Below are 115,343 nucleotides of genomic sequence, written 5' to 3' on the forward strand. Positions count from 1 at the left end.
CGGTGGTCCCACCTGACCCCATGCCGAACTCAGAAGTGAAACGCCGTAGCGCCGATGGTAGTGTGGGGTCTCCCCATGCGAGAGTAGGGAACTGCCAGGCATCAAATAAAAACGAAAGGCCCTGTCGCAAGACAGGGCCTTCTGTTTTATCTGTAGTCTGTCGGTGAGCGCTCTCCTGAGGAGGACAAATCCGCCGGGAGCGGATTTGCACGTTGCGCAGCAACGGCCCGGAGGGGGGCGGGCAGGACGCCCGCCATAAACTGCCAGGCATCAAACAGTGAAGAAGCCTGTCCTGACGGACAGGCTTTTTTGCGTCTGTGCGCCACCATCACCGGGCAAAACCTTCCTGATCATTAACGATGAACTATCCTTTACACTTGCTTATATAAGCAGTGAGGATATTCATTGGCTATCAAACCTTTTAACTACCAGCAGGACTTTTCCAGCATTGATTTCCGCCAGCAGCCTGAATTGTATCAGGTTGGACGAGGCGAGCAGGGGGTGCTACTGGTTGAACCCTACAAAAGTGAAATTCTTCCTTTCTGGCGCTATAAAGATGAAGCATCGGCGATGAAATCCGCAGAACAGATCTACCAGTTGTTCGAAGCTTACCGGCAACAGGATGATTTCGTTGGTATGGACATGGCGCGTAAATTTATTCAGATGGGATATACCCGCGCCAGGCGATACGCTAACTATAAAGGCGGTAAAAAGTATGCAGAAGACGGCAGCCTGAATACACGGGGTAATGATCCTATTAAGGCCGCGGCGGCAACGGTTTTCAAAGGTTGGTGGGATAAAATCCGTCAGGACGAAGACTATCTGAAACGAAAACGCCAGCATCAGGCACGGTGGGGATAGAAATTAGCAAACAAATAATTAACACTTTATTTACTTTTTTGTCTCGCGTAATCTGAATCTCCAAAATAAAAGGCCGATCAAGCCTGGCAACAAGGAGAACAGTATGGCAGAAATTATTCAGCGTATAGATAAAAACAACGCTGAGGCTCCGGAGATGCGGCGACGCATATGGGCTATCGTGGGGGCATCTTCCGGAAACTTAGTGGAATGGTTTGATTTCTACGTCTACTCTTTCTGCTCGCTCTATTTTGCACATATCTTCTTTCCTTCTGGTAATACCACCACTCAGCTTTTGCAAACGGCAGGTGTCTTTGCCGCAGGTTTTTTAATGCGACCTATCGGTGGTTGGCTATTTGGACGCATTGCCGATCGACGCGGGCGTAAAGCCTCAATGTTGATTTCGGTGTGCATGATGTGTATGGGGTCGCTGGTGATTGCCTGTTTACCTGGTTACGATACCATCGGCACCTGGGCGCCGGCGCTGCTACTTATTGCAAGGTTATTTCAGGGGCTCTCGGTAGGGGGGGAGTACGGGACCAGCGCGACATATATGAGTGAAGTTGCGCTTGAAGGTCGTAAGGGATTTTTCGCTTCATTTCAGTATGTTACGCTTATTGGTGGGCAACTATTGGCATTGCTGGTCGTTGTGATTTTGCAGCAGGTTCTGGAAGATGCTGAACTTCGTGCCTGGGGATGGCGTATTCCCTTTGCGCTGGGCGCCGTGCTGGCAGTTGTGGCGTTATGGCTACGTCGCCAGCTGGATGAAACCTCGAAGCATGAGACTCGCGCGTTAAAAGAAGCCGGTTCGTTGAAAGGTTTGTGGCGTAATCGCAAAGCCTTTTTGATGGTGCTTGGTTTCACCGCAGCAGGATCGCTGTGCTTTTACACCTTCACCACCTATATGCAGAAATATCTGGTAAATACAGCAGGTATGCATGCTAATGTCGCCAGCGGCATTATGACGGCCGCGCTGTGTGTTTTCATGTTGGTGCAGCCGTTATTCGGCGCGTTATCCGATAAGATAGGCAGGCGTACCTCTATGCTATGTTTTGGCGCGCTCGCGACTCTTTTCACCGTTCCAATTCTCTCCGCATTGCAGAATGTGACGTCGCCTTATGCCGCATTTGCTTTAGTGATGTGCGCGCTATTGATTGTGAGTTTCTATACCTCGATTAGCGGGATACTGAAAGCGGAGATGTTTCCGGCGCAAGTTCGCGCTCTGGGGGTCGGTTTATCTTATGCGGTAGCAAACGCGTTGTTTGGCGGATCTGCGGAATATGTCGCGCTGTCGCTAAAATCTGTGGGTATGGAGAGTTCGTTTTTCTGGTATGTTACCGCGATGGCCGCTCTGGCTTTCCTGGTCTCGCTGATGTTGCACCGTAAAGGAAAGGGCTTGCGCCTTTAGTACTGCGCCATTTGCCAGATAGCGTAACCGGTTGTCGCGCCAGCGACATCCCAGGCAAAATCTTTCCAGCTCCAGCCGCTTCCTTTCGGGCGGCTGTCCCAGAGTTCTTTTGAGGCTCCGAGACTCAAAGAAAACATCAGCCCTATCGCTGCGCTACGTTCGGGGCTTACTCCCTGGTGGCGCGCATACTCATTACCGGCTGCCGATAGCATTGCTGATGCCATAAAATGCTGGGCTTTATCCTGACCGCTCCAGCGGTCATTAGCCAGATGGCTGCACCCGGAGAGAAACAACACCGTAAAAGGAATCAACACGCGCACCAGTCCACTCCTAAGAGAAAACCCCGTACAGGACGGGGCTTCGATTACAGGATACGGCTAATTAATCTGTCGATGCGGATCCGGCGCAGGCGGCGAATCAATTTACGCACTTTTATCGGATAGTCGGCAATGCTCTGCAGGTCACGATAATGTTTTACGATGGTCGTGTGCGTTCGGATAAGTTCCAGCTCTTTTTCCCGCTGAGGGGTAAGTTCCTGCTTAGGATCGTGGACCAGAATGGCGTTTTCCAGATCCAGACGCCAGGCGCGGGGATTCAAATTGTTGCCGGTGAGTAGCATCCATTTATCATCTACCCACATCCCTTTCAGATGATAGGTATTGTCGTCATCTTTCCACAGACGCACCACAAGCTGATCGGTATTGACGTAATATTGTAAACGGCTCAGGAAGCGGCGCAGGTTAATCTCATAGAGATAGGGCAGCGCGCCAATGATCTTGAACGGTTCATCTTCCGGAATGTAAAAATCATTCGCGGTTTTATCGCCAACAATGATTTCGACTTTCTTTCCGTCGCGCAGTAGCTGGATAATATTCCGCACCAGTACCGCTGGTAGATTGAAGTAAGGGGTACAAATGGTGAGCTTATGCTCCGCACAGGGCATGAGATGGAAAATGGTTTTGTTCAGCAGACTGGATTTTCCAAGCCCGACCAGCGGCGTAACGGAGAGTTGCTCGTCATTAGCGTCACCCTGAAAATGATATGACGCATCACGCAGCTCCTGACGGTATAAGCGGATATCGTTTTTAATCTCCGGGCTTTTCGGACGCTGGGTATTATCCAGACGATTCACACCACGACCATTCATCAGATTTTGCGTAACCCAGTCAAACATGATGTCTGCCATTTGCCGATTACGAATGAGCTGGTAGCGATCATAGCGATATTTGTCATGCTGATGGAGATAGACATCGTTCAGACTGGCGCCGCTGTACAGGACGCTATCATCAATGATAAACCCTTTAAAATGCAGTACGCCAAGCGCTTCTCGCGTATTAATTGGTACGCCGTAAACCGGGACATCAATGCCGGGGTTTTCCTGCGCCAGCCGGCAATACCAGTCTGCATTGGTATTCGAGGCCGCTGCGCCAATGCGCCCACGCTGCGCGCGATGCCAGTCGACCAGCACCCGCACGTCCAGTTCAGGACGCTGCCGTTTAGCCGCATAGAGCGCGTCGAGTATACCTTTACCCCCATCGTCCTGTTCCAGATACAGGGCAACGATACAAATACGCTGCGTCGCGCTGGCGATTTTCTCCAGCAGTGTCTCCCGAAAAGTAGCAGGAGTATAAAAGAAATCTACATCATCAACTGACTGAGAAATCTTAGGGAGTTGGGCAAGGTGTTGTTGATGTTTATTACGCTTAAATTTTGACAACATCACAGTGCATTTCTTCTCTGTTCATTGAAGGGTCCTCTGTGCTATGCAGACGACATAAGCGAGCAATAATAACATCAGTACCCGTTAAAGTGGTCAACATTTCCAGTACATTACTCACGATTCATCACATTTGGCCAGATTCAGCGTTAATCCCACGATGCCCTCTTCGAGCTGAATATCGACCTGAAATCCCAGTTTTCTGGCCAACGCGACCATGCCGCGATTGTTCGGCATCGTAATACCGTTCAGCCGCTTCAATCCGTGATCGCGAGTATAAGCAATCAATTTCTCCATTAAACGGCGTCCTAAGCCCAATCCTTTGAGATCTGAACGCACCAATACGGCAAATTCAGCATCCATGTTATCAGGATCGGAAATCGCACGCGTTACGCCGAGGATCTCTTCAGTGTTATCCAGCCGTCGCACAGCCACAAACGCCATTTCTCGATCGTAGTCGATCTGCGTCATGTTGGCTAAATCTTCGTGGGTAAATTCGTTGATCTCGCTGAAATAACGGTAGTAAAGATCCTCTTTAGTGACCTGAGCGATGAATTGTCGCAGTTGGGGCTCATCTTCCGGCAGGATCGGACGAAACAGACAGCGATCGCCGTTTTTCATCTCCACCCACTCTTCAAGCTGGTGGGGATAGGGGCGTACCGCAAGTCGACTTTCGCTATCGCCATCAAACGGGGCAATATCCAGCGTTACATCCAGCGCGGTAAACTCACTGGCGGAAGCCAGCAGCGGATGGATATCCAGACGCTGAATTTCCGGGCAGTCGACAATCAGGTTTGAAACCTGGACCAGCAACTGGCTTAAACCGACGATATCCAACGGATGCAGCGCGCTGCGGGCGCGAATTTTCCGCTGTTTAATGCCCTGAATCACCAGATAGCGCGCCAGATTCATATTGAGCGGCGGCAGTGCTACGACAGCCTGCTCTTCCGGACGCCACTCCACGCCGCCTTCACCCAACATAATCAAAGGACCAAACACCGGATCGTGCTCGACCACCACACGAAGCTCCTGCGCTCCGGCGCGGTTAGCCATGCTTTGTACCAGCAAACCGTGAATCCGCGCCTGCGGCCAGGCCATCTTTACACGATCGAAAATGGCGTTGGCGGCCTGCTGCACCTCATTCGCGGTCCGCAAATAAAGCATAACCCCCTGAACTTCAGATTTATGCGGAATATCCGGCGAGCGTAACTTGAGGGCTACCGGATAGCCTATCTGTTCGGCGATATGCACCGCTTCCGCGCTGTCGCAGGCAATCCAGGTGGGAAGGGTATGTAATCCATAGGCGTGTAAAATTGGCTGTACTTCATGGGTATCCAACGAGGTGGCGCCTTCCGCAATCGCCTGCTGTAACAGATTATGTGCTTCGGCGGTATTGGACGTCAGGTTACTCGGCAGCGCTGGCGTTTCCCGCAGTTGCTTCTGATTACGCCGGTATTCCACCATATGCATAAAAGCGGTAATCGTGCCTTCCGGCGTACGGTAGGTGGGTAATCCGGCTTCGCTGAATAGCCGTCTTGCTTCCTGAGACGAGAATTCGCCGCACCAGTTTGTCAGCAGCGTAACAAACCTGCCTCTGGGGTGGCGCTTAATCGTCTCGATCAGCGCATGGGCGCTTTCCGTACCCGGCGCGGCTGCGCTGGGAGAGTGGATAACCATAAGCGCGTCAAAATCCTGACTGGAGAGCAGGATATCCAGCGTTTTGACGTAATGTTCGCGGCTGGCGTCATCACACAGATCTAGCGGATTGGCAATATCAATGTGCGCGGGAAGCGCCTGCCGTAGTTGCAGGCAGGTCTCTTCGCTCAACGTCGCTAGCTTGCCGTTACGCGACCACAACTCATCTAACGCCAGCGCGGCAGGCGCGGCGCCATTACTGATGATCATCAGTCTGTCGCCGCGTAGCGGACGCATATGGCTGAGCGTTTCGACGGCGGAAAAAAGCTCGTGCGTATCCTGGACTCGTAGCAGGCCTGCGCGCTGGATGGCCGCATCCCACGCCGGGTCCATTCCCGCGCTGGTATTAAGTAAACGCTGGGCTGCCGGGCTTCGGCCGCTTTTAATCACCAGAATCGGTTTGTTACGTGAAGCGCTACGGGCGGCGGAAACAAAACGGCGGGCGTCACTTAACTGTTCCAGATAGAGCAAAATCGCGCTGGTCTTGCTGTCGCGCGCCAGATAGTCGAGCAGTTCATCGACATCAATATCCAGGCTATCGCCCAGCGCGATAAAGTAGGAGAAGCCCATTTCACGCTGTTGCGCCCAGTCAAGAATAGTATTGGAAACGGCGGCAGACTGGGAAATAAAGGCGAGCTTGCCCTGCTTAATCGGGACGGGAGAAAAGCTGGCATTCAGCCCTTGCCACGGCGCGAGGAGCCCAAGACTGTTCGGACCCAGCAGACGCATTTTATAGTGCCGGGCACAGACAAGAAGTTCTTCATGTTGCGACGTGGGAGCAGAAAGGATAATACACGTTTTACAACCTTTCGCGCCAAGCGCCTCCAGTAACGCCAGGTTACGGCTAGCGTTAGTGCATAAAATAGCCAGATCGGGAGTAAAAGGGAGACTGGCGATATCCGGCCAGGCCATGACGCCTAAAACGGCTTTCCAGGCGGGCGTCACGGGAAGGACGGGGCCATTGAATCCGCCCGCCAACAAGTTACGCATCATCAGATAACCCGCACGGTGGGGCTTCATTGATGCGCCAATCACCGCGATCGATTTTGGTCGCAGTAGCGCTTCCAGTCCTTGCTGGCTCATACCGGTTTCCCTTACACAGAAGTGACCGGATGATTTTAAACGCTTTCGCTATTTTCTGCTGTGACGTTTCCCGGATGTTGCGTTTTTCCTGCCAGATAGCGCGTTTTAAAACGGGTGAAATGTTCACCTAAACTGGTTGCAGCCTCGGTATCTCCCGCCAGATCTAACAACGCTATCGCGACTTCGGCGGTACAATATTGCCCTTCGGCATGGATTTCACGCAGACGATAAGCTGAAAGACGCGATAAATCGACGGAAATTACCGGCAGATGATCCAGATAAGGGCTTTTACGAAACATTTTACGTGCTTCGGGCCAGGTGCCGTCAAGCATGATAAACAGCGGCGGTTTCCCGGCGGGCGGGGTGGAAATGACCTCGCGCGCTTCGTCGGCGTAGGACGCGGGAAAGACCACCATCGGCTGATAATCCGGATGCTGTACCAGCTCCAGCAACGCCTGCGGCGGCTCGGTACGCGACCACTGAAACGCCGCGGTATCCGGCAAGATATCGGCTATCAGTCGGCCGGTATTGCTGGGTTTCATCGGTTCAGTGTCAAACATGACCAGACAAAAACGGCTTTTCGCCTGAGAAGGCGTTAACGTATCACACAGGCAACGTTTTAGCGGCAGCAAGCAGCGCTGGCAGCGGTGAACCCGGTTGCCTCTGGCAAGAAAAGGACGTGTAGCGCGCGCAAGCCGTTCGGCGCGTAACTGAAGGACAGCGTTATTGGTCATAGAAAGCGTTTGTGGAGAAAAACGCTATTGTGGCAGAGGTGAAAATGGGGCACAAGATGCGCCCCATGGCGTTTACAGTGCTTCGTTCAGCCAGTTGTCAAAAGGCGCTTTAGGTACTGCGCCATTGAGCATATCGACCACCTGTCCATGTTTAAAGATCATAATCGTCGGGATGCTGCGAATACCGAAACGGGCGCTAAGTTCACGTTCCGCCTCGGTATTCACTTTGACAAAACGGACTTTACCGCTGCGCTCTTCTGCGACATCCTCGAAGATAGGCGCAAAGTTACGGCAAGGGCCGCACCAGGTCGCCCAAAAGTCGATCACCACTGGAAGATCGTCCTTCAACAGTTTGTCCAGCGTTTCGCCGGTCGCATTAATGACTTCTCCGTCAAACAACTCATGACCGCAGCGTCCACATTTTGCCGCATCCTGAAGCCGATCGTCGGGGATGCGGTTGATGGCCTGGCAATGGGTACAAACGGTGTTCATAGCTAACCTCTGAATACGTCCCGCTACGCGCGAGATGTTTCTATAATGTTATATATTATCGAGGAGTTTGTGCTAAACAACAATGTGTTTTATTCAATGAGTACAATAGTCGCAGGCTTTTAAACGAAATCATGGCTAACCGGATGCACATCGGGTAATCTTCGCGCTTCGCGCAGCGCTGGTGGAGAAAAGCATGAACGATGAATTAAAAAACAAAAGCGGCAAAGTCAAAGTGATGTATGTCCGTAGTGATGATGACTCTGATAAACGCACCCATAACCCGCGTACCGGGAAAGGGGGAGGCCGCCCAGCAAAGTCTCGCACTGACGGTGGACGTCGCCCTGCCCGTGATGAGCGAAATAATCAGATCCGTGACCGTAAACATGAAACATCGCCGTGGCGTACTGTGTCCCGCGCGCCAGGCGATGAAGCGCCTGAAAAAGTCGATCATGGCGGTATTAGCGGTAAAAGTTTTATCGACCCTGAAGTTTTGCGTCGCCAGCGTGCGGAAGAGACGCGCGTCTACGGCGAAAATGCCTGCCAGGCGCTATTCCAGAGCCGTCCTGACGCCATCGTGCGCGCATGGTTTATCCAAAGCGTAACGCCGCGTTTTAAAGAGGCGCTTCGCTGGATGGCGGCGAATCGTAAAGCCTACCATGTTGTGGATGAAGCCGAACTGGCAAAAGCTTCCGGGACTGAGCACCACGGCGGCGTATGTTTCCTGATTAAAAAGCGTAACGGTACGACCGTTAAGCAATGGGTAAAGCAGGCGGCGGATCAAGACTGCGTACTGGCGTTGGAAGATGTCGCTAACCCGCATAATCTGGGCGGCATGATGCGTAGCTGCGCGCACTTCGGCGTGAAAGGCGTGGTGGTACAGGATGCGGCGTTGCTGGAATCCGGCGCGGCGATTCGTACCGCGGAAGGCGGGGCAGAGCATGTCCAGCCGATCACTGGTGAAAGCATTGTTGACGTACTGGATGATTTTCGTCAGGCGGGGTACACCGTGGTGACGACGTCCAGCGATCGCGGTCAGGCGCTCTTTAGTACGACCCTGCCGGAAAAGATGGTGCTGGTCTTAGGCCGTGAATATGACTTCCTGCCGGAAGCGGCGCGCGAACCCAATGATCTGTGTGTAAAAATTAACGGCACGGGGAACGTGGAAAGCCTTAATGTGTCGGTTGCGACAGGCGTGCTGCTCGCCGAGTGGTGGCGGCAGAATAAAGCGTAAGGGCTACAGCCCGGTGGCGCAACGCGTGCCGGGCCAATTATGTACTTCCACCGCCCGGTCAGATAAGGCGCTTTCGCGCCGTTATCCGGGCGATAAAACGGCGAGCCGCCAGCGTTATTCACTCTCAGTCGGTAGTACTGGCGTCCAGTCGATAGTTTTCTCGCCGTGTTGTTCCAGCCATTGGTTCGTTAGCGCAAAATGATTGCAGCCAAAAAATCCGCGGTGCGCAGAGAGCGGCGAGGGATGCGGGGCTTTCAGAATATGGTGGCGCTGCGGATCAATAATCGCGCCTTTCTTCTGGGCGTGCGAGCCCCACAGCAGGAAGACGACGCCTTCGCGGTGTTGGTTAATCAGGCTTATCACTTTATCCGTAAAGGTTTCCCACCCCAGGCTGGCATGAGAGTGCGCCTGGCCTGCCCGTACCGTGAGCACCGTATTCAGTAACAGTACGCCCTGGCGCGCCCAGCTTTCCAGATAACCGTGCGCGGGGCGAACAAAGCCGGGAATGGAGGCTTCCAGCTCCTTGTACATATTCACTAATGACGGCGGGGGCGCGATTCCAGGACGTACGGAAAACGCCAGACCATGCGCCTGGCCGGGGCCGTGGTAAGGATCTTGCCCCAGGATCACCACCTTAACGTCGCCCAGTTCCGTGAAGCGAAAGGCGTTAAACACATCTTTTTGCGGCGGGTAGACCGTGATCCCCGACTGACGCTCGCCAGCAACGGTATGAAGCGTATTAATAAAGTAAGGTTGCTGTTTCTCATCAGCCAGCACATCGTGCCAGGTTAACTCAGTCGCCATCTCGCTCTCCTGCGAATTTCCAGTTCCCTTAGCTTAACTGCTTCTTTCTGCAGTGCAAAATCCTGCGTGCTACAAAAACCGTTACCTACAAAAGATAGTTGAAAATTTATGTAAAAAGTTTATAGAGCCGAATGGTGTAAGTTGATGTAAAACAATAAATTCCCTCCATCGCCCTTTTTATGGTGTGGTTTTTATTGATTTAAATCAAAGAATGAAGGGTGATCGAAGGGTATATATACACTCAAGCAACAATGGTTTTACCAATTGGCCGGGATTAGGCCGACCGAAATCAAATAATTTTGCCTGGGGAGGCATCACATGATTACAGGTATCCAGATTACTAAAGCCGCTAACGACGACCTGCTGAATTCCTTCTGGCTGCTGGACAGCGAAAAAGGCGAAGCGCGCTGCATCGTTGCAAAATCCGGCTTTGCTGAAGATGAAGTTGTGGCTGTCAGCAAACTGGGCGAGATTGAATACCGTGAAATTCCGATGGAAGTTAAACCGGAAGTGCGCGTTGAAGGCGGTCAGCATCTGAACGTTAACGTTCTGCGTCGTGAAACGCTGGAAGACGCGGTTAAGCATCCGGAAAAATACCCGCAGCTGACTATTCGTGTTTCTGGTTATGCGGTGCGTTTTAACTCCCTGACGCCGGAACAGCAGCGCGACGTTATCGCTCGTACCTTTACTGAAAGCCTGTAAGATTCACGAATTATACCGGCTTGGGGTGTAAAAAACGGAAGACGTTTATACGTCTTCCGTTTTTTTACGTCGATTCATCGGGAAAAAAATGCCGGGTAGAGCCCGGCATCATCATCACTCTTCGCTGGATTGCTCCTGCATTTGCGTACCGCTTGGCTTGCGGCGCTTACCGATATTTTTTGTATCGCGGTGACGTTTCTTCACGCGCGGCTTCTCTTTTTCTTTCTCTTTTTTCTTCTCGGCGCGTTTCGCCAGCACTTTTTTCGACGGTTTGCCGGTCAACTTTTCGCTGGGGGCGCGCGTGGTCGGGCGAAGTTCATCAATGACGCGCGCTTTTAGCGGCTCTTCGATGTAACGACCTATTTTCAGCAGCAACAGATGGTCGTGGGCTTCTACCAGCGAGATTGCCGTGCCTTTGCGGCCAGCACGGCCTGTACGACCAATACGATGCAGATAGGTATCACCACTGCGCGGCATGTCGAAGTTAATGACGTGGCTTACGTCAGGAATATCAATCCCGCGTGCAGCGACGTCGGTTGCGACCAGCACGTTAACGCGACCGTCGGTGAGACGCTTAATACCTTCGTTACGTTTGATCTGCGCCATCTCGCCTTCAAGATAGCAATTGTTGATCCCTGACAGACGCAGCGTTTCGGCCAGTTCATGGACGCGTTCACGTTTACGCACAAACACGATAGAACGGGTTGCATCGTCTTGTTTTAGCAGGTGCTTCAACAGAGCAACTTTATGTTCGAAATTGTCGGCACGGTAGTACCACTGGTGAATTTTCTTACGCTCGCGGGTTGACGGATTGGCGGAAACTTCAACCGGATCTTCCAGCAGGCGTTCGGCAAAATCTTTAATCGCATCGCCTTCCAGCGTGGCGGAGAACAGCATCGTCTGTTTACGCCAACGGGTTTCGCCGGCGATATGTTCAATATCCTGAGCGAAGCCCATGTCCAGCATCCGGTCAGCTTCGTCAAGGATCAGTGTTTCAACTGCCCGGCAGTCGAAGTTCTCTTCTTTTATATATTGCAGCAGACGGCCCGTCGTGGCGACCACGATATCCTGGTTTTCGCTAAACACTTCAGCATGGTTCATATAGGCTACGCCGCCGGTAATCGTGGCGATATCCAGATGAGTATGCTTAGCCAGTTCACGAGCGTGATCGGCAACCTGCATTGCCAGTTCGCGGGTTGGCGTCAGGATCAGAATGCGCGGCGGCCCTGATTTTTTACGCGGAAAGTCGAGCAGGTGCTGCAACGCCGGCAGCAGGTATGCCGCCGTTTTACCGGTGCCTGTCGGCGCAGAACCGAGTACATCACGGCCATCGAGCGCAGGCGGAATGGCGGCAGCCTGAATGGCGGTCGGGCGAGTGAAACCTTTATCCTGGAGGGCATCCAGCAGGCTTTCGTCGAGTTCAAGTTCGGAAAAAGTCGTTACAGTCATGTTCTACCTCTGTGTGGGGCGCTGATTATAGACGTTACGGCCGCAATCTTCATCTGTTTGTATGGATATCCCTTCTCAGGTATTGTTTTCACCCGGCGCTGTCGCCGTTTTTCGCAAGGTTGTTTTTACATGTCTCAGTCTGGCTCCGTTCTTCGTCGTAACGGATTTACGTTTAAACAGTTTTTTGTTGCACATGATCGGTGTGCGATGAAAGTGGGAACTGACGGTATTTTACTCGGGGCGTGGGCGCCGGTCGCGGATGTAAAGCGAATTCTGGATATCGGTACTGGAAGCGGTCTGCTGGCGTTAATGCTGGCGCAGCGGACGGATGACAATGTGCCTATTGACGCCGTGGAGCTGGATGCCGGGGCTGCCAGGCAAGCACAGGAAAACGTTGCTCACTCTCCCTGGTCGCATCGAATAACGGTGCATACTGACAATATTCAGCGTTGGGCACCTCGTCAGACGGTACGCTTTGATCTTATTCTCAGCAATCCGCCTTATTACGAACCCGGCGTGGAATGCGCTACGCCGCAGCGGGAGCAGGCGCGTTACACCGCTACGCTGGATCACCAGACGTTATTGGCTATTGCAGCGGATTGTATTACCGAAGACGGCTTTTTTTGCGTCGTATTGCCGGAACAAATAGGCAACGTTTTTACGCAGCAAGCGCTCAACATGGGATGGCATTTGCGGTTACGTACTGACGTTGCGGAAAACGAAGCGCGCTTGCCGCACCGGGTTCTGCTCGCATTCTCCCCGCAAGCCGGGGAGTACTTTAGCGACAGATTAGTGATTCGCGGGTCAGACCAGCATTATTCTGAAAGTTATACGGCGTTGACCCAGGCATTTTATCTGTTTATGTGAGACGTTAACGGCGAAAGGATCGATGGGCCGGATTCAGCCAGTTGGTGCGGATAATCCAGCGTAAAGTGCAGCCCCCGGCTCTCTTTACGCATCATCGCGCAACGCACAATCAATTCGGCCACCTGCACCAGATTACGCAGTTCCAGTAAATTATTCGAGACGCGAAAGTTGGCGTAATACTCGTCAATCTCTTGTTGCAACATGGTAATACGCCGTAGGGCGCGTTCCAGCCGTTTCGTCGTGCGCACAATACCCACATAGTCCCACATCAGCAGACGCAGCTCATGCCAGTTATGCTGAATCACCACCCGTTCATCGGCGTTCTCCACGCGGCTTTCATCCCAGGCGGGAAGAACATCAACGCCGTGGGCGTAAGGCATTCGCCTGTCGATATCCATTGCCGCGGACCAGCCGTAAACTAAGCATTCCAGCAACGAGTTGGACGCCATACGGTTAGCGCCGTGCAGACCGGTGTAACTGACTTCGCCAATGGCATATAAACCGTCTACATCGGTACGACCATAGTCATCGACGACCACGCCGCCGCAGGTATAGTGCGCGGCAGGAACGACGGGAATCGGTTCTTTGGTTAAATCCATCCCCAAATCGAACAGTTTCTCATAGATCATCGGGAAGTGCTGGCGGACAAAATCTTCAGGCTTGTGGCTGATATCGAGAAACATACAGTCTGCGCCGAGTCGTTTCATCTCATGGTCAATAGCGCGGGCGACAATATCGCGCGGCGCCAGTTCGCCGCGTTCGTCAATGTCCGGCATAAACCGCGAACCGTCCGGACGTTTAAGGTATGCGCCTTCGCCGCGCAGCGCTTCGGTAAGGAGAAAATTACGCGCCTGCGGATGATAAAGGGCGGTCGGATGAAACTGGTTAAATTCCAGATTAGCGACCCGGCAACCCGCGCGCCAGGCCATCGCGATACCGTCGCCGGAGGAAATATCCGGGTTAGTGGTGTATTGATAAACCTTTGAGGCGCCGCCGGTCGCCAGCACCACCGACTTAGCATGACAGGTTTCAACCCACTCTTTATTGCGATTCCAGAGCCAGGCGCCGACGACCCGGCGAGGCCCCGGCAGACCAATTTTATCGGAGATAATTAAATCAACGGCATTGCTGCGTTCCAGCACCTGAATATGAGGATGATTTTGCGCCCGACTGACCAGCGTGGTTTCGACTTCCTTTCCGGTAGCGTCGGCGGCATGAAGGATACGGCGATGACTGTGGCCGCCTTCACGCGTGAGATGATAGCTCTCCTTGCCGTTTGGCTGGACATGCGTATCAAACAGGACGCCCTGATCGATAAGCCACTGCACGCAGGCGCGGGCGTTGCTGGCGACAAACTCCACCGCGTGGCGATCGCAAATTCCGGCGCCGGCAATCAGCGTATCTTCGACATGCGACGCAATACTGTCGGTTTCATCAAACACGGCGGCAATACCGCCCTGCGCATAAAACGTGGAGCCCTCGCTCACCGGCCCTTTACTCAGGACGATAACCTTATGTTTTTCAGCCAGACGCAGCGCCAGCGAGAGTCCGGCCGCGCCGCTGCCGATAATTAACACATCACAGGACAGTTCAGGAGTTGTCATTATGGCCTTTGTTTAATTTACTAAACATTGTTGCGGTAGATTAGCACTATATGGCGCTAAAAAGCACGTTATGATTTCGCTGATGTTGTGCTTATTAAACATAAAATAAAAATACGGCGAGAGATAAACGGCAAAAAATATTTTGTAGGGCAGGATGTTAGCATCAGATTTTGTAGTGAAATAAAGATGCTGTTAGGTTACTCTGCAAACGACGAAATAGGCATTTCTGTACAGATAGTGCGTTGTTCAGTATCTGTAGACTTATAATGGAAGATAAGACCTGTCTACAACATGACAAACAAAAACAAATGCGTAACGGAACTTTACGAAACATAGACACTCTAACCTGTTGCTTGCTCATAGTGCGGCTTATGGAGTGGCGTTTCGAAAGCGCGTGGAAATTTGGTTTGGGGAGACATTACCTCGGATGAGCGAGCAGTTAACGGACCAGGTCCTGGTTGAACGGGTCCAGAAGGGAGATCAGAAAGCCTTTAACTTACTGGTAGTGCGCTACCAGCATAAAGTGGCGAGTCTGGTTTCCCGCTATGTGCCATCGGGCGACGTTCCCGATGTCGTACAGGAATCATTTATTAAGGCCTATCGCGCGCTGGATTCTTTCCGGGGAGATAGCGCTTTTTATACCTGGTTGTATCGCATTGCGGTCAATACCGCGAAGAACTACCTGGTTGCTCAGGGGCGTCGTCCGCCTTCCAGTGATGTAGACGCGATTGACGCAGAAAACTTTGAAAGCGGCGGCGCGCTGAAAGAAATTTCGAACCCTGAGAACTTAATGTTGTCAGAAGAACTGAGACAGATAGTTTTCCGAACTATTGAGTCCCTCCCGGAAGATTTACGTATGGCAATCACCTTACGGGAGCTGGATGGCCTGAGCTATGAAGAGATAGCGGCTATCATGGATTGTCCGGTGGGGACGGTGCGTTCACGTATCTTCCGGGCGCGGGAAGCTATTGATAATAAAGTTCAACCGCTTATCAGGCGTTGACGATAGCGGGATACTGGAAAAGGTATTAGGCATGCAGAAAGAAAAACTTTCCGCTTTGATGGATGGCGAAACGTTGGACAGTGAGCTGCTCAAAGCGCTTACGCACGACCCGGAAATGCAGAAAACATGGGAGAGTTATCACCTGATCCGCGATTCAATGCGGGGGGATACGCCTGACGTTCTTCATTTCGATATATCCGCTCGCGTGATGGCCGCTATTGAAAACGAGCCAGTACGTCAGGTGTCGCCATTAATCCCTGAGGCCCAGCCCGCTCCGCAGCAATGGCAGAAAATGCCGTTCTGGAAAAAAGTGCGTCCGTGGGCGGCGCAGCTTACCCAAATGGGAGTGGCGGCGTGCGTTTCACTTGCAGTTATCGTTGGCGTCCAGCACTATAATGGGCAATCTGAAACATCCCAGCAACCTGAAACGCCGGTTTTCAATACCCTGCCTATGATGGGGAAAGCCAGCCCGGTAAGTCTGGGAGTGCCTTCTGAAGCAGCGCCTGTCGGCAGTCAGCAACAGCAGGTACAGGAGCAGCGTCGTCGCATTAATGCCATGTTGCAGGACTATGAACTGCAACGCCGACTGCACTCCGAACAGCTTCAGTTTGAGCAGGCGCAAACCCAGCAAGCCGCGGTACAGGTGCCAGGAATCCAAACTTTAGGAACGCAATCGCAGTAATGAAGCAACTTTGGTTTGCCATGTCCCTTGTGGCGGCTAGCCTGTTCTTCTCAGTAAACGCCTCGGCCGACCCTGCGTCCGGGGCGTTATTGCAGCAGATGAACATCGCCAGCCAGTCACTGAATTACGAGCTGTCATTCGTCAGCATCACGAAACAAGGCGTTGAATCTCTGCGTTATCGACACGCACGCCTGGATAGTCGCCCGCTTGCGCAATTGTTACAGTTGGACGGTCCCCGCCGGGAGGTCGTACAGCGTGGTAATGAAATCAGTTATTTTGAACCGGGCCTTGAGCCGTTCACCCTGAACGGTGATTATATTGTCGATTCTCTGCCTTCCCTGATTTACACCGACTTCAAGCGTCTGGCGCCTTACTACGACTTTATTTCCGTAGGACGCACCCGTATCGCAGACAGATTGTGCGAAGTTATCCGCGTTGTGGCGCGCGATGGTACGCGTTACAGCTATATCGTCTGGATGGACATGGACACCAAACTGCCGATGCGCGTTGATCTGCTGGATCGCGATGGCGAGACGCTGGAGCAGTTCCGCGTTATTGCGTTCACGGTGAGCCAGGATATCGGCAGCACTATGCAGGCGCTGGCGAAGGCGAATCTTCCGCCGCTGCTTTCTGTTCCCGGTGGCGAAAAAACGAAGTTTAACTGGAGTCCATCCTGGGTGCCGCAAGGCTTTAGCGAAGTCTCCAGTAGCCGTCGTCCGTTGCCGACGATGGATAACCTGCCTATCGAATCGCGGCTTTATTCTGACGGTCTGTTTAGCTTTTCCGTCAATGTGAACCGGGCGACGCAAAACAGCAGCGATCAGATGCTGCGTACCGGACGCCGAACGGTTTATAGCAGCGTTCGCGACAACGCGGAAATCACCATTGTCGGCGAGCTTCCGCCGCAAACGGCGAAGCGCATTGCCGACAGTATCAAGTTCAGGGCAGTACAATGATCAAAGAGTGGGCAACCGTTGTTTCCTGGCAGAATGGTCAGGCGGTGGTGAGCTGCGACGTTAAAGCGTCGTGCAGCAACTGCGCCTCCCGTGCGGGATGCGGCAGTCGCGTACTGAATAAATTAGGGCCGCAAACCACGCATAAAATTGTTGTGCCAAGCGCGGAGCCGCTGGCGCCGGGGCAGAAAGTCGAGCTGGGCATTGCCGAAAAAAGCCTGTTAGGGTCGGCGCTGCTGGTCTATATGTCGCCTTTAGCGGGGCTATTTTTCTGTGCGGCGCTTTTTCAGGTGCTGTTTGGATCTGACCTTGCCGCATTAAGCGGGGCCGTGCTGGGCGGCGTGGGCGGTTTTCTGGTTGCCCGTGGCTATTCCCGAAAACTGGCCGAGCGCGACGCCTGGCAGCCGGTGATTTTAAGCGTAGCCCTCCCGCCTGACCTTGTTCGTGTCGAAACCACCTCAATCGAAACGCGCCAGTAAACGTTTTGCCCAACGGTACACCTGCCGCGTTGGGTTGTTGTCCCGATAAGCATGAGCTTTTCCTGCGTTGCGGTGTTTTACAGGAAAAAAGCGAGGCGTTTTCCAGTTCCCGCTCTCCTTACACTATGAACATTTCCTCGCCTTAGCGTTGTAGTGTAGAATGCGGCGTTTCAGTTAAAACAGACATTAAGCTCAGAACAGCGACCTCTAAAGTCTGGTCAACCAGGCGTAAGGCATAATAATTTATCTCTATGAAGAACATACGTAACTTTTCGATCATTGCTCATATCGATAATTGATACCCCGTCACCCTCCGCAAACCCACGACAAAATCTTCTCAAGATCCCCGCAAAATAAGCGCTCACAAAAATGATACTGGTTGCATGTACAGTCAACCTACGACATCATGAGTCATGGTTTTTGTGTCCACCAGTGCGTCCATATCCTATGATGGACACAGAACCTTCCGTTCTGATGGACACATGCAGGGATAAATCATGCCTATTTCAGATAGTTATCTAAAGTCGCGCCTCGGGCGCGAACGCGATAAAGTTGAGGAGAAGGCAGACCGGGACGGCCTGTGGGTGTGCATTTCCAAAAAGGGCGCCGTCACTTTTTTCTACCGATTCCGTTTCTTGGGTAAGCAGGACAAGATGACGATCGGCAGTTACCTGGAATTCGGGTTGAAGGCCGCGCGCGAAGAGGTAGCTAAGTGGGCCACCATTCTTGCCCGGGGAGAAAACCCGCGGATCAGGCAAAGCCTCGATAAAGCTAAAATCAACAGCCAGTACACATTCGAGGAATTTTTCAGAGAATGGCATGCGATGGTATGCGTTCAGAAAGAAATATCCGATCAAATACTGCGTTCGTTTGAGCTGCATGTGTTCCCTAAGCTGGGTAAGTATCCGGCGCATCAGCTGACGCTGCACAACTGGCTTACAGTTCTGGACCGACTGGCGCAGGGATACACTGAGATCACCCGGCGAGTAATTAGTAACGGTCGGCTGTGCTTCTCATGGGCAGGGAAGCGCCAGTTTATTGAGGTTAACAGATAGTGTATGGCTGCAGCATTACTACAGTCATCATGGAGAGGTTGCCAAAAGACAGGACTGGGCTACCAGCATTACTGCAAATGTTCCGTGGGTTGTTGATTTCAATACATCCAACCCTCAGCGGGATATTGTGGGCAATGCCGCTACAGCTACTACCGCAACAAAACTGAAAACACCCAGAACAATAGCCGGGGTTGCATTTGACGGGACTGCAAATATTGACCTGGAATTTCTTGTATATGGTCAGTTGTTAAGTGACGTAACGGCCTCACGCGTTAAAAATGTATCATACACCAATGACACATTAAAACCGGTCGTTGTGTATGTCCGTTTTAATAATGAAAATAACACTAACCGTAAAATTTACGTAAATAACTATCTGTTGATAGAAATAAACAATATTACAGGGTATGACCAGCCCGGATCATGTACGTTCATCGTTCCTGCAGGGGGCGTATATCGGGTGGAAACAACCGGGACGCTAGTTGGCTGGGTGGAGATGATATAATGAAATACTATATTGATGGCGGAAATAATGTTTACGCCTATGAAGATGATGTGGGTGAAAGTTTTATTCAGCCCAGCCTGACAGAAATCAGTGAAGAAGAGGCCATGAGTATCGCTAATCCTCCACCAACCCATGAAGAACTGATTCAGTTAGCTGGAAATAAATGCCAGCAACTACTTTCTCATGCTGACGCAATCATGCTCGAATGGCGTACAGCGTTAATGCTGGGTGAAATCAGTGACACCAACAGAGCTAAACTGTCGGCCTGGCTGGACTATAAGAATGAGGTTAAGGCAGTTGATGTGACAACCGACCCTGAACATATAAACTGGCCTGTTCAGCCGGAGGCGTAGGCCGGGCGCCTGATTGGGCAGGAGTACCGCGGCAGCAAGTAGCGATTATTTATGATTTGAGACTGTCGACGCTGTACAGCAAATTCCAGGCTAATAAATCAGGCAGTTAGTCTTTGTAGTAATTGATGCGCGATCCGGGTAGTTTGTCGGGATTCCGGTGATGTCAAACAGAAAGGTGCAATCTCCCTTTTATTAGTGTTACCATCATTTGATAAAATGACAGATCAAGCGTAGCGGATTATCATTTGTGTACCAGATTGTGTACCAATTTAGCAATTGTTGATTAGATAGATACACAACTCACTGCAAATAAATTAATTTTCTCTTTGTATGTGATCTTGCCACGGGACAGCATCTGGAATCAGATACAGATATATAATACTTGATATTTAAATGGAAATTGATAGTGCTCACGTATGATTTTTTCATGACAGCGAGCACCTGAATAATTGGCTATTTTAATATTTTAAGGTGTTTTTTGCTATTTGTTATTGATTCTAAAAAAACACGCATTGGTTTTGATAATTTTCTTTCTACAAATCTGTGCACGCAATATGCAACTATGATAACTAAAAATATAGTACACCAAAATATTATGTGAGGATTTATTGATGGGTATGCAATATTAAAAATCATATAGCCAATATTCTGATGTATCAAGTACAAGGGATATGTCAATGAGCCTATTAATAACCATTTTTTACGACCCATAAACCCAGTGAGATTTAATGATATAAGTGTCATTACGATATAGAATGATGTGATAATGGTAGCTGTAATATATTTGCTAATAAAAGTGTTGTAATGATTTTCAAAAAAAATAATTTGGTTGGTTGATTGATATATAGCAAGAGCTAATGAGGTGCCCAAAATTGCCGATTTTAATGCTGAAAGTCCTTTTGAGTAAATGAGATAGCATGTTGCTCCAGCAATAAAGTATGTTGAGTAATCCGAGATAAAAATAGCGCGTAGTTTCCATATCGGATATATTTCTAAAACTATAGATATAATCAACCATGAAAGGATTAATTCTTGTGCTCGATGTATCTTACCAATAGCTAAAATCACTGCGATTAAAGCATAGAAACGTATTTCTATAAATAATGACCAATATGCCCCATCCACCGATGGAGTTCCGATGAATCCATTTAACATTGTCATGTTGGTAATGTACTGATTGAAAGATACAGAATATTTTGGAGCACCAATTGCAACCGTCACTATAAATGTAATAGTACAGCATGCCCAGAATGCAGGATAAAGCCTGACCATCCTTGATATAGTAAAGTTCTGTATGCTTCCATGAGATGCCGACATGAGAATAACAAATCCACTAATCATAAAAAATAGTTGGACACCAAGAAAGCCATATTTAGATACTGGCGCGAGCGAGGGATATGGCATTATTGACATACCATCAGCAGCGTATCCTCTGAATGCGTAGTGAAAAAAAACAACGGCCATAGCTGCTACAAATCGTAAAAGATCTATTTCATTAATTCTATTTTTTATCATAAAAAATGATTCCTAATAACCCTGTTGGATAAATTTGCAGGACGTAAAAATCAGAAGATTCTGCAAGATTGTGAGTTTATCACTGATAGAATTATTGATCGATAAAAACGATCAATAATAAAATAATGATAGATATTGCAAATCAATATATTGGTTATTGATCGGCAATGCTGATCGATTCTCGATCGGTTGTATTGCCATAGGTTTTTGTTCAGGAATTTCAAACTTCCGTGCGGTCAGAGTGATAATTTGGGAATAAAATATTTAAAATCAGTAGGATAAAAAGTAGAGGTAATTGAGAGTTGCCGCAGCTACGTTGTATGCAAGAATGTGCTTTAGTGGTCTGCCTACTGTGTTATGTCAGTACTGATTGTAACCGTGTTTATAGGTCGTACAGGCTGCTATTGTGATGTAACATCGTACGTTGATCAGCAGATCGTATGCTGACGATTTCAAAGCTACAGTGTAATATGCACGCCAGTCGTTGATGGGGTAGTTATTGTGGAATGTCCACCGCTGTGTCCATCAAGAAAAATTTATCAGCATAGCGAGTTGAAAAATTCATATTTATGAAGAACATAAGAAATTTCTCCATCATTGCTCACATTGACCACGGTAAATCGACGCTGTCTGACCGTATTATCCAGATCTGCGGTGGCCTGTCTGACCGTGAAATGGAAGCTCAGGTACTTGATTCGATGGATCTTGAGCGTGAGCGCGGTATTACTATTAAAGCCCAGAGTGTGACGCTGGATTTTAAAGCGTCTGATGGTGAAACTTATCAACTGAACTTTATCGACACGCCGGGGCACGTTGACTTTTCCTATGAAGTTTCCCGTTCGTTGGCAGCCTGCGAGGGCGCGCTGCTGGTGGTGGATGCTGGCCAGGGCGTAGAAGCGCAAACGTTGGCGAACTGCTACACCGCGATGGAAATGGATCTTGAAGTGGTGCCGGTGCTTAACAAGATTGACCTTCCGGCCGCCGATCCGGAGCGTGTGGCGGAAGAAATTGAAGACATTGTCGGTATCGATGCGACGGATGCGGTACGCTGCTCCGCCAAAACGGGTGTCGGCGTGACGGATGTTCTGGAACGCCTGGTACGCGATATCCCGCCGCCGCAAGGCGATCCGGACGGCCCGCTACAGGCGCTGATTATTGACTCCTGGTTCGATAACTACCTGGGCGTGGTATCGCTGGTGCGTATTAAAAATGGCACGATGCGTAAGGGCGACAAAATTAAAGTGATGAGCACCGGGCAGACCTACAACGCTGATCGCCTGGGGATCTTCACGCCGAAACAGGTTGATCGTACCGAGCTGAAGTGCGGCGAAGTAGGCTGGCTGGTCTGTGCCATTAAAGATATCCTCGGCGCGCCGGTTGGCGATACCTTAACCTCAGCGCGTAACCCAGCGGAAAAAGCGTTGCCAGGCTTTAAGAAGGTGAAACCGCAGGTCTACGCAGGTTTGTTCCCGGTCAGCTCCGACGACTATGAAAGTTTCCGCGACGCGCTCGGCAAGCTGAGCCTGAACGACGCCTCCCTGTTCTACGAGCCGGAAAGCTCTACCGCGCTGGGCTTCGGCTTCCGCTGCGGTTTCCTCGGTCTGCTGCACATGGAGATCATTCAGGAGCGTCTGGAACGCGAATACGATCTGGATCTGATCACCACTGCGCCGACCGTGGTGTATGAAGTAGAAACGACGGCGAAAGAGACTATCTATGTTGATAGCCCCTCCAAGCTGCCGCCGTTGAATAACATTTATGAACTGCGCGAGCCTATCGCCGAGTGTCATATGCTGTTACCACAAGCCTATTTAGGTAACGTTATTACGCTGTGTATTGAGAAACGCGGCGTACAAACTAACATGGTGTACCACGGTAACCAGGTGGCGTTGACCTATGAAATTCCGATGGCGGAAGTGGTGCTCGACTTCTTTGATCGCCTGAAATCAACGTCGCGCGGCTATGCGTCTCTGGATTATAACTTCAAGCGCTTCCAGGCTTCCGACATGGTGCGTGTTGATGTGTTAATCAACAACGAGCGTGTCGATGCTCTGGCGCTGATCACGCACCGCGATAACTCGCAAAGCCGCGGTCGCGAGCTGGTGGAGAAGATGAAAGATTTGATTCCGCGCCAGCAGTTTGATATCGCGATACAGGCGGCGATTGGTACGCATATTATTGCCCGTTCGACGGTAAAACAGTTACGTAAAAACGTGCTGGCGAAGTGCTACGGCGGCGATATCAGTCGTAAGAAAAAACTGCTGCAGAAACAGAAAGAAGGTAAGAAACGCATGAAGCAGATCGGTAATGTCGAGCTACCTCAGGAAGCGTTCCTCGCCATTCTGCATGTCGGTAAAGACAATAAATAATCCCTAAGGAGTTGGCATGGCGAACATGTTTGCCCTGATTCTGGTGATAGCCACACTGGTGACGGGCATTTTATGGTGCGTTGATAAGTTTGTTTTCGCGCCAAAACGTCGGGCGCGTCAGGTTGCCGCGCAAACGGCGTCGGGAGATGCGCTGGATAACGCTACGCTCAATAAAGTGGCGCCTAAGCCGGGCTGGCTGGAGACAGGGGCATCGGTTTTCCCGGTTCTGGCAATTGTGCTGATCGTTCGTTCATTTCTTTATGAACCCTTTCAGATTCCGTCAGGTTCGATGATGCCGACATTGCTTATCGGCGATTTTATTCTGGTGGAAAAATTTGCCTATGGCATTAAAGATCCGATCTACCAGAAAACCCTGATTGAAACCGGTCATCCAAAGCGCGGGGATATTGTGGTATTTAAATATCCGGAAGATCCTAAGTTAGATTACATCAAACGCGCAGTCGGTTTGCCGGGCGATAAAATCACTTATGATCCGGTTGCGAAAGAGGTGACGATTCAGCCTGGCTGTAGCTCCGGTCAGGCGTGCGAAAATGCGTTGCCGGTTACCTACTCTAACGTTGAGCCGAGCGATTTTGTACAGACCTTTGCCCGCCGTAACGGCGGAGAAGCGACCAGCGGTTTCTTTGAGGTTCCGCTAAACGAGACGAAAGAAAACGGCATTCGTCTGACCGAACGTAAAGAGACGCTGGGCGATGTGACGCACCGCATCCTGATGGTGCCGATAGCCCAGGATCAGTTGGGCATGTATTACCAACAGCCAGGACAACCGCTGGCGACCTGGGTTGTACCGCCGGGACAATATTTCATGATGGGCGATAACCGCGATAACAGCGCGGATAGCCGTTACTGGGGATTTGTTCCGGAAGCGAACCTGGTCGGTAAAGCGGTTGCTATCTGGATGAGTTTTGACAAGCAGGAAGGGGAGTGGCCGACAGGCGTACGCCTGAGTCGTATCGGCGGTATTCACTAACTGTGGCGAAATGATCGTTCACGCTGTCGTCTTTTTAGCGGCAGCGTGAATTATTTCCTGGATAAATTCCCTCAGACTAACGACATCCCCTGTCGTTGTGTATAGAATATTCCTCCGAAGTTTTAGGTTGGCGCCGTTTGGCCGCCACGGCACACGAAACAGCGTTGGTTATAGACAACCCTCTTTCCGCTGCAGCGATGCGGCAGGGCAGATGACGTGTATCAGGTCTGTTTCGTGTGCTGGATTGTTGACGCATTCATTTATTGGTATCGCATGAACCCCATCGTAATTAATCGGCTTCAACGGAAGCTGGGCTACACTTTTAATCATCAGGAGCTGTTGCAGCAGGCATTAACTCACCGCAGCGCCAGCAGTAAACATAACGAACGTCTGGAGTTTTTAGGCGACTCAATCTTGAGCTTCGTTATCGCTAACGCGCTTTATCACCGTTTTCCACGGGTGGATGAGGGAGATATGAGCCGTATGCGCGCCACGTTGGTGCGTGGTAATACGCTGGCGGAATTAGCCCGTGAATTTGATTTAGGCGAGTGCCTGCGTTTAGGGCCGGGCGAATTAAAAAGCGGTGGATTCCGCCGTGAGTCTATTCTGGCGGACACCGTTGAAGCGTTAATCGGCGGAGTATTTCTCGATAGCAATATCCAGACCGTCGAGCAGTTAATCCTTAACTGGTATAAAACCCGTCTGGATGAGATAAGCCCGGGCGATAAACAAAAAGATCCGAAAACGCGCTTGCAGGAGTATTTGCAGGGTCGCCATCTGCCGCTGCCATCTTACCTGGTTGTGCAGGTACGCGGCGAGGCGCACGATCAGGAATTTACTATCCACTGCCAGGTCAGCGGCCTGAGTGAACCGGTGGTTGGCACGGGTTCCAGCCGTCGTAAGGCGGAGCAGGCTGCCGCCGAACAGGCGCTGAAAAAACTGGAGTTGGAATGAGCACCGACAAAACTTACTGCGGATTTATTGCCATCGTCGGACGTCCAAACGTTGGCAAATCCACTTTGCTGAACAAACTGCTTGGGCAGAAGATTTCGATCACTTCCCGTAAAGCGCAGACCACGCGTCACCGCATTGTCGGTATTCATACCGAAGGCCCGTATCAGGCAATCTATGTCGATACCCCGGGGCTGCATATGGAAGAAAAGCGCGCCATTAACCGTTTGATGAATAAGGCGGCGAGCAGTTCGATTGGCGACGTTGAGCTGGTGATTTTCGTTGTGGAAGGCACCCGTTGGACGCCGGACGACGAGATGGTCCTGAACAAACTGCGCGACGGCAAAGCGCCGGTTATTCTCGCCGTTAACAAGGTGGATAACGTGCAGGAAAAAGCCGATTTGCTGCCGCACCTCCAGTTCCTGGGAAGCCAGATGAACTTTCTTGATATCGTGCCGATCTCTGCTGAAACTGGTATGAACGTCGATACCATTGCCGGTATCGTGCGTAAACATTTACCGGAAGCTATTCACCACTTCCCGGAAGATTACATCACCGATCGCTCTCAGCGCTTTATGGCGTCTGAAATCATCCGTGAAAAGCTGATGCGTTTTCTCGGCGCCGAGCTGCCGTATTCCGTTACCGTTGAGATTGAGCGTTTTGTTACCAACGAACGCGGCGGCTATGATATCAATGGGCTGATCCTCGTCGAGCGTGAAGGGCAGAAGAAGATGGTGATTGGCAACAAAGGCGCCAAAATCAAAACCATTGGTATTGAAGCGCGTAAAGACATGCAGGAGATGTTCGAAGCGCCGGTACACCTGGAACTGTGGGTGAAAGTGAAATCCGGCTGGGCCGACGACGAACGCGCTCTGCGCAGTCTCGGTTACGTAGACGATCTGTGAGTTAACACTGCGTGGAAGGGTGGCAGCGCGCATTTGTTCTGCACAGTCGCCCCTGGAGCGAAACCAGCCTGATGCTGGACGTCTTCACGGAAGAATCGGGGCGCGTGCGCCTTGTCGCCAAAGGCGTGCGATCTAAACGTTCCAATCTGAAAGGCGCGTTGCAGCCTTTTACGCCGTTATTGCTACGCTACAGCGGACGCGGCGAGGTGAAAACCCTGCGCAGCGCCGAGGCGGTTTCTCTGGCGCTGCCGTTAAGCGGTATTACGCTCTATAGCGGCCTGTATATCAACGAACTCCTCTCTCGCGTACTGGAATATGAAACGCGCTTCTCCGAACTTTTTTTTGATTATCTGAACTGTATTCAGGCGCTGGCGGGAACCACTGGCTCGCCTGAACCGGCGTTGCGACGTTTTGAACTGGCGTTGCTGGGACATCTGGGTTATGGCGTCAATTTCACCCACTGTGCGGGGAGCGACGAGCGGGTGGATGACACCATGACCTACCGCTATCGCGAAGAAAAGGGGTTTATCGCCAGCGTCGTCATTGATAACAACACCTTTACCGGACGGCACCTGAAAGCACTGGAGGCGCGGGAATTTCCGGATGTAGATACTCTGCGTGCCGCGAAACGCTTTACCCGTATGGCGTTAAAGCCGTATCTTGGGGGAAAACCGTTAAAAAGCCGGGAGCTGTTCCGGCAATTTATGCCCAAACGCACAGTAAAAACGAAGAAAGATTAACGAGGATTGTCATGGCTGAATTACTCTTAGGCGTTAATATTGACCACATCGCCACGTTACGTAACGCGCGCGGCACCGACTATCCGGACCCGGTACAGGCGGCGTTTATTGCTGAACAGGCAGGCGCGGACGGCATTACCGTACACCTGCGTGAAGATCGTCGCCACATTACTGACCGCGATGTGCGCATTCTGCGTCAGACGCTGCATACGCGCATGAATCTGGAGATGGCGGTGACCGAAGAGATGCTGGCGATCGCCGTAGAAACCAGGCCGCATTTCTGTTGTCTGGTGCCGGAAAAACGCCAGGAAGTCACCACCGAAGGCGGCCTGGATGTGGCCGGACAGCGCGATAAAATGCGCGATGCCTGTGCGCGTCTGGCGGCCGCTGGCATCCAGGTTTCGCTCTTTATTGATGCTGATGAAGCGCAAATCAATGCGGCGGCGGAAGTGGGCGCGCCGTTTATCGAAATCCATACCGGTTGCTATGCTAACGCAGAAACCGATGCGGAACAGGCAAAAGAGCTGGCGCGTATTGCCAGCGCCGCGACCCTGGCGGCCCGCCTGGGGCTAAAAGTGAATGCGGGTCATGGCCTGACCTACCATAACGTCAAAGCTATTGCCGCGCTGCCGGAAATGCACGAACTCAATATCGGTCATGCCATTATTGGTCGGGCGGTGATGACGGGTCTGAAAGAGGCGGTGGCTGAAATGAAACGTTTGATGCTGGAAGCGCGCAGCTAATGGCGATTCTTGGCCTGGGAACGGACATTGTAGAGATTGCCCGCATTGAGGCAGTGATCTCCCGCTCCGGCGAACGTCTGGCAAGGCGTGTGCTCAGCGACAACGAGTGGGCTATTTGGGAGACGCATCAGCAGCCGGTGCGTTTTCTCGCCAAGCGTTTTGCGGTCAAAGAGGCGGCAGCGAAAGCTTTTGGCACCGGTATCCGCAACGGTCTGGCGTTTAATCAGTTCGAAGTGTTTAACGATGAGTTGGGAAAACCACGTCTGCGGCTGTGGGGAGAGGCGTTAACGCTGGCGGAAAAACTTGGTGTGGCGCATATGCATGTCACGCTGGCCGATGAGCGCCATTACGCCTGCGCTACGGTCATTCTGGAAAGTTAGATTTGCCGGGCAGGGTTGTTTTGTGTTGCCAGATGGCGGCGTAAACGCCTTATCCGACCTACGTGCCGATATTTTGTCGGCCTGATAAGCGTAGCGCCATCAGGCATTGTTGCGCCGTAAACGCCTTATTCGACCTGGAGTTTATCTGCATGATGCATCAGGACAAACTTATCCCACAACTGCTCTTCGGTTTCGACATGGGCGGGATCTTGCAAAATCGTATTGGGGATCGGGCAGACTTTCTGGCAGGTTGGCGTTTCGTAATGACCTACACACTCGGTGCATTTGTCGCTGTTAATCTCGTAAATGCTGTCGCCCATTGAAATCGCCTCATTCGGGCATTCGGGCTCGCACATATCGCAATTGATACATTTTTTGGTGATTAACAGGGCCATCAGGAAACTCTCAAAACATCACAAACCGGGCGGGCATTATACGCGCATTCTTTACTCAAACCAGTTTTTTTACCAGCGCCTCGCTATGGCGAATACGCTCCGGTGCCCGCTCTAAATCCTGCTGTACCAGCGCCATAAACAGTAAGTCGGTCAACATCATTTGCGCATGTGTCGAGGAGATAGCGGCGCTACGCGTCGCCTGCTCTTCAGCAATCGTATACAGGCAGCGGGTGGCGCGCTGTTGCAAGGCGTTGGGAGAAAAACCGGTAATGGCCAGGATCTTCGCGCCTGTGCGTAATGTTTCGTCCGCCGCCAGGTTCAGCTCTCGCCGCTCCCCGGAATGAGAGATCGCCAGCAGCAGATCCTCCGGCGCCATTGCCTGCACCGTCGCCAGCAGTGCGTGCATATCGCGCTCAACCACCGCGTTAACGCCAATCTTCAGTAGCTTCCAGACAAAATTTTGCGCCACCAGTCCAGAGGCGCCAATCCCGGTGATCACAATACGTCGGGCGTGGCGCAGCATCACGACGCTTTCTAACAGTTTTTCTTCGCTGTTAACGTCCAGCGTGGCGTGCATCGCCGCCACATTCTCCTTAATTAATTTTTCTCCGACCAGGCGCATCGGATCGTCGCCGCGAATCTGGTTATGAACGGGAACGGAATGCGGATTAGGATTGCTGGCTAACGCTTCGCTGATAGCCAGTTTCAACGCCGGAAACCCTTTAAACCCCAGTTTTTGCGCGAACTTGACTACGCTGGACTGGCTGACGCCCGCTTCGGCCGCCAGTTGCTGCGAGCTCAGATGCCGCGCCGTATCCGGTTGTGCGAGGAGATAATCTGCCAGTTTCTTGTCGCTCTGCGCGAGATCCGGATAACGCTGGCGAATACGAATCAAACAGTTCATGGGCGGCTCCTGCGAAAACGTGATGGCGACGACAAAACAAAATTTCACTCGCCTGGGGGAATATTCTATTCCATTATGGGCGCTTATTATGAATTAAAAATTCCAGAGGGACAAAAATGAATCTTGGTACGTTAGTGTCTGAAACCCGTAACCCGCAAACGATGGATCTGGATGCGTTGCCTACCCCTGAACTAGTTAAGCGTTTTAATGAACAGGATACGCTGGTAGCAGAAGCAGTAAAAGCCACTCTGCCTGACGTTGCACGTGCGGTGGATGCCGCAGCGGCGGCGCTGAAGTCTGGCGGACGTATCATATACATGGGCGCGGGCACCAGCGGTCGGCTTGGCGTACTGGATGCCTCAGAATGCCCCCCGACGTTTGGCGTTCCGCACGGTCTGGTCGTCGGGCTGATTGCCGGCGGGCCGGGCGCGTTGCTGAAAGCAGTCGAAGGCGCGGAAGACAGCCAACAGGCAGGCGAAGACGATCTTGTCGCGCTAAATCTGCAAGAACAAGATCTGGTGGTGGGGCTTGCGGCGTCGGGTCGTACACCCTATGTGATTGGCGGTCTGCGCTATGCGCGACAGTCCGGTTGTACTACCGTGGCCGTCTCCTGTAATCCAGATTCGCCTGTTGCGCGGGAGGCTGATATCGCTATTTCGCCAGTTGTCGGGCCCGAAGCGCTTACCGGCTCTACGCGGCTGAAATCCGGCACCGCGCAGAAAATGGTGCTCAATATGATTTCTACCGGCGCGATGGTGAAGTTCGGCAAGGTCTATCAAAACCTGATGGTGGATATGAAAGCCACCAATGTCAAACTGGTCGATCGCGCATGTCGGATGGTCGTTGAAGTGACCGGGATAGGTCGTGAGGAGGCGGAAACATTGTTGAAACAGACCGATTTTGAGGTTAAGCCCGCCATTCTGATGGCGCTTACGGGACTGGATGCCGAGGCCGCCAGGGGAAAACTCGCCGTTCATCAGGGCTTTTTAAGAGCGGCGTTAGAACACTAAAGAGGTGTGTATGGATAAGACGGCAGCGCTCGCCAGCGATATTTTACGTGGTATAGGCGGAGAGCAAAATATTCTGCGCCTGGAAAACTGTATGACGCGAGTCAGAGTGGAGGTACAGGATGATAGCCAACTGGATATTCCACGCTTAAAAGCGTTGCCTGGCGTCAGTGGATACGTAAAGCAAGGGGAGCAACATCAGCTGATCGTTGGACCGGGGAAGGCTGCGCAGGTGGTCGATGCGATGCGCGTGCAGATTGCCGCAGGCGGTGTAAAACCGGGTATAGACGCTATGGCGCGTACCAAATCCGAGGCGAAAGCGAAGTATAAAGCACCGATGAGCGATGCGTTGCGTAAGCTGGCGAATGTTTTTATTCCGCTTATCCCCGCCTTTATCGCATCCGGCTTGATTACCGGCATTATCAACATTCTTAAACGTCCGGATATTGTTGGCGATGTTGCCGTCCATTACCCTAACCTGCTGGGCCTGATGGGGATATTTGGTAGCGCGGTGTTCGCTATCATGAACATTCTGGTTGGCGTCAATACCGCAAAAGTCTTTGGCGGATCGCAGGCGTTAGGCGGCGTGATGGCGGGGATACTTTCCAGCCCGCAATTGGCGCAGATTACGCTCTTTGGCGAGGCGCTTCAGCCGGGACGGGGCGGCGTCATTGCCGTCCTGCTGGTGGTGGCGTTAATGTGCTGGATTGAGCGCCAGTTCCGTAAGCTGTTGCCGGGGTCGCTGGAGTTAATTCTTAACCCTTTATTGACGACTATTATCACCGGTGCGGTAGCGATTGTCGCGCTGCAACCGCTTGGCGGCTGGATTTCAGACGCTATCGCTCACGGCGCGTCCTGGGCAATCGTAAGCGGGGGTTTTCTGGTGGGCGCGGTGTTAGCCGGAACCTTCCTGCCGTTGGTACTGACCGGATTGCATCAGGGGCTGGTGCCTATTCATGTGGAGCTGGTGCAAGCGCACGGCTATAACGCGTTGTTTCCTATCCTGGCGATGGCGGGCGTTGGTCAGATAGGCGCGGCCATTGCCGTACTGATGAAAACCCGCAATGCGCGACTCAAAAAGGTGATTAAAGGCGCGCTTCCGGTCGGACTGCTGGGGATTGGCGAGCCGCTGATTTTTGGCGTCACGCTGCCATTGGGTAAGCCATTTATTGGCGCTTGCCTTGGCGGCGCGGTAGGTGGGGCGTTGATCAGTTACTGGAAAGTGGCGACGGTAATTACCTTTGGCATTTCCGGTTTACCTCTGGCATTAACAATTGTTGCCGGAAAAGTCCTGTTCTATCTGTTAGGCTATTTAATAGCGGTAATTGCCGGGTTTATTTTTACCTGGCTGCTGGGGTTCAACGATCCAGAGGAGTAAGGTTTGGTCAGCCACGAGCGTCGTGTCGTCTTTTTTGATTTGGATGGAACGTTACATCAACAGGATATGTTCGGCAGTTTTCTGCGTTATTTGCTGCGCCGTCAGCCGTTAAATGCGCTGCTCGTACTGCCGCTGTTGCCCATTATCGGTATTGGTTTACTGGTAAAAGGGCGTGCGGCCCGCTGGCCGATGAGTCTGTTGTTGTGGGGCTGTACTTTTGGCCATAGCGAAACGCGTTTGCAGGCGCATCAGGCGGATTTTGTCCGTTGGTTTCGCGCTAACGTCACGGCGTTTCCGGTTGTACAGGAGCGTCTGACCACCTATCTATTGAGCTCTGACGCGGATATCTGGCTTATTACCGGTTCTCCGCAATCATTGGTAGAGCAAGTCTATTTTGATACGCCGTGGCTACCGCGCGTTAACCTCATCGCCAGCCAGATGGCGCGACGGTATGGCGGCTGGGTATTGACCGTGCGCTGTCTGGGCCATGAAAAAGTCGCGCAACTGGAACGTAAAATCGGTACGCCGCTGCGTCTTTATAGCGGCTACAGCGACAGCAAACAGGATAACCCGCTGCTTTATTTTTGCCAGCATCGCTGGCGGGTGACGCCGCACGGCGAGTTACAGCAGCTCGAATAGTGAAAAGCATAGCGTCTGTGTATAATGCCGCCCGCTTTCATTACCGGAGTTACCTCTTTGTCTGATGTCGAATTAGATCACGAATACTGGATGCGCCATGCGCTGACGCTGGCGAAACGCGCCTGGGACGAACGAGAGGTCCCGGTTGGCGCGGTATTGGTGCATAACCATCGCGTCATTGGCGAAGGCTGGAATCGGCCCATTGGCCGCCACGATCCTACTGCGCATGCTGAAATAATGGCGCTGCGTCAGGGCGGTCTGGTATTGCAGAATTACCGGTTACTGGATGCCACGCTGTATGTCACGCTGGAACCCTGTGTGATGTGCGCAGGCGCTATGGTGCATAGCCGCATTGGACGCGTTGTCTTTGGCGCGCGCGATGCAAAAACCGGCGCGGCCGGATCGCTAATTGATGTGCTGCACCATCCGGGAATGAATCACCGGGTCGACATTATTGAAGGGGTGCTGCGCGATGAATGTGCGACGCTGCTCAGTGATTTTTTCCGTATGCGTCGTCAGGAAATTAAAGCCCTGAAGAAAGCCGCCCGCGCGGAAGGCACGGGGCCGGCGGCATAGCGCAATGCCGGATAAGACGTTGCGCGTCGCCATCCAATAAGACCACCGCGCTATTTTTCTTCTTTCTTCTGCGGTGTAAACAGTAAAGACGGCGAATGCGTCAGGTAGCCTGATGACTGCGATAAAAACGAAAGGAAGGGGAAGGGCGCTTTATTCAGCTCCTCCGGGGATACTGCCGGATAATCCTGCGCCAGTTTCATGGCTTCCGCTTCCTGCTTTTCTTTTTCCTGCAAATACCCCACCAAACTTATCTGGTATTTACGGATATTTTCCACATAAGCATAAGCCTCATGTCCGCGCGCGTAACCGTAGGTTAACTTACTGTAATACGGTTTTTGGCTTAATAGCGGCAAACGTTGCTTCACATCGGTCCAGCTATCCGGATTGCCTTTGGTTTTTACCGTTAGCGATCTGGCGTCGAGCATGTGCGCATAACCCATATTGTAGGCGGCTAAAGCAAACCAGATACGCTCGTCTTCCGGAACGGTTTCGGGAACTTTAGCCATCATATCTTCAAGATAGCGAGCGCCGCCGCTGATGCTTTGCTCCGCATCGGTACGATCGGTCAACCCCAGACTTTGGGCAGTATTTTTAGTCAGCATCATCAGGCCGCGCACGCCGGTTGGCGAGGTCGCCAGCGGGTCCCAGTGCGATTCCTGATAAGAAATCGCCGCCAACAGACGCCAGTCTATCTCTTTGGCATATTTTTTAAATAACGGTTCCAGCTCCGGCAGGACGTTATCCACCGCTCGCAGGAAAGAGCGGGTGTCAACGTAGTCGAAATCATCGCCATGCCCCAGATATTTCTCTTCAATCCGCGCCAGAGAACCATCTTCATTGATCGAATTGAAAAAATCGAGCAGCGCAGCGGAGAGCGTATTATCGTCGTCCAGTCGGCTAAACCAGGTCACGGGCTGTTCATCCGTGACGTCCAGCGCTACGGCCAGTTCGGGATGGACGCGCTGAAACAGACTGATCGCCACTGAATCGGCGATAGTGTAATCCAGTTTGCCGCTGATGACCTCTTCCAGCAGCGTCGTCGAGCCTTTTTTATCATCCACCTTCCAGCTCAGGTCGGGAAACTTTGTCTCTTTTAAACGCTGTAAATCATTGACCACGACGTGCCCCGGCGCAATGGTAAGCTGATTCTCGTTAACGGTCGCCAGCGAACGTGGGCGATATTGTCCGACCCGGTAGACAAGCTGTTGCGAAACCGAGTAATACATGGGACCGGGCTGATAGTTTTTAACGCGCGCGCTGTCGTAGACCAGCCCTGCCGCGAGCAGGTCGGCATTGCCGTTATCCAGATCGTCAAACAACTGGCTGATATTCTGGCGTACCGTCACTTTCAGCTTTACGCCGAGATAGTTGGCGAACTGCTGTGCCAGTTCATAGTCCAGGCCATATTTTTTACCGTTGATAACGGAATAGGTTAATGGCGAGTCGATCGTGCTGACGCGCAATACCCCCCGGGCTTGAATCGCGGCGACATGGTTTTCGGTTTTACCGAACCAGGGGATAGAGGGCCAAAGGGCTGCTGCCAGCAGCAGCGTCAATATGCCGATGAACAGATAATTAATCTTTAATTTTTTCAATTAGTTAATTCTCTGAATCGTGCGTTGCCTCGGGCTGAAGAAGATGTTTTGCTGCAATAGATAAGTCATCAATGAGCGGCATTTTGCGTAACAATGCGCCAGTTGGCAACTTATTCGCAACGATAGCCGCACCGTATGACAAGAAAATGCGGTGATTTTATTTCTACGCAAACGGTTTCGTCGGCGCGTCAGATTCTTTATAATGACGTCCGTTTCCCCCCTTGCGCACACCGAAGCTTAGAAGACGAGAGACTTATGATGGAAATTCTGCGTGGTTCGCCTGCACTGTCTGCATTCCGTATCAATAAACTGCTGGCGCGCTTTCAGGCTGCCAACCTCCAGGTCCACAATATATACGCTGAGTATGTCCATTTTGCTGACCTGAACGCCCCGTTAAATGATAGCGAGCAGGCGCAGCTTACCCGTCTGCTGCAATACGGCCCGGCGCTTAGCAGTCATACGCCGGTGGGTAAACTCCTGTTGGTCACGCCGCGTCCTGGCACTATCTCCCCCTGGTCTTCGAAAGCAACGGATATCGCTCACAACTGCGGCTTGCAACAGGTTGATCGTCTGGAGCGCGGCGTAGCGTACTATATCGAGGCTTCGACGTTGACGGCGGAACAGTGGCGACAAGTTGCCGCAGAGCTGCACGACCGCATGATGGAGACGGTGTTTTCTTCTTTAACCGATGCGGAAAAATTGTTTATCCACCATCAGCCTGCGCCGGTTTCCAGTGTCGATCTGCTGGGAGAAGGCCGCCAGGCGCTGATTGACGCCAACCTGCGTCTCGGTCTGGCGCTGGCGGAGGATGAAATTGATTATTTGCAGGAGGCGTTTACCAAACTGGGGCGCAACCCGAACGATATCGAACTGTATATGTTCGCCCAGGCAAACTCCGAGCACTGCCGCCATAAGATTTTTAATGCCGACTGGATTATCGACGGTAAACCGCAGCCGAAATCGCTGTTTAAAATGATTAAAAACACCTTCGAAACCACGCCGGACTATGTGCTATCCGCTTATAAAGACAATGCCGCGGTGATGGAAGGATCTGCGGTGGGGCGCTACTTTGCCGACCACAATACCGGCCGTTACGATTTTCATCAGGAGCCCGCGCACATTCTGATGAAGGTCGAAACGCATAATCACCCAACCGCCATCTCTCCGTGGCCAGGGGCGGCGACCGGTTCCGGTGGCGAAATTCGTGATGAAGGCGCCACCGGGCGCGGTGCGAAACCAAAAGCCGGTCTGGTGGGTTTTTCAGTCTCTAACCTGCGTATCCCGGGTTTTGAACAGCCGTGGGAAGAGGATTTTGGCAAGCCGGAACGTATTGTCACCGCGCTGGATATCATGACCGAAGGCCCGCTGGGCGGCGCGGCGTTTAACAACGAATTTGGTCGCCCGGCGTTGACCGGCTACTTCCGCACTTATGAAGAGAAAGTGAAAAGCCACAACGGTGAAGAACTGCGTGGTTATCACAAGCCTGTCATGCTGGCGGGTGGGATCGGTAATATCCGCGCCGATCACGTGCAGAAAGGCGAGATCGTCGTAGGCGCGAAGCTGATTGTCCTCGGCGGTCCGGCGATGAATATCGGTCTCGGCGGCGGCGCGGCATCATCAATGGCTTCCGGCCAGTCTGATGCGGATCTTGATTTTGCCTCTGTTCAGCGTGATAACCCGGAAATGGAACGCCGCTGCCAGGAGGTGATCGACCGCTGCTGGCAGTTGGGCGACGCCAACCCGATTCTGTTTATCCATGATGTGGGGGCGGGCGGTCTCTCCAATGCGATGCCGGAGCTGGTTAGCGACGGCGGGCGCGGCGGGAAGTTCGAACTGCGCGACATTCTTAGCGACGAGCCGGGCATGAGCCCGCTGGAAATCTGGTGTAACGAATCCCAGGAGCGCTATGTACTGGCGGTGGCGGCTGACCAGTTGCCGCTGTTCGATGAACTGTGTAAGCGCGAACGCGCGCCGTATGCGGTCATTGGCGACGCTACCGAAGAACAGCATCTCTCGTTGCATGATAACCATTTCGACAATCAGCCGATCGACCTGCCGCTGGATGTCCTGCTGGGTAAAACGCCGAAAATGACCCGCGATGTGCAAACATTGAAGGCGAAAGGCGACGCGCTGAACCGCGCGGATATCACGATTGCCGACGCGGTAAATCGTGTTCTGCATCTGCCGACCGTGGCGGAAAAAACCTTCCTTGTCACTATTGGCGACCGTACCGTCACCGGTATGGTGGCGCGTGATCAGATGGTCGGCCCGTGGCAGGTCCCGGTGGCTAACTGCGCGGTTACTACCGCCAGCCTCGACAGCTACTACGGCGAAGCGATGTCGATTGGCGAGCGTGCGCCGGTGGCGCTGCTGGACTTTGCCGCCTCCGCCCGCCTGGCCGTCGGCGAAGCGTTGACCAACATCGCCGCGACGCAGATTGGCGATATCAAGCGCATCAAACTTTCCGCTAACTGGATGGCGGCAGCCGGTCATCCTGGCGAAGATGCCGGTTTGTATGACGCGGTTAAAGCGGTGGGAGAGGAACTCTGTCCGCAGCTTGGCCTGACCATTCCGGTGGGTAAAGATTCGATGTCGATGAAAACTCGCTGGCAGGAAGGCAACGAACAGCGCGAAATGACCTCGCCGCTGTCGCTGGTGATTTCCGCCTTTGCCCGCGTGGAAGACGTGCGTCATACCCTTACGCCGCAGCTTTCAACGGAAGATAACGCCTTGCTGCTGATCGATCTTGGCAAAGGCCACAACGCGCTGGGCGCAACGGCGCTGGCGCAGGTCTATCGTCAGCTTGGCGACAAACCCGCGGATGTGCGTGACGTCGCGCAACTGAAAGGCTTCTATGACGCCATGCAGGCGCTGGTCGCTGCGCGTAAACTGCTGGCCTGGCACGACCGTTCCGACGGCGGTCTGCTGGTGACGCTGGCCGAGATGGCATTTGCCGGCCACTGCGGCGTGCAGGTCGATATCGCCGCGCTGGGCGATGACCATCTGGCCGCACTGTTCAACGAGGAGCTGGGCGGCGTGATTCAGGTACGCGCTGAAGACAGAGACGCGGTCGAAGCGCTGTTGGCGCAGTACGGCCTTGCTGACTGCGTCCACTACCTTGGTCAGGCCCTGGCAGGCGATCGCTTTGTGATTACCGCTAATGACCAGACGGTATTCAGCGAAAGCCGCACTACGCTGCGTGTCTGGTGGGCGGAAACCACATGGCAGATGCAGCGTCTGCGCGACAATCCGCAATGTGCCGACCAGGAACATGAGGCGAAAGCGAATGATGCCGATCCGGGCCTCAACGTGAAGCTGTCGTTTGACATTAATGAAGATATCGCCGCGCCGTACATTGCGACAGGCGCACGACCGAAAGTCGCTGTACTGCGCGAACAGGGGGTGAACTCTCACGTGGAGATGGCGGCGGCGTTCCATCGCGCGGGCTTTGACGCTATTGACGTCCATATGAGCGACCTGCTGGGCGGTCGCATCGGTCTGGGTAACTTCCACGCGCTGGTGGCTTGCGGCGGCTTTTCCTACGGCGACGTGCTGGGGGCGGGTGAAGGCTGGGCGAAATCCATTCTGTTTAACCATCGCGTTCGTGACGAGTTTGAAACCTTCTTCCATCGTCCGCAAACGCTGGCGCTTGGGGTGTGCAATGGTTGCCAGATGATGTCGAATCTGCGCGAGCTGATCCCGGGCAGCGAACTGTGGCCGCGTTTTGTACGTAACCATTCTGACCGCTTTGAAGCCCGCTTCAGTCTGGTGGAAGTGACGCAAAGCCCATCGCTGCTGCTGCAAGGAATGGTAGGCTCACAGATGCCGATTGCGGTTTCTCATGGGGAAGGGCGCGTTGAGGTGCGTGACGATGCGCATCTTGCGGCGCTTGAGGGCAAAGGCCTGGTCGCCCTGCGCTACGTGGATAATTTCGGTCACGTGACCGAACGTTACCCTGCTAACCCGAACGGTTCGCCGAACGGTATCACGGCGGTGACGACCGAAAATGGTCGGGTGACGATTATGATGCCGCATCCGGAACGCGTATTCCGCACCGTCGCCAACTCCTGGCACCCGGAAAACTGGGGGGAGGATAGTCCGTGGATGCGTATCTTCCGTAATGCGCGTAAGCAGTTAGGGTAGTTCCAGGCGTCGCTGTCCGGTATTTTGGTGGTGTCGTGAAACCCCGACATCACCATACACGTAGTGTCGCTAAAGGGTGACACTTAACTCATTGTTTTTTGAATGATATTAAGATGATGGTTTTTAGTGTCGCTTCTTGGCGACATGTTGCTGAAATTTTGCCCGCCAGCATCAGGATACGGACAGGTTATAAAACACATTAAAATCATCAAATTAATGAATTGTTTTGCAACCTGGCACAGTTACTGCATAATAGTAATCAGTGGCTCATTCACCTTCTTATGTCAGCCCCTTAGGGACGCGCTACATAAACTTCGAATGACGCACAACAAGGTGCCTGCCGTCCAACTTCTGATAATAGCGTAGCTTTATCAACCTCCGGGCGAAACGTCGAGTTAGGCACCGCCTTATTCCGCAACAAAGCCGGGTTTAACCCGGCTTTGTTGTATCTGGCGCTCCCCTCGGTTAGCATCTTTTTTATTCTTCTTTTATGTGAGCGATACGTTGAAGCGCTGGTCTGTTTTCCCCCGATCTTTACGACAATTGGTCATGCTGGCCTTTTTGCTAATCTTGCTGCCGTTGCTGGTTCTGGCTTGGCAGGCGTGGCAAAGTCTTAACGCGTTAAGCGATCAGGCCGCGGTGACTAACCGCAGCACGCTTATTGACGCCCGGCGTAGTGAGGCGATGACCAACGTCGCGCTGGAGATGGAGCGAAGTTACCGACAGTATTGCGTGCTTGACGATTCGACGCTGGCGAAGGTGTATCAAAGCCAGCGTAAGCGCTATAGCGATATGCTGGACGCCCATGCCGGTGTCTTGCCGGATGATAAGCTGTATCAGGCGTTACGCCAGGATTTAAACGCGCTGGCACAATTACAGTGTAAAGATAGCGGCCCGGAAGCGGCGGCCGCCGCGCGTCTGGAGGCTTTTGCCAATGCCAATACGGAAATGGTGCAGGCGACGCGTACTGTCGTTTACTCGCGCGGGCAGCAGTTACAACAAGAAATCGCCGAGCGCGGACAATTTTTCGGCTGGCAGGCGCTGGTGCTATTTCTGGTGAGTCTGGCGATGGTGCTACTTTTTACCCGCATGATTATCGGGCCGGTGAAAGGAATTGAACGGATGATTAATCGCCTGGGCGAGGGCCGTTCTTTGGGGAATACCGTCACCTTTACCGGTCCGCGTGAATTACGATCGGTGGGGCAGCGCATTATCTGGCTGAGTGAGCGCCTGGCGTGGCTGGAATCCCAGCGGCATCAGTTTCTACGTCACCTGTCTCATGAGCTGAAAACCCCGCTGGCCAGTATGCGCGAGGGGACAGAGCTGCTGGCCGATCAGGTGGTTGGGCCGCTGACGCCGGAGCAAAAAGAGGTAGTCGATATTCTGGATGTCAGCAGTCGTAATTTACAAAAATTGATTGAGCAATTGCTTGATTACAACCGGAAACTGGTGGACAGTGCCACAGAGCTGGAAGCGGTTGATATCGCGCCGCTTGTGGATATGGTGGTTTCCGCCCACAGTTTACCTGCCCGCGCTAAAATGATGCATACCGATGTCGACCTGGAGGCCGAGCGCTGCATGGCAGAGCCAATGTTGCTGATGAGCGTGCTGGATAATCTCTATTCCAACGCGGTGCACTACGGCGCTGAATCCGGTAACATTTATATCCGTAGTCGCTCTCAGGGCTCCACGGTTTATATCGATGTGATTAATAGCGGTGAGCCGATTCCGCAAACGGAAAGAGAAATGATTTTTGAGCCTTTTTTCCAGGGAAGCCACCAGCGAAAAGGGGCAGTAAAAGGCAGTGGGCTAGGGCTGAGTATCGCCAGAGATTGTATTCGTCGAATGCAGGGAGAGATCCGACTGGTGGATGACAACGCGCAAGAAGTCTGTTTTCGCATCTCGCTGCCTCTCCCTATATCTGACAAACACTAATATGAATTTAAGCCTGGTGAGTATGTCACACGTTTTAGTCCAAACTATTAAACGATGCCTTTTGCGGTGGGGAATACCGGTGGGCATATCGTGTCTGGCGCTGACCGCATGTGTTCCCCACGCCGCACAGCAACTGCCCGATAGCGCAGCGCAGGACAAGCTCCCCCATTATCAACTGGCGGATTATCTCCCGACGGCGTGCGCGGATATCTGGTCGCTACGCGGGCAGACGGTGGAGACGAATCCGCTGTACTGGCTACGCGCGATTGACTGCGCCGATCGTTTGATGCCGGTTCAGTCGCGCGCAGAGGCGCGTGCGTTGACGGATGATAACTGGCAGAATGCCTTCAGGCGCGGGATCTTACTGGCGGATGCAAAAATTACGCCGCCGGAGCGTCGCGCCATGGTATCCCGTCTGGAGGCGTTAAGCGCGCAAATACCGGCTCAGGTACGGCCCGTTTACCAAATCTGGCATGACGGTCAGGCGCTGCAATTAGCCCTTTCTGCCGAACGTCAGCGCTATAGCAAACTCCAGCAAACGTCAGATAGTGAGCTGGATGCGCTGCGCCAGCAGCAACAGGCCTTGCAAACGCAGTTCGATCTTACCACCCGTAAGCTGGAGAGTTTAACCGATATTGAGCGCCAGCTTTCGACACGGAAACCGGCAGGGAATTACAACGCCGAGACGCCGCATACGAATGACAAACCCGCGACCTCTGAAGATGGCGCGGCGCCGTCGCCGTCACAAGATGAGGTAACGCCATGATAAGCCGTAAACCGGCGCACCTACTGCTGGTCGATGACGATCCCGGATTACTGAAATTACTCGGTATGCGCCTGACCAGCGAAGGATACAGCGTGGTTACCGCCGAGAGCGGCCAGGAAGGACTACGGGTACTGCATCGGGAAAAAGTAGATCTGGTAATAAGCGACCTGCGCATGGATGAAATGGACGGTATGCAACTGTTCACAGAAATTCAGAAAGTACAGCCGGGAATGCCGGTTATCATTCTGACGGCGCATGGTTCCATTCCGGATGCGGTGGCCGCTACCCAGAAGGGCGTATTCAGCTTTTTGACGAAGCCGATCGACAGAGACGCGTTATATAAAGCGATAGATGAAGCGCTGGAGCAGTCCGCTCCCGCGACGGACGATAGCTGGCGCAAATCTATCGTTACTCGTAGCCCGCTGATGCTGCGACTGCTTGAACAGGCGCGCATGGTTGCACAGTCGGATGTCAGCGTGCTGATTAACGGACAAAGCGGCACCGGGAAAGAGATTTTTGCACAGGCCATTCATAACGCCAGCCCGCGCAGTAACAAGCCCTTTGTCGCCATTAACTGCGGCGCGTTGCCGGAACAGTTGCTGGAGTCCGAATTATTCGGCCATGCGCGCGGCGCTTTTACCGGCGCGGTGAGCAATCGTGAAGGGTTGTTCCAGGCGGCGGAAGGCGGCACGCTGTTTCTGGATGAAATTGGCGATATGCCCGCGCCGTTACAGGTGAAGCTGCTGCGGGTGTTACAGGAGCGCAAAGTCAGGCCGCTGGGCAGCAATCGCGATATCGATATCGACGTGCGAATTATTTCTGCGACGCACCGCGATCTGCCGAAGGCGATGGCGCGGGGCGAATTTCGTGAAGATTTGTACTACCGGCTGAATGTAGTTAGCCTGAAAATTCCGGCGCTGGCCGAGCGTACCGAGGATATTCCGCTGCTGGCTAATCATCTGCTCAGACAATCGGCACAACGGCATAAACCATTTGTCCGCGCCTTTTCTACCGACGCGATGAAGCGGCTGATGACGGCAAGCTGGCCGGGCAACGTGCGCCAACTGGTCAACGTCATTGAACAATGCGTGGCGTTAACCTCTTCGCCGGTGATCAGCGATGCGTTGGTCGAGCAGGCGCTGGAAGGCGAAAACACCGCGCTGCCAACCTTTGCCGAAGCGCGAAACCAATTTGAACTGAACTATCTGCGCAAGTTACTGCAAATTACCAAAGGTAACGTGACGCACGCGGCAAGGATGGCGGGGCGCAACCGCACGGAATTCTACAAGCTACTCTCCCGTCATGAACTGGATGCGAATGATTTCAAAGAGTAGTTTTCATGCCGTAAAGTAGTGCGAAATATGTTACGTTTAACCGATCAAAACACAGGCGACCTTTTCAAGGAATAGCATGAAAAAGATTGATGCGATTATTAAACCCTTCAAACTGGACGATGTCCGTGAAGCGCTGGCCGAGGTAGGTATTACCGGGATGACGGTAACTGAAGTCAAAGGCTTTGGCCGTCAAAAAGGCCACACCGAGCTGTATCGCGGCGCGGAATATATGGTGGATTTTCTGCCGAAGGTAAAAATTGAAATCGTTGTGCCTGACGACATCGTGGATACCTGTGTTGACACCATCATTCGTACCGCGCAGACGGGGAAAATCGGCGATGGTAAGATTTTTGTCTTTGACGTCGCCCGCGTTATTCGTATCCGTACTGGTGAAGAAGACGACGCGGCTATCTGATGTGCCGATTCGCTGCCCATCTCCTCCTTGTGGGCAGCGAACCACTGTTTAATCGCCCTGCGGTAGCGCCGGCGTGGTTCGAGTGCAAAGCCATCTCAGGCTGACAATGGCGACGATCAGCGCCACGCAACTTAGCGTCCACTCGCCCATTTGCGAGAAAAAGTGTCCGTAGGCGGCTACCGCCGTATCACTAATTTGCGATTCCGTGGTTTGTTGCGCGACGACGCCAGCCAGCCAGTTAGCGACCGCGCCGGTCGCCAGCATATAGATACCGGTCAGTACGCCTGTGACGCCCGGCAGATTGAGACGGGTAATTTGCGCCATCGCTACCGGATCAATAAACAGCTCCGCAAAGCCCATCAGCGCCAGCCCTGCGATCATCATTCCCATTGATGCCTGCCCGTCTAACCGGGCCTGATGCGCGTTTAGCGCCAGTAGCATAAAACCGCCGCCCATTAATACCAGCCCCACGGCAAATTTAAGCCAGACGCGCAGTACCGAGCGGGCGCTCTCTTTCGGGCTGCTCAGCCACGCCAGCATCACGCCCGCCGCCATCACCGCAATCGCATTGACCGACTGGAACAACGCGGTGGGGACGGTCATGTGCAGCCAGTGGCGGTTGACAAAACGGTCGATGAATAAACTGATCGAACTTCCGCCCTGCTGCGCCAGAACCCAGAAGAGAGTGCCGATGATCATTAACAGTACGATTTGCCACAAGGCGCGACGGTGTTCGGGAAATTTAACCATAATACGGGCGATAAGTTGCGCCGCGAAGACGCAGACAATGGCCAGCACATAGCCAGACCAGTTATTTTCCAGCAGGAGGGTGAAGAATACCGGCGCGATACACAGCATTAATACCAGCCAACCCCAGGTTGGAAGGGCAAATTTAACCGCCCGCAGCGCGGGGCGATTAACACCGCGCGTCTGCTGAAAGTGGCGATGACCACTTAAAAAGATGAGCAGGCCGATGAACATTCCCACGCCCGCCAGCGCAAAGCCGACATGCCAGCCATACCACTGCGCCGCCAGACCACAGGCGATCGGCGCGGCTATCGAACCAATATTTCCGGCGGCGTAAAGCAGCGAGAATCCCCCGTCGCGGCGGTTGTCATCAGGTGCGTAAAGTTCGCCCAGCAGACAGCTAATATTGGATTTAAACAAGCCATAGCCGCAGATAATAATGGCCAGCGCCACATATAAACTCAGCGTTGAATCAGATTCTAAGCCTAATACCACATGACCCAGCGTCATCAATAAGGCGCCGGTGATAACCGCCACGCGGTTGCCAAGCAGGCGGTCGGCAAGCCAGCCGCCAAGAATAGGGGTAACGTAAACTAAAGAGGCGTAGGCGCTGAAGAGGTTGATCGCGTGGCTGTCATTAAAACCAAGCTGGTGGGTAAGATAAAGGATGAGTAAGGCACGCATGCCGTAAAAGCTGAAGTATTCCCAAATTTGAATCGCCACGATGTAAAAAATCGCGCGCGGTTGTGAGGGTGTTTTCATAAAGTCTCCTTGCTGCGTGAAAAAGGGAAGTGGCAAGCCACTTCCCTTTGGTACTTATTTCGTATTTTCTTTCAGCACCTTAACGGTGTAACGTCCGTTCGCCTGACGATAGGCGCCGTGGATATCGGTTTCGAAGCCCGGGTAGTGAGCGCCGATTTCGCACAGCATTTGCAGGAATTCCAGTACCGGACGGCTTTCCTCGGTGATCATTTCACCAGGCATCACCAGCGGCACTCCCGGAGGGTAAGGAAGGATCATGTTGGCGTTGACGCGTCCAACCATCTCTTCAAGATATACCTCTTCCGTTTCGCCATGCAGCTCTTTCTGGAACGCAGTATACGGCGTCATCACCATTGTCGGCAGCACTTCAAACGCGCGGTACATTAAGTCCGGCAGATTATGGTGTTCAACCAGTTTATGAATATTCTGCGCCAGTTCCTGGATTCGCATATTTTCATAAAACTCAGGCGCTTCGCGGTACAGTGCCGGCAGAATGTTTTTGACGCGCAGGTTCAGGTCAAAGGCGCGTTTAAATTCAGTGAGCGCGCGCAGCAGGCTCAGAGCTTTGGTTTTGTCGATACCAATGCTGAACAGGAACAGCAGGTTGTACGGGCCGGTTTTTTCTACGATGATGCCACGTTCATCGAGATATTTGGCGACCAGACTTGCCGGAATACCGAATTCATCCATCGTACCGTCTTTCTTCATCCCCGGAGTCAGGATAGTGACTTTGATCGGGTCGAGGTACATGTGTTCATTATCGATATTTTTGAAGCCATGCCATGCGCTATCTGAACGCAGCGGCCAGCACTCAGCCCCATCGATATGTTCCGGCTGCCATACGTCAAAGAACCAGCCGTCGGATTCGCTTTTCAGGCGCTTAATTTCTTTACGGAATTTAATCGCACGTTCAATAGAACCGTTAATCAGACGTTTACCCGCATTACCTTTCATCATCGCCGCTGCGGTTTCAGTTGACGCAACGATACCGTAGTGCGGAGAGGTGGTGGTATGCATCATGTAGGCTTCGTTAAAGGTTTCTTCGTTAATGTCGCCTTTAACATGAATCATGGATGCCTGTGAAAACGCCGCCAGCAGTTTATGCGTGGACTGGGTTTCATAAATGATTTTGCCTTCTACCCGGTCGCCGCTCATACCGCATTTACCCTCATAAATGGGGGAGAAATTGGTATAAGGCACCCAGGCGGAGTCAAAGTGAATGGACTTCACATCCAGAGTTTTCTTGATGTAGTCAGTGTTATACAACAGACCGTCATAGGTCGAATTAGTAATAACAGCATGAACCGGCCAGGTCGCGTTAGGCGTCTCTTTTACCCGTTTAGCGATAGTGGCGTGCTGGAACTCGCTTTGCGGAATACCGCCAAGAATACCGTAGGCGTTACGGGTTGGGCGGAAATAAATCGGCGTAATGTCGCTCATCATCATCAGATGAGTCAGCGATTTATGACAGTTACGGTCAATCAGTACCGTGCTGCCTGCTGGCGCGGAGTACATACCGACGATTTTGTTCGCCGTAGAGGTGCCGTTCGTCACCATGTAGCTACGTTCGGCGTTAAAGACGCGGGCGATATACTCTTCCGCTTCTTTATGCGGGCCGGAGTGGTCCAGCAGCGAACCCAGTTCGGAAACGGAAATCGAAATATCAGATTTCATCGTGTTCGGGCCGAAGAAATCATAAAAGATGCTGCCTACCGGGCTTTTCTGGAAAGCGGTCCCACCCATGTGGCCAGGCGTACAGAAGGTATATTTTCCTTCACGCACATATTTGAACAGCGCTTTTGTCAGCGGCGGTAGAATATTGTCGATGTATTCATCGGTATTCTGGCGAATTTTCGCCGCGATATCGGCTGCGGCGCCTAAAGCATATTCAAAGAAGCGAACCTGCATTCTCAGATCGTTGAGGCTGACGTCCAGCGTAGAGTAGCTGTTGGCGAAGGCGTACAGCGGCATATACTCGTTCAGCTTGCTAATCTCTTCGCAAAGCTCAAGGTTATATTTATCCCAGTCGAAAATGACGCCGCAAAGGCGGGCATTATTTTCAATCAGCTTCAGCAGGTCTTCTCGGTCGTTTGGATAGACGATACGGAAATTTAAACCTTCCAGTGCACGATGCAGTTCACGAATAGGCTCTTCTTTAAAGTAGACGCCCATGTGGTTCATGATAGCAATAACGTTCATAGTCTTGTTCCTGGTAAAGTGGGCCCCTCCCGCTACGCTATAGCAGGTGACGAAAGGGGCTTTGAGAAAAAGGAGTTAGCGGTTAAAGCGCTTCAGCCGTATTGTTTTCGCTGTCGTTGTTCTGGCGCTGGTGCATTTTGCGGCCGTAGAACATCAGGATGATCAGACTGACGATAAAGGTGCCGGAGAGTTCGAAGGAGCTGGCGCCCATCAGTGCGATGAAGCAAAACGCGCAGCCCAGTACAGAACAAATCAGACTTACCGAGTTACGGATGTTGAACCCTTCGAAGCGAATCAGGTCAACACAGGAGTAGAAGTACGGCAGCATGGTAAGCAGTACGGCAATCCCGGTCAGTTCGCCGAACAGGTCGGACGCTTTACCGCCGCTGGAGTTCATGATGGTGATCAGAATCATCAGCGCCGTCATTTTCACCGCAGCCAACAGCAGACCTTTTTTCGGAATACCGTTTTTATCCATTTCGCCGTAAATTTTCGGGAAGTTGCCATCGTTGGCGGCGCGAACCCCAGCCTGACCTACCAGCATCATCCAGGAGCCCAGAGACGTCAGGCAGGCGAAAGCGGTGAAGGCGGAAACCAGCGGTGCAGCCCAGCCACCCAGAATAGTGGAAGTACTGATAGCGAACGGCGCGCCGGAAGAGGCCATAACGGAAGCAGGGAACATCCCGGCGATAACCTGAGTCGCTGCGATATAGATAATGCCTGCCAGCGCGGTACCCAGCATGGTTGCCAGCGGTACGGTGCGTTTCGGGTTTTTCACCATGCCGGTGCTGACGGCGGCAGACTCAACACCAACGAACGCCCACAGGCAGAGCAGAATACTTTTGACAATGGCGTGAGAATCGGTCGTCGTAGACGTGTTCCAGTTCGCGTGATAGGTCGCGATATCGAACCAATGCCAGCCGGCCACTGCGGTCAATACTACCGGGATCAGCACCAGGAACAGGCCAATAGTCGTCAAGCGGCTGACCCATGCCCCGCCCAGCATATTAATAAAGGTGAATAGCCAGACGATAGCAATACAGGCAATACCTGCCGGTATTGGATTATTTAATGCCGGGAAGAACGTAGAAAGATAAGAAACGGCGGTAATACCGATGGCTAAATTACCAATCCAGTTTGCATGATAATAAAGAACGCCGGTCTGGAAACCAAACGCCGGAGATATTTCCCCTGCATAAGCAATAGGGCCACCCTGTTGAGGGTTTTTGGTTGCCAGCCTCGCATAAACATAAGCCAGTGACATTGCCCCAATAATAGAAATTACCCAGCCCCAGATGGCAATGCCACCAATACTGGCAAGGTTGGCGGGTAATAATGCAATCCCGCTCCCCATCATATTACCGGCAACAACGCCAGTACAGGCAAATAGCCCGATCTTTTTGACAGAACTCATGTTCATTTCTCCTGAGCTGTATTTTTAAGAACCGGGCCTATGCTTCATATATGCTGCGTGCCCGTTCAACTGTCGACAAGATTAACGAATGGGGTGAGATAAGTCCTAAAGAAAAAGTGAAATAAATACAAACATGATAAAACTGATAGATTGATATTTTTCAATTAACATATAAATATCATGAAAAATATCATGAAAGGATAAACATTGTTTAATTACAAAGGGTTATATTTACATTTCTTTGCAGTGATTATGTTGCCAGAATTAACATAAGTTATTTTTGGCAACATATTTTTCACAAAATAAAAGCGAAAAATTTAATATATTTTCGCTTTTATTTGTCATGGCTCAGCGCTGAATTTAATCTTCAGCCAGAAAACTATTCAGATAAGGTACAATTTTCTGAACGGATGTCTGAAATACGCCATTTTCGATCCAGTACAGTGTGTTTTCACCGGGACGTAAATTAAAGGCGGTTAGATAGGCATCAGCGGCCAGACGATTCTCACCTTTCATTTCGTAAACTTTCCCCAGCAGGACATAGTTAAACCATGACATTTCAAGCTCGATGCTTTTATTGATTTCCTCATACGCCGCATCGATATCACCTTTTCCTAAAAGATCGACGGTCTTGATTTTATAATAAACAGACGTTTTCTCAACGCCCGGGATTTGATCTATTTTTTTAAACTCTTCGTTCAGTACGGCCGCTTGCTCTTTATCAAACGGCTGCTGTGATTGCCGCAATACGTCTACCAGCACTTTATATTCATAGGCATATTTGAAATCAGGAGTTTCCTTTATAATGCCATTCAGAATATCGCTGGCTTTACTTAGCGCCTGCGCATCGCCGCTCAGAATAAGCTGGCGCGCCTCATAAAAACGCATCAGCGCGGTATTTTGTGGCGTTCTGAACAGGGCCAGTTGTTCTCGCATACGACCCGGCCAGGGCTGTGTTAAAACGAAAGACAGGCTATTAAACAGATCATCCTGGATGGACAACTGGTTAGTATTGGTGACGAAATAACGCTTATCCAGCATGGTTGAACCATCGGCGTTATCAATTAGCACCACAGACATAAAGCACTGCTGCGCCCGATAGTGGCGCTGATTGACAAACTGAATGGTTAACGTCTTACCGGAACTGCTTGGCTCATTGACCCGGTAATTGGTTTTATCATGTACCATAAAGGTCGAGTAGGTGTTCAGCAGGTCGGTGATTAAGCCGCCCAGACCGATGGCGTAGGACTCCTGCGAGACCCAGTTGTTACAGGAATTGCCGCCTTCAAAGCGAACATCTATATCTCGTGGGTTAAGTAATAACCGCGTTTTTGTTACCGCGGCATTATGATCTACCACCGACATGACAATAAACACGATCAGCGTCGCCAGCGAGAGCAGGAACATCACCCACGTCCAGAAGGCAGCGATACGCGGCTTTTTCGCCCTTTTAGCCGGCGCTTGCAAAGTGGCGGGCGGCGCTGGCGTAACGGCCGGAACCCCATCCGTCGGTTCTGCATATGTCGCTGCGATCGGGGGCGGCGGCGACGTTGATGAATTATCGATTTCATCGCTATTTTCTTCGCACCAGATAACTGGTGCCGTCAGCTTATAGCCGCGTTTAGGTACGGTAACGATGTATTCTGCATTGCAGTCTCCGCCGTCTCTTAGTGATTTGCGTAGTTCAGAAATGCTTTGGGTGACAACATGGTTGGTCACGATAGTGCGCATCCAGACATGATCAATAATGTTATCCCGGCTTAACACTTCATCCGGGTGGTGCGCAAAATACATCAGAAGATCGATCAGACGTGGTTCAAGGGTAATCTGGCGTCCCTGACGACTGATCTGATTAACAGAAGGTGTAACCAGCCACTCTCCAATGCGTACAACAGGTTGCTGCATAAAAAGATGCCCTAACGAGCTAAGTCAAACGTTAATAATAACACGATTTGCACAGACTTTTTTTATTCCCCTTTTTTGTAAAAGAAAGGCGTAAAAAGTAGCGCAATAAGTAGGGGGATGAGGAGGAAAACGGGCGTTCCTCTTAACGGCAAAGCCCGTTTTTTCAGACGATTTCTTGCAATTACAGCACTTTATGCGGGCCGAAGCATTCGTAATGAATGTTTTCGTTATTCACGCCAAGTGAAACCAGTTGTTTTGCGGCAAATTGCATAAAGCCTACCGGGCCGCAAAGATAGAACTGCATTGTCGGATCGCTGATCGCGGCTTCCAGCTTGCTTAAATCCATCAGTCCTTCGCTGTCAAAGACGCTTTGGGCGCGATCGGCCTCGGTCGGTTCGCGATACCAGGTATGGGCAGTGAAACGCGGCAGTGTACGGCCCAGTTCGCTCACTTCGTCGGCAAACGCATGAACGTCGCCATTCTCCGCTGCGTGGAACCAGTTCACCTGCGCAGTATGCTGTGTTTTCGCCAGAGTATCGAGCATCGCTAACATCGGCGTCTGGCCGACGCCAGCGGAAATCAGCGAAACGGGGATATCGGCGGCGACATTCATAAAGAAGTCACCTGCCGGCGCGGCCAGATGCACCACATCGCCTACGCTGGCGTGATTGTGTAACCAGTTTGATACCTGGCCGCCGTCTTCACGCTTCACGGCAATACGATATCCTTTACCATCGGGTTTACGGGTCAGTGAATATTGACGGATCTCCTGATGCGCAAAACCTTCCGGCTTCAGCCAGACGCCCAGATACTGCCCGGGACGGTATTCCGCCACCGTACCGCCGTCGACCGGCTCGAACTCAAAGCTGGTGATCATTGCGCTACGCGGGGTTTTCGCGACGATGCGGAAGGGGCGCGTGCCTTCCCAGCCGCCGTCTTTGCTGGCGTTATCGTGATAAATTTCCGCTTCGCGGTTGATAAAGACGTTAGCCAGTATGCCATAGGCTTTGCCCCACGCGTCCAGCACATCCTGACCTGGGTTGAACATTTCCTCCAGCGTCGCCAGCAGATGCGTCCCGACGATGTTGTACTGCTCCGGCTTAATCTGGAAGCTGGTGTGCTTCTGCGCGATTTTTTCTACCGCCGGCAGCAGCGCCGGTAAATTTTCGATATTGCTGGCGTAGGCTGCGATAGCGTTAAACAGGGCTTCACGCTGATCGCCGTTACGCTGGTTGCTCATATTGAAGATTTCTTTGAGCTCCGGGTTATGCGTAAACATACGGTCGTAGAAGTGGGCGGTCAGTTTCGGTCCCGTTTCAACCAGCAGGGGAATGGTGGCCTTTACTGTAGCGATGGTTTGTGCGTCTAGCATACGTGCTTCCTTTATGTGAAAATCTAATGATGTATATCAAATGCATTTTATAAAAATACCCTTGCATTGTAAATGGTTCTTCAATGCCTTACGTTGTGGACGTAACAACGTGAAAAATCTGCATCACAAAGCTGAAAAGAAATCCGTTGAAATTCGTCAGGCTTTCGTTCAGGAAACCCTTATCTGACGTACAGGTAAACGTTTGCGTAAAAACCTTTGTCAAGACCTGTTATCGAAGAATGATTCGGTTATACTGTTGGCCGAAGTCCCACGGACTGCCTTTTCAGGCACAAATTTTATTGTTAGCTGAGTCAGGAGATGCGGATGTTAAAGCGTGAAATGAACATTGCCGATTATGATGCCGAATTGTGGCAGGCTATGGAGCAGGAAAAAGTACGTCAGGAAGAGCACATCGAACTGATCGCCTCCGAAAACTACACCAGCCCGCGCGTTATGCAGGCGCAGGGCTCTCAGCTGACCAATAAATATGCTGAAGGATATCCGGGCAAGCGCTACTACGGCGGTTGCGAATATGTTGATATCGTAGAGCAACTGGCGATTGACCGCGCGAAAGCTCTGTTTGGCGCCGACTACGCTAACGTTCAGCCGCACTCTGGTTCTCAGGCTAACTTCGCTGTTTACACCGCTCTGCTGCAGCCGGGCGATACTGTTCTGGGCATGAACCTGGCGCAGGGCGGCCACCTGACTCATGGTTCTCCGGTTAACTTCTCCGGTAAACTGTACAACATCATTCCTTACGGTATTGATGAGTCCGGTAAAATTGACTACGACGATATGGCGAAGCTGGCCAAAGAGCACAAGCCGAAAATGATTATCGGTGGCTTCTCTGCTTATTCCGGTATCGTTGACTGGGCAAGAATGCGTGAAATCGCCGACAGTATCGGCGCGTATCTGTTCGTTGATATGGCGCACGTGGCGGGCCTGATTGCCGCAGGCGTTTACCCGAACCCGGTTCCCCATGCGCATGTGGTCACGACCACCACGCACAAAACGCTGGCTGGTCCGCGCGGCGGCTTGATCCTGGCGAAAGGCGGCGACGAAGAGCTGTACAAAAAACTGAACTCTGCCGTCTTCCCAAGCGCGCAAGGCGGCCCGCTGATGCACGTTATCGCAGCAAAAGCCGTGGCGTTGAAAGAAGCGATGGAGCCAGAGTTCAAAGTTTACCAGCAGCAGGTAGCGAAAAATGCCAAAGCGATGGTAGAAGTGTTCCTGAATCGCGGTTACAAAGTGGTGTCTGGCGGCACTGAAAACCACCTGTTCCTGTTGGACCTGGTGGATAAAAACCTGACCGGTAAAGAAGCCGACGCCGCCCTGGGCCGCGCCAACATCACAGTGAACAAAAACAGCGTGCCGAACGATCCGAAGAGCCCGTTTGTCACCTCCGGTATTCGTATCGGTTCTCCGGCAGTCACTCGTCGCGGCTTTAAAGAAGCAGAAGTGAAAGAGCTGGCTGGCTGGATGTGCGACGTGCTGGACAATATCAATGATGAAGCGGTCATTGAGCGCGTGAAGGGCAAAGTGCTGGATATCTGCGCCCGCTTCCCGGTTTACGCGTAAGCGCTTGTGTTATGAAAATGGCCCGATGGCGCTGTGTCTGTCGGGCTTACCTGAATGCACCATAGCGCAACGCCGCCGGAAGCCATTCTCCGGCTGCGTTGCGGTTTGAACTCCCTCCGTGCTTGTTAATCTTATGTTACTCTTGCCAGCGTAACCGTTTATCGCCAGACTATCGCTTCCAAACGGGAGGGAATCATGGCATTGCATTCCACGCGCTGGCTGGCGCTCAGTTATTTCACCTACTTCTTTAGTTACGGTATTTTTCTGCCATTCTGGAGCGTCTGGCTTAAAGGTCTTGGGCTAACGCCGGAAACCATCGGTCTTCTGCTGGGCGTAGGCCTGGTCGCGCGTTTTCTCGGTAGCCTGCTCATTGCTCCTCGCGTAAGCGATCCTTCACGGTTGATCTCCGCGCTGCGCGTACTGGCATTGCTGACGCTGGTATTTGCGCTGGCATTTTGGGCAGGAACGCATGTCGCGTGGCTAATGGTGGTGATGGTCGGGTTTAACCTCTTCTTTTCACCACTGGTGCCGCTGACCGATGCGCTGGCCAATACCTGGCAAAAGCAAATTACCCTGGACTATGGCCGGGTGCGGCTGTGGGGGTCTATCGCCTTCGTGATAGGGTCGGCGCTGACCGGTAAACTGGTGAGTTTATACGATTACCAGGCGATTCTGGCGCTACTGACGCTTGGCGTCGCCTCGATGTTGCTGGGCATGTTGTTACGTCCCAGCGTGCCGCCGCAGGGGGAAAGCCGTCAGCAGGAGAGCGCAGGCTGGCCCGCCTGGAGTACACTGGTGGCGCAAAGCTGGCGTTTTCTGGCCTGCGTCTGTTTGCTGCAAGGGGCGCACGCCGCCTATTACGGTTTTAGCGCCATATACTGGCAGGGAGCTGGCTATTCAGCGTCGGCAGTCGGCTATTTATGGTCGTTGGGCGTGGTGGCGGAAGTGATCATTTTCGCCCTGAGTAAAAAGCTATTCCGCCGGTTTAGCGCTCGCGACTTGCTGTTGCTTTCCGCCGTGTGCGGGGTGGTACGCTGGTGGCTGATGGGCTGGAGTACGGCGTTGCCGTGGCTGATTGTGATACAAATCCTGCATTGTGGAACGTTTACCGTTTGCCATCTGGCCGCCATGCGCTATATCGCTGCACGTCAGGGAAGCGAGGTGATTCGTTTGCAGGCCGTCTATTCCGCTGTGGCGATGGGCGGCAGCATCGCTATTATGACGGTATTTGCCGGTTTTCTGTATCAACATCTGGGCGGCGGCGTATTCTGGATTATGGCGCTGGTTGCATTGCCCGCTATCTTCCTTCGGCCCAAAGTGGTTGCCGCGTCATGATTCCAGGATCTTGCGGATCTGTTGCTGCTGGTGCGCTGTGAGGGCGCGATCCGCATGAATTAACGGCGGTGAGAAGAGCGGTAGCGGCGTGGCGTAAGGGGTAACAATCAGCGCTACGCCGCGTGGGCATCCCTCTTTTTGAAACGCCTGAGTCGATACCCGTTTGATATTGAGCGGCAATAGGGTCAGTTCACGCAGTTGCTGCTCAATATACGTCTCCAGCGCATCATTTTTATCCGCTAACAATACGATCTGTTTCTCATGCAGATCGTTATCCTGCATCAGCCAGGCGCCGAAAATCACCGCCACCAGCCCCCTCTCTTCCTCGGAAAAGCGGATACCATATTCGGCTTCAAACCCGGCGAGCGCCTCACGTGTGGTACGTACCAGACGCGGATAAAGACGGTTGAACTCTTCCGGAAGCGTATTATCGATGCCAATCGTGAATAAACTTCGGTTCAGCGCCTGGGAGAGATGGACATACAGCTGATCGTTAAGCCCTTGTTCGTCGCTGAAGCGTACGTTCCCTTTTTCTCTAAAGCGCAGCACCAGCCGCGCCACCTCCAGTCGCAGTTTCTGCGCCCGTTGATGCGTGTCGCGAATCGGGTCGGGGATGCGAATCATTGAAAACAGTAACGCCATAAACAGCGCTTCGTTCAGCGGTGCAGCCTGCATCACGTGGCGCTGCCAGTGACGGCCAATTTCCTGGGCAAGCGGATATTCCGCACACGACTGCGCCCAAATCTGCTGCACAGGGTTGAACGCCGGGGTGATACCGGCATGGTGTTGTAGCAGACAATACTGTAAAAAGAGACGCAGGAACTGCACGTCGCGATTTTCAAATGGTTTTTGCAACCGGCGGGCGCACAGATTGATGAGCGCGTGCAGATTGATATCGTCATACAACGGACGCGCGATACCGCGCTGCTTTAGCGCATTTTTTAAGGCCGGGGTAAAGTGTTGCGTGACGAAGGTCGGGCATAAACGCAGGCCGCGCCTGAGCCAGTGTAAAAGGCAAAGGCGCTGATCGAGTGCTGTACCTTCGATCCGATAGCAACCGTTCTGGCATGTCGTGATGGCAAGGCGATGATAGCGCTGGATCTCCAGGCTTGTCTCAGTGATATCCTCACGGGCAATATCATCATCAACGCCATTAAGTGCGCTGAAGATTTCCACCGTGGCGATTGGCTCCGGCTGGAAAAGCGTCAGCAATACCTGGCAGCGGCGCTGGGGAGCGGAAAGTACAGATGGTGGGGCAATCGTCGGCATCATCTGTCAGGTCTCCCGTTAGTTTGTCTGGTAAGGATAGCTAAAGTTTGCGAGTGAAAAATGTTATAAGCGTGCTTTTAGGCCAGGAATGCTGAGGAGCGTCACAGAATTTTTATCGCGAGGAACAGATGAAGCCAGTGAAACGCAGCGCCTTAACACTATTTCTCGCCGTTTTATCTTTCGTGGCGGCGGCGCATCCGCACAGCTTCATCCGTCTGCAAACGCAGGTGGTCAGTGAAAATGAGCAATTTGTGGCGTTAAAAATGCGTTGGACAATGGACGAGCTGACGTCCGCAGATCTGTTGTATGACGCCGGAAACGCTGCTCCGGGTTCGGAAATATGGAAAAAGTTGGCGGCGGAAGTGATGGCTAACGTACTTGGACAGCACTACTTTACAGAAGTGTGGCGCAATGGCGCGAAAGTAAAGTTTAAAAACAGGCCGACAGAATACGGTATGACACGTGAGGCACATCAGGCGGTATTGAGCTTTACGCTGCCGCTGGCTGAACCGCAGCCGTTAAGCGGTCAGACTTATACCTTTTCAACGTTTGATCCTTCTTATTATGTCGATATGCATTATGACCAGGACAGCGATATAACGATGCCGGAACCGCTGCGCGAAAAGTGTCGGATTCAGGTTCATACTCCTGCGCCCGGCGAAGAGACATTACGTTTCGCCCAGTTGCTTGATAAAGAGGACGCGCCGCCGGAGGATATGGATTTAGGTAAACAGTTCGCCCAAACGGTGACATTGCAATGTCAGTAATTTTTTCTCAACGCACTCCCGGGCGGCGCTGGCTATCTCTATGGCCATTGGCGTTATTACTGCTGTTGATGCTGGCTGGCGGTCTGTGGATATGGCAAGCCTGGCCGCAGGTGATGTTGAAAAGCGTCCTTTGGCAGCGGGAAGTGAATCAGCAGTTGAGCGCGCTGCTTAACGCGGTGGCGACGCATCCTGAGCGAGCGGGCGGATCGTTGCTTCTGTTGAGTTTTATGTATGGCGTGCTTCATGCGCTGGGGCCGGGACATGGCAAAGTGGTGATTGCGACATGGCTGGCGACGCATCCTTCGAAGTTGAAATCAAGTATCGTGTTAACCCTCGCCGCCGCGTTATTGCAAGGGCTGGTGGCTATCGGGTTGGTGGTAGGGGTGCTGACCGTATTGCAACTTCCGGCAAGGCAGCTACATCTGAGCGGCTTCTGGCTGGAAAAGGGGAGTTATGCGTTAGTTGGCGGGCTGGGCATCTTGCTGTGCTGGCGGGCCATAAAAAGGTTGCGCACGCTGCTACGTAAACCAGGGGTTATCGCCTTTACGCCGCGCCATGTTCACCATGAAAAATGCGGCTGCGGACATCAACATTTACCGACGCAGGAACAACGGCATAGCGGCGATGACTGGCGCGCGCGACTAATGATCGTACTGTCTATGGGGATGCGGCCCTGTTCCGGCGCGATAATGGTGCTGTTATTCAGTAAAGTAATTGGCGTTTTTAGCTGGGGAATGGCGTCGGTACTGGCGATGGCGGCGGGAACCTCGCTAACGATTACCTCGCTGGCGCTGCTGGTACACACTTTTCGCGCTCTGGCGGTGAAACTCAGTGGAAACAAAACGCCTGCGTTATGGCGGCAGGTAGGCTGGTCAACGCTGGCGCTGGCCGGAGGGGTAATACTGCTTGTCGCGGCTCTGGTCATGTGGTTTAGCGTGCCGCAGCCTGTGGGGGGGCTGCGGCCATGGCGTGGTTGATTAGTGCCCGGCGGGTTTGAGATGCATCCGCGCGATGGATTCGTCTTCGGCCCAGTAAATTCGTTCGGCGACCATCGCTTCCGGATTGAGCTGAACGCCGCGCAGCACCCGCTCTTTAAAGCGCAGATAGCCACCTTTGTCGATCAGATGGCCCATATGCAGATAGATCGGTTTTCCGCCGAGCATCTCTTTTTCAAATTCATACAGGTTAACGATCACCTGCTTTATCACGTCTTCAGTCACCCAGTTGAGGAAGAGCTTGCCGACGCGCGGCGTTTTTTTACTGGTGCGTCCGCCCAGACGGACTTGCCAGAGCTGATCCGGTTTACGTTGCCAGGCTAGCGTCGGACAGGCCAGCACGCACTCGCCGCAGCCGATACAGGCCGACTCTTCTTTGACCGCTTTGCCGTTCTTCAGCGCCAGGCAGCCTACCGCGTGGTGACTACAGGCCTTCACGCAGGCGCCGCAGCCGATACAGCGTTCGGCAGTGAAGCGCATTTTCGCCACGCCAATAATCCCCAGATCGGCCATTGACGCCTTCGCGCAGTCATTCGGGCAGCCGACAATCACCGTTTTGAGATGATAAGGGCTGGGATAGACCAGTTTTTCAAGACGACGGGACAGGCCGGTAGTATCAGTGTTGGCTTTCTGGCAGATGCGGTTCCCCTGACAGGCGACAATATTTCGCCCACCAATAGCGAGATAGCCCGCTTTGGTATCCTCAACCTGGACGTCGCACAGTTCTATTTCAATTTCGCGAAGAAACGGCTCCAGCGCGGCGTTCACGTTGTCGATATCTTCGTAACGGATACCCGGCATCGCCAGCTTCTGGCGGGTAGTGAGGTGGATTTGTCCGTTACCCCAGGTTTCGGCGATGTCACGCGCCACCGTCAGCAAATGCGCAGGCAAAATGCCGCCGGGAATGCGGACGCTGATCATGGCTTCGCCGCGCACTTTTGACAGGCGATATTCGTTTTTCGCACGGGCTTTAATGATATCAATATCAATGCTCATGATGTTCTCCTTAATCGGCAAAACGTTGCGCGACGGCGTAGTTAAATATCGGACCGTCGGTGCAAACATACACTTCGCCCATACGGCAGTGGCCGCACTTCCCGACGGAGCAGGCCATCCGGCGCTCGTAGTCCACCCAGATTTGCTCCGGCTTTAGCCCTTTTTGCAGCAGCATTTTTACAGTAAAGGTAATCATTATTGGCGGCCCAACGACGATGGCTTGCATGGTGTCGATATCGCTAAGCGCCATGCCGGCAAGCCGATCGGTCACCCGGCCAATCTGGTAACAGTCATCGGCCTCGCCTTCATCCAGCGTGAACACCAGGTTATGCTTGCCGCGCCACGCCGCCATCTCCTCTTTGTACAGCACGCAGTCGCGGTTTTTATAGCCGAGAATCATATCCAGTTGGCCAATTTCCTGCGGATTCTCAACGAAATAACGCATTAACCCTTTCACCGGCGCGACGCCCGTACCGCCTGCGACAACCAGTAAGGGTTTATGGCGCAGCGTATCGACCGGATAGCCATTGCCATAGCAGCCGCGTAGCCACACGTTATCGCCTTCTTTCAGCGTAAAGAGGGCGCTGGTCACTTTTCCGACATTACGAATCAGCAGATCTATCCAGCCGTCGCCGCAGTCGGAAACGGAGATGGGCGCTTCGCCGACGCGCGGCAGCGACACTTCAACAAATTGCCCCCAGTGCGCGGGAAAATCGACCGCCACGCGGAAATTCCACTCCAGCGGCGTGTGGCGAGTAATACTGAGGATGCGGTACGCCGCAGGCAGCAAACTGTGCTGCGGTTTATCATGGCAGGAACAATGTGACATGCGTTATGCCTCCTCTGCCAGCGCCTGCCGAACGGCGGCGGTCATTTTGTTGATAATAAAAGAAAATTTGATGTATTGTGGGCAGCGATCGTCGCAGCGGCCGCAGCCGACGCACATATGTTCAATGCCGTTGCGCGCTTTGTAGTCATTGACCTTATGCAGGGCGCGGTAGCGCAGACGCTCGCCGGGTTTTTCGCGAAAGCCATGACCACCGGCCATGTCGCTAAAGCCTGGCACCATGCAGCTTGCCCACTGGCGACGGCGTTCACCGCGCTGTGGATTTTCATCATAGGCGACGTCAAAGACGCTATAGCAGGTACAGGTTGGACACCCGGTGGTGCAGCGGCCGCAACTGATGCAGCGGCTGTCGTAGGCGTCCCATAGCGGATGGCGGGTGAGAATGTCGCGAATTTTTTGCGGATCGCGGCAAACGCTGTCCGGCGTGACGACGGTTTCCCGGTTTTCGCTGACGAAAGAGGGGGTATAGTTGGCCTCCTGCCCCAGCCCTTGAATCGCCGCCTCGATAAAGGGATCGCGGATGCTGACAAACGCACCCTCGTCGCTAAAACGCATTGCGGCGCTATAACGGTCGGTTTTATTGGTACCCATTGAGACGCAGAAACAATTTTCGAAACTTTCTTCACACTCAATTAGGACGAAACGAATATGCTCCCGTAACAGTTGATAACTGTAATCGGAATTATTCCCATTTGATAAATACATATAATCCAGCCGCGACATGGCGTTAATGTCGCAGGCGCGGGCAAAGATGACTATCGGGGAGGTGTCTGTCTCGGCAATTTGAATCGTGTCTTTATCGAAATAAAAGAGCGTTTCGGTGATAGGGGTGATAATGGTATTCGGCGACATGTGCGATTTCTCGTGCCAGATGAGATCGCGCCAACCGCTAATCTGTTGATAAATAATGTTGTCAGTGTCGGAAAAACGCCCACCGCGAAACTCTGCGGACGGGGCAAACACGCGCCATTTTTTGTTTAATCGCTGGATAAGCAGACTAAACTCGTCAGGCGTAATTTTGATAGCCATCGCATACTCCACAGTAATATTCAGGAAAAACAAATGAAAATAAATTGTTATAAAAATCAGATGAATATTACTGTTACGCTAGCGCTAATCAGCCACCTTCGCTAACGGGAAAAAATGGTTTTTACTATCGGTATAATAAATAGGAGGATGTTTTTAAGAATGATAATTGTGGAAGGGATTTATTTCTGGCGGGAAAAGACGCTCCCGCCAGAATGAACGATTACCGTTTCAGCGCATCACTCAGTTCGTCGCGCATATTCGCCAGCATAGCTTTAACGACGCGCGGATTCCCCGCCACGATATTACCGGTCATCATGTAGTTATGGCCGCCGGTGAAATCGCTGACGATACCGCCCGCTTCACGAACCAGCAGCTCGCCCGCGGCGAAATCCCACGGACGAAGGCCAATTTCAAAGAAACCATCGACACGACCTGCGGCAACATAGGCCAGATCCAGCGCGGCGGAACCGGTGCGGCGGAAATCGGCGCATTCGGTGAACAGCTTGCCGATAATATTAATGTAGGTGGTCGCGTATTGTTTGGCTTTGAACGGGAAGCCGGTCGCGAGGATGGTGCCGTCCAGATCGCGAGCGGTACTGCCGCGCAGACGGTAGCCGTTCAGTTGCGCGCCCTGACCGCGGGTGGCGGTGAACAATTCGTTACGCATCGGATCGTAAACCACGGCGACTTCAGTACGGCCTTTAATGCGTACTGCGATGGATACCGCAAAGTGCGGCAGGCGTTTGATAAAATTAGTGGTGCCATCCAGTGGATCGATAACCCATTGAACATCCTGATCTGTGCCAACGTGTTCACCGCTTTCTTCGGTGATAATTGTGTGTTGCGGGTAAGATTTGCGAATGGTGTCGATAATTATCGCTTCAGCGGCCTTATCTACGTTGGTCACAAAATCGTTACTGCCTTTTTGGCTCGCTTCTACAGCGTCCGGAGTTTCATAGTTTTTGGCAATTACATTACCCGCCTTGCGCGCTGCGCGCACGGCGATGGTCAGCATCGGATGCATCGGTCTCTCTCACTGGATGTTAAAGAACGGGAAAACGGCGCAGAGTATAGCAGTGAGATCGGAATCTGTCTTGGTTTTATGGTAAGATGGCGGAATAATCTTTAGCTGAAGAAAGACAATGCTGCAAAACATTCGAATTGTGCTGGTGGAAACCTCCCACACCGGCAATATGGGCTCTGTGGCTCGCGCTATGAAAACCATGGGCTTAACCAACCTGTGGCTGGTAAACCCGCTGGTAAAACCGGACTCCCAGGCCATCGCTTTGGCGGCAGGCGCCAGCGATGTGATCGGTAATGCGCAGATCGTCGATACGCTTGATGAAGCGCTGGCAGGTTGTAGTCTGGTGGTTGGAACCAGCGCTCGTTCCCGCACTCTGCCGTGGCCGATGCTTGATCCGCGCGAGTGTGGCTTAAAAAGCATTGCAGAAGCGGAAAACACGCCGGTTGCCTTAGTTTTCGGTCGTGAGCGTGTCGGGCTGACTAACGATGAGTTGCAAAAATGCCATTATCACGTTGCCATTGCCGCTAACCCGGAGTACAGCTCGTTGAATCTGGCGATGGCGGTACAGGTCATCGCGTATGAAGTCCGTATGGCCTGGCTGGCAACGCAGGAAGACGGCGACGCGGTAGAGCATGAGGAGACGCCGTATCCGCTGGTGGACGATCTTGAACGCTTCTACGGCCATCTGGAGCAAACGTTGCTCTCCACCGGCTTTATTCGCGAAAACCATCCGGGGCAGGTGATGAATAAGCTGCGCCGTTTGTTTACCCGCGCGCGCCCGGAAAGCCAGGAGTTGAATATTCTGCGTGGAATGCTGGCGTCGATTGAGCAGCAGAATAAAGGAAAGTAGGCAATTTGATGCCTGATGGCGCTAATCGTAGGCCGGATAAGCGAAGCGTCATTCGGCAAATCGAAAACAGCACTGAACGTCAAATACCTGACTAAAACAGTCAAGTAAATAGTTGACCAAATTACTCGGGAATGTCAGACTTATCCCTGCTATGCAATACCCCCATTTTACAATAAAAAACCCCGGGCAGGGGCGAGTTTGAGGTTAAGTAAGACATGAGACTGACATCTAAAGGGCGTTATGCCGTGACCGCAATGTTAGACGTTGCGCTCAACTCCGAAGCGGGCCCGGTACCGTTGGCTGATATTTCTGAACGTCAGGGTATTTCCCTTTCTTATCTGGAACAGCTATTTTCCCGCTTACGTAAAAACGGTCTGGTTTCCAGCGTACGCGGGCCAGGCGGCGGTTATCTGCTGGGGAAAGATGCCGGCAGTATCGCGGTCGGTGAAGTGATCAGCGCGGTTGATGAGTCCGTTGATGCAACCCGTTGCCAGGGGAAAGGCGGCTGTCAGGGCGGCGATAAATGCCTGACCCACGCGCTGTGGCGTGATTTAAGCGATCGCCTGACCGGTTTTCTCAACAATATTACGTTAGGCGAGCTGGTGAATAACCAGGAAGTTTTGGATGTGTCTGGTCGTCAGCACACGCATGACGCGCCGCGCGCCAATGGTCGTGCGCAGGACGCCATCGACGTTAAATTACGTGCTTAATTAAAATATTACGCCATCTCTTCTGGCGGCCTCAAGCGGTTAATGCCGCAGTCGCCTGAAGGACGAAGCGTAAAAAGAATTCAGAATCAGGCCGGGACGTGGACGTCCCGTCAACACGGTCGTACATCCAGCCGGTTGCCTGATTCCTTGCATTGAGTGATGTACGGAGTTTAAGAGCAATGAAATTACCGATTTATCTCGACTACTCCGCAACCACGCCGGTGGACCCGCGTGTTGCCGAGAAAATGATGCAGTTTCTGACCCTGGACGGAACCTTTGGGAACCCGGCGTCTCGTTCACACCGTTTTGGCTGGCAGGCAGAAGAAGCGGTCGATATCGCCCGTAACCAGATTGCTGAGCTAGTGGGTGCCGACCCGCGTGAAATCGTTTTTACGTCCGGCGCGACGGAGTCCGACAACCTGGCGATCAAAGGCGCAGCCAACTTTTATCAGAAAAAAGGCAAGCACATCATCACCAGCAAGACCGAGCACAAAGCGGTGCTGGACACCTGCCGTCAGCTAGAGCGCGAAGGGTTTGAAGTGACCTACCTCGCGCCGCAGAGCAACGGGATTATCGATCTTAAAGCACTCGAAGCAGCGATGCGTGACGACACCATTCTGGTTTCAATCATGCACGTGAACAACGAAATCGGCGTGGTGCAGGATATCGCGACCATCGGCGAAATGTGCCGCGCGCGCGGTATTATCTACCATGTTGACGCTACCCAGAGCGTGGGCAAACTGCCTATCGACCTGAGCCAACTGAAAGTGGACCTGATGTCCTTCTCCGGTCATAAAATTTATGGTCCGAAAGGCATTGGCGCGCTGTATGTGCGTCGTAAGCCGCGTATTCGTATTGAAGCGCAGATGCATGGCGGCGGTCACGAACGCGGTATGCGCTCTGGAACGCTGCCCGTCCACCAGATCGTCGGCATGGGCGAAGCTTACCGTATCGCGAAAGAAGAGATGGAGACCGAAATGGCCCGTCTGCGCGGTCTGCGTAACCGTCTGTGGAACGGCATCAAAGATATTGAAGAAGTTTACCTGAACGGCGACCTTGAACAGGGCGCGCCAAACATTCTCAACGTGAGCTTTAACTACGTTGAAGGCGAGTCGCTGATCATGGCACTGAAAGACCTGGCGGTCTCTTCCGGTTCCGCCTGCACCTCCGCCAGTCTGGAACCGTCCTACGTGCTGCGCGCGTTGGGCATGAATGACGAGCTGGCGCATAGCTCTATCCGTTTCTCTTTAGGTCGTTTTACCACTGAAGAAGAGATCGACTACACCATTGATCTGGTCCGTAAATCCATTGGCCGTCTGCGTGACCTTTCTCCACTGTGGGAAATGTACAAGCAGGGCGTGGATCTAAATAGCATCGAATGGGCTCATCATTAATCGGTATCGGAATCAGGAGAATTTATAATGGCTTACAGCGAAAAAGTAATCGATCACTATGAGAACCCGCGTAACGTAGGGTCGTTTGACAACAACGACGATAACGTGGGAAGCGGCATGGTTGGCGCTCCGGCCTGCGGCGACGTTATGAAGTTGCAGATTAAAGTTAACGATGAAGGTATTATTGAAGACGCGCGCTTCAAGACTTACGGCTGCGGTTCCGCTATCGCCTCCAGTTCTCTGGTAACGGAGTGGGTGAAAGGGAAATCCCTGGACGAAGCGCAGGCGATTAAAAACACCGATATTGCAGACGAACTGGAGCTGCCGCCGGTGAAAATCCACTGCTCTATTCTGGCGGAAGACGCGATTAAAGCCGCTATTGCAGATTACAAAAGCAAACGCGAAGCGAAATAAAATAGAACGTTAACATTGAGGTTTTGTTATGTCGATTACACTTAGCGACAGTGCAGCAGCGCGAGTTAATACCTTCCTGGCCAACCGTGGTAAAGGGTTTGGCCTGCGTCTGGGCGTGAGAACCTCCGGCTGTTCAGGTATGGCTTATGTACTGGAATTTGTTGACGAACCGACGGCGGAAGACACCGTATTTGAAGACAAAGGCGTTAAGGTAGTGGTTGATGGCAAGAGCCTGCAATTTCTGGACGGTACACAGTTGGACTTTGTAAAAGAAGGCCTGAACGAAGGGTTTAAATTCTCCAACCCAAATGTGAAAGATGAGTGTGGTTGCGGCGAAAGCTTCCACGTGTAACTGTGTTCCGCTGTTATACCGAGTCATTCGTGTTGCAGAAAGGCGACAAGCGAGTGAATCCCCAGGTGCTTACTTGAATTAGTGACTGGGGTGAACCCGCGCAGACAATGCATCTGCGGCGCGAAGTAAGAAGGTATAACCCCACCGTAGTCGCCTGCGGGTGGGGTTTGTTCTGACAGGCTATCCCTGAGAATGTTATGGATTACTTCACCCTCTTTGGCTTACCAGCCCGTTATCAGATTGACACCCAGGCGCTGAGCCTTCGTTTTCAGGATCTGCAACGCCAGTATCACCCTGACAAATTTGCCAACGGCACCCAGGCGCAGCAGCTTGCCGCCGTCCAGCAATCCGCCACGATCAACCAGGCCTGGCAAACGCTGCGTCATCCGCTGACGCGCGCGGAGTATCTGCTTTCCTTACATGGGTTCGATCTGGCCAGCGAGCAGCACACCGTACGCGACACCGCGTTTCTGATGGAGCAACTGACGCTTCGTGAAGAGCTGGACGACATCGAACAGACAAAAGACGACGCGCGGCTGGAAAGCTTTATTGAGCGTGTACAAAAGATGTTTGATGCTCGCCTCCAGCAAATGGTGGAACAGCTGGATAACGCGGCATGGGATGTGGCGGCGGATACGGTGCGCAAACTGCGGTTTCTCGATAAACTGCGAAGCAGCGCAGAACAACTCGAAGAAAAGCTGCTCGATTTTTAACTGGAATCTAACATGGCCTTATTACAAATTAGTGAGCCTGGTCTGAGCGCCGCGCCGCATCAGCGCCGTCTGGCGGCGGGTATCGACTTAGGCACTACCAACTCTCTGGTGGCGACGGTTCGCAGCGGCCAGGCGGAAACTCTGCCTGACCACGAAGGGCGCCACCTGTTGCCTTCAGTGGTTCACTATCAGCCGCAGGGCCACACGGTCGGTTACGCTGCGCGTGACAATGCCGCGCAGGATACGGCCAACACTATCAGCTCTGTGAAACGTATGATGGGACGCTCGCTGGCGGATATCCAGGCGCGCTATCCGCATCTGCCTTACCGGTTTAAGGCTAGCGTTAATGGGCTGCCGATGATTGAAACAGCGGCAGGGTTGCTAAACCCGGTACGCGTATCTGCTGATATTCTCAAAGCGCTGGCCGCGCGGGCTAGCGAATCGCTTTCCGGCGAGCTGGATGGCGTGGTGATTACCGTTCCCGCCTATTTCGATGATGCCCAGCGTCAGGGGACGAAAGACGCCGCGCGGCTGGCGGGCCTGCATGTGCTGCGCTTACTCAACGAACCGACGGCGGCGGCGATCGCCTACGGTCTGGACTCGGGCAAAGAAGGCGTTATCGCTGTTTACGATCTCGGCGGCGGCACCTTTGATATCTCTATTTTACGTCTGAGCCGCGGGGTGTTTGAAGTGCTGGCGACGGGCGGTGATTCTGCGCTCGGCGGCGACGACTTTGACCATCTGCTGGCGGACTATATTCGCGAGCAGGCGGGGATTGCCGATCGTAGTGACAATCGCGTTCAGCGCGAACTGCTGGATGCCGCTATTGCAGCGAAAATCGCCTTAAGTGATGCCGATGCCGTTCGCGTTAACGTTGCGGGCTGGCAGGGGGAGATCACTCGCGAGCAGTTTAACGATCTCATTTCTGCGCTGGTTAAGCGCACGCTATTGGCCTGCCGTCGCGCATTGAAAGATGCCGGTGTTGACTCCCGGCAGGTTCTGGAAGTGGTCATGGTCGGCGGTTCGACCCGTGTACCGCTGGTGCGTGAGCGGGTGGGCGAATTTTTTGGCCGCACGCCGTTAACCACTATCGACCCGGATAAAGTAGTCGCTATCGGCGCAGCGATTCAGGCTGATATTTTGGTCGGCAACAAGCCGGACAGCGAAATGCTACTGCTGGACGTGATTCCACTCTCTCTTGGACTGGAAACGATGGGGGGCCTGGTGGAAAAAGTTATTCCGCGCAACACCACCATCCCGGTGGCGCGCGCGCAGGATTTCACCACCTTCAAAGACGGTCAGACCGCGATGTCTATCCATGTGATGCAGGGCGAACGCGAACTGGTGCAGGACTGCCGTTCGCTGGCGCGCTTTGCGCTGCGCGGTATTCCGCCGTTGCCGGCTGGCGGGGCGCATATTCGCGTGACTTTCCAGGTAGATGCCGATGGCCTGTTGAGCGTTACCGCAATGGAAAAATCCACCGGCGTCGAGGCCTCCATTCAGGTCAAACCTTCCTACGGCCTGACCGATAGCGAAATTGCTTCAATGATCAAAGACTCCATGAGTTTTGCCGAGCAGGACGTGAAAGCGCGTATGCTGGCGGAGCAAAAAGTCGAAGCCGCGCGCGTGCTGGAAAGCTTGACCGGCGCGCTGACTGCCGACGCCGCGCTGTTAAGCGCCGCAGAACGTCAATGCATTGATGATGCCGCCGCACATTTGAGCGCGGTCGCACAAGGCGATGATGTTGACGCCATAGAACAAGCCATTAAAAACGTAGATAAACAAACCCAGGAATTTGCCGCTCGCCGTATGGACCAGTCGGTTCGTCGCGCGCTGAAAGGCCATTCCGTAGACGAGGTTTAACATGCCGAAGATTGTTATTCTGCCTCATCAGGATCTTTGTCCGGATGGCGCAGTTCTGGAAGCTGAGACCGGTGAAACCATTCTTGACGTTGCGCTGCGCAACGGCATCGAGATTGAACACGCCTGTGAGAAATCGTGCGCCTGCACCACCTGTCACTGTATTGTACGTGAAGGCTTCGACTCCTTGCCGGAAAGCTCGGAAGAAGAAGACGATATGCTGGATAAAGCGTGGGGGCTGGAGCCGGAAAGCCGACTGAGCTGCCAGGCCCGCGTTACCGACGACGATCTGGTTATCGAAATTCCACGTTACACAATCAACCATGCGCGTGAGCATTAACAGAGGGTAGTATGGGACTCAAGTGGACCGATAGCCGCGAGATCGGCGAAGCGTTATACGACGCATATCCTGATGTCGATCCTAAAACCGTTCGTTTCACCGATCTGCATCAGTGGATCTGCGAACTGGACGATTTTGACGACGACCCTAACGCATCCAATGAAAAAATTCTGGAGGCGATTCTGCTAGTCTGGTTGGATGAAGCAGAGTAATTTTTGCGTCATGATCCGCGCCGCAGGTGCGTTGGCTGCGTTCGCTCACTTGCCGCCTTCCTGCAATGCGAATCATTTAGCAAAAGATCTAACGGGCTGCCATACGGCGGCCCGTTTGCTAATAAGGAAAATAACAATGACAGAAGCCATGAAAATTACGCTTTCCACGCAGCCTGCCGATGCGCGTTGGGGCGACAAAGCCACTTACAGTATTAATAACGACGGTATTACCTTGCACCTTAACGGTAAAGACGATCTGGGGTTGATCCAGCGTGCGGCGCGTAAAATCGATGGCCTGGGAATAAAACAGGTCGCGCTGACAGGCGAAGGATGGGATATCGAGCGTTGTTGGGCATACTGGGCGGGTTACAAAGGACCAAAAGGCGTCCGTACCGTGATGTGGCCGGATTTAGACGATGCCCAACGTCAGGAACTGGATAACCGCCTGACCATTATTGACTGGGTGCGCGACACCATTAATGCCCCGGCGGAAGAGCTTGGGCCGGAGCAACTGGCGCAGCGCGCGGTGGATCTGCTGTGCAGCGTCGCGTGCGATCGTGTCACTTACCGTATCACCAAAGGTGAAGATCTGCGCGAGCAGAACTATATGGGGCTGCATACCGTAGGTCGTGGTTCTGAGCGTTCGCCGGTACTGTTGGCGCTGGATTACAACCCGACGGGAGACAAAGACGCGCCAGTTTACGCCTGTCTGGTCGGTAAAGGCATTACCTTTGACTCCGGCGGCTACAGCATCAAACAAAGCGCCTTTATGGACTCAATGAAATCCGATATGGGCGGCGCGGCGACGGTAACGGGCGCGCTGGCGTTCGCCATTACTCGTGGGTTGAATAAACGCGTAAAATTGTTCCTGTGTTGCGCCGATAATCTGATCAGCGGCAATGCTTTTAAACTGGGCGATATTATTCGCTACCGTAATGGCAAGAATGTCGAAGTCATGAATACCGATGCGGAAGGGCGACTGGTGCTGGCAGATGGCCTGATTGATGCCAGTGCGCAACACCCGCAGTTGATCATTGATATGGCGACGTTAACCGGCGCGGCGAAAACGGCGCTGGGTAACGACTACCATGCGCTATTCAGTTTTGACGATACGCTGGCGGGGCGCTTGCTGACCAGCGCGGCGCAAGAAAATGAACCGTTCTGGCGTTTGCCGCTGGCGGAGTTCCACCGTAATCAACTGCCGTCTAACTTTGCGGAACTGAACAACACCGGCAGCGCGGCTTATCCCGCTGGGGCAAGCACCGCCGCGGGTTTTCTGTCGCACTTTGTTGAAAATTACCGCGAAGGCTGGCTGCACATTGACTGTTCCGCTACTTATCGCAAAGCGCCAGTTGAGCAGTGGGCTGCCGGGGCAACCGGTTTAGGCGTCCGCACCATTGCTAATCTGCTGACCGCCTGAATGGCGTTTTTTGTAGGCCGGGTAAGCGAAGCGCCACCCGGCATTTTGCCTGATGACACTGCGCTTATCAGGCCTACACGGTACACGTATATCAATTTGTGATTCCTATGTCCGAAACTAAAAATGAATTAGAAATCTTGCTGGAGAAAGCGGCGACTGAGCCCGCGCATCGTCCGGCATTTTTCCGTACCTTACTGGAGTCCACCGTCTGGGTGCCGGGCAGCGCTGCCGAAGGCGAGGCGATTGTGGAAGACAGCGCTCTGGATTTGCAGCACTGGGAAAAAGAAAACGGCACGACCGTCATTCCCTTCTTTACTTCTTTGGAGGCGCTGCAGCAGGCCGTGGCAGACGAACAGGCGTTTGTGGTGATGCCGGTGCGCACGCTGTTTGAAATGACGCTTGGCGAAACGTTATTCCTCAACGCTAAATTGCCGGTCGGTAAAGAGTTTATGCCGCGTGAAATCAGCCTGCTTCTCGGTGAGGAAGGTAGTCCGTTAAGTACCCAGGAAGTGCTGGAAGGCGGCGAGTCGCTTATTTTATCCGAAGTGGCCGAGCCGCCGTCGCAGATGATTGATTCCCTCAGCACGCTGTTTAAAACCATCAAACCGGTGAAACGCGCGTTTCTCTGCGCGATTAAAGAACATGCGGACGCCCAACCCAATCTACTGATTGGCATTGAGGCTGACGGCGATATTGAAGAGATCATTCACGCTGCGGGCAATGTGGCGACTGACACATTACCGGGTGACGAACCGATCGATATTTGTCAGGTGAGGAAGGGTGAGCAGGGGATCAGCCACTTTATCACCGAGCATATCGCGCCGTTCTACGAGCGCCGCTGGGGCGGGTTTCTGCGCGATTTTAAACAGAACCGCATCATCTGAAGAAAAGAAAGCCGCCCAACAGGGCGGCCTCCTGGCTTACCTGCTCTGGACGTTGAGCGTTACGGGAACAGAATTACCTGGATAACTTCTGTCTGCGTGAAGACACAACGTGCCAGAAACAAGAAGCACGACACAAAAGCATCGTATCTTCATGTTGCGGTCCTTGCGAAGACCGCATCACGGCAGCACCGCTGGCGATAATGCCGTGATAGCAAGCACTGTGGTGTGCCTGCGCTTACGGCCATGGAACATCCTCTCCTGAAGCCAGCGCCCGTTTGCGAGACGGCGGAGGTGGCCGGGAAAGATAATACCTCAAATGTTGAATAGTTTCTTAGTTAATTAACTTGACTTCGCTCTCCTTAAAAGAGAGTATTTACCTACTGTGGTGTGCCTGCGTTGCTATGGCAACAAAGCCTGCTGGGAAGGCCGCGAACTGGACCAGCACAAAAAAACCGCTCAATTGAGCGGTTTTTTTGTGGCCTGCTTAAACAGAATTTATGTGGATTCGTTTTAAATCAGCCTGAATTGTAGGCCGGATAAGCGTGAGCGCCATCCGGCATGGCAGATATTAAGCGGGTTCAACCGGTAAATCAGTACGCGCGCCCCATTCGCTCCACGCGCCGTCGTAAAGTGTGACGTCAGGCACATCCAGCGTGGCGAGCGCCAGCACCACGACCGCGGCCGTCACGCCGGAACCGCAGCTGGCGATAATCGGTCTGTCGAAACTAACGCCGTGGCTGAAAAAAACCTCATTCAGTTCGTCAGTGGTCTTTAATTCGCCCTCATACACCAGTTCCGTCCACGGGACGTTTAGCGCGCCGGGAATGTGTCCGCGCCTCAGCCCCGGACGCGGTTCATCAGCCTGAGCGTTAAAACGCGCCGCCGGGCGCGCGTCGACGATTTGCGCGGTTTTTTCATGACTTGCCAGCAATACGTCGGTTAGCCGCACCACAGCTTGTGGCGCGAGTTTCGCTTCAAACTCGCCTTCTTCATGCGCTTCATCACCTTCGCGCAATAGCCATTCGTCGCGCTGCCAGCCTGCCAGTCCGCCCGCCAGAATGGAAATTTTCTCGGCGCCGAACGTGCGTAGCATCCACCATGCCCGGGGAGCGGAGAACAAATTGCCTTCATCGTATATGACCAGGTGTTTATCCTGGCGAACGCCCAGTTCACGCATGGCCACCGCAAAAGCTTCCGGGCGCGGCATCATATGCGGCAGCGGCGATGCGCGATCGGAAAGCGCTTCAATATCAAAAAACAGAGCGCCGGGAATATGTCCGGCGCGATATTCGCCCGCCATATCACGATGTTCCTGTCCTGGGGGCGCCATACGGGCGTCAAGAATTTGTATTTCCGGATCATCAATATGTTCGGCAAGCCAGTCGGCGGCGACAAAAAAGGCGGTGGTCATGGGCATCTCCATTGTTACCTGATTATGGTCAAATTGTCGGACGTTTCCCGGAAAGGGACAAGTAGAAGAGGCTGTTTTGGCTGGCGAAACCACATTTCTGCGTAAAAATCTCGTTTCATTGTTGTAATACGGACTTACACAATAAAATTTCTCGCGCATAATATCTCATCAACCGTTGCTGACAGGCCATTAAGGCCAGGGATGAAAAATGAAACATTTACGCGTGGTAGCTTGCATTATCATGCTGGCGCTGGCGGGATGCGATAACAACGATAAAACCGCCCCGACGACAAAAAACGAGGCGTCAGCCGCGGCGCAACCCTCGCCCGCGAAAGACCCGGCACAGTTACAAAAGCTGGCGCAGCAAAGCCAGGGGAAAACGCTCACGCTATTAGATGCCTCCGAAGCGCAGCTCGACGGCGCGGCGACGCTGGTGCTGACGTTTTCAATTCCTTTAGATCCCGAACAAGATTTCTCCCGTGTGGTTCACGTGGTTGATAAAAAAAGCGGCAGCGTTGACGGCGCATGGGAGCTGGCGCCAAATTTAAAAGAGCTTAGGTTACGTCATCTGGAACCTGAGCGCGTACTGGTGGTCACGGTTGATCCCGCCGTTAAGGCGCTGAATAACGCCACCTTCGGCAAGCCTTATGAAAAAACGATTACCACGCGTGATGTCCAGCCAAGCGTTGGCTTTGCCAGTCGGGGATCGCTGTTGCCGGGAAAAATAGCGGAAGGACTGCCGGTCATGGCGCTTAACGTCAACCATGTCGATGTGAACTTTTTCCGCGTTAAGCCTGAATCGCTGGCGTCATTTGTCAGCCAGTGGGAGTACCGTAGTTCGCTCTCTAACTGGGAGTCCGACAATCTGCTGAAAATGGCGGATCTGGTTTATACCGGCCGTTTTGATCTTAATCCGGCGCGCAATACGCGTGAGAAACTGCTGTTGCCATTAAGCGATATTAAGCCGCTGCAACAGGCGGGCGTATATGTAGCAGTAATGAATCAGGCTGGACACTACAACTATAGTAATGCCGCCACGTTGTTTACCCTTAGCGATATCGGCGTGTCTGCGCACCGTTACCATAATCGGCTGGATGTCTTTACGCAAAGCCTGGAAAACGGCGCGGCGCAGTCGGGAATTGAGATCGTTCTTCTGAATGATAAAGGTCAGACGCTGGCGCAGGCGACGAGCGATGCGCAGGGACATGTGCAGTTGGAGGCTGATAAAGCGGCAGCGCTATTACTGGCGCGTAAAGAGGGGCAGACCACGCTGCTCGATCTCAAACTTCCGGCGCTGGATCTGTCGGAATTTAATGTTGCTGGCGCGCCCGGCTACAGCAAGCAGTTCTTTATGTTTGGCCCGCGCGATCTCTACCGACCGGGCGAAACGGTTATCCTTAACGGATTACTGCGCGATAGCGACGGTAAAATGCTGCCCGATCAACCCGTTAAGCTGGAAGTGGTAAAACCAGACGGACAGGTGATGCGTACCGTCGTCAGCCAGCCGGAAAACGGACTATATCGTTTGAATTATCCACTGGATAGCAGCGCGCCGACCGGCTTGTGGCATGTCCGCGCCAATACTGGCGATAACGTGCTGCGGACGTGGGATTTCCACGTTGAAGACTTTATGCCGGAGCGGATGGCGCTCAACCTGACGGCGCAAAAAACGCCGCTGGCGCCTGCGGATGAGGTGAAATTCTCCGTTGTCGGCTATTACCTGTATGGCGCTCCAGCTAGCGGCAATACCCTGCAAGGGCAGCTTTTCCTGCGTCCGCAGCGCGACGCCGTCGCGGCGTTGCCTGGCTTCCAGTTCGGCAATATTGCTGAAGAGAATCTTTCGCGCAGCCTGGACGAAGTTCAGGTTACGTTGGATAAAAGCGGACGCGGTGAAGTGAGCGCCGCAAGTCAATGGCAAGAAGCGCATTCGCCGTTGCAGGTGATTTTACAGGCCAGCTTGCTGGAATCTGGTGGTCGTCCGGTCACTCGTCGCGTAGAGCAGGCGATTTGGCCCGCCGATACGTTACCGGGGATTCGTCCACAGTTTGCCGCCAAAGCGGTATACGACTACCGTACGAATACCACCGTTAATCAACCGATTGTCGACGAAAATAGCAACGCCGCATTCGATATTGTTTACGCCAACGCGCAGGGTGAGAAAAAAGCCGTGTCCGGTTTGCAGGTGCGGCTCATCCGCGAGCGTCGCGACTATTACTGGAACTGGTCGGAAAGCGAAGGCTGGCAGTCGCAGTTTGATCAAAAAGATCTGCTGGAGGGCGAACAGACGCTGGATCTGAACGCGGATGAGACCGGAAAAGTAAGCTTTCCGGTGGAATGGGGCGCGTACCGTCTGGAGGTCAAAGCGCCGAATGAGACGGTCAGCAGCGTTCGTTTCTGGGCAGGCTATAGCTGGCAGGATAACAGCGACGGCAGCGGCGCGGCGCGTCCGGATCGCGTCACCCTCAAACTGGATAAAGCGAATTATCGTCCAGGCGATACCATGAAATTGCATATCGCCGCGCCGGTCGCCGGTAAAGGCTATGCGATGGTGGAGTCCAGCGACGGCCCGCTGTGGTGGCAGGCGATCGATGTGCCGGCGCAAGGGCTGGATCTCACGATTCCGGTGGATAAAACCTGGAATCGCCACGACCTCTATCTCAGTACGCTGGTGGTGCGTCCCGGCGATAAATCTCGCTCCGCGACGCCAAAACGTGCCGTGGGGTTACTACACCTACCGCTGGGGGATGAAAACCGTCGCCTTGATCTGGCGCTGGAAAGCCCGGCTAAAATGCGTCCAAATCAGCCGCTTACCGTCAGGGTGAAAGCCAGTGTTAAACACGGCGAAATGCCTAAACAGATTAACGTGCTAGTCTCCGCGGTCGATAGCGGCGTATTGAATATCACCGATTACGCGACGCCGGACCCCTGGCAGGCGTTCTTTGGTCAAAAACGCTACGGTGCGGATATCTACGATATTTACGGCCAGGTCATTGAAGGGCAGGGGCGGCTGGCAGCGCTGCGTTTTGGCGGCGATGGCGACGACCTTAAGCGTGGCGGAAAACCGCCGGTAAACCATGTCAATATCATCGCGCAGCAGGCGCAGCCGATCACGCTCAATGAGCAGGGCGAAGGCGTCGTAACGCTGCCGATTGGCGACTTTAACGGCGAACTGCGGGTTATGGCGCAGGCATGGACAGCAGGAGATTTTGGTCGCGGCGAAAGCAAAGTCGTTGTCGCCGCGCCAGTGATTGCCGAGCTGAATATGCCGCGTTTTCTGGCGGGGGGCGATGTTTCGCGACTGGTGCTGGACGTCACCAACCTGACCGACCGTCCGCAGACGCTTAATATTTCTCTCGCCGCCAATGGGCTACTGGAACTGCTTAGCCAGCAGCCGCAACCGGTCAACCTGGCGCCGGGCGTGCGCACCACCTTATTCGTTCCGGTACGCGCGCTGGACGGTTTTGGCGAAGGCGAAATCCAGGCGACCATTAGCGGTCTGAATCTGCCGGGAGAAACCCTCGGCGCGCAGCATAAACAGTGGAAAATAAGCGTGCGTCCGGCCTGGCCTGCCCAAACGGTAAATAGCGGTATTGCGCTGGCACCGGGAGAGAGTTGGCACGTGCCAGCGCAGCATCTGGCAAACGTTTCGCCAGCCACGTTACAGGGACAACTGCTGCTAAGCGGAAAACCGCCGCTCAATCTGGCGCGCTACATTCGCGAGCTGAAAGCGTATCCGTACGGGTGTCTGGAACAAACCGCCAGCGGGTTATTCCCGGCGCTGTATACCAATGCCGCTCAATTGCAGACGCTCGGTATTGTCGGCGATAGCGATGAAAAACGTCGCGCAGCAGTGGATATCGGCATCTCCCGGGTACTGCAGATGCAGCGTGATAACGGCGGTTTTGCGCTATGGGATAAAAATGGGGCGGAAGAGTACTGGCTAACGGCTTACGCGATGGATTTCCTCGTTCGCGCGGGCGAGCAGGGGTACAGCGTCCCGCCGGAAGCGATTAATCAGGGCAATGAGCGACTGCTGCGCTATCTGCAAGATCCTGGCATGATGCTGATTCGTTATAGCGATAATACACAGGCCAGTACTTTTGCCGCTCAGGCCTACGCCGCGCTGGTGCTGGCGCGCCAGCAGAAAGCGCCGCTCGGGGCGCTGCGCGAAATCTGGGAGCGCCGTAGTCAGGCGGCTTCAGGGCTGCCGCTGATGCAATTGGGCATCGCGTTAAAAACGATGGGCGATGCCAGACGCGGCGAAGAGGCCGTTACGCTGGCTCTGAATACGCCGCGTCAGGACGAACGTCAATGGATAGCGGATTACGGCAGTTCTCTGCGCGATAACGCTCTGATGTTGTCGCTACTGGAAGAGAACAACCTCAAACCGGACGCGCAAAACGCGCTATTAAGCTCGCTTTCTGAGCAGGCCTTCGGTCAGCGCTGGCTCTCTACCCAGGAGAACAATGCCTTGTTCCTCGCCGCGCATTCGCGACAGGCCAGCGCGGGCGCCTGGCAGGTGCAGACATCGCTTGAGGCGCAGCCACTGTCGGGCGACAAGGCGCTGACCCGTAATCTGGATGCTGACCAACTGTCCGCCCTTGAGGTGACGAACGCCGGCAGCCAGCCGCTATGGCTGCGTCTGGATAGCAGCGGTTATCCCTCATCTGCGCCTGAGCCTGCCAGCAACGTTTTGCAGATTGAACGACAAATACTGGGGACTGATGGTCAGCGCAAATCGCTTTCCACGTTGCGTAGTGGCGAACTGGTGCTGGTTTGGTTAACGGTGGTGGCCGATCGCAATGTGCCGGATGCGCTGGTGGTAGACCTGCTTCCGGCCGGGCTGGAGCTGGAAAACCAGAATCTGGCTGACAGCAGCGCCAGCCTGCCGGAGAGCGGTAGCGAGGTGCAAAATCTGCTTAATCAGATGCAACAGGCGGATATTCAGCATATGGAGTTCCGCGACGATCGGTTCGTGGCTGCCGTCGCCGTTAACGAAGGTCAACCCGTGACGCTGGTCTACCTGGCGCGCGCGGTAACGCCGGGGACGTACCAGCTTCCACAACCGCAGGTGGAATCGATGTATGTTCCTCAGTGGCGGGCGACCGGCGCGAGCGAGGGGCTGCTGATTGTGACGCCTTAAATGAGCGGTTGGCGTGGTAAACGTGGCCGCTGGCTGTGGCTGGCGGTCGCGCCCTTTTTCATTCTCCTGGCGTTATGGGCGGCGGATAACCTCTGGCCGTTGCCCCTCAATGAAGTCCATCCTGCGCGGGTTGTGGTAGCCCATGACGGTACGCCGCTGTGGCGTTTTGCCGACGCCGGGGGGATCTGGCGTTATCCGGTAACCATTGAAGAGGTCTCCCCCCGTTACCTGGAGGCCTTAATCAATTACGAAGATCGCTGGTTCTGGCAGCACCCTGGCGTTAACCCTTTCTCCGTCGCGCGCGCGGCATGGCAGGATCTTACCGCCGGACGCGTTATTTCCGGTGGTAGTACGCTGACCATGCAGGTGGCGAGACTGCTGGACCCGCATCCGCGCACGTTCGGCGGTAAAATCCGCCAGCTTTGGCGCGCTCTCCAGCTTGAATGGCATCTTTCCAAGCGCGACATCCTGACGCTGTATCTGAACCGCGCGCCGTTCGGCGGTACGCTACAGGGTATTGGCGCCGCAAGCTGGGCCTACTTTGGCAAGTCGCCCGCGCGTCTGAGCTACGCTGACGCGGCGCTGCTGGCCGTGTTGCCGCAGGCGCCGAGCCGGTTACGCCCCGACCGCTGGCCAGCGAGAGCCGAAGTGGCGCGGAATAAAGTGCTGGATCGGATGGCGGCGCAGGGCGTCTGGCCTGCCGAAACGGTACGCGAGTCGCGTGAAGAGCCGGTCTGGCTGGCGCCGCGTCAAATGCCGCAACTGGCACCGCTTTTTGCCCGAATGATGTTGAGCAAAAGCCAGAACGACAAAATTGTGACCACGCTGGACGCCGGGTTGCAGCGGCAACTGGAAGATCTGGCGCGGGTATGGAAAGGGCGGCTGCCTGCACGCAGTTCGCTGGCGATGATCGTCGTCGATCATACCGATATGAGCGTGCGCGGCTGGGTAGGGTCGGTAGACCTGAATGACGACAGCCGTTTTGGCCATGTCGACATGGTAACGGCGATCCGATCGCCGGGATCGGTACTCAAACCCTTTGTGTATGGTCTGGCGCTGGATGACGCTTTGATCCATCCCGCGTCATTATTACAGGACGTTCCGCGCCGCACCGGAGATTACCGTCCGGGAAACTTCGACAGCGGATTTCACGGGCCGGTCAGCATGAGTGACGCGCTGGTACGTTCGCTGAATTTGCCTGCTGTTCAGGTGCTTGAAGCCTATGGGCCGAAACGATTTGCGGCAAAACTGCGTAACGTCGGCCTGCCGCTATATTTGCCTGCCGGCGCGGCGCCGAATCTTTCGCTGATTCTGGGCGGCGCGGGCGCGCGTCTTGACGAGATGGCGGCGGCGTACAGCGCGTTCGCCCGCCATGGGAAAGCGGCGAAACTACGGTTACAGCCGGACGATCCGTTGTGGGAAAGACCATTAATGTCGCCGGGAGCGGCGTGGATCATTCGACGGATTATGGCGGATGAAGCACAACCCTTGCCGGATAACGCGCTGCCGCGCATTGTGCCGTTGGCGTGGAAAACCGGCACCAGCTACGGTTATCGCGATGCGTGGGCTATTGGCGTTAACGCGCGCTATATCATCGGCATCTGGACAGGCAGACCCGACGGCACGCCTGTGGTGGGACAATTTGGTTTTGCCAGCGCGGTGCCATTGCTTAACCAGGTCAATAATCTGTTACTGGCGCATGCAGGACGCCTGCCGGAAGATCCGCGTCCGCAGACGGTAAGCCGCGGCGTCATTTGCTGGCCGGGCGGACAGTCTCTGCCTCCCGGAGACAGCAACTGTCGCCGCCGACTGGCGACCTGGCTGCTTGACGATAGCCAGCCGCCCACACTGCTGTTACCGGAACAGGAAGGCATAAACGGTATTCGTTTCCCGGTCTGGCTGGATGATACGGGACGGCGTGTCGCTGCCGACTGCCCGCAGGCGCGTGAGCACACTTTTATTGTCTGGCCGCGTCCACTGGAGCCGTGGCTGCCGTCGACGGAAAGACGTAGCGCCCGCTTGCCCGCGGCATCCGCCCTCTGCCCGCCGCTACAGGGCAGTAATGCTGCGCCGTTAATGCTGTCAGGGATAAGGGAAGGCGCAGTGATTAGGCAATTGCCCGGTCAGGAAAATGTCACGCTGCCCGTCTCGACTACCGGTGGTAAAGGGCATCGCTGGTGGTTTTTAAACGGCGAACCTGTTAATAGCGCAAACAATCGCCTTTCTTTATTATTAAATATCGCTGGACGTTATCAACTTGTCGTAATAGATGAGTCAGGTCAGGTTGCGGCGGTTAATTTTGAATTAATGCGTTAACAATTATTCTGAATACATTATGAATTTCTTTTATTTTAAGGTTAATGATAATTAATAATTAATAATTAATAATTAATAATTAATAATTAATTATTAATTATTCCTTGATTACCTCTTAAAGAGGGATATTGATAAATATCAAAAGATCCAACGCGCAAAACCGCGAGAATACGTTTTTATTTAACGAGTTGAATCATGAAAGAAATAAAAAGCCAGGGAAATGGCGAACAGCCCGCTATTTCCCGACGCAATTTTATCCAGGCCAGCTCCGCGCTTATTGCGCTACCGTTTGTCTCTTCGACAGCTACGGCTCAGGAGCGCGTGGCAACGGTGACTGAAAATAGGCCTGCGGAAAAAGTCGTCCAGACATGCAGCACATTTGACTGCGGGGGCAAATGCGATATTCGGGCGCATGTCAGTGACGGTATCGTGACGCGAATTTCAACGCGGCCTGATAATGCTTTGGATGCGCAAATGCCGGTGATGCGTGCCTGCGTTCGTGGACGCGCATACCGTAAATTTGTTTATCATCCTGACAGACTTAAATATCCCATGAAGCGCGTAGGAAAACGCGGTGAAGGAAAATTCGAGCGAATTTCCTGGGATGAAGCGACAACCTTAATCGCCGATAATTTAAAATCGATTACCGAAAAATATGGCCCGGCTTCGCGCTATGTTCATGTTGGCACCGCCGTTTCCGGCGGTACCTTTTCCGGCGATAAAATGGCGCGTCGCCTGCTGAATCTGACCGGCGGTTATCTCGAAAGCTACCATTCTGTGAGTATGGGTAACACGGCGGCTGCGACGCCCTATACTTACGGCACTGCCGCCAGCGGCAGTTCGCTGGATACGCTTTTAGAGACCAAACTGGTGATTCTGTGGGGCCATAACCCGACGGAGACCATTTTTGGCCATACCAACTATTTCTTGCAGAAAATGAAGCAGAACGGTACGCGGTTTATCGTGGTCGATCCGCGCTATTCCGACACCGTTGCGTCTCTGGCCGATCAGTGGATTCCGCTGCTGCCTACTACCGACAATGCGTTGATGGACGCGATGATGTACGTCATCATCAGCGAGAATCTGCACGATCGCGCGTTTATTGAGCGCTACGCTATCGGTTTTGACGAAGCCTCAATGCCGGAAGGCGTACCGGCTAACGAATCGCTGGTGGCGTATCTAATCGGCGCCAAAGACGGTGTTGTTAAGTCACCCGAGTGGGCGGAAAAGATCACCCATGTGCCGGCGCAAACCATTCGGCAGTTGGCGCGTGATTACGCGAATACCAAACCCGCCGCGTTGATTCAGGGGTGGGGACCACAGCGCCACAACTGCGGCGAGCGCACCGCACGCGGCTCGACCCTGCTGGCGACCATTACCGGTAATGTGGGCATCAAAGGTGGTTGGGCAGCGGGCTACGGTGGCTGCGCTAACCGTAAATTCGCCGCGGGTCCGGAGATGCCGGATAACCCGGTAAAAGCCAAAATTTCGGTAATGAACTGGGTGCAGGCCGCAGACGATGCCAGCAAAGTGACGCCGGATGTTGGGCTGAAAGATGCCGATGAGCTGGATGGTAACATCCGTCTTCTGTTCTCGCTGGCCGGGAATTATCTGGCGAATCAGAACCCCGACCTGCATCAGGCGGTACGCATACTGGAGGATGAGTCAAAGATCCAGTTTATTATTGCCAGCGATCTGTTTATGACGCCGAGCGCGAAATACGCCGATCTACTGCTGCCGGAAACCAGTTTCATGGAGCGCTGGAACATAGGGGAAACCTGGGGCACGGCAAGCTACCTGATTCTCTCTGAAAAACTGATCGAGCCTGAATTTGAGCGTCGCTCCGACTACGACTGGCTGCATGAGGTGGCAGCGAAATTAGGCATTGAGAACGAATTTAGCCAGGGACGCGATGAGAAAGCGTGGATTGAACACATCTGGGAACAGACGCGCCTGGCGATGCCGGACGAAAATCTGCCGGATTTTGCCACGCTGCAAAAGACCCGTCAGCATCTGTTCAAAAGCGCGCCGTTTGTCGCCTTTGAAGACAATATTCGCGATCCGGACAATCATCCGTTCCCGACGCCGTCAGGGAAAATAGAGATCTTCTCGAAGCGCCTGTACGACATGCAGCATCCGGAAATCCCGGCGTTGTCGCACTACGTTCCCGCGCATGAAGGCCCGGAGGATGCGCTGGCGAAAGATTTTCCGCTTCAGTTAATTACGTGGAAAGGGAAAAACCGCGCCAACTCAACGCAATACGCTAACCCGTGGCTGATTGAAGTTCAGCAGCAGAAATTGTGGATCAACCCGCAGGATGCGCAAAAGCGCGGCATTACGCATGGCGACATGGTACGCATTCATAATCCACGCGGGATTTGCGAAATTCCGGCGGAAGTGACGCCGCGCATTATTCCCGGCGTTGTTGCGATGCAGGCTGGTGCCTGGTGGCAGCCGGATAAGAACGGTATTGATAAAGGCGGCTGCGCGAACGTCCTCAGTTCGGCCCGTATTACCGCTCTGGCGAAGGGAAATTCACATCAAACCATGCTGGTGGAGGTGGTTAAAGCATGAGTCAGTTTACACATTTTCCGCCGGTGAGCGATAAACAGTTGGGATTTTTTATCGACTCCTCACGCTGCTCCGGCTGTAAAGCCTGCCAGGTGGCCTGCAAAGACAAACATAATCTGGAAGTAGGCCGTCGTTTCCGCCGCGTCTATGAAGTCAAGGGCGGGAGTTTCATCCCGACCGGGCAGGGCGGGGTCAGCAACAACGTATTTGCTTATACGCTTTCTATTTCCTGCAACCACTGCGCGGACCCGATCTGCACCAAAAATTGCCCGACCACCGCCATGCATAAACGTCCGGGCGACGGCATCGTGCGCGTTGATACCGACAAATGTGTCGGCTGTGGCTATTGCGCCTGGTCCTGCCCTTATGGCGCACCGCAACTTAACGAGCAGACTGGTCAAATGTCCAAGTGTGATATGTGCATTGATTTACAGGCGAAAGGTGAACAGCCCGTCTGTGTCGCGACCTGTCCGCTGGAGGCCATCAAGTTTGGCCCTATTGATGAACTGCGCGCGAAGTACGGCAGCGTATGTGACGTGAACGGGCTGCCAGATTCATCAATCACCAAACCTAATCTGGTTGTCAAAGCGCATCAGGGCGCAGAAAAAGAGGGTAAACGCCATGCATGAGTTACCGCTGCTGATTTTTACGCTCTGTTTGCAAGGGTCTGTGGGTGTGACTCTGTGGCTGGCGTTGGGCCGCCAGTACGCCGTAGATGGACGAGTGCCTGCACGCGGCGCGCTTCCCGCAATGGCGGGAGCGTTTGTACTGGCCTGCGTGGGGCTGCTCGCTTCAGCGCTGCACATGGGCTATCCCCTGAATGCGCTAAACGCGTTACGTCATGTCGCCAGTTCGTGGCTGAGTCGCGAAATCGTCTTTGCCAGCCTTTATCTGGCGGCGCTGGGACTGGGCGTTGTGCTGCTGTTTTTCCGTAAACCAGGCTGGCAACCGCTGCTGGCGCTGGCGGCAGCGCTCGGATTGGTGGATGTATTCTGCATGGCACAGATTTATATCCATGCCTCGGTGGCGACCTGGCAGCATAGCAACACGCTGGCGCTGTTCTTTGGTACGTCAGGCATTATCGGCTCGTTAGTCATTGCGCTGGCTTATCTGCGCAACGCTGGCGCCGCAATGCGCTGCGCCGTGGTGGTGGTCGCACTGATGGTGCTGATTCGCCTGATCATGCAGCCGCTATGGCTGGCGGATATCCATGCGGTGGATACGACGGTCGTAACTTTCCCGCATCGTCCGCTACAGGCGTTGGCGCAGTTGCGTGACGTCTATATTCTCGGTTGGTGTGTCTCAGCGGTGGGAATGCTCTGCTTTGCCGCTGGCGGTCTGCGAAATGCCAGAGGGACTCTGGTGGTGGGCAGCGTATTGTTGCTTATCGGCGAGATTGTGCTTCGCTACGTCTTCTTTAGTATTGGCTGATGGTTAATCTGACGATCGATCCGGCGGTAGACGTGACGCAGGCCTGCGTTCGGCGTCGTTTTCGTTTTTCTTCCTGCCGCGCTTGCACCGATGTTTGCCCGGCGCAGGTGTTTTCGCTGGCGCAGGGGCAGGTCAGCATAGATACGACGCGCTGCATAGCATGTGGCGACTGTCTGTTTGTCTGTCCTGTTGACGCCATTACCGGTGTCAAACCGGTTAAACGCTTTGTGCAGGGGAATACGTTGGTGGGGCCGTTTTCGTTACAGGCGTCAACGGTCGATGAGCTGCTTCTCTGGCACAGCCAGTATGGTATTCGCTTTATTGATATTATAGTAGAGCGGTCGGCGCAGTGGTTGATGGCGATGGCGGGGCTAAATTTAGCGCTACGCCGCTACGGTGAGCCATGTTGGTCTTTTAAACACGTTGTCGGCGCAGAGATTAACGCTTCGCGGCGCACGCTGTTTCATGTTCCGCGCGACACCATTACTCCATGCGCCGTCGAGCCGGGGAAACGGCGTCTCAGGCAGGCGTTTTCCGCCCTCAGCGAATGCGTGCCCGAAATCAGCCTGGAAGTGTGCAGGATGTGCGGAGCCTGTTGGCGAAGCTGTCCGGAAAACGTTATCCAGTTTGCCGACGATACCCTAACGATAGCGGCGGCGCGCTGTACGGGATGCGGCGGCTGTGTGGCGGTATGTCCGCATAAGGCGCTGCGGCTGCGGTTTGACGTGGAACCCGCGCAAACGCGGCATGTTGCGGCGCATACGCTCACCTGCGAAAGCTGCGAACGGACTTTCCATGCTCTCACGCCTGAACACACGCGCTGCTTGCTGTGTCAGTACCATGAGTTTGCTATGCGTCTTTGACTTTTGTTGCTAATGCTCATTTTATTTTAAAAAAATGTTACCTGCATCCATAGGCAATTGATGGGATGCTCTTTATAATCCGCGCCTGACATAACAACAGAACATTTTTCAGAGGTAAACATGGCTATTGAACGGACTTTTTCCATCATTAAACCCAACGCGGTGGCAAAAAACGTTATTGGCAGCATCTTTGCGCGCTTTGAAGCAGCAGGGTTCAGGATTGTTGGTACCAAAATGTTGCACCTGACCGTTGAGCAGGCGCGCGGCTTCTATGCTGAGCACGACGGCAAGCCGTTCTTTGACGGTCTGGTGGAGTTCATGACCTCTGGTCCTATCGTGGTATCCGTGCTGGAAAGTGAAAATGCGGTACAGCGTCACCGCGATCTGCTTGGCGCCACCAATCCGGCGAACGCGCTGGCTGGTACGCTACGTGCCGACTACGCTGACAGCTTTACTGAAAACGGCACCCACGGTTCGGATTCGCTGGAATCCGCGCAGCGCGAAATCGCCTTTTTCTTCGGTGAAGGCGAAGTGTGCCCGCGCACCCGTTAATCGGGGCATCTTTACACATTATTTTCGCTAATGCCGCGTGCAGACGTGGCATCCTTGCGGCAAAATTTGTACAATGCAGCGCCCCCGGACGAGCAGCAAGTTCACCGGGGCGTTTCTTTTTTCAACCCTCCAGGGGCCATAACGTGTAATAACGAGGCCGGAATAGCATATGTCTGAACAAATTGTCACACCTGAAAGCAGCACCCCGGTAGTTCCCAACAACGAAGCAAAAATCAACCTGCTGGATCTAAACCGTCAGCAGATGCGCGAGTTTTTTAAAAACTTAGGTGAAAAACCTTTCCGCGCCGATCAGGTGATGAAATGGATGTATCACTATTGCTGCGATAATTTTGATGAGATGACCGACATCAATAAAGTGTTGCGCGGCAAATTAAAAGAGGTCGCGGAAATCCGCGCGCCGGAGGTGGTGGAAGAGCAGCGTTCCTCAGACGGTACCATTAAGTGGGCGATTGCTGTCGGCGATCAGCGCGTTGAAACGGTCTACATCCCGGAGGACGACCGCGCTACGCTGTGCGTCTCTTCACAGGTAGGATGCGCGCTGGAGTGCAAATTTTGTTCAACTGCGCAGCAGGGCTTTAACCGCAACCTGCGCGTATCGGAAATTATCGGTCAGGTCTGGCGTGCGGCGAAAATTGTCGGCGCGGCCAAAGTCACTGGCCAGCGTCCGATCACCAACGTGGTCATGATGGGGATGGGCGAGCCGTTGCTTAACCTGACCAACGTCGTACCGGCGATGGAAATTATGCTCGATGACTTTGGTTTCGGCCTGTCCAAACGCCGTGTAACGCTCTCAACGTCCGGCGTGGTGCCTGCGCTGGATAAACTGGGCGATATGATAGACGTTGCGCTGGCTATCTCCTTGCATGCGCCGAATGACGCCATTCGCGACGAAATCGTCCCGATCAACAAAAAATACAATATCGAAACGTTCCTGGGCGCGGTTCGCCGCTACCTGGAAAAATCCAACGCCAATCAGGGGCGCGTGACGATTGAATACGTGATGCTTGACCACGTCAACGACGGCACTGAACACGCGCATCAACTGGCGGAACTATTAAAAGAGACGCCTTGTAAGATTAATCTGATTCCGTGGAACCCGTTCCCTGGCGCGCCGTATGGCCGCAGCTCCAACAGCCGTATCGATCGCTTTTCTAAAGTTTTGATGAGTTATGGCTTCACGACCATCGTACGCAAGACGCGTGGTGATGACATTGATGCGGCGTGCGGACAGTTGGCAGGCGACGTGATTGACCGTACTAAACGTACCCTGCGTAAGCGTATGCAGGGAGAGGCGATTGATATCAAGGCTATTTGATAGCAGTTGCGCCACGGTGCATTCATTATACCGTGGTGCAATGTCAGTTGAATAATGCTTTACGTTGTACTTGTCTGGTCAATAATAACGGTGCGTTTTTGTCGACTTTAAGGCAGTATGTAACGGTACAACAAGAGTTTAGCCTTGTGTCTTAAGCGGTTTTGTCATCTGCGGCCTGACAGGCTTATACTGTCTGACTAAGGTTAACTCACCTGATGTTTCGCGGTGTGGGCGGGCATTACGGCTCGTCGGCACCTGAATCCTAATTTACACGTACCTGTAGCTGTAGCGAATGAATACTGAAGCCACGCACGACCAAAATGAAGCACAAACCACCGGCGTTCGTCTGCGCAATGCCCGTGAACAACTCGGACTCAGCCAGCAGGCTGTCGCTGAGCGACTTTGCCTGAAGGTTTCTACGGTACGCGATATTGAAGAAGATAAGGCGCCGTCCGATCTTGCTTCAACCTTTCTGCGCGGATATATCCGCTCATATGCGCGTCTGGTACATGTTCCAGAAGAGGAACTGCTGCCGGGGCTGGAAAAGCAGGCCCCGCTGCGCTCCGCCAAAGTCGCCCCAATGCAGAGTTTCTCATTAGGAAAGCGTCGTAAAAAACGCGACGGCTGGTTAATGTCTTTTACCTGGCTGGTACTGTTTGTGGTCGTGGGGCTGACTGGCGCCTGGTGGTGGCAGAACCATAAGGCGCAGCAGGAAGAGATCACGACGATGGCCGATCAAAGCACGGCTGAACTGAGCGCAGATAAAGACAGCGGCCAAAGCGTACCACTGGACACCCGTGCCGCGACAAGCCAGGATACGACGCCAGCGCAAACGGCTCCTGCGACGCCGGTTGATTCGACGGCGGCGACGCAAACGCCAGCGCCAATGCAAAATACGGTAGTCGCGCCTTCGCAGGCGAATGTCGATACGGCTGCCACATCTGCCGCGCCAGCGGCAACGGAGACGCCGTCCGCGTTGCCGACCGATCAGGCTGGCGTAGCGGCGCCTGCTGCCGATCCGAACGCGCTGGTGATGAATTTTACCGCTGACTGCTGGCTCGAAGTAACTGACGCCACGGGTAAGAAACTGTTTAGCGGTATGCAGCGTAAAGATGGCAATTTAAACCTAACCGGTCAGGCGCCTTATAAGCTTAAAATTGGCGCGCCGGCCGCGGTGCAGATCCAGTATCAAGGAAAACCTGTCGATCTGAGCCGCTTTATCAGAACTAATCAGGTTGCGCGTCTGACCCTTAATGCCGAACCAACACCGGCGCAGTAACAGACGGGTAACGCGGGAGATTTCTCATGCATAACCAGGCTCCGATTCAACGTAGAAAATCGACACGTATTTACGTTGGGAATGTGCCGATTGGCGATGGCGCCCCCATTACCGTCCAGTCGATGACCAACACGCGCACCACGGATGTGGCGGCGACGGTGAGTCAAATTAAAGCGCTTGAGCGCGTGGGCGCGGATATTGTGCGTGTTTCCGTGCCAACCATGGACGCTGCCGAAGCGTTTAAGCTCATCAAACAGCAGGTTAGCGTCCCTCTGGTCGCCGATATTCACTTCGACTACCGCATTGCGCTGAAAGTAGCGGAATATGGCGTCGATTGCCTGCGCATCAATCCCGGCAATATCGGTAACGAAGAACGCATTCGTATGGTGGTGGACTGCGCGCGCGACAAAAACATCCCTATCCGTATCGGCGTAAATGCCGGATCGCTGGAAAAAGATCTGCAGGAAAAGTACGGCGAGCCGACCCCGCAGGCATTGCTGGAATCGGCAATGCGCCATGTCGATCATCTCGATCGTCTCAACTTCGATCAGTTCAAAGTGAGCGTAAAAGCTTCCGATGTATTCCTTGCCGTTGAGTCTTATCGTCTGTTGGCTAAACAGATCGATCAGCCGCTGCATTTGGGGATCACCGAAGCGGGCGGCGCGCGTAGCGGGGCGGTCAAGTCGGCGATCGGTTTGGGTCTGTTGTTATCGGAAGGCATCGGCGACACGCTGCGCGTATCGTTGGCGGCCGACCCGGTGGAAGAGATTAAAGTAGGGTTTGATATACTGAAGTCGCTGCGCATTCGCGCGCGCGGCATCAATTTCATCGCCTGCCCGACCTGTTCTCGCCAGGAGTTTGACGTTATCGGCACGGTGAACGCGCTGGAGCAACGTCTGGAAGATATCATCACCCCGATGGATGTCTCGATCATCGGCTGCGTGGTGAATGGGCCGGGCGAAGCGCTGGTATCGACGCTGGGTGTGACGGGCGGCAATAAGAAAAGCGGCCTGTATGAAGACGGCGTGCGTAAAGATCGTCTCGATAACGACGATATGATCGCGCAGCTTGAATCCCGTATTCGCGCGAAAGCAAGTCAACTTGATGAAGCGCGTCGGATTGACGTGCTGCAGGTTGAAAAATAAGAACGTGATGGGAAGCGGCGTGCTTCCCGTGTATGATTGAACCCGCATGGCTCCCGGTTCGTTCGGGGAAGCGCTGAGGGTTCATTTTTATATTCAGAAAGAGAATAAACGTGGCAAAAAACATTCAAGCCATTCGCGGCATGAACGATTATCTGCCTGGCGAAACCGCCATCTGGCAGCGCATTGAAGGCACACTCAAAAACGTGCTCGGCAGCTACGGTTACAGTGAAATCCGCTTGCCGATTGTAGAGCAGACCCCGTTATTCAAACGCGCGATCGGTGAAGTTACTGACGTGGTTGAAAAAGAGATGTATACCTTTGAGGATCGCAACGGCGATAGCCTGACATTGCGCCCTGAAGGTACGGCGGGCTGTGTACGCGCCGGCATCGAACATGGTCTCCTGTACAATCAGGAACAGCGTTTGTGGTATATCGGACCGATGTTCCGTCACGAGCGTCCGCAAAAAGGTCGCTACCGTCAGTTCCATCAGCTAGGCGCCGAAGTCTTTGGCTTACAAGGCCCGGATATCGACGCGGAGCTGATTATGCTGACCGCACGCTGGTGGCGCGCGCTGGGCATCGCTGAACACGTTAGTCTGGAGCTGAACTCTATTGGTTCGTTAGAAGCGCGTGCGAACTATCGCGATGCGCTGGTCGCGTTCCTCGAACAGCATCAAGAGACGCTGGACGAAGACTGCAAACGCCGTATGTATACCAATCCGCTACGTGTGCTGGATTCAAAAAACCCGGACGTGCAGGCGCTGCTCAACGACGCGCCTGCTTTGGGCGACTATCTCGATGACGATTCACGCGAGCACTTTGCCGGTCTGTGCAAATTGCTGGACGCGGCGGGGATTGCCTACACCGTCAACCAGCGTCTGGTGCGCGGTCTTGACTACTACAACCGCACTGTATTTGAATGGGTAACAAGCAGTCTGGGGTCACAAGGCACCGTCTGTGCAGGTGGTCGTTACGACGGTCTGGTAGAACAACTGGGCGGTCGCACTACCCCGGCAGTGGGCTTTGCGATGGGCCTGGAACGACTTGTTTTGTTAGTTCAGGCAGTTAATCCGGAATTTATTGCCTCTCCTGTTGTCGATATATACCTGGTGGCTGCCGGCGCGGAAACGCAGTCTGCGGCAATGACGCTGGCGGAGCGGCTGCGCGATGAAATGCCAGGCGTGAAGCTAATGACAAACCACGGCGGCGGCAACTTTAAGAAACAGTTTGCCCGCGCCGATAAGTGGGGCGCCCGTATTGCACTGGTTCTTGGCGAATCTGAAGTCGCCAATGGGACTGTTGTAGTGAAGGATTTGCGCTCCGGTGAGCAAACGGCAGTGGCGCAGGACAGCGTCGCCGCGCATTTGCGCACTTTATTGGGCTAAGGAGAAGGACAGCGTGGAAATTTACGAGAACGAACACGACCAGGTGGATGCGATTAAACGCTTCTTTGCCGAAAACGGCAAAGCGCTGGCTGTCGGAGTGATTTTAGGGGTTGGCGCGCTGGTTGGCTGGCGTTACTGGGGCAGCCATCAGACGGAGTCCGCGCGTGCTGCTTCTCTGGCGTATCAAAATGCGGTGACGGCAGTAAGCGCCGATAAGCCGGATAGCATTCCTGCCGCTGAAAAATTCGCGGCTGAGAATAAAAATACCTATGGTGCGCTGGCGTCTATGGAACTGGCGCAGCAGTTTGTGGATAAGAATGAACTTAAAAAAGCCGAAGCCCAGTTGCAGCAGGGGTTGGCGGCCACCAGCGATGAAAATCTCAAAGCGGTAATTAATCTGCGTCTCGCTCGCGTTCAGTTGCAGCTCAAGCAAGCTGACGCCGCGCTGAAAACTCTGGATGCCATTAAAGGCGAAGGATGGACGGCCATTGTCGCTGATTTGCGTGGCGAAGCGTTGCTGAGTAAGGGTGATAAAAAAGGCGCGCGCAGCGCATGGGAAGCGGGCGTCAATAGCGATGCTTCTCCGGCGTTGAGCGAAATGATGCAGATGAAAATCAATAATTTGTCCATCTGAGAGGGACCCGATGCAATTGCGTAAATTACTTCTGCCAGGGTTGCTTTCCGTTACCCTGCTCAGCGGCTGTTCACTGTTTAGCGGCGAAGAAGATGTCGTTAAGATGTCTCCATTACCGCAAGTTGAAAACCAGTTTACCCCGACCACTGCCTGGAGCACCTCTGTCGGGAACGGAATTGGCGACTTTTATTCTAACCTTCATCCGGTAATGGCAGATAACGTGGTCTATGCAGCCGATCGCGCGGGCGTGGTAAAAGCGCTCAATGCGGATGATGGCAAAGAGATCTGGTCTGTGAATCTGGGCGAGAAAGACGGCTGGTTCTCCCGTTCGTCCGCGCTATTGTCCGGCGGCGTCACGGTCGCGGGCGGTCACGTCTATATCGGCAGTGAAAAGGCCGAGGTTTATGCGCTGAATACCAGCGACGGCACCACGGCATGGCAGACGAAGGTCGCAGGCGAAGCGTTGTCTCGTCCGGTTGTCAGTGATGGAATCGTCCTTATCCATACCAGCAACGGTCAGTTGCAGGCGCTAAATCAGGCGGATGGCGCAATTAAATGGACGGTGAACCTGGATATGCCTTCGCTGTCGCTGCGCGGCGAATCTGCGCCGGCAACCGCGTTCGGCGCGGCTATCGTCGGTGGTGATAATGGCCGCGTCAGCGCCGTGTTGATGCAACAAGGGCAGATGATTTGGCAACAGCGTATCTCCCAGGCCACCGGCCCAACGGAAATTGACCGTCTGAGCGATGTCGATACCACGCCGGTTGTGGTAAACGGCGTCGTTTACGCGTTGGCATATAATGGTAACTTAACGGCGCTGGATCTGCGCAGTGGTCAGATTATGTGGAAACGCGAGCTGGGCTCGGTCAATGACTTTATCGTCGACGGCGACCGTATCTACCTGGTCGATCAGAACGATCGCGTGCTGGCGCTGACCACTGACGGTGGCGTAACGCTGTGGACGCAAAGCGATCTGCTGCACCGTTTGCTGACCTCCCCGGTGCTGTATAATGGTGATTTAGTCGTCGGCGATAGCGAAGGTTATCTGCACTGGATTAATGTTGATGATGGGCGTTTTGTGGCCCAACAGAAAGTAGACAGCTCCGGTTTCCTGACCGAACCGACGGTGGCGGAGGGTAAACTGCTCATCCAGGCTAAAGACGGTACGGTCTACGCGATTACGCGTTAATCGTCACGGTTGTGCGTTTTAAAAAACGGCTCCTGGTGTAGGGGCCGTTTTCCTGTTTTTAACAACGGCGCAAAATGTGCGCGTTGTCTGATGATTTTTTAAATGAGGCTTTAAACATGGTACCTGTGGTCGCGCTTGTCGGGCGCCCTAACGTCGGAAAATCCACGCTATTTAACCGTCTGACCCGCACCCGAGATGCGCTGGTTGCGGATTTCCCGGGTCTGACTCGTGACCGTAAGTACGGTCGTGCGGAGGTTGAAGGCCGCGAGTTTATCTGTATCGACACCGGCGGTATTGACGGCACTGAAGACGGCGTCGAAACGCGGATGGCGGAACAGTCGCTGCTGGCGATTGAAGAAGCGGATGTGGTGTTATTCATGGTAGATGCGCGCGCTGGCCTGATGCCGGCGGATGAAGCGATTGCCAAACATCTACGTTCCCGTGAAAAACCGACCTTCCTGGTGGCGAATAAAACTGATGGTCTCGATCCCGATCAGGCGGTTGTCGATTTTTACTCGCTGGGATTAGGCGAAATATACCCTATCGCCGCATCGCATGGTCGCGGCGTATTGAGCCTGCTGGAACATGTGCTTTTGCCGTGGATGGATGATGTCGCGCCGCAGGAAGAGGTGGATGAAGACGCAGAATACTGGGCGCAATTCGAGGCGGAAGAAAATGGCGAAGAAGCGCCGGAAGATGACTTTAATCCGCAGGATCTGCCGATTAAGTTAGCGATTGTGGGTCGCCCGAACGTAGGTAAGTCCACGCTCACTAACCGTATTCTCGGCGAAGAACGCGTGGTGGTATACGACATGCCCGGCACTACTCGCGACAGCATTTATATCCCGATGGAACGCGACGAACGGGAATATGTGCTGATTGACACGGCGGGGGTACGTAAGCGCGGGAAAATCACCGATGCGGTAGAAAAGTTCTCGGTGATTAAAACGTTGCAGGCGATTGAAGACGCTAACGTCGTACTGTTGGTTATCGATGCGCGCGAGGGGATCTCTGACCAGGATTTGTCTCTGCTGGGCTTTATCCTCAATAGTGGGCGCTCACTCGTTATCGTAGTCAACAAATGGGATGGCCTGAGCCAGGAAGTCAAAGAGCAGGTGAAAGAGACGCTGGATTTCCGTCTGGGCTTTATTGATTTTGCCCGCGTTCATTTTATCTCTGCGTTGCACGGTAGCGGCGTCGGTAACCTGTTTGAGTCCGTACGTGAGGCTTACGACAGTTCCACTCGCCGGGTGAGCACTGCGATGCTGACCCGTATCATGACGATGGCGGTTGAAGATCATCAGCCACCGCTGGTACGCGGTCGCCGCGTGAAGCTGAAATATGCCCACGCTGGCGGCTATAACCCGCCGATTGTGGTTATTCACGGCAACCAGGTAAAAGATCTGCCGGATTCCTATAAGCGCTATCTGATGAACTACTTCCGCAAGTCGTTGGAAGTGATGGGTACGCCGATTCGCATTCAGTTTAAAGAAGGGGAAAACCCGTATGCGAACAAGCGTAACACGCTGACGCCAACGCAAATGCGCAAACGTAAGCGTTTGATGAAGCATATCAAGAAAAGCAAGTAACGCTTTTTCAGTAATGTTCCAGGCCTGACAAGCGTAGCGCTATCAGGCCTTTCGAGTAAAAGTGAATTACGCGCCTGAGGAGAATGTTATGGAAATAACCTGCCCCGTTTGCCATCACGCGCTGGAGCGCGATGGCGATACTGCGCATTGCGCGACATGCGCTAAAGATTTTGCGTTGCAGGCGATTTGCCCCGACTGCCGCCAGCCGTTACAGGTTTTGAAAGCCTGCGGCGCGGTGGACTATTTTTGCCAGAACGGTCATGGTTTAATTTCAAAAAAACGGGTTAATTTCGTCATTCTCGATCAATAAAACCGCTGGCGACGTTACGCCGCAGAAGGGCCAACGTCTTATTCGGCTAAGGGCAAAATAGCTATTCAATATCCCCGTAACATTAGCAGAGTCATCCTGCCCGGCGGCTATTTTATCCTTTTATTTACCCACTTATTTATAGTAAATATTATTCCTCGGAATTTATATTAAATTTACCGTAATCTTCGCGGCGGACGAATTAGCCATAAAACAGGTATATAAAAAGGCGCGGCTAACACGCTAAACACGTGTCGAATTTGTGCGATTTCCATATTAATCACAAATGCACGCTTCACCTTTTTGCCACAGTTCGACCAGAGAGGCTGGCGCATCGTTTTCGGGAACCAGAATAACGATGTCTGTATATTGCGCCTGTTGGTGCTGCGTCCAGATTATCTGGATCCGGAAATAGCGCTGGTCACCTTTGCCGGGTGAGTTCACCTGGCCCGGCGGCGAACCCACGGGTAACGTCTGCTTCAGAATATCGGTGATCCGCTGGCGTTGGGGAGCCGTCAACGTTGCTAACGCAATCTTGCGCTGCTTATTTAGCTTAGGGATAAATGCCACCCCGCCTTCACGCGCCAGTTCCACAATGGCGTCATCGGTAAGCTCAGGGATATCCATCTATAGCACTCCTACGGTTTTCCATGCCTGCTCAATGGCGGAAGCCGTTGTTTGCCCGGAACGTTTTTCTCCGTGGGCAATGGTGAGTCTGGCAAAGTCCGCAAAACTGGCATTTTGGGCGAGATTGCGATCGCACAGCGTATCATACCAGGCATAACCGGCTTTTTCCCAGGCATAACCGCCGATTTGGCGGGCGGCCAGGTAAAATGCCCGGTTCGGGATGCCGGAATTAAGATGCACACCGCCATTGTCTTCACGGGTTTTAATAAAATCCTGCATATGAGCAGGCTGAGGGTCTTTTCCAAGTAGCGGATCGTCATACGCGGTGCCCGGCGCGGCCATAGAGCGTAACCCTTTGCCGTTAATACCTTTAGCCAGTAGCCCTTCGCCAATAATCCAGTCAGCCTGCCCGGCAGTTTGCTGGAGATGAAACTGTTTTACCAGTGAACCAAAAACGTCGGAAAGCGATTCATTCAGCGCGCCAGCTTGCTCAAAATAAATTAACCCGGCTTCTGTTTCTGTAACGCCGTGAGTCAACTCATGCGCGACGATATCAATCGCAATCGTAAAACGGTTAAATATTTCTCCATCGCCGTCGCCAAATACCATCTGCTGCCCATTCCAGAACGCGTTCTGGTAGTCGCGACCGTAGTGTACTGTACCGATCAGCGCCAGACCTTTATTATCCAGCGAGTCGCGATGATACTTTTGCCAGAAAAATTCGTGGGTAATGCCGAGATAATCATAAGCTTCATCAACGGCGATATCGCCGTTGGACGGTTGTCCCTCATGGCGAACCTGTAATCCAGGTAATTCCTGAGCTTGTCTGGCGTCGTAGATATCGCGTTCAAGCTGGCCTGGATGGGCGGGATGGGACACAGGTGATTTGACAGGCTTATGCGCCATCAGAGTTTGCACATGCGTTAACGTCAGACGAGCGCATCGCTGTTGGGGCGCCGAGCCGTTCGCGATAATACGGCGCAAAATATAAGGTGGGATCACAGTGTGGCAAGAAACAGTATTCATACCGATCTCCTTATGGCGGACAATGCCGAAAAGAACATCAGTAGTATAGATTGTGAGCATCAAAGCATTATATGCTTTTATCCTAAACGGATCTTTTTTACAGGTTTGATGGCGGTCACTTCACTGGTCACCCAACCGTCTTTCAGGCGCGTGGTCATTATATCGCCCACGTTAAGCTGTTTCACTTTTTTCAGCACGTGACCGTCGGTTGCGGTTGAGACACTGTAGCCTCGCGCCATCGTCGCCAGCGGGCTAACGGCTTCCAGGTGCGTTACCGCATTACCGAAACGCTCGCGCTGTTCGCTTAACCGTGCGCGGAGGTTTTCCGCCAGACGATATTCCAGTTGCTGAACGCGCGACTGCGCACGGTGAATACGCGGTTGCGGGTTTTGTTGATTCAGACGCTGCGTTAGGCGCTGCTGCTGCTGGGCTGCGCGTTTTAGTTGGGCTTCAAGCGCGATGCTCATGCGTTGGCGTAACCGTTCCAGAGCAGTCTGTTGACGCGCCAGTCGCAGTTGCGGATGCTGTTGTTGCAGACGGTGGTACAGTTGGGTAAACCGCCGCTGGCGGTTAGCCAGATAATAATCCATCGCCATTTCCAGCCGCTGGCGCGCGGTCTGTATCTGGCGCAGCAGCTCCTGCTGGTTACGGCTGACGATTTCCGCCGCTGCGGACGGCGTGGGCGCGCGCAGGTCGGCGACAAAATCGGCTATCGTGACGTCCGTTTCGTGGCCGACGGCGCTCACCACCGGAATGGTGCTGGCAAAAATTGCTCGTGCGACGCGCTCGTCGTTAAAGCTCCATAAATCTTCCAGCGACCCGCCGCCGCGCCCGACGATCAGCACGTCGCACTCTTTGCGGATGTTAGCAAGCTCAATGGCACGCACGATCTGCCCTGGCGCGTCGTCGCCCTGAACTGCTGTTGGGTAGATAATGACCGGCAACGACGGATCGCGGCGTTTCAGCACGTGAAGAATATCGTGCAGCGCCGCGCCGGTTTTCGAGGTGATAACCCCTACGCAGTGGGCTGGGGAGGGCAACGGTTGTTTATGTTGCTGATCGAACAACCCTTCGGCCTGCAATTTGGCTTTTAGCTGCTCATACTTCTGCTGCAAAAGCCCTTCGCCCGCGGGCTGCATACTTTCGGCGATAATCTGGTAGTCGCCGCGCGGCTCGTACAGCGTAATATTGGCGCGTACCAGTACTTGCTGCCCGTGCTGCGGGCGGAACGTGACCCGACGATTGCTGTTACGGAACATCGCACAGCGTACCTGAGCGGTATCGTCTTTGAGCGTAAAGTACCAGTGACCCGAAGCAGGCTGCGTGAAATTAGAAATCTCGCCGCTGATCCATACCTGTCCCATCTCCTGTTCTAACAGCAGACGAACCGTCTGGTTGAGGCGGCTTACGGTAAAAATTGAGGAAGTCTGAGAGGATAACATGTGAGCGGGATCAAATTCTAAATCAGCAGGTTATTCAATCGATAGTAACCTGCTCACAGGGGATCGCAAGCACTATTTGCAAAAAAGTGTAGATGCAACCGATTACGTTCTGTATAATGCCGCGGCAATATTTATTAACCTCCCAGGTGAGATATTGCCCATGCTACGTATCGCTAAAGAAGCCCTGACGTTTGACGACGTCCTCCTTGTTCCCGCTCACTCTACCGTTCTGCCGAATACTGCCGATCTCAGCACGCAGTTGACGAAAACCATTCGTCTGAATATTCCTATGCTTTCTGCGGCGATGGACACCGTGACTGAAGCGCGCCTGGCAATTGCCCTGGCACAGGAAGGCGGCATTGGTTTTATCCACAAAAACATGTCTATTGAGCGCCAGGCGGAAGAAGTTCGCCGCGTGAAGAAACACGAGTCCGGCGTAGTGACCGACCCGCAGACCGTCCTGCCAACCACCACGTTGCATGAAGTGAAAGCCCTGACCGAGCGTAACGGCTTCGCGGGCTATCCGGTGGTGACTGAAGACAACGAGCTGGTAGGTATTATCACCGGTCGTGACGTGCGTTTCGTCACCGATCTGAACCAGCCGGTCAGCGTTTATATGACGCCGAAAGAGCGTCTGGTGACCGTTCGCGAAGGCGAAGCCCGTGAAGTCGTACTGGCAAAAATGCACGAAAAACGCGTAGAAAAAGCGCTGGTCGTTGATGATAACTTCCATCTGCTTGGCATGATTACCGTAAAAGATTTCCAGAAAGCGGAACGTAAACCAAACTCCTGTAAAGATGAGCAGGGCCGTTTACGTGTCGGCGCCGCGGTCGGCGCAGGCGCGGGCAACGAAGAGCGCGTTGACGCGCTGGTGGCGGCAGGCGTTGACGTACTGCTGATCGACTCTTCTCACGGTCATTCAGAAGGTGTGTTGCAACGTATTCGTGAGACGCGCGCTAAATATCCGGATCTGCAAATCATCGGCGGCAACGTCGCGACGGGCGCAGGCGCTCGCGCGCTGGCGGAAGCGGGTTGCAGCGCGGTGAAAGTGGGTATCGGTCCGGGCTCTATCTGTACCACCCGTATCGTTACTGGTGTGGGCGTGCCGCAAATTACCGCGGTGTCCGACGCGGTGGAAGCGCTGGAAGGCACCGGGATTCCGGTTATCGCTGACGGCGGTATTCGCTTCTCCGGCGACATCGCTAAAGCCATCGCCGCTGGCGCGAGCGCCGTCATGGTCGGCTCTATGCTGGCCGGTACGGAAGAGTCTCCGGGCGAAATCGAACTCTACCAGGGCCGTTCTTACAAATCTTACCGCGGCATGGGCTCGCTGGGCGCGATGTCTAAAGGTTCCTCCGACCGTTACTTCCAGAGCGACAACGCCGCCGATAAACTGGTGCCGGAAGGTATCGAAGGTCGCGTAGCGTATAAAGGTCGCCTGAAAGAGATCATTCACCAGCAGATGGGCGGCCTGCGTTCCTGTATGGGGCTGACCGGTTGTGCTACCATCGACGAACTACGTACTAAAGCGGAGTTTGTGCGTATCAGCGGTGCGGGTATCCAGGAAAGCCACGTTCACGACGTGACCATCACCAAAGAGTCCCCGAACTACCGTCTGGGCTCCTGATTTTCTTCGCCCGACCTTCGCGTCGGGCGATTTATTTAATCTGTTTCACTTGCCTCGGAATTAGCGTCAATGACAGACAATATTCATAAACATCGCATTCTCATCCTGGATTTCGGATCGCAATACACTCAGTTGGTCGCACGTCGCGTGCGTGAACTGGGCGTTTATTGCGAACTGTGGGCATGGGATGTAACTGAAGCACAAATCCGTGAGTTCAATCCAAGCGGCATTATCCTTTCCGGCGGCCCGGAAAGTACCACCGAAGAAAACAGCCCGCGCGCGCCGCAGTATGTCTTTGAAGCAGGCGTGCCGGTATTTGGCGTCTGCTACGGGATGCAGACCATGGCGATGCAGCTTGGCGGTCATGTAGAAGGTTCTAATGAACGTGAATTTGGTTACGCGCAGGTCGAAGTGCTGACCGACAGCGCATTGGTTCGCGGTATTGAAGACTCCCTGACCGCTGACGGCAAGCCGTTGCTGGATGTCTGGATGAGCCATGGTGATAAAGTGACGGCGATTCCGTCCGACTTCGTCACCGTCGCCAGCACCGAAACCTGTCCGTTCGCGATTATGGCGAACGAAGAAAAACGCTTCTACGGTGTGCAGTTCCACCCGGAAGTGACCCATACCCGCCAGGGGATGCGGATGCTGGAGCGTTTTGTACGCGATATCTGCCAGTGTGAAGCGTTGTGGACTCCGGCGAAGATCATCGACGATGCCGTAGCCCGCATTCGCGAGCAGGTAGGCGATGATAAAGTCATTCTCGGTCTCTCCGGGGGGGTCGACTCCTCCGTGACCGCGATGCTGCTGCACCGCGCGATCGGTAAAAATTTGACCTGTGTTTTCGTCGATAACGGCCTGCTGCGCCTGAACGAAGCCGAGCAGGTGATGGACATGTTTGGCGATCATTTCGGTCTGAATATCGTTCACGTTCCGGCAGAAGAGCGCTTCCTGTCCGCGTTGGCTGGCGAGAATGATCCGGAAGCCAAGCGTAAGATCATTGGCCGTGTTTTCGTGGAAGTGTTCGACGAAGAAGCGCTCAAGCTGGAAGATGTGAAATGGCTGGCGCAGGGGACTATCTATCCTGATGTGATCGAATCTGCCGCCTCCGCAACCGGTAAAGCGCATGTCATCAAATCTCACCACAATGTCGGCGGCCTGCCGAAAGAGATGAAGATGGGGCTGGTTGAACCGCTGAAAGAGTTGTTCAAAGATGAAGTACGTAAGATTGGTCTGGAGCTGGGCCTGCCGTATGACATGCTGTATCGCCATCCGTTCCCGGGGCCGGGCCTCGGCGTGCGCGTACTGGGCGAAGTGAAGAAAGAGTACTGTGACCTGCTGCGTCGCGCAGACGCTATCTTCATTGAAGAGCTGCGCAAAGCGGATCTGTACGACAAAGTGAGTCAGGCGTTCACTGTCTTCCTGCCGGTCCGTTCCGTGGGCGTCATGGGTGATGGGCGTAAGTACGATTGGGTGGTCTCCCTGCGTGCCGTCGAAACTATCGACTTTATGACCGCGCACTGGGCGCATCTGCCGTATGACTTCCTGGGGCGCGTTTCCAACCGCATCATCAATGAAGTCAACGGGATTTCCCGTGTGGTGTATGACATCAGTGGTAAACCGCCGGCAACAATTGAGTGGGAATAAGCCGATAACCCTTCCTGTGTTTTCATGAACAGGTAAAAGTGAACTTAACCCTCTGTTCTTGCAGAGGGTTTTTCTTTATGTGCATTCATGTTTTCTCACCTCTTCTGATATTGGGGTTTTTCCATCATTTTCTGCTTTTTTAATCCGATGTCATTCACCCGGGTCGTGGCTTTTGCCCCGGTCAGCGCTTTCTGCCGCAGCTTTTCCTCGTACCAGAATTCATCTCGTTCGGGGGCATTGCCGCTGCCTTCACCCGCAGACGGGACATACAGCACGGATATTATCGCACCCACATACGGAATCCCCCGGGTGGCTCCCAGTACACCGGTCAGGGACCATTCCCACCGGACCTGAGTCATTACGCCAGTAGCGGTCCCCGGAGCAAGCGGTGCAGCCGTTGCCTGAGCAGGTGCATTTGCGCCTCCGTCGTCAGGCTGGGCAAAAATTGTCATCTGTCCAAAGTTATCAACGGGCTCTTCGGCAGTACCGGCATCCGTGCAGCCTTTCGCCTTCAGGCAGGATTTTGCATACACCGGCGTTACCCAGGGGGGGTGGGGTTAAGTTCCCGCATAGTTGCCGGAGGAGGGCGCGGGGGGTATCCAGAGGTAAAGCGCTTCGTGTCGCAGCCATCGTCCTTTTCGTCCGGCGCAGGTACATCGTCGTTGTCCCGTACTCTATTTTCCCCGCCTCCAGTCGCAGGTAACTCCCGTCGCCAATCAGCGTGATGCGCTTCTTCCCGGCAAAAGAGATGTCACTCGCTGAGCTCAGCGTCAGCTTCTTCTCTGCAAACAACCGCAGGCTGGCGTTTTGCGCCTGGACATCTATTGCCCCTTCTCCGGATTTCAGGCTCAGTTGTCCGGTGTGGGCAGAGAGCCCCAGCTTCTCCCCGGCCAGTTGCATATCTTCACCGCTGGTCAGCGCCATCCCTTCCGGGGCGGTCATCAGCAGCACCTCGTTTATTCATTTTCCCCTGAGCAAGTATCTGCTCTTTCGTCATATCGGCATACCGCATATCATCAGCAGTGAAGTCAATGAAAAACATCTACCAGACAACTTTGATAATTGAATTAGACATTGATAATAAAATCCTTATGAGTCTTTAAAATGTGGAAGACTCAATGGTTTCCTCCATTTTATTAGTTAGTGAAATATTGAGATGAACTGACTCCATCATCTTTTGTGATCAACTGGAATTGTGTATCCTTCAACATAGTCGTTAACACCATTTATTGAAAAAGAGTTATCTCCAAGAATATCCCCTGGAAAAAAACAGCATCAGCAAATACACCATCAAATTCTGAAAAATGAAATGGAGAACTTTGCCCTAAATATTTTCCCTTTTTATCATATAAAACAAGAAATATGTCATTACATATGAAGTTTTGATACGCCGCATAGGGTGTAGTGGGTAATATGTCGTAAGCGACTATTTTAAATTGACCATCTTGGCTTACTTTTTCATAAATATAGTTAAACTTGCCAAAAAATGCTACAGGTGAAAAAACAAACCATATGAATAATAGTATTACAAAAATAACAATTTTACTCACAGAGCATATTCTCATAACTCAATCACCCTATCTTTATCAAGTGGAGGAGTCCATAATACATCAGAAAAAACGATGTAATCTCCACCAGTGTTGTGTTTTTTTGCCATTCTCTAAAATCTGAATTAAATACAGGCACAAAAAGAATTTTGGTCATATCGGGTAAGCCATAATCTGGTAAATGGGATATGGTCCCGGCCCGGGCGTTCAAAATACGCTGGATGTTATCCAATACAGATAAAATGACCTGGTCTTCTTCGTTAATAACTTCAAGGGGAAGATCCCCTGTAAAGTTGCAAGTAAGAATTTCATACAATGAAGGTGTTTTTCGGTCCATAATTGATTTTTTCCCACACTCTATGCTGGTAATGGATAAGGCAAATCAATTTCTGGTGCGTCTGGTAACCAACGGCCTGATTTTTTCATTAAATACCCCAAAATCTCATCATAAGTTAAATTGACGTCAGACATTGAATCATTTTTAAACCAGTATTCAGGATAGTAGAATAGATCTGAGACACATGGCTCAGAGAAATTCAACTCTATCAGGCTAAGAGCATAACCTTGTAAGGCCTCATTACCTTCAGCGGTGCTTATAAATTCTATTATTTATTTCGCCTCATGGAAAGACAAGTCCGCTTGATATTTAGCTTGATAAAGGGCCGTCTTTACAAAATTTTCTGTAGAAATCCATGAGTGGTAGTCACGAAAATCGCTAAATTCAAACTTAGTAACAGCAAAGATATTCCACTTTTCTATCAATGCATTCACTTTGCTAGATATTTCGTCGGACCCAGTATCTATGAGATTCGTTAATTCTTCTGCAATTGCTGTCATAGATTGCATTTTATCATGATGAATTTCAGAGGGATTTAATCTAACTGGCAATGGCATAATAACCTCATGGACATTACTATCATGTTAATTTATAACTTAAGGCTGCTATGCGGCAGTCATATTATTTTTCTGTTCATGATTTTGTTTGACCTATGAGTCTTTGAATAAAGGAAGCCCTTGAGATTTCCTCCATTTAATTACTTCATTCAATGCACCTTCAGGTGAATCATTTTCAGGTGTATCTGGATAGTATATAAAGTCACTAACTTCTCCGGTTCCAACCAGTACAGTCAGAAAATCAAGGAGATTATCCAAGTAAATTTCTAGCTCGTCACCCTTGAGTGATGGCGATGATCTATGATTTGCATAAAATTCATCCAATATTTTCTTAAATTCACTTTCGGTATAACTTTCCAATTTCTCTTTAACATTATTAATATCAATCATAATAGGCTCCCTCATTCCCCGTAATGAATGAATTTATGAAGTTTTGGCGTTGTAATTCGCAAATTATCGATATCATACACTCCACCACCTTCTTCAATAGGTTTTATGTGATGTATTTCAAACTTCTTAATTACTTGTTTTGGTCCTACATAATGTCCAGCAAATGGGGCTGTTGGTGCTTTCCCCTCTTGCATCGCCTCTATATTACCGTTACTAAACTGTTTTGATAGCTCTGGATCTTTGCTTATTTCTAACCATAAATCCTCCCGAGACTTACGGAAACTATCATAGTGTCTTCCACGTAATTTATCTGCAATATTTGAAGGGATTTTAGCACCCTCTCCATTGTTTGTTACAGACAAATCAAGCCACTTCTGTCCTGTTTCAATTTGAGAACCGTTTCCTGAAGCTGTACCAGCCTGATCCCGCGGATCATCCTTCAGATAAACATAAATCGGCTTAATGCCTGAATCCGCAGGGAACACCAGAATGTAATCGTTAAGATCGCGTTCTTCCGGCACCGGGAATGGTGGTGTCGTGTATTCATCTTTGCCGTCAGGAATTGGCGTGACGAGTATTGTAGCCTGGTCTATTGACTTGATGTCGCTGCCGGTATGTGAGGGAAGGTCACTTCCTTCAGGTCTCTCAGGCGTCCAGGTAATCAGCGGACCATCGGCACCGTGAGCTGGAGTGAACTCATACCGATTATGTTCACTATTCCACACCATGTTTTGTATTCGGTCGAGGAAATCTTAGTGACCGCGCATGTGATCTGGTCACCCAGGCAGGATATCCAGCAGTTGCTCTTTAAGCGTCTGATAGTGGCCTGATAACCCTAAATACGTGTTGTATGGCAATAATACGGCCCTAAAGGGCGTGTTTGTAATACTATCATAACAACGTGATTTACATCATAAATTTTATTATTTTGACGATGTTTTTTGCGGTATTGTCTGGAAATGGTTGTCGTAAAACTCAGTGATAACAAGATGTTGGATGGTTTCTAAACCATTGAGTGGGAATGGTTTCCCCGCATTGAGCTGAAAAGTTGAAGAGAAACCGCTTAACGGCGGGGTTTTTACTTCAATAATAAGCAGGCCCGAATAAATCGGGATCAAAAAGATATCGGGTTGCTATAAATATGCGTTAATATTCTGGAGGTAATTATAATAAGAATGTTGTATGCGTATTTCATTCATTTTAAAAATAAAATTCACTAGAGTTAGTGTCGATTTTAATATTTCTTGAAGCGAGTCACAGCTTCACGCAGTCAGGATAGATACCCCCTGGGGTCAGAGATGTGTCAGTACATCCAGCTAACTGAATGCAAAGCGAAAAAAGGGATGGGCTTGCTCAATTTAGTCTGGGTGGAATGTATGCGGATGGCGACTATGTTATCCCGGATTATAAGCTGGCGATAAAATGGCTGGAAAAAAGCAGGTAAGCAGGGATCTTATTTTTCCTGTTTCGTTATTGGTTATCATTATAATTACGGTAAAAACTTTCCTCGTAATAAAAAGAAGCGTTGAAATGGTATCGTAAGGCAGCAGGGCTGGGGGGCTTTATGCAAGAAATACTCAGTAATGCCTGTATGTACGGTAATGGGGTTCCCCAACATACCCAGATGACGCTGGCGTGGTATCGTAAAGCGGCTGAACGTGGCTGGTTGAAGCGCACAAAGCTGTTGCTGGTATACCAGAGTCGCGCAAACCGAGCTGTCGCAACGATTAACGCTAATTCGAGGCTATAGAGATAACGATATTTTGTTTTGGATGCCGAAACATCTTTAATGCTGAGTGGAAGTTATTAAGAGAAAATGTAGCAATCCTGAGCGGTATCTGCTTCTCATTTGTCACGGCGGACTTTCGTTCAGCCTCTATCGCTTAAAAAAACAAACTATCGGTTCATGCTAATCCTGGGAAGGGAGCAGCAGAGTCTGGATAACACCGCAAGCCTGTGACGATAGTATCGCTATTTCAACGGATAACGGCTAGTTAACGCTGTCCCGGCGTGTTGACCGAAAGCGTTGACTGTTGCGCTTCTTTTTTATCCTGATGGTGCTGCCAGGCGCCGATAGAAGAGTAGACGAAACGTCCAAAGAAGAAGAGAAAACTGATAAGCAGTACGATACGGGTCATGCGAGTGTTAAATCGATGTCGTTTTCGCATACTGTTGGCCTGACTCACAAAGGGTTCCTTAACGTTGGCCCAGCGGTATGGGCGGGATCAGGCCGGGTTCTTCAAGGGTATTATCAGGGCGAAGAACGTAACAAGCCTGCATTCACTCTACATTAAGGCATACTGTGAACCGATGGTCAATTCCTCTTAATGTAAAATTGCGTCAGTTGATTTATCTTATATTGTTATGGAAGATAATTTTAGTATTTACATTAATAATAAATTAATGATAACGAAGAATAAAAAAGTGAATAAAGGCTCCCGGAGGAAGGTAATAATTGACTTAAATCAAATATTACTTTTGTTTAATAATTACAATCGATGACTATCGTATGATGTATATCGCATCATCCATTTAAAGTCAGGTGGGATGCCTGTCTGTTAACGCCCCTTTGGGATTGGGGGGGGCTGCTGAGCATCTATGAAGCTAAATAAATCTTATATAAATATCAGAGATAAATGGTGGGGACTACCGCTTATCCTCCCTTCGATTTTATTACCTGTTTTAAGTAGCGCAAACACTTATGCACATACCAGCACTGGAAATGTGGTTCTGTTTTACCTGCCGTTAGCTTTTATGCTTAGCCTGATGTTATTTTTCGGCTGGGCAGCACTGCCGGGCATTGTGATTGCTATCTTCTGGCGCAGATACCCGCAGACGGGGCTATATGAAACCCTTTCCGTGACGATGCACTTTATCATTACCATCGTGCTAAGCTGGGGCGGTTACCATGTTTTTTCCCCCCGGCGAAACAATGTTTCTCACGGTGATGCCCACTTGATGTTCCAACGAATGTTCTGGCAGGTATTTTGTTCGGCGACATTATTTCTGGTTATCTATCAGTTTGCCGCTTTTGTTGGCATGTACGAAAGCAAAGCCAGCCTGATGGGAGTAATGCCCTTTAACATCAACACGCTGATTAATTATCAGGCGTTATTGGTCGGCAATCTTATCGGCGTGCCGTTGTGTTATTTTATTATTCGTACTCTCCGTAATCCGCTGCACCTGCGGGGGTATTATCAGCAATTAAAACTACAAGTTGATAGCAAAGCCACTAAAAAAGAAATTGTTATTTGGCTGGCGGTACTGATTACACTGATGTTTATACTATGTATGCCATTGACTGATAATAGCTCAATATTTAGTACCAACTATACACTTTCGTTATTATTGCCGGTCATGCTATGGGGAGCGATGCGCTATGGCTATAAATTTATTTCAATCATCTGGGCCGTCGTGCTGATTACGTCGATTCATTATTACCAGCGTTATATGCCCTGGTATTCAGGTTATGATACGCAATTAGCCATTACCTCTTCGAGCTATCTGGTTTTTTCTTTCATTGTTAATTATATGGCTGTACTGGCCACACGCCAGCGCGTGGTGAGCGGTCGCGCGCGTCGGCTGGCCTATCTTGACCCGGTTGTCCATCTTCCCAATTTACGTGCGCTAAACCGTGCGCTCAAAAACGCGCCCTGGTCTACAATCTGTTTTTTACACGTGCCGGGCCTGGAGTTATTGGGTAAAAATTATGGCGTCATGCTGCGCATCCAGTATAAGCAAAAGCTTTCTCACTGGATTACGCCGATGCTGGCCTCAAATGAGTGTGTGTACCAGATGTCAGGGCACGACCTGGTGCTACGTCTTAATACAGCGTCGCATCAGCAGCGTATTGAAGCGTTGGATAAACATATAAAGCAGTTTCGGTTTATCTGGGACGGGCTGCCGCTACAGCCGCCCGTCGGCGTGAGCTACTGCTGCGTGCGTTCCCCGGTTAGCCATCTTTATCTTCTGTTAGGCGAGTTAAGCACCAGCTCCGATCTTTCGTTGACGACTAACGCGCCGGAAGATTTACAGCGGCGCGGCGCGGTGCATCTGCAGCGCGATTTGAAGGGAAGAATTGCGATGATGAACCGCCTGCAACAGGCGCTGGAGCACGATCATTTTTTCCTGATGGCGCAGCCTATTTCTGGTGTTCGTGGGGACCTTTACCATGAAATTTTACTGCGGCTCAGGGATGACAACGGCGACGTTATCAACCCGGACAATTTTTTACCCGTAGCGCATGAGTTTGGTTTGTCTTCCGCTATCGATCTCTGGGTGATTGAAAACACGCTGCGGTTTATGGCAGCCAGCCGGGAATATATGCCCGCACATCGCTTTGCCATTAACCTGTCGCCAATATCGGTATGTCGCGCCCGTTTTCCTTCAGAAGTTAATCAGTTGCTTATTCAATATCAGGTTGAGCCCTGGCAACTGGTGTTTGAGGTGACGGAAAGTAACTCCCTCACCAATGCCGAGCAGGCGCAGCTGACGCTGGGACAGTTACAGCAGTTTGGCTGTCAGATAGCGATTGATGATTTTGGTACCGGCTACGCCAGCTATGCCCGGCTGAAAAACGTGAACGCTGATATTCTTAAAATTGATGGTAGTTTTATCCGCAACATCGTGTCAAACAGTCTCGATTATCAGATTGTGGCTTCTATTTGTCATTTAGCGCGAATGAAAAAAATGCAGGTTGTCGCGGAGTACGTCGAGAGCGAAGAAATACGCAGCGCGGTACTCTCATTGGGGATCGACTATCTTCAGGGATATTTAATTGGCGAGCCGCAGCGATTATCTGAGATTCAGTAACGTCAGACGCCGCGCCGCGGCGTCTGACCTACAATTTACGCGGCGATCTCCGGCGAGCTTTCTTCCTCAATATTGAGACGCCAGCCAGTTACCGCTTCCCAGTACTGCTGTTCTTTTTCCAGATCAAGCAGTACCAGCGCATTCTGGCTGAACCAGTCATGCGGAAAACGTAACGTCCAGTGGCTGTTATCGGTCGTTAGCCGCAGCGTCGGCGGCGTGGTTGTCGCCTGCCGCTGGTTGTTCAATAATACGCCCAGCCGTAATAGCTGAATTAGCGGCAGATACTGTTTTTTCTTAAACAGCGTAAAGCGGGGCATATCATCCAGTTTTACGGCCTTACGATGATAACGTACCAGAGTCGCCATCATCATTTGCTGTTCCTGATTAAAGCCAGGCAAATCGCTGTGTTGCAGAATATAAGCCGAATGGCGATGTAAACCGCTGTGATTAATATTCAGTCCAACTTCATGTAGCATTGCCGCCCAGCGGAGCAACGCTTCGAGCTGCGGATGCGCCAGTTTTGGCTGCTGGGCCTGCCACTGCTCATACATCTGCATAGTGGTTTCCAGCACGCGTCTGGCTTGTTCTCTGTCAATGTTGTATTGATTGGCCAGACTTTTTGCGGTACGGCTGCGAACATCCTGATGGCGGAAGCGACCTTCCATTTCATACAGGACGCCTTCGCGCAATGCGCCGTCGGAAAGGCGAAGCTCGCGGATAGCCAACGCATCAAAAACGCCGCACAGAATCGCCAGACCCGGCACAAAGACCGCTTTTCGTTCTTCAGACAGACCCGGCAGGCTGAGCGCATTAAAGGAGCGGTGCTTCAACACTTCTGACTTCAGTTTGTCGAGACGCTCCGGCGTAATGAAGCCATCTTTCTCACCCAGCGCCAGGAGAACTTCATGAGCGGCTTTAATGGTACCGGAAGCGCCCATCGCCACGTTCCATCCTTGAATACGATACTGCCAGGTTAAGGTTTCCAGTTTTTGCGCTGCCGCCATCCGGGCGCGCTGGAAATTTTCTTTATTGATAACACCGCCGGGAAAGTAGAGCTGCGCGAAGCTCACGCAGCCCATACGACGGCTTTCAACCAGCCTGGGTTCGAAGTTTTCGCCGATGACGAGCTCTGTTGACCCGCCGCCGATATCGATCACCAGCTTGCGGCCTTTTTCCGGTTGCGTATGTTCTACGCCCATAAAGATCAGGCGCGCTTCTTCGTTACCGGAAATAATCTCTATTGGGTAGGGAATAACCTTTTCCGCGCGTTTGAGAAAATCAGCGGCATTTTGCGCCTGACGTAACGTGTGGGTGCCCACGATACAGACGCTGGAAGGGGAGAATCCTTGTAAACGCTCAGCAAACAGCGACAGACAGCTAAGCCCCCGTTCCATAGCTTCTTCGCTGAGTTTGTTATCTGCGCCCAGCCCGTCCGCCAGATGGACGCGCTGTTTTAAGCGCCCGATGATCTGCATTGGGCCGTCAACCACGCGGGCAATGACCATATGAAAGCTGTTTGAGCCGAGATCGACCGCAGCGAACTCCTGCGGGCGAGGGGATTTATCGTAAATTGGCATAGCGTTAGTCTGGTTGCTCGAGTGATTTGATGTAGTCATAAATCGCCAGCTGTGCCTGAACTTTGCGGCGATTGCCGCGCGGTACGTAGCGGTTGCTGAGTTCTTTATCGATAAAGCGCGCTTTTACCGTGTCGCTAAACAGAATGTCAATGATATCCAGTACGCGTTGTTTAAGCCGCGGGTCGAGGATAGGCGTAGCGACTTCGATACGGTAGTCAATATTACGCGTCATCCAGTCAGCTGAAGAGAGCCACACTTGCTTATCGCCGCCGTTTTCGAAAATATAAACCCGATCGTGTTCAAGATAGCGATCCACGATGCTAATCGCGCGAATATTATCGCTAATTCCTTCCAGTTGCGGAATAAGAGAACACATGCCGCGCACCAAAAGATTGACCTGGACACCCGAACCCGACGCGGCGTATAGCCTGTCGACTAACCCTTTATCGACCAGGTTGTTAAGCTTTAACGTAATCCCTGACGGTAAGCCTTGCTGGGCATTGGCGATTTCACGATCGATCATCTCATACAGCAGACGCCGTGAGTTTTGTGGAGAAACCATCAAATAATCGAAAGTGACCGGACGATAGGGGTTTTCAATAAAGTTAAAGACCCGGCGTACTTCATTGGTAATGCGCGCATCGGCGGTCAGCAGCGAATAATCGGTATACAGCCGCGCCGTTTTTTCGTTGAAGTTACCGGTGCCGATATGCGCATAACGCACCACGTCATCGCCCTCTTTTCGTGAGATGAGAAAGAGTTTGGCGTGAATTTTCAGCCCTGGCGCAGAGAAAATAACATGGACACCCGCTTCGGTTAACCGCTTGGCCCAGTGAATATTCGCCTCTTCATCGAAGCGCGCCTGCAACTCCACCACCACGGTGACTTTTTTGCCGTTATGGGCGGCATGGATCATCGAGTCAATAATGCGCGAGTCTTTCGCTACGCGATAAATATTGATTTTGATCGCCAGCACGCTTGGGTCAAACGACGCCTGGCGTAACAGTTCCAGTACATGCTCGAAGGTATGGTACGGATAATAGAGCAGCACATCACGTTCGCGAATTGCGTCGAAACCGTTACGAAACTTCTCTTTATCAAACCAAAGATGGCGTAACCGCGGTAACGGTTTATTGACCAGGTTGGCTTTACCGACATTCGGAAAATTAATAAAGTCTTTAAAATTGTGGTAGCGTCCGCCGGGTACGATTGAGTCATACCGGGAGATTGTCAGTTTTTCTCGCAACACGTCGACCAGAGCGGCGGGCATATCGCGTTGATAGACAAAGCGCACCGGTTCAGCGGTCAGGCGCTGCTTCAGGCTGGAAGACATCAGCTCCATTAGACTGGATTCCATCTCATGCACCAGATCATATTCAGCATCGCGGGTCATTTTCATCGAATAGGCGTTAAGCGCGTCATAATCGAAGAACCCTTTAAAAATGTCATCCAGGCAGTAGCGCAGAATATTATCCAGAAGGATCATCGGCTTGCGTCTGCGCGGTGTCTCCGGCGGCAGATTAACGAAGCGTGGGACTTTGTCGGACGGTATCTCCAGCAGCGCATAGTTGATGGTGTCGCCGCGGATAATCTCCACCGCCAGATAGGTGTAATCATCTTTTAAAAACTGAACAAGGTCCGTCTCCCGGTTAATAAGAATCGGGGTAATGTGCTGGCGCAAATAGTGCTTAAAATAGTGGCGCAACCAGCTCTGTTGGTTCACCGAGAGCTGACGCTCGTTGATCAGAAAGATTTGATTACGCGCCATCTCCAGCAGTAATTCGTTGTACAGGCCGTCGAACTCCTGGTCTGCTTTCAACACGCGGGACTGAATTTTGCCTAACAAATGGCGTGAATGAGAATTTGAGCCCTGTTCTTCGCTGATAATAATGCGTCGTTTCAGTTCGGCGAAACGCACTTTGTAGAACTCGTCGAGGTTATTAGAATAGATACCCAGGAACCGCATCCGCTCAATCAGCGGGTTGGATTTATCCGCTGCTTCCTGTAATACGCGTTCGTTAAATGCTAACCAGCTCAGTTCTTTCTCGATATATAACTTTTCCTGACCCATTACTACTTATACTCCGTTTTATTCACGGGACACTGCCTGATGATTATGGCGAGCATTACGCGTTAATGTCCAACTGCGTCAGAAAAGTATGACAATAAACTGATAGCATAAAGGAAGGAAAAAGAGTAGGCCGGATAGGCATTTATGCCGCCATCCGGCAAGCAGACGCAGCCACATCAGATGGCGTATTATTCGTCAGACGCATAACCTTGCGGCGGCAGACGACGCCCGTCCAGCCAGGCGGCGTTATCGCGCATCTTTAAACGCCCCTCCGCAAACCAGCCGATCACCAGCGGATAAATCGCGTGTTCCTGAGTTTGTACGCGTGCGATGATATCATTTTCGTTGTCGTCGGCAAAAATCGGCACCTTCGCCTGGAGAATGACCGGACCGCCGTCGAGTTCGTCTGTCACGAAATGCACCGAGGTACCATGCTCCTCATCGCCGTTTTCCAGCGCCTGGCGATGGGTATGCAACCCCGGATATTTTGGCAGCAGGGAAGGGTGAATGTTCAGCAGACGCCCGTGGTAATGCGCGACAAACGCCGGACTCAGAATACGCATAAAACCGGCCAGCACGACCACATCAGGCGAATACGCGTCTATCTCGCGAATCAGCTCGCGATCGAAGGCGTCGCGGCTGCCAAACCGATCGGCAGTCAGCGCTTGTGCCGGAATACTGGCTTCTCTGGCGCGTTCAAGGCCGAACGCGTCAGCCTTATTGCTGAATACTGCCCTGAGGGTGCCTTTAATTTTCTTTGCTTTGCAGGCATCGATAATCGCCTGTAAATTGCTTCCGTTGCCGGAAATCAGCACCACAATATTCATTATTCAATAACCACACGCTGTTCGGAATCAGAGGCTTTGATGATACCGATTTTCCATGCGTTTTCACCTTTCTCGTTTAGCAGAGCAAGCGCTTTGTCCGCTTCCGGAGAGGATAGCGCAATCACCATGCCGACGCCGCAGTTAAAGGTACGGTACATTTCATGTCGACTGACGTTACCGGCGGTTTGCAGCCAGGTAAAGATGGCGGGCCATTGCCAGGACGACTCATTAATTACCGCCTGGGTATTCTCCGGCAGAACGCGCGGAATATTTTCCCAAAAGCCGCCGCCGGTGAGGTGTGCGATAGCGTGTACATCGATATTTTCAATCAGTTCCAGAACCGATTTTACGTAGATACGGGTCGGTTCAAGCAGATGATCGGCAAGTGGCTTCCCTTCCAGCAGAGTGGTTTGTGGATCGCAGCCGCTAACGTCAATAATTTTACGCACCAGCGAATATCCATTCGAGTGCGGGCCGCTGGAGCCGAGCGCAATCAGCACGTCGCCTTCGGCAACCCGGGAGCCGTCGATGATTTCTGATTTTTCGACTACGCCAACGCAGAAACCCGCCACGTCGTAATCTTCGCCGTGATACATGCCCGGCATTTCCGCCGTCTCGCCGCCGACCAGCGCGCAACCAGATTGCAGGCAGCCTTCGGCAATACCGTTGATCACACTGGCGGCGGTATCGACATCCAGTTTACCGGTGGCATAGTAATCGAGGAAAAACAGCGGTTCCGCGCCCTGAACGACCAGATCGTTTACGCACATCGCCACCAGATCAATACCGATAGCGTCGTGACGTTTTAAATCCATCGCCAGGCGAAGTTTGGTGCCTACGCCGTCAGTGCCGGAAACCAGTACCGGTTCACGATATTTTTGCGGCAACGCGCACAGCGCACCGAAACCGCCCAGACCGCCCATAACCTCCGGGCGGCGAGTTTTCTTCACTACGCCTTTGATTCGATCAACCAGAGCGTTACCCGCATCAATATCGACGCCGGCATCTTTATAGCTAAGAGAGGTTTTATCGGTCACTGCCTGGTTCCCCACGTTTTTTCTTGCGGTAAAAGTTAAATTCGGCGCAATTCTAACAGGGAAAGCAAACGTTTGCGAGCGTGGTCTGCGCCCTGCATGTCCGGGCGATTTTTTGGTATGGTTTCGGCCGCTGCTTGAAAATTTTCCCTGTTGGTAAAAAAGAAAAGGATATCCGGCACTTGGTTTACGATATGTGGACGAGAAAGATTATCACCTGTTAAAATTCAATAGGTTGATGGCGGTAGGCGCTGGTTTCAACGTGAGTGATTTATACTCGCTTTTCCGCGATCAGCGCTTTTGGTTGATCCAGGTCAAGCATACATTGTGTTGCGCCAGAGAGGAAAAGCGGTATAATCCGGCGATTTTTTTTGTGGTTGCCAGTCATCTGAGGATAGGAGAAGAGTATGAAGATCGTGGAAGTCAAACACCCACTCGTCAAACACAAGCTGGGTCTGATGCGTGAAAACGACATTAGCACTAAACGCTTTCGTGAACTCGCCTCAGAAGTAGGCAGCCTGCTGACGTATGAAGCGACAGCCGACCTGGAAACGGAAAAAGTCACCATCGAAGGCTGGAATGGCCCGGTGGAAATTGACCAGATCAAAGGTAAAAAAATTACCGTTGTGCCGATTCTGCGTGCGGGTCTGGGCATGATGGAAGGCGTTCTGGAAAACGTACCGAGCGCGCGTATCAGCGTAGTCGGGATGTACCGTAACGAAGAGACGCTTGAGCCAGTACCTTATTTCCAGAAACTGGTATCGAACATTGATGAGCGCATGGCGCTGATCGTCGACCCGATGCTGGCGACTGGCGGTTCTGTCATCGCGACCATCGACCTGCTGAAAAAAGCAGGCTGTAGCAGCATTAAGGTGCTGGTGCTGGTCGCCGCGCCGGAAGGCATTGCGGCGCTGGAAAAAGCGCACCCGGACGTTGAACTGTACACCGCTTCTATCGATCAGGGGCTTAACGAGCACGGATACATTATTCCAGGGCTTGGCGATGCCGGCGATAAGATTTTTGGTACTAAATAAGTGAATAAATGATGAAAAGCCGACTTTAAGAGTCGGCTTTTTTTTGAATAAAACAACTCATAACAAACACACTCAGAGGAAAACACTATGACGCGCCGTGCTATCGGGGTGAGTGAAAGACCGCCGCTTTTACAAACAATCCCGCTTAGTTTGCAGCACCTTTTCGCCATGTTTGGCGCGACCGTGCTGGTGCCAGTTCTGTTTCATATCAACCCCGCGACGGTTCTGCTGTTTAACGGTATCGGAACGTTGCTGTATCTCTTTATCTGCAAAGGTAAAATCCCTGCCTACCTGGGATCGAGCTTTGCCTTTATTTCGCCGGTATTACTGCTGTTGCCGCTGGGTTATGAAGTGGCGCTGGGCGGTTTTATTATGTGCGGCGTATTATTCTGCCTGGTCTCTTTCATCGTTAAAAAAGCGGGCACAGGCTGGCTGGATGTGATGTTCCCGCCTGCGGCAATGGGCGCAATCGTTGCTGTTATCGGTTTGGAGCTGGCAGGCGTCGCGGCGGGGATGGCCGGATTGCTCCCTGCGCAAGGGCAATCGCCGGACACAAAAACGATTATTATCTCCATGGTCACGCTGGCGGTGACGGTGTTCGGCTCCGTACTGTTTCGTGGTTTCCTGGCGATCATTCCTATTTTGATTGGCGTGCTGGTGGGCTATGCGCTGTCGTTCGCGCTGGGGGTGGTCGATACCACGCCGATTGCCCAGGCGCACTGGTTTGCGCTGCCGACCTTCTATACGCCGCGTTTTGAATGGTTCGCGATCTTGACGATTCTGCCTGCGGCGTTGGTAGTGATTGCCGAGCATGTCGGTCATCTGGTGGTAACGGCGAATATCGTCAAAAAAGATCTGGTACGCGATCCCGGTTTGCACCGCTCGATGTTCGCC

102 protein-coding genes, 1 rRNA gene and 5 pseudogenes (1 of these 108 running past the window's edge) are annotated in these 115,343 nt (G+C 52.7%); 68 read left to right on the plus strand and 40 right to left on the minus strand.

Translation table 11 applies throughout. The features are described 5' to 3' along the window. The 3 genes from rrf to AC3G3F_RS13050 all read left to right on the plus strand — a co-directional run. A 5S ribosomal RNA gene (gene rrf / locus AC3G3F_RS13040) occupies nucleotides 1–100 on the plus strand; the annotation flags it as partial. 305 nt (nucleotides 101–405) lie between these two features. Continuing rightward, complete coding sequence (locus tag AC3G3F_RS13045) at nucleotides 406–861, plus strand: DUF4385 domain-containing protein (protein ID WP_000985653.1); 456 nt, start codon at nucleotides 406–408, stop codon at nucleotides 859–861. Nucleotides 862–964: 103 nt separating this feature from the next. Continuing rightward, on the plus strand, nucleotides 965–2,266 hold the full coding sequence (locus tag AC3G3F_RS13050; RefSeq protein ID WP_023246027.1) for an MFS transporter: 1,302 nt from the start codon (nucleotides 965–967) through the stop codon (nucleotides 2,264–2,266). On the opposite strand, the gene AC3G3F_RS13055 is transcribed toward AC3G3F_RS13050, so the two are convergent. The 5 genes from AC3G3F_RS13055 to trxC all read right to left on the minus strand — a co-directional run bounded on the left by AC3G3F_RS13055 (nucleotide 2,263) and on the right by trxC (nucleotide 7,987). After that, complete coding sequence (locus AC3G3F_RS13055; RefSeq protein WP_023246026.1) at nucleotides 2,263–2,586, minus strand: YfiM family lipoprotein; 324 nt, start codon at nucleotides 2,584–2,586, stop codon at nucleotides 2,263–2,265. The two genes, AC3G3F_RS13050 and AC3G3F_RS13055, sit on opposite strands and share 4 nt — an antisense overlap. A 44-nt stretch (nucleotides 2,587–2,630) precedes the next feature. Further along, entirely contained in the window at nucleotides 2,631–3,986 is a 1,356-nt protein-coding gene (pssA, locus tag AC3G3F_RS13060) for a CDP-diacylglycerol--serine O-phosphatidyltransferase (RefSeq protein ID WP_121768217.1), read from the minus strand. Nucleotides 3,987–4,100: 114 nt separating this feature from the next. After that, complete coding sequence (pat, locus tag AC3G3F_RS13065; protein WP_488395129.1) at nucleotides 4,101–6,761, minus strand: protein lysine acetyltransferase; 2,661 nt, start codon at nucleotides 6,759–6,761, stop codon at nucleotides 4,101–4,103. 35 nt (nucleotides 6,762–6,796) lie between these two features. Then, nucleotides 6,797–7,495, minus strand: coding sequence for a tRNA-uridine aminocarboxypropyltransferase (gene tapT / locus AC3G3F_RS13070; RefSeq protein ID WP_053510812.1), 699 nt, complete (start codon nucleotides 7,493–7,495; stop codon nucleotides 6,797–6,799). 72 nt (nucleotides 7,496–7,567) lie between these two features. Continuing rightward, the gene (gene trxC, locus AC3G3F_RS13075) at nucleotides 7,568–7,987 is read right to left on the minus strand and encodes a thioredoxin TrxC (RefSeq protein WP_488395130.1); all 420 of its coding nucleotides are present in this window, start codon (nucleotides 7,985–7,987) and stop codon (nucleotides 7,568–7,570) included. Nucleotides 7,988–8,180: 193 nt separating this feature from the next. On the opposite strand from trxC, the gene AC3G3F_RS13080 reads away from it, so the two are divergent. Next, complete coding sequence (locus AC3G3F_RS13080) at nucleotides 8,181–9,218, plus strand: tRNA/rRNA methyltransferase (protein WP_023246022.1); 1,038 nt, start codon at nucleotides 8,181–8,183, stop codon at nucleotides 9,216–9,218. 114 nt (nucleotides 9,219–9,332) lie between these two features. On the opposite strand, the gene ung is transcribed toward AC3G3F_RS13080, so the two are convergent. Continuing rightward, nucleotides 9,333–10,022, minus strand: a complete 690-nt coding sequence (gene ung, locus AC3G3F_RS13085) for a uracil-DNA glycosylase (RefSeq protein WP_023246021.1) — start codon at nucleotides 10,020–10,022, stop codon at nucleotides 9,333–9,335. Nucleotides 10,023–10,340: 318 nt separating this feature from the next. On the opposite strand from ung, the gene grcA reads away from it, so the two are divergent. Continuing rightward, nucleotides 10,341–10,724, plus strand: a complete 384-nt coding sequence (grcA, locus tag AC3G3F_RS13090) for an autonomous glycyl radical cofactor GrcA (RefSeq protein WP_000627811.1) — start codon at nucleotides 10,341–10,343, stop codon at nucleotides 10,722–10,724. A gap of 114 nt (nucleotides 10,725–10,838) precedes the next feature. On the opposite strand, the gene srmB is transcribed toward grcA, so the two are convergent. Next, nucleotides 10,839–12,173: an ATP-dependent RNA helicase SrmB gene (srmB, locus tag AC3G3F_RS13095; protein ID WP_023246020.1), complete on the minus strand. Its 1,335-nt coding sequence runs from the start codon at nucleotides 12,171–12,173 to the stop codon at nucleotides 10,839–10,841. Nucleotides 12,174–12,302: 129 nt separating this feature from the next. On the opposite strand from srmB, the gene trmN reads away from it, so the two are divergent. After that, nucleotides 12,303–13,040 (plus strand): tRNA(1)(Val) (adenine(37)-N(6))-methyltransferase TrmN, encoded by a 738-nt coding sequence (gene trmN / locus AC3G3F_RS13100; RefSeq protein WP_023246019.1) that lies wholly within the window; start codon nucleotides 12,303–12,305, stop codon nucleotides 13,038–13,040. Here trmN and nadB read toward each other — a convergent pair. Continuing rightward, nucleotides 13,025–14,647 carry an L-aspartate oxidase gene (gene nadB / locus AC3G3F_RS13105; protein WP_053510798.1) on the minus strand — a complete coding sequence of 541 codons (1,623 nt, stop codon included), beginning with the start codon at nucleotides 14,645–14,647 and terminating at the stop codon, nucleotides 13,025–13,027. The genes trmN and nadB overlap by 16 nt on opposite strands. Before the next feature lie 263 nt (nucleotides 14,648–14,910). Between nadB and rseD the strand changes: the two genes are divergently transcribed. The 8 genes and pseudogenes from rseD (at nucleotide 14,911) to AC3G3F_RS13145 (ending at nucleotide 19,674) form a co-directional block, all read left to right on the plus strand. Then, nucleotides 14,911–15,075: a rpoE leader peptide RseD gene (gene rseD / locus AC3G3F_RS13110; protein WP_014344135.1), complete on the plus strand. Its 165-nt coding sequence runs from the start codon at nucleotides 14,911–14,913 to the stop codon at nucleotides 15,073–15,075. Beyond that, nucleotides 15,072–15,647, plus strand: a complete 576-nt coding sequence (gene rpoE, locus AC3G3F_RS13115) for an RNA polymerase sigma factor RpoE (protein WP_006176728.1) — start codon at nucleotides 15,072–15,074, stop codon at nucleotides 15,645–15,647. The genes rseD and rpoE overlap by 4 nt, the downstream gene beginning before the upstream one ends. 31 nt (nucleotides 15,648–15,678) lie before the next feature. After that, nucleotides 15,679–16,329 carry an anti-sigma-E factor RseA gene (gene rseA, locus AC3G3F_RS13120; RefSeq protein ID WP_001168374.1) on the plus strand — a complete coding sequence of 217 codons (651 nt, stop codon included), beginning with the start codon at nucleotides 15,679–15,681 and terminating at the stop codon, nucleotides 16,327–16,329. Then, complete coding sequence (rseB, locus tag AC3G3F_RS13125) at nucleotides 16,329–17,285, plus strand: sigma-E factor regulatory protein RseB (protein ID WP_023179692.1); 957 nt, start codon at nucleotides 16,329–16,331, stop codon at nucleotides 17,283–17,285. The genes rseA and rseB overlap by 1 nt, the downstream gene beginning before the upstream one ends. Beyond that, nucleotides 17,282–17,761, plus strand: a complete 480-nt coding sequence (gene rseC / locus AC3G3F_RS13130; RefSeq protein WP_023246016.1) for a SoxR-reducing system protein RseC — start codon at nucleotides 17,282–17,284, stop codon at nucleotides 17,759–17,761. The genes rseB and rseC overlap by 4 nt, the downstream gene beginning before the upstream one ends. Nucleotides 17,762–18,258: 497 nt before the next feature. Continuing rightward, nucleotides 18,259–18,810, plus strand: a pseudogene (locus AC3G3F_RS13135) (tyrosine-type recombinase/integrase); the annotation flags it as partial. Further along, nucleotides 18,800–19,321 (plus strand): hypothetical protein, encoded by a 522-nt coding sequence (locus AC3G3F_RS13140; protein WP_079796409.1) that lies wholly within the window; start codon nucleotides 18,800–18,802, stop codon nucleotides 19,319–19,321. The pseudogene AC3G3F_RS13135 and the gene AC3G3F_RS13140, both read left to right, overlap by 11 nt. Continuing rightward, nucleotides 19,321–19,674, plus strand: coding sequence for a tail fiber assembly protein (locus AC3G3F_RS13145; protein ID WP_488395134.1), 354 nt, complete (start codon nucleotides 19,321–19,323; stop codon nucleotides 19,672–19,674). The genes AC3G3F_RS13140 and AC3G3F_RS13145 overlap by 1 nt, the downstream gene beginning before the upstream one ends. 453 nt (nucleotides 19,675–20,127) lie before the next feature. Here the strand turns inward: AC3G3F_RS13145 and AC3G3F_RS13150 are convergent, their stop codons facing one another. After that, on the minus strand, nucleotides 20,128–21,189 hold the full coding sequence (locus tag AC3G3F_RS13150; protein WP_488395135.1) for an acyltransferase family protein: 1,062 nt from the start codon (nucleotides 21,187–21,189) through the stop codon (nucleotides 20,128–20,130). 569 nt (nucleotides 21,190–21,758) lie between these two features. On the opposite strand from AC3G3F_RS13150, the gene lepA reads away from it, so the two are divergent. From lepA to acpS, 7 genes are all read left to right on the plus strand, one after another. Then, nucleotides 21,759–23,558, plus strand: coding sequence for a translation elongation factor 4 (lepA, locus tag AC3G3F_RS13155; RefSeq protein WP_000790156.1), 1,800 nt, complete (start codon nucleotides 21,759–21,761; stop codon nucleotides 23,556–23,558). A gap of 16 nt (nucleotides 23,559–23,574) precedes the next feature. Further along, nucleotides 23,575–24,549: a signal peptidase I gene (lepB, locus tag AC3G3F_RS13160; protein ID WP_488395137.1), complete on the plus strand. Its 975-nt coding sequence runs from the start codon at nucleotides 23,575–23,577 to the stop codon at nucleotides 24,547–24,549. A gap of 273 nt (nucleotides 24,550–24,822) precedes the next feature. Continuing rightward, nucleotides 24,823–25,503: a ribonuclease III gene (rnc, locus tag AC3G3F_RS13165; RefSeq protein ID WP_001068341.1), complete on the plus strand. Its 681-nt coding sequence runs from the start codon at nucleotides 24,823–24,825 to the stop codon at nucleotides 25,501–25,503. Beyond that, entirely contained in the window at nucleotides 25,500–26,405 is a 906-nt protein-coding gene (era, locus tag AC3G3F_RS13170) for a GTPase Era (RefSeq protein ID WP_023246015.1), read from the plus strand. Before rnc ends, era begins: the two co-directional genes overlap by 4 nt. A gap of 11 nt (nucleotides 26,406–26,416) precedes the next feature. Continuing rightward, the gene (recO, locus tag AC3G3F_RS13175; protein WP_080070285.1) at nucleotides 26,417–27,145 is read left to right on the plus strand and encodes a DNA repair protein RecO; all 729 of its coding nucleotides are present in this window, start codon (nucleotides 26,417–26,419) and stop codon (nucleotides 27,143–27,145) included. Nucleotides 27,146–27,156: 11 nt separating this feature from the next. Beyond that, the gene (gene pdxJ, locus AC3G3F_RS13180) at nucleotides 27,157–27,888 is read left to right on the plus strand and encodes a pyridoxine 5'-phosphate synthase (RefSeq protein WP_023246013.1); all 732 of its coding nucleotides are present in this window, start codon (nucleotides 27,157–27,159) and stop codon (nucleotides 27,886–27,888) included. Then, complete coding sequence (acpS, locus tag AC3G3F_RS13185) at nucleotides 27,888–28,268, plus strand: holo-ACP synthase (RefSeq protein ID WP_000986043.1); 381 nt, start codon at nucleotides 27,888–27,890, stop codon at nucleotides 28,266–28,268. The genes pdxJ and acpS overlap by 1 nt, the downstream gene beginning before the upstream one ends. 125 nt (nucleotides 28,269–28,393) lie before the next feature. Here acpS and AC3G3F_RS13190 read toward each other — a convergent pair whose 3' ends face one another. Both AC3G3F_RS13190 and AC3G3F_RS13195 read right to left on the minus strand, forming a co-directional pair. Further along, nucleotides 28,394–28,663 carry a YfhL family 4Fe-4S dicluster ferredoxin gene (locus AC3G3F_RS13190; RefSeq protein ID WP_053530088.1) on the minus strand — a complete coding sequence of 90 codons (270 nt, stop codon included), beginning with the start codon at nucleotides 28,661–28,663 and terminating at the stop codon, nucleotides 28,394–28,396. A gap of 55 nt (nucleotides 28,664–28,718) precedes the next feature. After that, nucleotides 28,719–29,567: a MurR/RpiR family transcriptional regulator gene (locus tag AC3G3F_RS13195; RefSeq protein WP_079836620.1), complete on the minus strand. Its 849-nt coding sequence runs from the start codon at nucleotides 29,565–29,567 to the stop codon at nucleotides 28,719–28,721. Nucleotides 29,568–29,683: 116 nt separating this feature from the next. On the opposite strand from AC3G3F_RS13195, the gene murQ reads away from it, so the two are divergent. From murQ to tadA, 4 genes are read left to right on the plus strand one after another with little or no spacing between them, the layout of a single operon-like run. Continuing rightward, nucleotides 29,684–30,577, plus strand: a complete 894-nt coding sequence (murQ, locus tag AC3G3F_RS13200) for an N-acetylmuramic acid 6-phosphate etherase (RefSeq protein WP_023246010.1) — start codon at nucleotides 29,684–29,686, stop codon at nucleotides 30,575–30,577. A 10-nt stretch (nucleotides 30,578–30,587) separates the two neighbouring features. Next, nucleotides 30,588–31,952: a PTS transporter subunit EIIC gene (locus AC3G3F_RS13205; protein WP_053510791.1), complete on the plus strand. Its 1,365-nt coding sequence runs from the start codon at nucleotides 30,588–30,590 to the stop codon at nucleotides 31,950–31,952. A 3-nt stretch (nucleotides 31,953–31,955) separates the two neighbouring features. After that, a complete protein-coding gene (gene yfhb, locus AC3G3F_RS13210; protein WP_000253558.1) occupies nucleotides 31,956–32,591 on the plus strand; it encodes a phosphatidylglycerophosphatase C in 636 nt (211 codons plus the stop codon). A 24-nt stretch (nucleotides 32,592–32,615) separates the two neighbouring features. Beyond that, complete coding sequence (gene tadA / locus AC3G3F_RS13215; protein WP_023246008.1) at nucleotides 32,616–33,167, plus strand: tRNA adenosine(34) deaminase TadA; 552 nt, start codon at nucleotides 32,616–32,618, stop codon at nucleotides 33,165–33,167. Between the two features lie 50 nt (nucleotides 33,168–33,217). Here the strand turns inward: tadA and mltF are convergent, their stop codons facing one another. Next, nucleotides 33,218–34,762, minus strand: coding sequence for a membrane-bound lytic murein transglycosylase MltF (mltF, locus tag AC3G3F_RS13220; RefSeq protein WP_023246007.1), 1,545 nt, complete (start codon nucleotides 34,760–34,762; stop codon nucleotides 33,218–33,220). Beyond that, nucleotides 34,763–34,993 (minus strand): hypothetical protein, encoded by a 231-nt coding sequence (locus AC3G3F_RS13225; RefSeq protein WP_053510787.1) that lies wholly within the window; start codon nucleotides 34,991–34,993, stop codon nucleotides 34,763–34,765. Between the two features lie 24 nt (nucleotides 34,994–35,017). Between AC3G3F_RS13225 and purL the strand changes: the two genes are divergently transcribed. The 5 genes from purL to glnB all read left to right on the plus strand — a co-directional run bounded on the left by purL (nucleotide 35,018) and on the right by glnB (nucleotide 43,355). Beyond that, nucleotides 35,018–38,905 carry a phosphoribosylformylglycinamidine synthase gene (purL, locus tag AC3G3F_RS13230; protein WP_070802055.1) on the plus strand — a complete coding sequence of 1,296 codons (3,888 nt, stop codon included), beginning with the start codon at nucleotides 35,018–35,020 and terminating at the stop codon, nucleotides 38,903–38,905. A gap of 504 nt (nucleotides 38,906–39,409) precedes the next feature. Then, nucleotides 39,410–40,840, plus strand: a complete 1,431-nt coding sequence (qseE, locus tag AC3G3F_RS13235) for a two component system sensor histidine kinase QseE/GlrK (protein ID WP_134949864.1) — start codon at nucleotides 39,410–39,412, stop codon at nucleotides 40,838–40,840. A gap of 1 nt (nucleotide 40,841) precedes the next feature. Beyond that, entirely contained in the window at nucleotides 40,842–41,606 is a 765-nt protein-coding gene (gene qseG / locus AC3G3F_RS13240; protein WP_077944600.1) for a two-component system QseEF-associated lipoprotein QseG, read from the plus strand. Further along, nucleotides 41,606–42,940: a two-component system response regulator GlrR gene (glrR, locus tag AC3G3F_RS13245; RefSeq protein ID WP_024134831.1), complete on the plus strand. Its 1,335-nt coding sequence runs from the start codon at nucleotides 41,606–41,608 to the stop codon at nucleotides 42,938–42,940. Before qseG ends, glrR begins: the two co-directional genes overlap by 1 nt. Before the next feature lie 76 nt (nucleotides 42,941–43,016). Next, the gene (glnB, locus tag AC3G3F_RS13250; protein ID WP_000717694.1) at nucleotides 43,017–43,355 is read left to right on the plus strand and encodes a nitrogen regulatory protein P-II; all 339 of its coding nucleotides are present in this window, start codon (nucleotides 43,017–43,019) and stop codon (nucleotides 43,353–43,355) included. A gap of 48 nt (nucleotides 43,356–43,403) precedes the next feature. Here glnB and dtpD read toward each other — a convergent pair whose 3' ends face one another. The 5 genes from dtpD to hmpA all read right to left on the minus strand — a co-directional run bounded on the left by dtpD (nucleotide 43,404) and on the right by hmpA (nucleotide 51,754). Then, entirely contained in the window at nucleotides 43,404–44,864 is a 1,461-nt protein-coding gene (gene dtpD, locus AC3G3F_RS13255) for a dipeptide permease DtpD (RefSeq protein WP_023246003.1), read from the minus strand. A gap of 54 nt (nucleotides 44,865–44,918) precedes the next feature. Next, nucleotides 44,919–47,063, minus strand: a complete 2,145-nt coding sequence (gene cadA, locus AC3G3F_RS13260; protein ID WP_023246002.1) for a lysine decarboxylase CadA — start codon at nucleotides 47,061–47,063, stop codon at nucleotides 44,919–44,921. An 82-nt stretch (nucleotides 47,064–47,145) separates the two neighbouring features. Then, nucleotides 47,146–48,477: a cadaverine/lysine antiporter gene (cadB, locus tag AC3G3F_RS13265; protein WP_000100010.1), complete on the minus strand. Its 1,332-nt coding sequence runs from the start codon at nucleotides 48,475–48,477 to the stop codon at nucleotides 47,146–47,148. Between the two features lie 360 nt (nucleotides 48,478–48,837). Further along, nucleotides 48,838–50,382 (minus strand): lysine decarboxylation/transport transcriptional activator CadC, encoded by a 1,545-nt coding sequence (gene cadC / locus AC3G3F_RS13270; protein WP_053530093.1) that lies wholly within the window; start codon nucleotides 50,380–50,382, stop codon nucleotides 48,838–48,840. A gap of 181 nt (nucleotides 50,383–50,563) precedes the next feature. After that, a complete protein-coding gene (gene hmpA / locus AC3G3F_RS13275; RefSeq protein ID WP_488395142.1) occupies nucleotides 50,564–51,754 on the minus strand; it encodes an NO-inducible flavohemoprotein in 1,191 nt (396 codons plus the stop codon). Nucleotides 51,755–52,078: 324 nt separating this feature from the next. Here hmpA and glyA point away from each other — a divergent pair, with 324 nt between their 5' ends. Together glyA and AC3G3F_RS13285 are read left to right on the plus strand one after the other, a co-directional pair. Further along, the gene (glyA, locus tag AC3G3F_RS13280; protein WP_488395144.1) at nucleotides 52,079–53,332 is read left to right on the plus strand and encodes a serine hydroxymethyltransferase; all 1,254 of its coding nucleotides are present in this window, start codon (nucleotides 52,079–52,081) and stop codon (nucleotides 53,330–53,332) included. 195 nt (nucleotides 53,333–53,527) lie between these two features. Beyond that, nucleotides 53,528–54,667 carry a 3-phenylpropionate MFS transporter gene (locus AC3G3F_RS13285; RefSeq protein ID WP_023245999.1) on the plus strand — a complete coding sequence of 380 codons (1,140 nt, stop codon included), beginning with the start codon at nucleotides 53,528–53,530 and terminating at the stop codon, nucleotides 54,665–54,667. On the opposite strand, the gene csiE is transcribed toward AC3G3F_RS13285, so the two are convergent. Continuing rightward, nucleotides 54,662–55,939, minus strand: a complete 1,278-nt coding sequence (csiE, locus tag AC3G3F_RS13290; RefSeq protein ID WP_023245998.1) for a stationary phase inducible protein CsiE — start codon at nucleotides 55,937–55,939, stop codon at nucleotides 54,662–54,664. The two genes, AC3G3F_RS13285 and csiE, sit on opposite strands and share 6 nt — an antisense overlap. 125 nt (nucleotides 55,940–56,064) lie before the next feature. On the opposite strand from csiE, the gene AC3G3F_RS13295 reads away from it, so the two are divergent. Beyond that, a complete protein-coding gene (locus tag AC3G3F_RS13295) occupies nucleotides 56,065–56,703 on the plus strand; it encodes a DUF1007 family protein (protein ID WP_053510769.1) in 639 nt (212 codons plus the stop codon). Then, a complete protein-coding gene (locus AC3G3F_RS13300; RefSeq protein WP_053530095.1) occupies nucleotides 56,694–57,680 on the plus strand; it encodes a nickel/cobalt transporter in 987 nt (328 codons plus the stop codon). The genes AC3G3F_RS13295 and AC3G3F_RS13300 overlap by 10 nt, the downstream gene beginning before the upstream one ends. Here the strand turns inward: AC3G3F_RS13300 and asrC are convergent, their stop codons facing one another. From asrC to suhB, 4 genes are all read right to left on the minus strand, one after another. Continuing rightward, nucleotides 57,681–58,694, minus strand: coding sequence for a sulfite reductase subunit C (asrC, locus tag AC3G3F_RS13305; protein WP_023245995.1), 1,014 nt, complete (start codon nucleotides 58,692–58,694; stop codon nucleotides 57,681–57,683). 10 nt (nucleotides 58,695–58,704) lie between these two features. After that, entirely contained in the window at nucleotides 58,705–59,523 is an 819-nt protein-coding gene (gene asrB / locus AC3G3F_RS13310; protein ID WP_053510763.1) for an anaerobic sulfite reductase subunit AsrB, read from the minus strand. A 3-nt stretch (nucleotides 59,524–59,526) separates the two neighbouring features. Further along, entirely contained in the window at nucleotides 59,527–60,570 is a 1,044-nt protein-coding gene (asrA, locus tag AC3G3F_RS13315) for an anaerobic sulfite reductase subunit AsrA (RefSeq protein WP_023245993.1), read from the minus strand. 220 nt (nucleotides 60,571–60,790) lie between these two features. Then, on the minus strand, nucleotides 60,791–61,594 hold the full coding sequence (gene suhB / locus AC3G3F_RS13320) for an inositol-1-monophosphatase (protein ID WP_023245992.1): 804 nt from the start codon (nucleotides 61,592–61,594) through the stop codon (nucleotides 60,791–60,793). 118 nt (nucleotides 61,595–61,712) lie between these two features. On the opposite strand from suhB, the gene trmJ reads away from it, so the two are divergent. The 11 genes from trmJ (at nucleotide 61,713) to sseB (ending at nucleotide 70,743) form a co-directional block, all read left to right on the plus strand. Further along, complete coding sequence (gene trmJ / locus AC3G3F_RS13325) at nucleotides 61,713–62,444, plus strand: tRNA (cytosine(32)/uridine(32)-2'-O)-methyltransferase TrmJ (protein ID WP_023245991.1); 732 nt, start codon at nucleotides 61,713–61,715, stop codon at nucleotides 62,442–62,444. Nucleotides 62,445–62,659: 215 nt separating this feature from the next. Further along, entirely contained in the window at nucleotides 62,660–63,154 is a 495-nt protein-coding gene (iscR, locus tag AC3G3F_RS13330) for a Fe-S cluster assembly transcriptional regulator IscR (RefSeq protein WP_023179651.1), read from the plus strand. Nucleotides 63,155–63,333: 179 nt separating this feature from the next. Continuing rightward, entirely contained in the window at nucleotides 63,334–64,548 is a 1,215-nt protein-coding gene (iscS, locus tag AC3G3F_RS13335; RefSeq protein WP_000775269.1) for a cysteine desulfurase, read from the plus strand. Between the two features lie 27 nt (nucleotides 64,549–64,575). Next, the gene (gene iscU, locus AC3G3F_RS13340) at nucleotides 64,576–64,962 is read left to right on the plus strand and encodes a Fe-S cluster assembly scaffold IscU (RefSeq protein ID WP_000331704.1); all 387 of its coding nucleotides are present in this window, start codon (nucleotides 64,576–64,578) and stop codon (nucleotides 64,960–64,962) included. Between the two features lie 28 nt (nucleotides 64,963–64,990). After that, on the plus strand, nucleotides 64,991–65,314 hold the full coding sequence (gene iscA / locus AC3G3F_RS13345) for an iron-sulfur cluster assembly protein IscA (protein WP_000028952.1): 324 nt from the start codon (nucleotides 64,991–64,993) through the stop codon (nucleotides 65,312–65,314). A gap of 197 nt (nucleotides 65,315–65,511) precedes the next feature. Then, nucleotides 65,512–66,027, plus strand: a complete 516-nt coding sequence (gene hscB, locus AC3G3F_RS13350) for a co-chaperone HscB (RefSeq protein ID WP_053510759.1) — start codon at nucleotides 65,512–65,514, stop codon at nucleotides 66,025–66,027. Between the two features lie 12 nt (nucleotides 66,028–66,039). Next, nucleotides 66,040–67,890 (plus strand): Fe-S protein assembly chaperone HscA, encoded by a 1,851-nt coding sequence (hscA, locus tag AC3G3F_RS13355; RefSeq protein ID WP_023245989.1) that lies wholly within the window; start codon nucleotides 66,040–66,042, stop codon nucleotides 67,888–67,890. A 1-nt stretch (nucleotide 67,891) separates the two neighbouring features. Next, complete coding sequence (gene fdx / locus AC3G3F_RS13360) at nucleotides 67,892–68,227, plus strand: ISC system 2Fe-2S type ferredoxin (protein WP_001124466.1); 336 nt, start codon at nucleotides 67,892–67,894, stop codon at nucleotides 68,225–68,227. A gap of 11 nt (nucleotides 68,228–68,238) precedes the next feature. After that, complete coding sequence (gene iscX / locus AC3G3F_RS13365; RefSeq protein ID WP_000523621.1) at nucleotides 68,239–68,439, plus strand: Fe-S cluster assembly protein IscX; 201 nt, start codon at nucleotides 68,239–68,241, stop codon at nucleotides 68,437–68,439. 136 nt (nucleotides 68,440–68,575) lie between these two features. After that, entirely contained in the window at nucleotides 68,576–69,859 is a 1,284-nt protein-coding gene (gene pepB, locus AC3G3F_RS13370; protein WP_053530098.1) for an aminopeptidase PepB, read from the plus strand. Between the two features lie 107 nt (nucleotides 69,860–69,966). Then, nucleotides 69,967–70,743: an enhanced serine sensitivity protein SseB gene (sseB, locus tag AC3G3F_RS13375; RefSeq protein WP_023245987.1), complete on the plus strand. Its 777-nt coding sequence runs from the start codon at nucleotides 69,967–69,969 to the stop codon at nucleotides 70,741–70,743. 36 nt (nucleotides 70,744–70,779) lie between these two features. Here sseB and timP read toward each other — a convergent pair whose 3' ends face one another. Both timP and sseA read right to left on the minus strand, forming a co-directional pair. Further along, entirely contained in the window at nucleotides 70,780–70,896 is a 117-nt protein-coding gene (timP, locus tag AC3G3F_RS13380) for a small toxic inner membrane protein TimP (protein ID WP_246849015.1), read from the minus strand. A 415-nt stretch (nucleotides 70,897–71,311) separates the two neighbouring features. Continuing rightward, entirely contained in the window at nucleotides 71,312–72,154 is an 843-nt protein-coding gene (gene sseA, locus AC3G3F_RS13385; RefSeq protein WP_053510749.1) for a 3-mercaptopyruvate sulfurtransferase, read from the minus strand. A gap of 208 nt (nucleotides 72,155–72,362) precedes the next feature. Between sseA and AC3G3F_RS13390 the strand changes: the two genes are divergently transcribed. The 15 genes from AC3G3F_RS13390 (at nucleotide 72,363) to AC3G3F_RS13460 (ending at nucleotide 93,897) form a co-directional block, all read left to right on the plus strand. After that, entirely contained in the window at nucleotides 72,363–77,297 is a 4,935-nt protein-coding gene (locus AC3G3F_RS13390) for an alpha-2-macroglobulin family protein (protein ID WP_488395150.1), read from the plus strand. After that, the gene (gene pbpC, locus AC3G3F_RS13395) at nucleotides 77,298–79,613 is read left to right on the plus strand and encodes a peptidoglycan glycosyltransferase PbpC (RefSeq protein ID WP_488395151.1); all 2,316 of its coding nucleotides are present in this window, start codon (nucleotides 77,298–77,300) and stop codon (nucleotides 79,611–79,613) included. Between the two features lie 195 nt (nucleotides 79,614–79,808). Continuing rightward, nucleotides 79,809–82,187, plus strand: a complete 2,379-nt coding sequence (locus AC3G3F_RS13400) for a DMSO/selenate family reductase complex A subunit (protein ID WP_088733760.1) — start codon at nucleotides 79,809–79,811, stop codon at nucleotides 82,185–82,187. Beyond that, nucleotides 82,184–82,813, plus strand: a complete 630-nt coding sequence (locus AC3G3F_RS13405; protein ID WP_023245981.1) for a DMSO/selenate family reductase complex B subunit — start codon at nucleotides 82,184–82,186, stop codon at nucleotides 82,811–82,813. The genes AC3G3F_RS13400 and AC3G3F_RS13405 overlap by 4 nt, the downstream gene beginning before the upstream one ends. Further along, nucleotides 82,806–83,615, plus strand: a complete 810-nt coding sequence (locus AC3G3F_RS13410) for a dimethyl sulfoxide reductase anchor subunit family protein (protein ID WP_023245980.1) — start codon at nucleotides 82,806–82,808, stop codon at nucleotides 83,613–83,615. The genes AC3G3F_RS13405 and AC3G3F_RS13410 overlap by 8 nt, the downstream gene beginning before the upstream one ends. After that, nucleotides 83,615–84,478 (plus strand): 4Fe-4S dicluster domain-containing protein, encoded by an 864-nt coding sequence (locus AC3G3F_RS13415; protein WP_063390696.1) that lies wholly within the window; start codon nucleotides 83,615–83,617, stop codon nucleotides 84,476–84,478. The genes AC3G3F_RS13410 and AC3G3F_RS13415 overlap by 1 nt, the downstream gene beginning before the upstream one ends. A 120-nt stretch (nucleotides 84,479–84,598) precedes the next feature. Next, nucleotides 84,599–85,030 carry a nucleoside-diphosphate kinase gene (ndk, locus tag AC3G3F_RS13420; RefSeq protein WP_000963847.1) on the plus strand — a complete coding sequence of 144 codons (432 nt, stop codon included), beginning with the start codon at nucleotides 84,599–84,601 and terminating at the stop codon, nucleotides 85,028–85,030. A 169-nt stretch (nucleotides 85,031–85,199) separates the two neighbouring features. Beyond that, nucleotides 85,200–86,366, plus strand: coding sequence for a dual-specificity RNA methyltransferase RlmN (gene rlmN / locus AC3G3F_RS13425; RefSeq protein WP_000003212.1), 1,167 nt, complete (start codon nucleotides 85,200–85,202; stop codon nucleotides 86,364–86,366). A gap of 292 nt (nucleotides 86,367–86,658) precedes the next feature. Beyond that, on the plus strand, nucleotides 86,659–87,645 hold the full coding sequence (gene rodZ / locus AC3G3F_RS13430) for a cytoskeleton protein RodZ (RefSeq protein ID WP_053510733.1): 987 nt from the start codon (nucleotides 86,659–86,661) through the stop codon (nucleotides 87,643–87,645). A gap of 26 nt (nucleotides 87,646–87,671) precedes the next feature. Beyond that, nucleotides 87,672–88,790, plus strand: coding sequence for a flavodoxin-dependent (E)-4-hydroxy-3-methylbut-2-enyl-diphosphate synthase (ispG, locus tag AC3G3F_RS13435; RefSeq protein ID WP_002954226.1), 1,119 nt, complete (start codon nucleotides 87,672–87,674; stop codon nucleotides 88,788–88,790). 110 nt (nucleotides 88,791–88,900) lie between these two features. Next, nucleotides 88,901–90,175 (plus strand): histidine--tRNA ligase, encoded by a 1,275-nt coding sequence (hisS, locus tag AC3G3F_RS13440; protein ID WP_023245977.1) that lies wholly within the window; start codon nucleotides 88,901–88,903, stop codon nucleotides 90,173–90,175. A 13-nt stretch (nucleotides 90,176–90,188) separates the two neighbouring features. Beyond that, a complete protein-coding gene (locus tag AC3G3F_RS13445) occupies nucleotides 90,189–90,809 on the plus strand; it encodes a YfgM family protein (protein ID WP_023245976.1) in 621 nt (206 codons plus the stop codon). Nucleotides 90,810–90,819: 10 nt separating this feature from the next. Further along, nucleotides 90,820–91,998 (plus strand): outer membrane protein assembly factor BamB, encoded by a 1,179-nt coding sequence (gene bamB, locus AC3G3F_RS13450; protein WP_023245975.1) that lies wholly within the window; start codon nucleotides 90,820–90,822, stop codon nucleotides 91,996–91,998. A gap of 116 nt (nucleotides 91,999–92,114) precedes the next feature. Continuing rightward, nucleotides 92,115–93,587, plus strand: a complete 1,473-nt coding sequence (gene der / locus AC3G3F_RS13455; protein WP_023245974.1) for a ribosome biogenesis GTPase Der — start codon at nucleotides 92,115–92,117, stop codon at nucleotides 93,585–93,587. Nucleotides 93,588–93,675: 88 nt separating this feature from the next. After that, nucleotides 93,676–93,897 carry a zinc ribbon domain-containing protein gene (locus tag AC3G3F_RS13460; RefSeq protein WP_023245973.1) on the plus strand — a complete coding sequence of 74 codons (222 nt, stop codon included), beginning with the start codon at nucleotides 93,676–93,678 and terminating at the stop codon, nucleotides 93,895–93,897. Nucleotides 93,898–94,170: 273 nt separating this feature from the next. Here the strand turns inward: AC3G3F_RS13460 and AC3G3F_RS13465 are convergent, their stop codons facing one another. The 3 genes from AC3G3F_RS13465 to xseA all read right to left on the minus strand — a co-directional run bounded on the left by AC3G3F_RS13465 (nucleotide 94,171) and on the right by xseA (nucleotide 96,989). Then, on the minus strand, nucleotides 94,171–94,521 hold the full coding sequence (locus tag AC3G3F_RS13465) for a protealysin inhibitor emfourin (RefSeq protein WP_023245972.1): 351 nt from the start codon (nucleotides 94,519–94,521) through the stop codon (nucleotides 94,171–94,173). After that, entirely contained in the window at nucleotides 94,522–95,547 is a 1,026-nt protein-coding gene (locus tag AC3G3F_RS13470; protein WP_053530106.1) for a M4 family metallopeptidase, read from the minus strand. It abuts the gene before it with no gap. Between the two features lie 77 nt (nucleotides 95,548–95,624). Beyond that, nucleotides 95,625–96,989, minus strand: coding sequence for an exodeoxyribonuclease VII large subunit (gene xseA / locus AC3G3F_RS13475; RefSeq protein ID WP_023245970.1), 1,365 nt, complete (start codon nucleotides 96,987–96,989; stop codon nucleotides 95,625–95,627). A gap of 160 nt (nucleotides 96,990–97,149) precedes the next feature. Between xseA and guaB the strand changes: the two genes are divergently transcribed. Together guaB and guaA are read left to right on the plus strand one after the other, a co-directional pair. Next, nucleotides 97,150–98,616 carry an IMP dehydrogenase gene (guaB, locus tag AC3G3F_RS13480; RefSeq protein WP_000944174.1) on the plus strand — a complete coding sequence of 489 codons (1,467 nt, stop codon included), beginning with the start codon at nucleotides 97,150–97,152 and terminating at the stop codon, nucleotides 98,614–98,616. Between the two features lie 69 nt (nucleotides 98,617–98,685). Continuing rightward, nucleotides 98,686–100,263 carry a glutamine-hydrolyzing GMP synthase gene (guaA, locus tag AC3G3F_RS13485; RefSeq protein ID WP_053510729.1) on the plus strand — a complete coding sequence of 526 codons (1,578 nt, stop codon included), beginning with the start codon at nucleotides 98,686–98,688 and terminating at the stop codon, nucleotides 100,261–100,263. Nucleotides 100,264–100,358: 95 nt separating this feature from the next. Here the strand turns inward: guaA and AC3G3F_RS13490 are convergent, their stop codons facing one another. The 7 genes and pseudogenes from AC3G3F_RS13490 to AC3G3F_RS13520 all read right to left on the minus strand — a co-directional run bounded on the left by AC3G3F_RS13490 (nucleotide 100,359) and on the right by AC3G3F_RS13520 (nucleotide 103,822). Next, nucleotides 100,359–100,796, minus strand: a complete 438-nt coding sequence (locus tag AC3G3F_RS13490) for a hypothetical protein (RefSeq protein WP_114049002.1) — start codon at nucleotides 100,794–100,796, stop codon at nucleotides 100,359–100,361. Continuing rightward, nucleotides 100,729–101,223: pseudogene (locus AC3G3F_RS13495) on the minus strand (DUF2345 domain-containing protein); the annotation flags it as partial. The pseudogene AC3G3F_RS13495 and the gene AC3G3F_RS13490, both read right to left, overlap by 68 nt. 266 nt (nucleotides 101,224–101,489) lie before the next feature. After that, nucleotides 101,490–101,813 (minus strand): DUF6201 family protein, encoded by a 324-nt coding sequence (locus tag AC3G3F_RS13500; RefSeq protein WP_070797672.1) that lies wholly within the window; start codon nucleotides 101,811–101,813, stop codon nucleotides 101,490–101,492. Nucleotides 101,814–101,952: 139 nt separating this feature from the next. Further along, a pseudogene (locus AC3G3F_RS13505) lies at nucleotides 101,953–102,147 on the minus strand (GPW/gp25 family protein); the annotation flags it as partial. 272 nt (nucleotides 102,148–102,419) lie between these two features. Continuing rightward, nucleotides 102,420–102,704, minus strand: a complete 285-nt coding sequence (locus tag AC3G3F_RS13510; protein ID WP_077950804.1) for a hypothetical protein — start codon at nucleotides 102,702–102,704, stop codon at nucleotides 102,420–102,422. 93 nt (nucleotides 102,705–102,797) lie between these two features. Next, entirely contained in the window at nucleotides 102,798–103,094 is a 297-nt protein-coding gene (locus AC3G3F_RS13515) for a bacteriocin immunity protein (protein WP_023245962.1), read from the minus strand. 11 nt (nucleotides 103,095–103,105) lie between these two features. Then, on the minus strand, nucleotides 103,106–103,822 hold the full coding sequence (locus AC3G3F_RS13520; protein ID WP_070802041.1) for an S-type pyocin domain-containing protein: 717 nt from the start codon (nucleotides 103,820–103,822) through the stop codon (nucleotides 103,106–103,108). On the opposite strand from AC3G3F_RS13520, the pseudogene AC3G3F_RS13525 reads away from it, so the two are divergent. Both AC3G3F_RS13525 and AC3G3F_RS13530 read left to right on the plus strand, forming a co-directional pair. Next, nucleotides 103,817–103,924, plus strand: a pseudogene (locus tag AC3G3F_RS13525) (hypothetical protein); the annotation flags it as partial. The gene AC3G3F_RS13520 and the pseudogene AC3G3F_RS13525 sit on opposite strands and share 6 nt — an antisense overlap. Before the next feature lie 444 nt (nucleotides 103,925–104,368). Continuing rightward, nucleotides 104,369–104,748 (plus strand): annotated as a pseudogene (locus AC3G3F_RS13530) (tetratricopeptide repeat protein); the annotation flags it as partial. Between the two features lie 340 nt (nucleotides 104,749–105,088). Here AC3G3F_RS13530 and AC3G3F_RS13535 read toward each other — a convergent pair. Further along, nucleotides 105,089–105,280: a YfgG family protein gene (locus tag AC3G3F_RS13535; protein ID WP_000075925.1), complete on the minus strand. Its 192-nt coding sequence runs from the start codon at nucleotides 105,278–105,280 to the stop codon at nucleotides 105,089–105,091. Between the two features lie 178 nt (nucleotides 105,281–105,458). Between AC3G3F_RS13535 and AC3G3F_RS13540 the strand changes: the two genes are divergently transcribed. Both AC3G3F_RS13540 and AC3G3F_RS13545 read left to right on the plus strand, forming a co-directional pair. After that, nucleotides 105,459–105,596, plus strand: a complete 138-nt coding sequence (locus tag AC3G3F_RS13540) for a hypothetical protein (protein WP_053529987.1) — start codon at nucleotides 105,459–105,461, stop codon at nucleotides 105,594–105,596. A 96-nt stretch (nucleotides 105,597–105,692) separates the two neighbouring features. Continuing rightward, the gene (locus AC3G3F_RS13545) at nucleotides 105,693–107,906 is read left to right on the plus strand and encodes a bifunctional diguanylate cyclase/phosphodiesterase (protein ID WP_063390691.1); all 2,214 of its coding nucleotides are present in this window, start codon (nucleotides 105,693–105,695) and stop codon (nucleotides 107,904–107,906) included. Between the two features lie 35 nt (nucleotides 107,907–107,941). Here the strand turns inward: AC3G3F_RS13545 and ppx are convergent, their stop codons facing one another. The 4 genes from ppx to purM all read right to left on the minus strand — a co-directional run bounded on the left by ppx (nucleotide 107,942) and on the right by purM (nucleotide 113,418). Beyond that, nucleotides 107,942–109,483: an exopolyphosphatase gene (ppx, locus tag AC3G3F_RS13550; protein WP_488395229.1), complete on the minus strand. Its 1,542-nt coding sequence runs from the start codon at nucleotides 109,481–109,483 to the stop codon at nucleotides 107,942–107,944. Between the two features lie 4 nt (nucleotides 109,484–109,487). Further along, complete coding sequence (ppk1, locus tag AC3G3F_RS13555; RefSeq protein WP_000529555.1) at nucleotides 109,488–111,554, minus strand: polyphosphate kinase 1; 2,067 nt, start codon at nucleotides 111,552–111,554, stop codon at nucleotides 109,488–109,490. Between the two features lie 188 nt (nucleotides 111,555–111,742). After that, nucleotides 111,743–112,381, minus strand: coding sequence for a phosphoribosylglycinamide formyltransferase (purN, locus tag AC3G3F_RS13560; RefSeq protein ID WP_023245956.1), 639 nt, complete (start codon nucleotides 112,379–112,381; stop codon nucleotides 111,743–111,745). Next, nucleotides 112,381–113,418 carry a phosphoribosylformylglycinamidine cyclo-ligase gene (gene purM, locus AC3G3F_RS13565; protein WP_023245955.1) on the minus strand — a complete coding sequence of 346 codons (1,038 nt, stop codon included), beginning with the start codon at nucleotides 113,416–113,418 and terminating at the stop codon, nucleotides 112,381–112,383. Before purM ends, purN begins: the two co-directional genes overlap by 1 nt. 404 nt (nucleotides 113,419–113,822) lie before the next feature. Here purM and upp point away from each other — a divergent pair, with 404 nt between their 5' ends. Continuing rightward, a complete protein-coding gene (gene upp, locus AC3G3F_RS13570; protein ID WP_000706208.1) occupies nucleotides 113,823–114,449 on the plus strand; it encodes a uracil phosphoribosyltransferase in 627 nt (208 codons plus the stop codon). 87 nt (nucleotides 114,450–114,536) lie between these two features. Continuing rightward, on the plus strand, nucleotides 114,537–115,343 hold the 5' portion of the coding sequence (gene uraA / locus AC3G3F_RS13575; RefSeq protein ID WP_023245954.1) for a uracil permease. Its footprint extends 483 nt past the window's final position; the window shows 807 of its 1,290 coding nt (coding positions 1–807); the start codon lies at nucleotides 114,537–114,539; the stop codon falls past the right edge of the window.

This window comes from Salmonella sp. FC25216, from assembly GCF_057751355.1.

What these genes read in the sequence shown, in the direction of transcription:
- AC3G3F_RS13050 (WP_023246027.1), top strand. Translation starts at nt 965, where the DNA reads ATGGCAGAAATTATTCAGCGTATAGATAAAAACAACGCTGAGGCTCCG.
- pssA (WP_121768217.1), bottom strand. Translation starts at nt 3,986, where the DNA reads ATGTTGTCAAAATTTAAGCGTAATAAACATCAACAACACCTTGCCCAA.
- pat (WP_488395129.1), bottom strand. Translation starts at nt 6,761, where the DNA reads ATGAGCCAGCAAGGACTGGAAGCGCTACTGCGACCAAAATCGATCGCG.
- tapT (WP_053510812.1), bottom strand. Translation starts at nt 7,495, where the DNA reads ATGACCAATAACGCTGTCCTTCAGTTACGCGCCGAACGGCTTGCGCGC.
- trxC (WP_488395130.1), bottom strand. Translation starts at nt 7,987, where the DNA reads ATGAACACCGTTTGTACCCATTGCCAGGCCATCAACCGCATCCCCGAC.
- AC3G3F_RS13080 (WP_023246022.1), top strand. Translation starts at nt 8,181, where the DNA reads ATGAACGATGAATTAAAAAACAAAAGCGGCAAAGTCAAAGTGATGTAT.
- ung (WP_023246021.1), bottom strand. Translation starts at nt 10,022, where the DNA reads ATGGCGACTGAGTTAACCTGGCACGATGTGCTGGCTGATGAGAAACAG.
- grcA (WP_000627811.1), top strand. Translation starts at nt 10,341, where the DNA reads ATGATTACAGGTATCCAGATTACTAAAGCCGCTAACGACGACCTGCTG.
- srmB (WP_023246020.1), bottom strand. Translation starts at nt 12,173, where the DNA reads ATGACTGTAACGACTTTTTCCGAACTTGAACTCGACGAAAGCCTGCTG.
- trmN (WP_023246019.1), top strand. Translation starts at nt 12,303, where the DNA reads ATGTCTCAGTCTGGCTCCGTTCTTCGTCGTAACGGATTTACGTTTAAA.
- rseD (WP_014344135.1), top strand. Translation starts at nt 14,911, where the DNA reads ATGGAAGATAAGACCTGTCTACAACATGACAAACAAAAACAAATGCGT.
- rpoE (WP_006176728.1), top strand. Translation starts at nt 15,072, where the DNA reads ATGAGCGAGCAGTTAACGGACCAGGTCCTGGTTGAACGGGTCCAGAAG.
- rseA (WP_001168374.1), top strand. Translation starts at nt 15,679, where the DNA reads ATGCAGAAAGAAAAACTTTCCGCTTTGATGGATGGCGAAACGTTGGAC.
- rseB (WP_023179692.1), top strand. Translation starts at nt 16,329, where the DNA reads ATGAAGCAACTTTGGTTTGCCATGTCCCTTGTGGCGGCTAGCCTGTTC.
- rseC (WP_023246016.1), top strand. Translation starts at nt 17,282, where the DNA reads ATGATCAAAGAGTGGGCAACCGTTGTTTCCTGGCAGAATGGTCAGGCG.
- AC3G3F_RS13145 (WP_488395134.1), top strand. Translation starts at nt 19,321, where the DNA reads ATGAAATACTATATTGATGGCGGAAATAATGTTTACGCCTATGAAGAT.
- AC3G3F_RS13150 (WP_488395135.1), bottom strand. Translation starts at nt 21,189, where the DNA reads ATGATAAAAAATAGAATTAATGAAATAGATCTTTTACGATTTGTAGCA.
- lepA (WP_000790156.1), top strand. Translation starts at nt 21,759, where the DNA reads ATGAAGAACATAAGAAATTTCTCCATCATTGCTCACATTGACCACGGT.
- lepB (WP_488395137.1), top strand. Translation starts at nt 23,575, where the DNA reads ATGGCGAACATGTTTGCCCTGATTCTGGTGATAGCCACACTGGTGACG.
- rnc (WP_001068341.1), top strand. Translation starts at nt 24,823, where the DNA reads ATGAACCCCATCGTAATTAATCGGCTTCAACGGAAGCTGGGCTACACT.
- era (WP_023246015.1), top strand. Translation starts at nt 25,500, where the DNA reads ATGAGCACCGACAAAACTTACTGCGGATTTATTGCCATCGTCGGACGT.
- pdxJ (WP_023246013.1), top strand. Translation starts at nt 27,157, where the DNA reads ATGGCTGAATTACTCTTAGGCGTTAATATTGACCACATCGCCACGTTA.
- acpS (WP_000986043.1), top strand. Translation starts at nt 27,888, where the DNA reads ATGGCGATTCTTGGCCTGGGAACGGACATTGTAGAGATTGCCCGCATT.
- AC3G3F_RS13190 (WP_053530088.1), bottom strand. Translation starts at nt 28,663, where the DNA reads ATGGCCCTGTTAATCACCAAAAAATGTATCAATTGCGATATGTGCGAG.
- AC3G3F_RS13195 (WP_079836620.1), bottom strand. Translation starts at nt 29,567, where the DNA reads ATGAACTGTTTGATTCGTATTCGCCAGCGTTATCCGGATCTCGCGCAG.
- murQ (WP_023246010.1), top strand. Translation starts at nt 29,684, where the DNA reads ATGAATCTTGGTACGTTAGTGTCTGAAACCCGTAACCCGCAAACGATG.
- AC3G3F_RS13205 (WP_053510791.1), top strand. Translation starts at nt 30,588, where the DNA reads ATGGATAAGACGGCAGCGCTCGCCAGCGATATTTTACGTGGTATAGGC.
- tadA (WP_023246008.1), top strand. Translation starts at nt 32,616, where the DNA reads ATGCCGCCCGCTTTCATTACCGGAGTTACCTCTTTGTCTGATGTCGAA.
- purL (WP_070802055.1), top strand. Translation starts at nt 35,018, where the DNA reads ATGATGGAAATTCTGCGTGGTTCGCCTGCACTGTCTGCATTCCGTATC.
- qseG (WP_077944600.1), top strand. Translation starts at nt 40,842, where the DNA reads ATGAATTTAAGCCTGGTGAGTATGTCACACGTTTTAGTCCAAACTATT.
- glnB (WP_000717694.1), top strand. Translation starts at nt 43,017, where the DNA reads ATGAAAAAGATTGATGCGATTATTAAACCCTTCAAACTGGACGATGTC.
- dtpD (WP_023246003.1), bottom strand. Translation starts at nt 44,864, where the DNA reads ATGAAAACACCCTCACAACCGCGCGCGATTTTTTACATCGTGGCGATT.
- cadA (WP_023246002.1), bottom strand. Translation starts at nt 47,063, where the DNA reads ATGAACGTTATTGCTATCATGAACCACATGGGCGTCTACTTTAAAGAA.
- cadB (WP_000100010.1), bottom strand. Translation starts at nt 48,477, where the DNA reads ATGAGTTCTGTCAAAAAGATCGGGCTATTTGCCTGTACTGGCGTTGTT.
- cadC (WP_053530093.1), bottom strand. Translation starts at nt 50,382, where the DNA reads ATGCAGCAACCTGTTGTACGCATTGGAGAGTGGCTGGTTACACCTTCT.
- hmpA (WP_488395142.1), bottom strand. Translation starts at nt 51,754, where the DNA reads ATGCTAGACGCACAAACCATCGCTACAGTAAAGGCCACCATTCCCCTG.
- glyA (WP_488395144.1), top strand. Translation starts at nt 52,079, where the DNA reads ATGTTAAAGCGTGAAATGAACATTGCCGATTATGATGCCGAATTGTGG.
- AC3G3F_RS13285 (WP_023245999.1), top strand. Translation starts at nt 53,528, where the DNA reads ATGGCATTGCATTCCACGCGCTGGCTGGCGCTCAGTTATTTCACCTAC.
- csiE (WP_023245998.1), bottom strand. Translation starts at nt 55,939, where the DNA reads ATGATGCCGACGATTGCCCCACCATCTGTACTTTCCGCTCCCCAGCGC.
- AC3G3F_RS13295 (WP_053510769.1), top strand. Translation starts at nt 56,065, where the DNA reads ATGAAGCCAGTGAAACGCAGCGCCTTAACACTATTTCTCGCCGTTTTA.
- AC3G3F_RS13300 (WP_053530095.1), top strand. Translation starts at nt 56,694, where the DNA reads ATGTCAGTAATTTTTTCTCAACGCACTCCCGGGCGGCGCTGGCTATCT.
- asrC (WP_023245995.1), bottom strand. Translation starts at nt 58,694, where the DNA reads ATGAGCATTGATATTGATATCATTAAAGCCCGTGCGAAAAACGAATAT.
- asrB (WP_053510763.1), bottom strand. Translation starts at nt 59,523, where the DNA reads ATGTCACATTGTTCCTGCCATGATAAACCGCAGCACAGTTTGCTGCCT.
- asrA (WP_023245993.1), bottom strand. Translation starts at nt 60,570, where the DNA reads ATGGCTATCAAAATTACGCCTGACGAGTTTAGTCTGCTTATCCAGCGA.
- suhB (WP_023245992.1), bottom strand. Translation starts at nt 61,594, where the DNA reads ATGCATCCGATGCTGACCATCGCCGTGCGCGCAGCGCGCAAGGCGGGT.
- trmJ (WP_023245991.1), top strand. Translation starts at nt 61,713, where the DNA reads ATGCTGCAAAACATTCGAATTGTGCTGGTGGAAACCTCCCACACCGGC.
- iscR (WP_023179651.1), top strand. Translation starts at nt 62,660, where the DNA reads ATGAGACTGACATCTAAAGGGCGTTATGCCGTGACCGCAATGTTAGAC.
- iscS (WP_000775269.1), top strand. Translation starts at nt 63,334, where the DNA reads ATGAAATTACCGATTTATCTCGACTACTCCGCAACCACGCCGGTGGAC.
- iscU (WP_000331704.1), top strand. Translation starts at nt 64,576, where the DNA reads ATGGCTTACAGCGAAAAAGTAATCGATCACTATGAGAACCCGCGTAAC.
- iscA (WP_000028952.1), top strand. Translation starts at nt 64,991, where the DNA reads ATGTCGATTACACTTAGCGACAGTGCAGCAGCGCGAGTTAATACCTTC.
- hscB (WP_053510759.1), top strand. Translation starts at nt 65,512, where the DNA reads ATGGATTACTTCACCCTCTTTGGCTTACCAGCCCGTTATCAGATTGAC.
- hscA (WP_023245989.1), top strand. Translation starts at nt 66,040, where the DNA reads ATGGCCTTATTACAAATTAGTGAGCCTGGTCTGAGCGCCGCGCCGCAT.
- fdx (WP_001124466.1), top strand. Translation starts at nt 67,892, where the DNA reads ATGCCGAAGATTGTTATTCTGCCTCATCAGGATCTTTGTCCGGATGGC.
- iscX (WP_000523621.1), top strand. Translation starts at nt 68,239, where the DNA reads ATGGGACTCAAGTGGACCGATAGCCGCGAGATCGGCGAAGCGTTATAC.
- pepB (WP_053530098.1), top strand. Translation starts at nt 68,576, where the DNA reads ATGACAGAAGCCATGAAAATTACGCTTTCCACGCAGCCTGCCGATGCG.
- sseB (WP_023245987.1), top strand. Translation starts at nt 69,967, where the DNA reads ATGTCCGAAACTAAAAATGAATTAGAAATCTTGCTGGAGAAAGCGGCG.
- timP (WP_246849015.1), bottom strand. Translation starts at nt 70,896, where the DNA reads ATGAAGATACGATGCTTTTGTGTCGTGCTTCTTGTTTCTGGCACGTTG.
- sseA (WP_053510749.1), bottom strand. Translation starts at nt 72,154, where the DNA reads ATGACCACCGCCTTTTTTGTCGCCGCCGACTGGCTTGCCGAACATATT.
- AC3G3F_RS13390 (WP_488395150.1), top strand. Translation starts at nt 72,363, where the DNA reads ATGAAACATTTACGCGTGGTAGCTTGCATTATCATGCTGGCGCTGGCG.
- pbpC (WP_488395151.1), top strand. Translation starts at nt 77,298, where the DNA reads ATGAGCGGTTGGCGTGGTAAACGTGGCCGCTGGCTGTGGCTGGCGGTC.
- AC3G3F_RS13400 (WP_088733760.1), top strand. Translation starts at nt 79,809, where the DNA reads ATGAAAGAAATAAAAAGCCAGGGAAATGGCGAACAGCCCGCTATTTCC.
- AC3G3F_RS13405 (WP_023245981.1), top strand. Translation starts at nt 82,184, where the DNA reads ATGAGTCAGTTTACACATTTTCCGCCGGTGAGCGATAAACAGTTGGGA.
- AC3G3F_RS13410 (WP_023245980.1), top strand. Translation starts at nt 82,806, where the DNA reads ATGCATGAGTTACCGCTGCTGATTTTTACGCTCTGTTTGCAAGGGTCT.
- AC3G3F_RS13415 (WP_063390696.1), top strand. Translation starts at nt 83,615, where the DNA reads ATGGTTAATCTGACGATCGATCCGGCGGTAGACGTGACGCAGGCCTGC.
- ndk (WP_000963847.1), top strand. Translation starts at nt 84,599, where the DNA reads ATGGCTATTGAACGGACTTTTTCCATCATTAAACCCAACGCGGTGGCA.
- rlmN (WP_000003212.1), top strand. Translation starts at nt 85,200, where the DNA reads ATGTCTGAACAAATTGTCACACCTGAAAGCAGCACCCCGGTAGTTCCC.
- rodZ (WP_053510733.1), top strand. Translation starts at nt 86,659, where the DNA reads ATGAATACTGAAGCCACGCACGACCAAAATGAAGCACAAACCACCGGC.
- ispG (WP_002954226.1), top strand. Translation starts at nt 87,672, where the DNA reads ATGCATAACCAGGCTCCGATTCAACGTAGAAAATCGACACGTATTTAC.
- bamB (WP_023245975.1), top strand. Translation starts at nt 90,820, where the DNA reads ATGCAATTGCGTAAATTACTTCTGCCAGGGTTGCTTTCCGTTACCCTG.
- der (WP_023245974.1), top strand. Translation starts at nt 92,115, where the DNA reads ATGGTACCTGTGGTCGCGCTTGTCGGGCGCCCTAACGTCGGAAAATCC.
- AC3G3F_RS13460 (WP_023245973.1), top strand. Translation starts at nt 93,676, where the DNA reads ATGGAAATAACCTGCCCCGTTTGCCATCACGCGCTGGAGCGCGATGGC.
- AC3G3F_RS13465 (WP_023245972.1), bottom strand. Translation starts at nt 94,521, where the DNA reads ATGGATATCCCTGAGCTTACCGATGACGCCATTGTGGAACTGGCGCGT.
- AC3G3F_RS13470 (WP_053530106.1), bottom strand. Translation starts at nt 95,547, where the DNA reads ATGAATACTGTTTCTTGCCACACTGTGATCCCACCTTATATTTTGCGC.
- xseA (WP_023245970.1), bottom strand. Translation starts at nt 96,989, where the DNA reads ATGTTATCCTCTCAGACTTCCTCAATTTTTACCGTAAGCCGCCTCAAC.
- guaB (WP_000944174.1), top strand. Translation starts at nt 97,150, where the DNA reads ATGCTACGTATCGCTAAAGAAGCCCTGACGTTTGACGACGTCCTCCTT.
- guaA (WP_053510729.1), top strand. Translation starts at nt 98,686, where the DNA reads ATGACAGACAATATTCATAAACATCGCATTCTCATCCTGGATTTCGGA.
- AC3G3F_RS13510 (WP_077950804.1), bottom strand. Translation starts at nt 102,704, where the DNA reads ATGCCATTGCCAGTTAGATTAAATCCCTCTGAAATTCATCATGATAAA.
- AC3G3F_RS13515 (WP_023245962.1), bottom strand. Translation starts at nt 103,094, where the DNA reads ATGATTGATATTAATAATGTTAAAGAGAAATTGGAAAGTTATACCGAA.
- AC3G3F_RS13520 (WP_070802041.1), bottom strand. Translation starts at nt 103,822, where the DNA reads ATGGTGTGGAATAGTGAACATAATCGGTATGAGTTCACTCCAGCTCAC.
- AC3G3F_RS13540 (WP_053529987.1), top strand. Translation starts at nt 105,459, where the DNA reads ATGGAAGATAATTTTAGTATTTACATTAATAATAAATTAATGATAACG.
- AC3G3F_RS13545 (WP_063390691.1), top strand. Translation starts at nt 105,693, where the DNA reads ATGAAGCTAAATAAATCTTATATAAATATCAGAGATAAATGGTGGGGA.
- ppx (WP_488395229.1), bottom strand. Translation starts at nt 109,483, where the DNA reads ATGCCAATTTACGATAAATCCCCTCGCCCGCAGGAGTTCGCTGCGGTC.
- ppk1 (WP_000529555.1), bottom strand. Translation starts at nt 111,554, where the DNA reads ATGGGTCAGGAAAAGTTATATATCGAGAAAGAACTGAGCTGGTTAGCA.
- purN (WP_023245956.1), bottom strand. Translation starts at nt 112,381, where the DNA reads ATGAATATTGTGGTGCTGATTTCCGGCAACGGAAGCAATTTACAGGCG.
- upp (WP_000706208.1), top strand. Translation starts at nt 113,823, where the DNA reads ATGAAGATCGTGGAAGTCAAACACCCACTCGTCAAACACAAGCTGGGT.